Source organism: Pseudoalteromonas sp. NZS71_1 (assembly GCF_015864305.1).
GTDB classification, from domain to species: domain Bacteria; phylum Pseudomonadota; class Gammaproteobacteria; order Enterobacterales; family Alteromonadaceae; genus Pseudoalteromonas; species Pseudoalteromonas arctica.
Genome location: NZ_JADYXM010000005.1, coordinates 1 through 115,343 on the forward strand (window position 1 = coordinate 1; position 115,343 = coordinate 115,343).

Annotated in this window: 111 protein-coding genes, 6 tRNA genes and 1 rRNA gene (1 of these 118 running past the window's edge); 83 read left to right on the plus strand and 35 right to left on the minus strand. The window is 39.4% G+C overall.

Going from position 1 to position 115,343, the window contains the following annotated elements; translation table 11 throughout:
• Positions 1-158: 158 nt before the first annotated feature.
• A 5S ribosomal RNA gene (gene rrf / locus I6F43_RS09325) occupies positions 159-273 on the plus strand.
• 177 nt (positions 274-450) lie between these two features.
• Here rrf and I6F43_RS09330 read toward each other — a convergent pair.
• From I6F43_RS09330 to uvrD, 3 genes are all read right to left on the minus strand, one after another.
• Entirely contained in the window at positions 451-1,299 is an 849-nt protein-coding gene (locus I6F43_RS09330) for a chemotaxis protein (protein WP_197102024.1), read from the minus strand.
• Positions 1,300-1,401: 102 nt separating this feature from the next.
• Positions 1,402-3,471 carry a GNAT family N-acetyltransferase gene (locus tag I6F43_RS09335; RefSeq protein ID WP_197102026.1) on the minus strand — a complete coding sequence of 690 codons (2,070 nt, stop codon included), beginning with the start codon at positions 3,469-3,471 and terminating at the stop codon, positions 1,402-1,404.
• Positions 3,449-5,614, minus strand: a complete 2,166-nt coding sequence (gene uvrD, locus I6F43_RS09340) for a DNA helicase II (RefSeq protein ID WP_197102027.1) — start codon at positions 5,612-5,614, stop codon at positions 3,449-3,451. The genes I6F43_RS09335 and uvrD overlap by 23 nt, the downstream gene beginning before the upstream one ends.
• A gap of 303 nt (positions 5,615-5,917) precedes the next feature.
• Between uvrD and I6F43_RS09345 the strand changes: the two genes are divergently transcribed.
• The 3 genes from I6F43_RS09345 to I6F43_RS09355 all read left to right on the plus strand — a co-directional run bounded on the left by I6F43_RS09345 (position 5,918) and on the right by I6F43_RS09355 (position 7,356).
• Entirely contained in the window at positions 5,918-6,142 is a 225-nt protein-coding gene (locus I6F43_RS09345) for a hypothetical protein (RefSeq protein ID WP_002963009.1), read from the plus strand.
• Positions 6,143-6,258: 116 nt separating this feature from the next.
• Positions 6,259-6,627, plus strand: a complete 369-nt coding sequence (locus I6F43_RS09350; protein WP_024592461.1) for a YacL family protein — start codon at positions 6,259-6,261, stop codon at positions 6,625-6,627.
• A gap of 105 nt (positions 6,628-6,732) precedes the next feature.
• Entirely contained in the window at positions 6,733-7,356 is a 624-nt protein-coding gene (locus tag I6F43_RS09355; RefSeq protein WP_007586550.1) for a dUTP diphosphatase, read from the plus strand.
• A 15-nt stretch (positions 7,357-7,371) separates the two neighbouring features.
• On the opposite strand, the gene yrfG is transcribed toward I6F43_RS09355, so the two are convergent.
• Positions 7,372-8,019 (minus strand): GMP/IMP nucleotidase, encoded by a 648-nt coding sequence (gene yrfG / locus I6F43_RS09360; protein ID WP_007378908.1) that lies wholly within the window; start codon positions 8,017-8,019, stop codon positions 7,372-7,374.
• A gap of 61 nt (positions 8,020-8,080) precedes the next feature.
• On the opposite strand from yrfG, the gene nudE reads away from it, so the two are divergent.
• From nudE to I6F43_RS09400, 8 genes are all read left to right on the plus strand, one after another.
• Positions 8,081-8,653 carry an ADP compounds hydrolase NudE gene (nudE, locus tag I6F43_RS09365; RefSeq protein ID WP_007586548.1) on the plus strand — a complete coding sequence of 191 codons (573 nt, stop codon included), beginning with the start codon at positions 8,081-8,083 and terminating at the stop codon, positions 8,651-8,653.
• Complete coding sequence (gene cysQ, locus I6F43_RS09370) at positions 8,646-9,449, plus strand: 3'(2'),5'-bisphosphate nucleotidase CysQ (protein ID WP_007586545.1); 804 nt, start codon at positions 8,646-8,648, stop codon at positions 9,447-9,449. The genes nudE and cysQ overlap by 8 nt, the downstream gene beginning before the upstream one ends.
• Positions 9,450-9,585: 136 nt before the next feature.
• Positions 9,586-9,662 (plus strand) — tRNA-Met (locus I6F43_RS09375).
• A gap of 160 nt (positions 9,663-9,822) precedes the next feature.
• Positions 9,823-9,899 (plus strand) — tRNA-Met (locus tag I6F43_RS09380).
• A 62-nt stretch (positions 9,900-9,961) separates the two neighbouring features.
• Positions 9,962-10,038: transfer RNA gene (locus I6F43_RS09385), tRNA-Met, on the plus strand.
• A gap of 62 nt (positions 10,039-10,100) precedes the next feature.
• Positions 10,101-10,177: transfer RNA gene (locus I6F43_RS09390), tRNA-Met, on the plus strand.
• A 385-nt stretch (positions 10,178-10,562) separates the two neighbouring features.
• Positions 10,563-11,177: a trimeric intracellular cation channel family protein gene (locus I6F43_RS09395; protein ID WP_007587018.1), complete on the plus strand. Its 615-nt coding sequence runs from the start codon at positions 10,563-10,565 to the stop codon at positions 11,175-11,177.
• Positions 11,178-11,211: 34 nt separating this feature from the next.
• Positions 11,212-12,723, plus strand: a complete 1,512-nt coding sequence (locus I6F43_RS09400) for a YifB family Mg chelatase-like AAA ATPase (RefSeq protein ID WP_197102029.1) — start codon at positions 11,212-11,214, stop codon at positions 12,721-12,723.
• On the opposite strand, the gene I6F43_RS09405 is transcribed toward I6F43_RS09400, so the two are convergent.
• Positions 12,720-13,424 carry a response regulator transcription factor gene (locus I6F43_RS09405; RefSeq protein WP_002957913.1) on the minus strand — a complete coding sequence of 235 codons (705 nt, stop codon included), beginning with the start codon at positions 13,422-13,424 and terminating at the stop codon, positions 12,720-12,722. The genes I6F43_RS09400 and I6F43_RS09405 overlap by 4 nt on opposite strands.
• A gap of 216 nt (positions 13,425-13,640) precedes the next feature.
• Positions 13,641-16,136, minus strand: coding sequence for an alpha/beta hydrolase family protein (locus I6F43_RS09410; RefSeq protein ID WP_197102031.1), 2,496 nt, complete (start codon positions 16,134-16,136; stop codon positions 13,641-13,643).
• 84 nt (positions 16,137-16,220) lie between these two features.
• On the opposite strand from I6F43_RS09410, the gene I6F43_RS09415 reads away from it, so the two are divergent.
• A complete protein-coding gene (locus I6F43_RS09415; RefSeq protein ID WP_007587021.1) occupies positions 16,221-17,297 on the plus strand; it encodes a hemolysin family protein in 1,077 nt (358 codons plus the stop codon).
• A 31-nt stretch (positions 17,298-17,328) separates the two neighbouring features.
• On the opposite strand, the gene I6F43_RS09420 is transcribed toward I6F43_RS09415, so the two are convergent.
• Positions 17,329-18,540, minus strand: coding sequence for an EAL domain-containing response regulator (locus tag I6F43_RS09420; protein WP_197102033.1), 1,212 nt, complete (start codon positions 18,538-18,540; stop codon positions 17,329-17,331).
• A gap of 166 nt (positions 18,541-18,706) precedes the next feature.
• Here I6F43_RS09420 and I6F43_RS09425 point away from each other — a divergent pair, with 166 nt between their 5' ends.
• The 6 genes from I6F43_RS09425 (at position 18,707) to I6F43_RS09450 (ending at position 24,254) form a co-directional block, all read left to right on the plus strand.
• Complete coding sequence (locus tag I6F43_RS09425; protein WP_197102035.1) at positions 18,707-19,723, plus strand: metalloprotease; 1,017 nt, start codon at positions 18,707-18,709, stop codon at positions 19,721-19,723.
• Positions 19,724-19,854: 131 nt separating this feature from the next.
• Entirely contained in the window at positions 19,855-21,096 is a 1,242-nt protein-coding gene (locus tag I6F43_RS09430; RefSeq protein ID WP_197102037.1) for an HlyD family efflux transporter periplasmic adaptor subunit, read from the plus strand.
• A 202-nt stretch (positions 21,097-21,298) separates the two neighbouring features.
• Positions 21,299-21,442 carry a class IIb bacteriocin, lactobin A/cerein 7B family gene (locus I6F43_RS09435; RefSeq protein ID WP_007587027.1) on the plus strand — a complete coding sequence of 48 codons (144 nt, stop codon included), beginning with the start codon at positions 21,299-21,301 and terminating at the stop codon, positions 21,440-21,442.
• Positions 21,443-21,454: 12 nt separating this feature from the next.
• Complete coding sequence (locus I6F43_RS09440; RefSeq protein WP_007587028.1) at positions 21,455-21,640, plus strand: hypothetical protein; 186 nt, start codon at positions 21,455-21,457, stop codon at positions 21,638-21,640.
• A 134-nt stretch (positions 21,641-21,774) separates the two neighbouring features.
• Positions 21,775-22,077, plus strand: coding sequence for a hypothetical protein (locus I6F43_RS09445; RefSeq protein ID WP_139047204.1), 303 nt, complete (start codon positions 21,775-21,777; stop codon positions 22,075-22,077).
• 26 nt (positions 22,078-22,103) lie between these two features.
• Complete coding sequence (locus I6F43_RS09450) at positions 22,104-24,254, plus strand: peptidase domain-containing ABC transporter (protein WP_197102039.1); 2,151 nt, start codon at positions 22,104-22,106, stop codon at positions 24,252-24,254.
• Between the two features lie 46 nt (positions 24,255-24,300).
• On the opposite strand, the gene I6F43_RS09455 is transcribed toward I6F43_RS09450, so the two are convergent.
• Positions 24,301-25,611: a short-chain fatty acid transporter gene (locus I6F43_RS09455; RefSeq protein WP_197102041.1), complete on the minus strand. Its 1,311-nt coding sequence runs from the start codon at positions 25,609-25,611 to the stop codon at positions 24,301-24,303.
• A gap of 169 nt (positions 25,612-25,780) precedes the next feature.
• Between I6F43_RS09455 and I6F43_RS09460 the strand changes: the two genes are divergently transcribed.
• Positions 25,781-26,848 (plus strand): potassium channel family protein, encoded by a 1,068-nt coding sequence (locus I6F43_RS09460; RefSeq protein WP_007587041.1) that lies wholly within the window; start codon positions 25,781-25,783, stop codon positions 26,846-26,848.
• On the plus strand, positions 26,848-27,045 hold the full coding sequence (locus I6F43_RS09465) for a PLDc N-terminal domain-containing protein (RefSeq protein ID WP_007587044.1): 198 nt from the start codon (positions 26,848-26,850) through the stop codon (positions 27,043-27,045). The genes I6F43_RS09460 and I6F43_RS09465 overlap by 1 nt, the downstream gene beginning before the upstream one ends.
• Positions 27,046-27,081: 36 nt before the next feature.
• On the opposite strand, the gene I6F43_RS09470 is transcribed toward I6F43_RS09465, so the two are convergent.
• Together I6F43_RS09470 and I6F43_RS09475 are read right to left on the minus strand one after the other, a co-directional pair.
• Positions 27,082-28,116 carry a hypothetical protein gene (locus I6F43_RS09470; RefSeq protein ID WP_007587047.1) on the minus strand — a complete coding sequence of 345 codons (1,035 nt, stop codon included), beginning with the start codon at positions 28,114-28,116 and terminating at the stop codon, positions 27,082-27,084.
• Between the two features lie 69 nt (positions 28,117-28,185).
• Positions 28,186-28,644 (minus strand): EVE domain-containing protein, encoded by a 459-nt coding sequence (locus I6F43_RS09475; RefSeq protein ID WP_197102050.1) that lies wholly within the window; start codon positions 28,642-28,644, stop codon positions 28,186-28,188.
• A gap of 77 nt (positions 28,645-28,721) precedes the next feature.
• On the opposite strand from I6F43_RS09475, the gene tesB reads away from it, so the two are divergent.
• A complete protein-coding gene (gene tesB / locus I6F43_RS09480) occupies positions 28,722-29,579 on the plus strand; it encodes an acyl-CoA thioesterase II (protein ID WP_002957902.1) in 858 nt (285 codons plus the stop codon).
• Positions 29,580-29,600: 21 nt separating this feature from the next.
• Here tesB and plsB read toward each other — a convergent pair whose 3' ends face one another.
• Positions 29,601-32,039: a glycerol-3-phosphate 1-O-acyltransferase PlsB gene (plsB, locus tag I6F43_RS09485; RefSeq protein WP_101217114.1), complete on the minus strand. Its 2,439-nt coding sequence runs from the start codon at positions 32,037-32,039 to the stop codon at positions 29,601-29,603.
• Positions 32,040-32,456: 417 nt separating this feature from the next.
• Between plsB and rpsJ the strand changes: the two genes are divergently transcribed.
• The 21 genes from rpsJ to I6F43_RS09590 all read left to right on the plus strand — a co-directional run bounded on the left by rpsJ (position 32,457) and on the right by I6F43_RS09590 (position 48,637).
• Positions 32,457-32,768 (plus strand): 30S ribosomal protein S10, encoded by a 312-nt coding sequence (gene rpsJ / locus I6F43_RS09490; RefSeq protein ID WP_002957900.1) that lies wholly within the window; start codon positions 32,457-32,459, stop codon positions 32,766-32,768.
• Between the two features lie 27 nt (positions 32,769-32,795).
• Positions 32,796-33,431 (plus strand): 50S ribosomal protein L3, encoded by a 636-nt coding sequence (gene rplC / locus I6F43_RS09495; RefSeq protein WP_002957898.1) that lies wholly within the window; start codon positions 32,796-32,798, stop codon positions 33,429-33,431.
• A gap of 17 nt (positions 33,432-33,448) precedes the next feature.
• Positions 33,449-34,054: a 50S ribosomal protein L4 gene (gene rplD / locus I6F43_RS09500; RefSeq protein ID WP_002957897.1), complete on the plus strand. Its 606-nt coding sequence runs from the start codon at positions 33,449-33,451 to the stop codon at positions 34,052-34,054.
• Positions 34,051-34,353, plus strand: coding sequence for a 50S ribosomal protein L23 (rplW, locus tag I6F43_RS09505; RefSeq protein ID WP_002957896.1), 303 nt, complete (start codon positions 34,051-34,053; stop codon positions 34,351-34,353). Before rplD ends, rplW begins: the two co-directional genes overlap by 4 nt.
• Before the next feature lie 15 nt (positions 34,354-34,368).
• The gene (rplB, locus tag I6F43_RS09510) at positions 34,369-35,193 is read left to right on the plus strand and encodes a 50S ribosomal protein L2 (RefSeq protein WP_002957895.1); all 825 of its coding nucleotides are present in this window, start codon (positions 34,369-34,371) and stop codon (positions 35,191-35,193) included.
• 15 nt (positions 35,194-35,208) lie between these two features.
• Positions 35,209-35,487, plus strand: coding sequence for a 30S ribosomal protein S19 (gene rpsS / locus I6F43_RS09515; RefSeq protein WP_004588689.1), 279 nt, complete (start codon positions 35,209-35,211; stop codon positions 35,485-35,487).
• 13 nt (positions 35,488-35,500) lie between these two features.
• A complete protein-coding gene (rplV, locus tag I6F43_RS09520) occupies positions 35,501-35,833 on the plus strand; it encodes a 50S ribosomal protein L22 (RefSeq protein ID WP_002957892.1) in 333 nt (110 codons plus the stop codon).
• A gap of 11 nt (positions 35,834-35,844) precedes the next feature.
• Positions 35,845-36,546 (plus strand): 30S ribosomal protein S3, encoded by a 702-nt coding sequence (gene rpsC, locus I6F43_RS09525; protein ID WP_002957891.1) that lies wholly within the window; start codon positions 35,845-35,847, stop codon positions 36,544-36,546.
• Between the two features lie 12 nt (positions 36,547-36,558).
• Complete coding sequence (gene rplP, locus I6F43_RS09530) at positions 36,559-36,972, plus strand: 50S ribosomal protein L16 (RefSeq protein ID WP_002957890.1); 414 nt, start codon at positions 36,559-36,561, stop codon at positions 36,970-36,972.
• Complete coding sequence (rpmC, locus tag I6F43_RS09535) at positions 36,972-37,163, plus strand: 50S ribosomal protein L29 (protein ID WP_002957889.1); 192 nt, start codon at positions 36,972-36,974, stop codon at positions 37,161-37,163. The genes rplP and rpmC overlap by 1 nt, the downstream gene beginning before the upstream one ends.
• The gene (gene rpsQ / locus I6F43_RS09540; RefSeq protein ID WP_002957888.1) at positions 37,163-37,420 is read left to right on the plus strand and encodes a 30S ribosomal protein S17; all 258 of its coding nucleotides are present in this window, start codon (positions 37,163-37,165) and stop codon (positions 37,418-37,420) included. The genes rpmC and rpsQ overlap by 1 nt, the downstream gene beginning before the upstream one ends.
• Before the next feature lie 488 nt (positions 37,421-37,908).
• The gene (tsaE, locus tag I6F43_RS09545; protein ID WP_024608194.1) at positions 37,909-38,376 is read left to right on the plus strand and encodes a tRNA (adenosine(37)-N6)-threonylcarbamoyltransferase complex ATPase subunit type 1 TsaE; all 468 of its coding nucleotides are present in this window, start codon (positions 37,909-37,911) and stop codon (positions 38,374-38,376) included.
• A 27-nt stretch (positions 38,377-38,403) separates the two neighbouring features.
• A complete protein-coding gene (locus I6F43_RS09550) occupies positions 38,404-39,747 on the plus strand; it encodes an N-acetylmuramoyl-L-alanine amidase (protein ID WP_007586394.1) in 1,344 nt (447 codons plus the stop codon).
• A gap of 36 nt (positions 39,748-39,783) precedes the next feature.
• Entirely contained in the window at positions 39,784-41,631 is a 1,848-nt protein-coding gene (mutL, locus tag I6F43_RS09555; RefSeq protein ID WP_121953733.1) for a DNA mismatch repair endonuclease MutL, read from the plus strand.
• 10 nt (positions 41,632-41,641) lie between these two features.
• Positions 41,642-42,559 carry a tRNA (adenosine(37)-N6)-dimethylallyltransferase MiaA gene (miaA, locus tag I6F43_RS09560; protein WP_007586400.1) on the plus strand — a complete coding sequence of 306 codons (918 nt, stop codon included), beginning with the start codon at positions 41,642-41,644 and terminating at the stop codon, positions 42,557-42,559.
• Positions 42,560-42,637: 78 nt separating this feature from the next.
• Positions 42,638-42,901: an RNA chaperone Hfq gene (gene hfq / locus I6F43_RS09565; protein WP_007586402.1), complete on the plus strand. Its 264-nt coding sequence runs from the start codon at positions 42,638-42,640 to the stop codon at positions 42,899-42,901.
• A gap of 15 nt (positions 42,902-42,916) precedes the next feature.
• The gene (hflX, locus tag I6F43_RS09570; protein ID WP_007586404.1) at positions 42,917-44,206 is read left to right on the plus strand and encodes a ribosome rescue GTPase HflX; all 1,290 of its coding nucleotides are present in this window, start codon (positions 42,917-42,919) and stop codon (positions 44,204-44,206) included.
• Positions 44,207-44,306: 100 nt separating this feature from the next.
• Positions 44,307-45,476, plus strand: coding sequence for an FtsH protease activity modulator HflK (hflK, locus tag I6F43_RS09575; protein ID WP_010554352.1), 1,170 nt, complete (start codon positions 44,307-44,309; stop codon positions 45,474-45,476).
• A gap of 5 nt (positions 45,477-45,481) precedes the next feature.
• Positions 45,482-46,360 carry a protease modulator HflC gene (hflC, locus tag I6F43_RS09580; protein WP_010554353.1) on the plus strand — a complete coding sequence of 293 codons (879 nt, stop codon included), beginning with the start codon at positions 45,482-45,484 and terminating at the stop codon, positions 46,358-46,360.
• A 214-nt stretch (positions 46,361-46,574) separates the two neighbouring features.
• Positions 46,575-47,888, plus strand: a complete 1,314-nt coding sequence (locus I6F43_RS09585; protein ID WP_010554354.1) for an adenylosuccinate synthase — start codon at positions 46,575-46,577, stop codon at positions 47,886-47,888.
• A gap of 110 nt (positions 47,889-47,998) precedes the next feature.
• On the plus strand, positions 47,999-48,637 hold the full coding sequence (locus tag I6F43_RS09590; protein WP_007586412.1) for a tetratricopeptide repeat protein: 639 nt from the start codon (positions 47,999-48,001) through the stop codon (positions 48,635-48,637).
• Between the two features lie 70 nt (positions 48,638-48,707).
• On the opposite strand, the gene I6F43_RS09595 is transcribed toward I6F43_RS09590, so the two are convergent.
• Positions 48,708-50,555: a cation:proton antiporter gene (locus I6F43_RS09595; protein ID WP_165722391.1), complete on the minus strand. Its 1,848-nt coding sequence runs from the start codon at positions 50,553-50,555 to the stop codon at positions 48,708-48,710.
• Between the two features lie 870 nt (positions 50,556-51,425).
• Here I6F43_RS09595 and proB point away from each other — a divergent pair.
• Positions 51,426-52,532: a glutamate 5-kinase gene (gene proB / locus I6F43_RS09600; RefSeq protein ID WP_165722393.1), complete on the plus strand. Its 1,107-nt coding sequence runs from the start codon at positions 51,426-51,428 to the stop codon at positions 52,530-52,532.
• Positions 52,529-53,776, plus strand: coding sequence for a glutamate-5-semialdehyde dehydrogenase (locus I6F43_RS09605; protein WP_165736109.1), 1,248 nt, complete (start codon positions 52,529-52,531; stop codon positions 53,774-53,776). Before proB ends, I6F43_RS09605 begins: the two co-directional genes overlap by 4 nt.
• Before the next feature lie 76 nt (positions 53,777-53,852).
• On the opposite strand, the gene I6F43_RS09610 is transcribed toward I6F43_RS09605, so the two are convergent.
• From I6F43_RS09610 to I6F43_RS09625, 4 genes are all read right to left on the minus strand, one after another.
• The gene (locus tag I6F43_RS09610) at positions 53,853-56,060 is read right to left on the minus strand and encodes a two-component system response regulator (RefSeq protein WP_165736110.1); all 2,208 of its coding nucleotides are present in this window, start codon (positions 56,058-56,060) and stop codon (positions 53,853-53,855) included.
• Positions 56,061-56,119: 59 nt separating this feature from the next.
• Complete coding sequence (locus tag I6F43_RS09615) at positions 56,120-59,338, minus strand: ATP-binding protein (protein WP_197102052.1); 3,219 nt, start codon at positions 59,336-59,338, stop codon at positions 56,120-56,122.
• A complete protein-coding gene (locus tag I6F43_RS09620; protein ID WP_165736112.1) occupies positions 59,338-60,600 on the minus strand; it encodes an ABC transporter substrate-binding protein in 1,263 nt (420 codons plus the stop codon). Before I6F43_RS09620 ends, I6F43_RS09615 begins: the two co-directional genes overlap by 1 nt.
• Positions 60,601-60,779: 179 nt before the next feature.
• Positions 60,780-60,855 (minus strand) — tRNA-Ala (locus I6F43_RS09625).
• A 166-nt stretch (positions 60,856-61,021) separates the two neighbouring features.
• Here I6F43_RS09625 and I6F43_RS09630 point away from each other — a divergent pair.
• Complete coding sequence (locus tag I6F43_RS09630; RefSeq protein WP_010554359.1) at positions 61,022-61,417, plus strand: hypothetical protein; 396 nt, start codon at positions 61,022-61,024, stop codon at positions 61,415-61,417.
• A 1-nt stretch (position 61,418) separates the two neighbouring features.
• The gene (locus tag I6F43_RS09635; RefSeq protein ID WP_165736113.1) at positions 61,419-61,919 is read left to right on the plus strand and encodes a prolyl-tRNA synthetase associated domain-containing protein; all 501 of its coding nucleotides are present in this window, start codon (positions 61,419-61,421) and stop codon (positions 61,917-61,919) included.
• On the opposite strand, the gene I6F43_RS09640 is transcribed toward I6F43_RS09635, so the two are convergent.
• Positions 61,886-63,034 (minus strand): MFS transporter, encoded by a 1,149-nt coding sequence (locus I6F43_RS09640; protein ID WP_010554361.1) that lies wholly within the window; start codon positions 63,032-63,034, stop codon positions 61,886-61,888. The genes I6F43_RS09635 and I6F43_RS09640 overlap by 34 nt on opposite strands.
• 198 nt (positions 63,035-63,232) lie before the next feature.
• Here I6F43_RS09640 and I6F43_RS09645 point away from each other — a divergent pair, with 198 nt between their 5' ends.
• The 4 genes from I6F43_RS09645 (at position 63,233) to I6F43_RS09660 (ending at position 66,414) form a co-directional block, all read left to right on the plus strand.
• Positions 63,233-63,772, plus strand: a complete 540-nt coding sequence (locus I6F43_RS09645; RefSeq protein ID WP_002957867.1) for a DUF2058 domain-containing protein — start codon at positions 63,233-63,235, stop codon at positions 63,770-63,772.
• 183 nt (positions 63,773-63,955) lie between these two features.
• The gene (locus I6F43_RS09650) at positions 63,956-64,279 is read left to right on the plus strand and encodes a c-type cytochrome (protein ID WP_002957866.1); all 324 of its coding nucleotides are present in this window, start codon (positions 63,956-63,958) and stop codon (positions 64,277-64,279) included.
• A gap of 165 nt (positions 64,280-64,444) precedes the next feature.
• On the plus strand, positions 64,445-65,212 hold the full coding sequence (locus I6F43_RS09655; protein ID WP_197102054.1) for a class II aldolase/adducin family protein: 768 nt from the start codon (positions 64,445-64,447) through the stop codon (positions 65,210-65,212).
• Positions 65,213-65,238: 26 nt separating this feature from the next.
• Positions 65,239-66,414 (plus strand): mandelate racemase/muconate lactonizing enzyme family protein, encoded by a 1,176-nt coding sequence (locus I6F43_RS09660; RefSeq protein ID WP_007375956.1) that lies wholly within the window; start codon positions 65,239-65,241, stop codon positions 66,412-66,414.
• A gap of 94 nt (positions 66,415-66,508) precedes the next feature.
• Here I6F43_RS09660 and I6F43_RS09665 read toward each other — a convergent pair whose 3' ends face one another.
• The 8 genes from I6F43_RS09665 to I6F43_RS09700 all read right to left on the minus strand — a co-directional run bounded on the left by I6F43_RS09665 (position 66,509) and on the right by I6F43_RS09700 (position 72,231).
• Entirely contained in the window at positions 66,509-66,880 is a 372-nt protein-coding gene (locus I6F43_RS09665) for a hypothetical protein (protein WP_165722404.1), read from the minus strand.
• A 49-nt stretch (positions 66,881-66,929) separates the two neighbouring features.
• Complete coding sequence (locus I6F43_RS09670) at positions 66,930-67,769, minus strand: amidohydrolase family protein (RefSeq protein ID WP_197102056.1); 840 nt, start codon at positions 67,767-67,769, stop codon at positions 66,930-66,932.
• 10 nt (positions 67,770-67,779) lie between these two features.
• On the minus strand, positions 67,780-68,508 hold the full coding sequence (locus I6F43_RS09675; protein ID WP_197102058.1) for an SDR family NAD(P)-dependent oxidoreductase: 729 nt from the start codon (positions 68,506-68,508) through the stop codon (positions 67,780-67,782).
• A gap of 21 nt (positions 68,509-68,529) precedes the next feature.
• Entirely contained in the window at positions 68,530-69,018 is a 489-nt protein-coding gene (locus I6F43_RS09680) for an FKBP-type peptidyl-prolyl cis-trans isomerase (RefSeq protein WP_007586440.1), read from the minus strand.
• A gap of 66 nt (positions 69,019-69,084) precedes the next feature.
• The gene (locus I6F43_RS09685) at positions 69,085-70,554 is read right to left on the minus strand and encodes a LysM peptidoglycan-binding domain-containing protein (protein WP_197102060.1); all 1,470 of its coding nucleotides are present in this window, start codon (positions 70,552-70,554) and stop codon (positions 69,085-69,087) included.
• A gap of 55 nt (positions 70,555-70,609) precedes the next feature.
• Complete coding sequence (locus I6F43_RS09690; RefSeq protein WP_197102062.1) at positions 70,610-71,632, minus strand: MBL fold metallo-hydrolase; 1,023 nt, start codon at positions 71,630-71,632, stop codon at positions 70,610-70,612.
• A gap of 63 nt (positions 71,633-71,695) precedes the next feature.
• On the minus strand, positions 71,696-72,001 hold the full coding sequence (locus I6F43_RS09695) for a cell division protein ZapA (RefSeq protein ID WP_007586447.1): 306 nt from the start codon (positions 71,999-72,001) through the stop codon (positions 71,696-71,698).
• The gene (locus I6F43_RS09700) at positions 72,001-72,231 is read right to left on the minus strand and encodes a hypothetical protein (RefSeq protein WP_007586448.1); all 231 of its coding nucleotides are present in this window, start codon (positions 72,229-72,231) and stop codon (positions 72,001-72,003) included. The genes I6F43_RS09695 and I6F43_RS09700 overlap by 1 nt, the downstream gene beginning before the upstream one ends.
• Positions 72,232-72,469: 238 nt before the next feature.
• Here I6F43_RS09700 and I6F43_RS09705 point away from each other — a divergent pair, with 238 nt between their 5' ends.
• Positions 72,470-73,309, plus strand: a complete 840-nt coding sequence (locus I6F43_RS09705) for a 23S rRNA (adenine(2030)-N(6))-methyltransferase RlmJ (RefSeq protein ID WP_024607886.1) — start codon at positions 72,470-72,472, stop codon at positions 73,307-73,309.
• Between the two features lie 107 nt (positions 73,310-73,416).
• On the opposite strand, the gene I6F43_RS09710 is transcribed toward I6F43_RS09705, so the two are convergent.
• The 3 genes from I6F43_RS09710 to I6F43_RS09720 form a co-directional block, all read right to left on the minus strand.
• Positions 73,417-74,235 carry an META domain-containing protein gene (locus I6F43_RS09710; protein ID WP_101164326.1) on the minus strand — a complete coding sequence of 273 codons (819 nt, stop codon included), beginning with the start codon at positions 74,233-74,235 and terminating at the stop codon, positions 73,417-73,419.
• A gap of 121 nt (positions 74,236-74,356) precedes the next feature.
• Complete coding sequence (locus tag I6F43_RS09715) at positions 74,357-74,923, minus strand: PhnA domain-containing protein (protein ID WP_007586451.1); 567 nt, start codon at positions 74,921-74,923, stop codon at positions 74,357-74,359.
• Positions 74,924-75,001: 78 nt separating this feature from the next.
• On the minus strand, positions 75,002-75,751 hold the full coding sequence (locus I6F43_RS09720) for a substrate-binding periplasmic protein (RefSeq protein WP_197102065.1): 750 nt from the start codon (positions 75,749-75,751) through the stop codon (positions 75,002-75,004).
• A gap of 150 nt (positions 75,752-75,901) precedes the next feature.
• Here I6F43_RS09720 and I6F43_RS09725 point away from each other — a divergent pair, with 150 nt between their 5' ends.
• The 7 genes from I6F43_RS09725 to I6F43_RS09755 all read left to right on the plus strand — a co-directional run bounded on the left by I6F43_RS09725 (position 75,902) and on the right by I6F43_RS09755 (position 85,056).
• Complete coding sequence (locus I6F43_RS09725; protein ID WP_197102067.1) at positions 75,902-77,167, plus strand: EAL and HDOD domain-containing protein; 1,266 nt, start codon at positions 75,902-75,904, stop codon at positions 77,165-77,167.
• 2 nt (positions 77,168-77,169) lie between these two features.
• The gene (locus tag I6F43_RS09730; protein ID WP_007586454.1) at positions 77,170-77,784 is read left to right on the plus strand and encodes a paraquat-inducible protein A; all 615 of its coding nucleotides are present in this window, start codon (positions 77,170-77,172) and stop codon (positions 77,782-77,784) included.
• A gap of 94 nt (positions 77,785-77,878) precedes the next feature.
• Positions 77,879-78,241 carry a hypothetical protein gene (locus I6F43_RS09735; protein WP_225913250.1) on the plus strand — a complete coding sequence of 121 codons (363 nt, stop codon included), beginning with the start codon at positions 77,879-77,881 and terminating at the stop codon, positions 78,239-78,241.
• Between the two features lie 112 nt (positions 78,242-78,353).
• Positions 78,354-79,730 (plus strand): TolC family protein, encoded by a 1,377-nt coding sequence (locus I6F43_RS09740; RefSeq protein ID WP_007586456.1) that lies wholly within the window; start codon positions 78,354-78,356, stop codon positions 79,728-79,730.
• Entirely contained in the window at positions 79,720-81,282 is a 1,563-nt protein-coding gene (locus tag I6F43_RS09745) for an efflux RND transporter periplasmic adaptor subunit (RefSeq protein ID WP_197102069.1), read from the plus strand. Before I6F43_RS09740 ends, I6F43_RS09745 begins: the two co-directional genes overlap by 11 nt.
• A gap of 8 nt (positions 81,283-81,290) precedes the next feature.
• A complete protein-coding gene (locus I6F43_RS09750) occupies positions 81,291-84,410 on the plus strand; it encodes an efflux RND transporter permease subunit (protein ID WP_197102071.1) in 3,120 nt (1,039 codons plus the stop codon).
• A gap of 190 nt (positions 84,411-84,600) precedes the next feature.
• Complete coding sequence (locus I6F43_RS09755) at positions 84,601-85,056, plus strand: hypothetical protein (protein ID WP_007586459.1); 456 nt, start codon at positions 84,601-84,603, stop codon at positions 85,054-85,056.
• Between the two features lie 176 nt (positions 85,057-85,232).
• On the opposite strand, the gene I6F43_RS09760 is transcribed toward I6F43_RS09755, so the two are convergent.
• Positions 85,233-85,739, minus strand: a complete 507-nt coding sequence (locus I6F43_RS09760) for a glycine cleavage system protein R (RefSeq protein WP_007586460.1) — start codon at positions 85,737-85,739, stop codon at positions 85,233-85,235.
• Between the two features lie 380 nt (positions 85,740-86,119).
• Between I6F43_RS09760 and I6F43_RS09765 the strand changes: the two genes are divergently transcribed.
• The 7 genes from I6F43_RS09765 to I6F43_RS09795 all read left to right on the plus strand — a co-directional run bounded on the left by I6F43_RS09765 (position 86,120) and on the right by I6F43_RS09795 (position 94,761).
• The gene (locus I6F43_RS09765; protein WP_197102073.1) at positions 86,120-88,354 is read left to right on the plus strand and encodes an ABC transporter permease subunit; all 2,235 of its coding nucleotides are present in this window, start codon (positions 86,120-86,122) and stop codon (positions 88,352-88,354) included.
• Positions 88,355-88,369: 15 nt separating this feature from the next.
• Positions 88,370-90,019, plus strand: coding sequence for a phosphate ABC transporter permease PstA (pstA, locus tag I6F43_RS09770; protein WP_197102075.1), 1,650 nt, complete (start codon positions 88,370-88,372; stop codon positions 90,017-90,019).
• Positions 90,020-90,046: 27 nt separating this feature from the next.
• On the plus strand, positions 90,047-90,874 hold the full coding sequence (pstB, locus tag I6F43_RS09775; RefSeq protein ID WP_007586464.1) for a phosphate ABC transporter ATP-binding protein PstB: 828 nt from the start codon (positions 90,047-90,049) through the stop codon (positions 90,872-90,874).
• Between the two features lie 46 nt (positions 90,875-90,920).
• Positions 90,921-91,622, plus strand: coding sequence for a phosphate signaling complex protein PhoU (phoU, locus tag I6F43_RS09780; protein WP_007586465.1), 702 nt, complete (start codon positions 90,921-90,923; stop codon positions 91,620-91,622).
• A 150-nt stretch (positions 91,623-91,772) separates the two neighbouring features.
• Positions 91,773-92,450 (plus strand): TIGR00153 family protein, encoded by a 678-nt coding sequence (locus I6F43_RS09785; protein WP_024600191.1) that lies wholly within the window; start codon positions 91,773-91,775, stop codon positions 92,448-92,450.
• Positions 92,451-92,489: 39 nt separating this feature from the next.
• Positions 92,490-93,758, plus strand: a complete 1,269-nt coding sequence (locus tag I6F43_RS09790; RefSeq protein ID WP_007586466.1) for an inorganic phosphate transporter — start codon at positions 92,490-92,492, stop codon at positions 93,756-93,758.
• Positions 93,759-93,840: 82 nt separating this feature from the next.
• Positions 93,841-94,761 (plus strand): hydrogen peroxide-inducible genes activator, encoded by a 921-nt coding sequence (locus I6F43_RS09795; protein ID WP_007586467.1) that lies wholly within the window; start codon positions 93,841-93,843, stop codon positions 94,759-94,761.
• Positions 94,762-94,785: 24 nt separating this feature from the next.
• Here the strand turns inward: I6F43_RS09795 and I6F43_RS09800 are convergent, their stop codons facing one another.
• Both I6F43_RS09800 and I6F43_RS09805 read right to left on the minus strand, forming a co-directional pair.
• Positions 94,786-94,998, minus strand: a complete 213-nt coding sequence (locus tag I6F43_RS09800; protein ID WP_121953757.1) for a hypothetical protein — start codon at positions 94,996-94,998, stop codon at positions 94,786-94,788.
• A gap of 181 nt (positions 94,999-95,179) precedes the next feature.
• Complete coding sequence (locus tag I6F43_RS09805; protein ID WP_165722424.1) at positions 95,180-97,711, minus strand: two-component system response regulator; 2,532 nt, start codon at positions 97,709-97,711, stop codon at positions 95,180-95,182.
• Between the two features lie 187 nt (positions 97,712-97,898).
• Here I6F43_RS09805 and queA point away from each other — a divergent pair, with 187 nt between their 5' ends.
• From queA to I6F43_RS09835, 6 genes are all read left to right on the plus strand, one after another.
• Positions 97,899-98,930, plus strand: a complete 1,032-nt coding sequence (queA, locus tag I6F43_RS09810; RefSeq protein ID WP_010554380.1) for a tRNA preQ1(34) S-adenosylmethionine ribosyltransferase-isomerase QueA — start codon at positions 97,899-97,901, stop codon at positions 98,928-98,930.
• A 183-nt stretch (positions 98,931-99,113) separates the two neighbouring features.
• Positions 99,114-100,241 carry a tRNA guanosine(34) transglycosylase Tgt gene (gene tgt / locus I6F43_RS09815; protein WP_007586471.1) on the plus strand — a complete coding sequence of 376 codons (1,128 nt, stop codon included), beginning with the start codon at positions 99,114-99,116 and terminating at the stop codon, positions 100,239-100,241.
• A 25-nt stretch (positions 100,242-100,266) separates the two neighbouring features.
• On the plus strand, positions 100,267-100,602 hold the full coding sequence (yajC, locus tag I6F43_RS09820) for a preprotein translocase subunit YajC (protein ID WP_007586472.1): 336 nt from the start codon (positions 100,267-100,269) through the stop codon (positions 100,600-100,602).
• Positions 100,603-100,621: 19 nt separating this feature from the next.
• Positions 100,622-102,481, plus strand: a complete 1,860-nt coding sequence (gene secD / locus I6F43_RS09825; protein ID WP_010554381.1) for a protein translocase subunit SecD — start codon at positions 100,622-100,624, stop codon at positions 102,479-102,481.
• Between the two features lie 9 nt (positions 102,482-102,490).
• Complete coding sequence (secF, locus tag I6F43_RS09830; RefSeq protein ID WP_024590595.1) at positions 102,491-103,438, plus strand: protein translocase subunit SecF; 948 nt, start codon at positions 102,491-102,493, stop codon at positions 103,436-103,438.
• Positions 103,439-103,752: 314 nt separating this feature from the next.
• Positions 103,753-104,562 carry a substrate-binding periplasmic protein gene (locus I6F43_RS09835; protein WP_197102077.1) on the plus strand — a complete coding sequence of 270 codons (810 nt, stop codon included), beginning with the start codon at positions 103,753-103,755 and terminating at the stop codon, positions 104,560-104,562.
• A 53-nt stretch (positions 104,563-104,615) separates the two neighbouring features.
• Here I6F43_RS09835 and suhB read toward each other — a convergent pair whose 3' ends face one another.
• Positions 104,616-105,419, minus strand: coding sequence for an inositol-1-monophosphatase (gene suhB / locus I6F43_RS09840; protein ID WP_197102079.1), 804 nt, complete (start codon positions 105,417-105,419; stop codon positions 104,616-104,618).
• Positions 105,420-105,695: 276 nt separating this feature from the next.
• Between suhB and I6F43_RS09845 the strand changes: the two genes are divergently transcribed.
• On the plus strand, positions 105,696-106,112 hold the full coding sequence (locus tag I6F43_RS09845) for a VOC family protein (RefSeq protein WP_165735436.1): 417 nt from the start codon (positions 105,696-105,698) through the stop codon (positions 106,110-106,112).
• Between the two features lie 44 nt (positions 106,113-106,156).
• Here I6F43_RS09845 and I6F43_RS09850 read toward each other — a convergent pair whose 3' ends face one another.
• Positions 106,157-106,819 carry a LiaF domain-containing protein gene (locus tag I6F43_RS09850; protein WP_101164314.1) on the minus strand — a complete coding sequence of 221 codons (663 nt, stop codon included), beginning with the start codon at positions 106,817-106,819 and terminating at the stop codon, positions 106,157-106,159.
• Between the two features lie 328 nt (positions 106,820-107,147).
• Between I6F43_RS09850 and I6F43_RS09855 the strand changes: the two genes are divergently transcribed.
• From I6F43_RS09855 to I6F43_RS09870, 4 genes are all read left to right on the plus strand, one after another.
• Complete coding sequence (locus I6F43_RS09855; protein WP_101162740.1) at positions 107,148-107,714, plus strand: BON domain-containing protein; 567 nt, start codon at positions 107,148-107,150, stop codon at positions 107,712-107,714.
• 72 nt (positions 107,715-107,786) lie between these two features.
• Positions 107,787-107,945, plus strand: a complete 159-nt coding sequence (locus I6F43_RS09860) for a YqaE/Pmp3 family membrane protein (protein ID WP_002957822.1) — start codon at positions 107,787-107,789, stop codon at positions 107,943-107,945.
• 379 nt (positions 107,946-108,324) lie between these two features.
• Positions 108,325-108,831, plus strand: a complete 507-nt coding sequence (locus I6F43_RS09865; RefSeq protein WP_101162741.1) for a hypothetical protein — start codon at positions 108,325-108,327, stop codon at positions 108,829-108,831.
• A gap of 247 nt (positions 108,832-109,078) precedes the next feature.
• Positions 109,079-109,155: transfer RNA gene (locus I6F43_RS09870), tRNA-Ile, on the plus strand.
• 320 nt (positions 109,156-109,475) lie between these two features.
• Here the strand turns inward: I6F43_RS09870 and I6F43_RS09875 are convergent.
• A complete protein-coding gene (locus tag I6F43_RS09875; RefSeq protein ID WP_002957818.1) occupies positions 109,476-109,805 on the minus strand; it encodes a 5-carboxymethyl-2-hydroxymuconate Delta-isomerase in 330 nt (109 codons plus the stop codon).
• A 207-nt stretch (positions 109,806-110,012) separates the two neighbouring features.
• Here I6F43_RS09875 and I6F43_RS09880 point away from each other — a divergent pair, with 207 nt between their 5' ends.
• The 6 genes from I6F43_RS09880 (at position 110,013) to I6F43_RS09905 (ending at position 115,069) form a co-directional block, all read left to right on the plus strand.
• The gene (locus tag I6F43_RS09880) at positions 110,013-110,498 is read left to right on the plus strand and encodes a CreA family protein (protein WP_007586492.1); all 486 of its coding nucleotides are present in this window, start codon (positions 110,013-110,015) and stop codon (positions 110,496-110,498) included.
• Positions 110,499-110,527: 29 nt separating this feature from the next.
• A complete protein-coding gene (locus tag I6F43_RS09885; RefSeq protein ID WP_007586497.1) occupies positions 110,528-111,301 on the plus strand; it encodes a hypothetical protein in 774 nt (257 codons plus the stop codon).
• 11 nt (positions 111,302-111,312) lie between these two features.
• The gene (locus I6F43_RS09890) at positions 111,313-111,951 is read left to right on the plus strand and encodes a LysE family translocator (protein WP_007586498.1); all 639 of its coding nucleotides are present in this window, start codon (positions 111,313-111,315) and stop codon (positions 111,949-111,951) included.
• Between the two features lie 26 nt (positions 111,952-111,977).
• Positions 111,978-112,472, plus strand: a complete 495-nt coding sequence (locus tag I6F43_RS09895) for a gamma-glutamylcyclotransferase family protein (RefSeq protein WP_101217085.1) — start codon at positions 111,978-111,980, stop codon at positions 112,470-112,472.
• A gap of 15 nt (positions 112,473-112,487) precedes the next feature.
• A complete protein-coding gene (locus tag I6F43_RS09900) occupies positions 112,488-114,029 on the plus strand; it encodes a serine hydrolase (RefSeq protein ID WP_197102081.1) in 1,542 nt (513 codons plus the stop codon).
• Positions 114,030-114,151: 122 nt separating this feature from the next.
• The gene (locus I6F43_RS09905) at positions 114,152-115,069 is read left to right on the plus strand and encodes a histone deacetylase family protein (RefSeq protein WP_024590604.1); all 918 of its coding nucleotides are present in this window, start codon (positions 114,152-114,154) and stop codon (positions 115,067-115,069) included.
• 13 nt (positions 115,070-115,082) lie between these two features.
• On the opposite strand, the gene I6F43_RS09910 is transcribed toward I6F43_RS09905, so the two are convergent.
• Positions 115,083-115,343, minus strand: the 3' portion of a protein-coding gene (locus I6F43_RS09910) for a hypothetical protein (RefSeq protein WP_010553373.1). 33 nt of this gene lie beyond the right edge of the window; the window shows 261 of its 294 coding nt (coding positions 34-294); its start codon lies beyond the right edge, outside the window; it ends in the stop codon at positions 115,083-115,085.

The following is a 115,343-nucleotide window of genomic DNA, read 5'->3' on the forward strand; positions in this document are numbered from 1 at the left end:
TTAACCATACAACGCCAAACGCGTTTTATGTGATAGTGAAACAAGCGAAGAAGTTAATATAACTAAAGTAGATATTACTTAGAAAGACTTAAAAAATATTATCAGATATTTTCCAAATTCAGTTAGTGCGTAGTAATACGGATTAACGCCCAAATTTGCTTGGTGACAATAGCGTTTTGGACCCACCTGACTCCATGCCGAACTCAGTAGTGAAACGAAACAGCGCCGATGATAGTGTAGCATTTGCTATGTGAAAGTAGGACATTACCAGGCTTCAAATTGTAGAAAGCCCGAATCTAACGATTCGGGCTTTTTTACGTCTGCAAAAAAGTGAAATATGAGTAACTAACATTACGCACTCGATTTCTCTCCAATTTATCTAAATGTACAAGTCGAGCTGAATAGCTCATTACTTCAGTACTAAAGTTTATAACCAAATCTAAAGGCTATTTAAAATAGTCCGTAAGCTTGAGTTTCTTCACTTTCAGATTCTTCTAGTTGTGTTGGTTTAAATATTACGCTTGGATCAATTAATACACTGTGCTTTTGTGAAAGCTTGATTAATCCTCGCATCATATTTTTAGTTTGTGGGTCTAGATCAAAACCAACCTCAGTGAGCTTATCTAGTGGTTTAATGTCTTCTTTTTTATAGTCGATATTATCTTCGACTTTATCTACCAATAACCCTACGTGTGGGTTTAAGCCGTCTTTAGTGGTAAAAACAATAATAGGTTTATAGTCTAAGGTTATTTGCTCTTTAGCTGATTCGAATAAACGCTCTAGCTGAATTAGGTTACTACGCTTAATTTTTTCGAGCAGAGCTGATACTTGTTTATAATCGCTTTGATTATGAGCTGATATAGCTTCTTTTACCGTTTCTAGCAATGATTGGAAAGGTTCGTTAAGTCGAGACATTGTTAGTTTTAAGTCTTCATTATCGGTGTTGAACTCTTTGTAAAACAGAACAAAATCTTGTAGCTCTGCGTCATTGCTTGAAATAGAAGCTGAGCTATTTGATAAGTTACTTTGAAGGGTATTGAACCAGTTTAATAGTTTTTCTTGCCATGTTCTTAGTTGTTTTAGTACATGCGCATTACTTTGTTCGGTTGAGATATTATTTAAAATAATACCTAAATCAAAAACAGGCGTTGGTATATCCATATAATCTTTAACACCAATAAAGCTTTTATTATTGTTTGGTAAAGTTGTTAGATTATTGTCAAAGCGCTCTGTTAATAAAATATCGAGTATTTTAAGTGAAATTGTTTTGCAGCCCACTTTAAAGTTTATTAATTCCATGCCTTTATCTTAATTTACCTGTTAATGCTTTAAGGATAGAACAAATTAAATAAATAGCTTAAAGATGGATAAGATTTAATAGAGATAGGTAACTAGGAGTTATTAGATGGCACTAGTGAGGTTTTTTATGGCACGTTTAAATTGATTCTCAAGCTGCTTTTTTCCTAATAAACCTAATTGTTGAATCACTTTTTCATTACATTCATTTTGAAGCACTAACTTTATTAAAAGTTGTTTATCAGACTCTGTTAATTGAGACATACAAGAAGGAGACTGGTTCACTACTTGCCAAAGAGTCGCAGAGATATTAAATTGAGTGAAGTTACTGTTTACGAGCAAGGCTAATTGTTTGCGAGTCTCGGGGCTTACTAACTCATCGCTAAATCCTTCAATTAAAATACCTACAAGTTGCCAATCCAGTGTTTTAAAGTGTGTTAAAAGAGCATAAAAAAAGTCGTTTTTAAACTGCTTTTTCAAAGGTCTAATAATTGCACTTTTGTTACTTAAGCATTTAACCACAAGCGCCGAATGTTCAGCTGTGCTTTTATCGCGTTGATAACCCAGTTTTACGGTATTAAATCCTTGTTTTTGCCAAAAATTAAGTAGCTGCGCTGTTGCGCCAAAGCTTGCACCAAACCAACTACATTGGCTTTTTACTTGCGACTCGCAATAGCTAAGTAGCTTTTTACCAAAACCCATATTGTGAGAGCTCGGATCAATCGCTATTCGTACAACGCGAGCGCTCAACTGTGTTAAGTAGTCATTATTAAAACTAAGTTGTGAGAGGGTTTGAGCCATTAAATGACCCTGTGGGCGGCGCTCTCCGCTTATAACCTGTAGAGCAAGGTCTTCACTTAAACCACCTTCTATTGCGATTAAACATACGCCAACTAATTGATTGTTAATTTTGCTGATGAATATTCGTTGCGATGGTGCGTCTAGTAGTTGGCGTAAATCGTTTACACTACTTTGATAGTGAGCCAATGCAAGTAGGGCAATAACTTGTTGCAGTAAAGACTCATTGTTTACAAGGGATTGCTGAGTTACTTCGCTATGAACTGGCTGTTCTAATTGATTACTACCTAATTCTTTATATTGTGCATCGAGTGCAAGCAAGGTGCGAATGTGCTTCTCGAGGGGATCGTGTTTAGCAAAACGCAGTGGCTCATCAAGCGTTACAACTTTAGAGGCTTTATAGTGCGCTTTAATATAGTTACTAAAGCGAATGGTATAACCCCTACCATTGCCCTCATACCCAACCAGTGTACTTGCAAATACTATACGAGGGTAATGAGCTAGCATTTTTAGCAATAACGGAACAGGGATTGCTGCAGCTTCATCAACGAGTAGTAAATCGCACTCAGGTAGTGTGTTTAATAACGCGTCAGGTGCAACGTAGTGCAAGTTGGCGAGCTGTTTATGTTCAGCGTTGTATTGCAGGTCTAACTCGTTGGCTAAATGTTTAAAGCTACTATGGGTCGCTTTAAACTGAGTGCTGCAAATAATTACTTTTTTATCAGCTAATTTTGCGGCTGCTAAGCCAAGTGCTGCCGACTTGCCTCTACCTCTATCAGCATTAATGAGTAAAGGCCTGTTGGCACGGCCATTAGCTACTTTTACTATTTGTTCAACGCAGTTTTGCTGTGGTAGATAATCAATTTTATTATCCGTAACAGAGCTGACGAGATTACTAATACAGCCATTTTGTTCACTAAAATGAAAAGCGGGTAATCGCTTAATAATAGTCGCGAAACGTTGATTAAATAAACTGTAGTCAATACTCTGACCGTGTGATTGCACTGTACTTAATGAGGGGTCTTGCCAAGAGGCTAAATCATTTAATTCGGGCAGTAATAAAAACAGCATACCGCCTGCTTTAACGGTGCCGGTAAGTGCTGCAAGTTTATCAGGGTGTAAACCACTAAAACCATCGTAAACAGCATGAGCAAATTCTTGCCCTAAAATTTGGTGAGTGCGAGTAGGCCAGTACGAATTTTTGATCGCGCACTGCTTTGATACAACAAGTGTATTGTTTTCATCTATTAATGAGTTAAGTAATTCATAACACCAAACTGAGCTGCCAGTAATTAGCACTAGCTGACGATGATATGCGCCAGCTAGTTGTTGTTCTAACTCATTTAGGTGAGCTTTATACAGCTTGTAATCGTGCATAGGCCGTTACTAACCATTTACTGCCAAGGTCGTCAAAGTTTACTTGTACGCGAGATTGCGCGCCACTGCCTTCGTAATTAAGTACGGTACCAATACCAAATTTAGCATGCAAAACTCGTTGTCCTAAGTTAAAGCCACTGTCTTCAAATGCGGCATGACTAACTGATGCGCTAAAACGTCCGGCGGCAGGTGGGCGAGAAACCTGTGTTTTAATACGGATTTCTTCTACGCAGTCCTCAGGTATTTCGCGTAAAAAGCGTGATGGGCTATGGTATTTTTCTTGCCCGTATAAGCGGCGACTCTCAGCATGGCTAATGTATAACTTATCCATTGCTCGTGTCATGCCTACATAACAAAGGCGGCGCTCTTCTTCTAAGCGGCCAGACTCTTCGTTGCTTTGCTGAGAAGGGAACATGCCTTCTTCTACGCCCACCATAAACACAAGTGGAAACTCTAAGCCTTTAGCTGAGTGAAGAGTCATCATTTGTACGGCGTCTTCGTGCTCTTCTGCTTGCCCCTCACCTGACTCAAGTGATGTATGCGCTAAAAAGCCTTGTAAAGGCGAGCTGTATTCTTCGTCTTCAGGAAGTTCGTACTGGTCACATGCGCTAATTAGCTCTTCTAAGTTTTCTACGCGAGCACGGCCTTTTTCACCTTTTTCAGCTTGGTACATTGCCATCAAGCCTGAGGTTTGAATTGTGTACTTGGCTTGCTCATGCAAAGTTAGATCGCTAATTTTATCTTCTATTTGTTCAACGAGTTCTACAAACTTACTTACTGCACCAGAAGCACGACCAGATAAATGCTGTTGTTCTACAATTGCTTTGGCGGCATACCAAAGCGGTAACGATTCTGCTCGAGCGCAGTCGCGTATATGGCTCAATGTTTTGTCGCCAATACCGCGTGCTGGCGTATTAATTACACGCTCAAACGCGGCATCGTCTTGACGATTACCTACTAGGCGTAAATACGAAAGCGCATCTTTAATTTCTTGTCGTTCGAAGAATCGCATACCACCATAAATACGGTATTTTAAGCCTTCTTGCAGCATGGCCTCCTCAAGTACACGAGATTGCGCGTTACTACGGTATAAAATTGCGGCATCTTGTAGGGCATTACCTGCATTTAACCAGCTTCGTAGTTTGCTACTTACAAAGCGTGCTTCGTCTAACTCATTAAATGCTGCATAAATAGAGATTGGCTCGCCGTCGTTACCGTCGGTCCACAAGCTTTTACCCATACGTTCTGAGTTATTTTGAATTAATGCGTTAGACGCTTTCAAAATAGTCGCTGTTGAGCGGTAGTTTTGTTCAAGACGAATGGTTTCTGCGCTAAAGTCAGTTAAAAAACGTTTAATGTTTTCGATTTTAGCACCACGCCAACCATAAATGCTTTGGTCATCGTCGCCTACAATCATAATGCTGTTAGTATCGCCAGCAAGTAATTTTAACCAAGCATATTGAATGGTATTTGTATCTTGGAACTCGTCTACGAGCATATGCGCAAAGCGTTGCTGATAATGACGCAGTAACGTAGGGTTATTTTTTAACACTTCGTAGCTGCGTAGTAATATTTCAGCAAAATCAACTAGGCCCGCTCTATCACAGGCCTCTTGATAGGCGGCATAAACACGCAGCATCATTTGCTCATTAATATCGTATGCTTGAATATCTTTAGGGCGAAGTGCTTCATCTTTTTTGGCGCTTATGTACCAGCCAAATTGCTTAGCGGGCCATTTTTTATCATCAATATTCATCGATTTTAATAAGCGCTTGATCATCCGAAGCTGATCGTCAGAGTCTAAAATTTGAAAGGCTTCTGGTAAATTAGCTTCACGGTGATGAGCACGTAAAATACGATGCGATAAACCATGGAAAGTACCAATCCACATACCACCTACAGGCGCTTCTAGTGTTTCTTCAACGCGGCCACGCATTTCTTTAGCGGCTTTATTAGTAAAAGTAACTGCAAAAATACTGTAAGCGGAGGCTTGCTCAACTTGCATAAGCCACGCAATACGATGAACTAACACTCGTGTTTTACCAGACCCAGCACCTGCTAATACCAGCATGTTTTGTAGTGGGGCTGCAACGGCATCGCGTTGTTTGTCATTTAAGCCATCGAGTAATTGTGAAACGTCCATCGTTACGCCTTTTTAATCAATATTGTGGCCAGTATAACAGGTGTTTTTGTTAGGCTAAATAAAATACTGTTTTTATAAACAGCTATTTATAAAATAGTGTTCAAAACGAGTAACTTGCTAATTAATTGAGCGAATAGAAAAGTGCAAACACATAACAAAAATTGCTAATTTGACCTAAAGTTAGCAAAATTTACTAACTCTCTAAATCTAGACTAATTTAACTATTTGATTTGTAAGCTTTAATAAATTGGCATAGAGTGTGTAAGTAAATAATTATAAAATCAAATAAATACAGAGGTTAGTATGGCAGATCAAGGTTCTGGCGGTAACGTAATCGCAGCATTATGTAATATATTTTTTCCTGGTTTAGGGCAGTTAGTGCAAGGGCGTATTTTAGCGGCTATATTTTTTGCACTCGCTATTATAATAAGTTACGCACTAATTTATGTGCTTGTAGGCTTTGTACTTGTGCCTATTATTTACTTATGGTCGATTATTGACGCAGCGCGTTATAGATCGCGAAGTTAACGGTTTTCAAGTTGAGTAAAATAGCGCCCATGTGGCGCTATTTTACTTTATATGTCCTGTGGTTTACGGGCGTTTACGTATATAATTACGCAATTAAAGATTTACAGGCAAACCCTATGGAATATCAATTTATTCGCGACCCTATTAGTGGGCTACGTATTAAAATAAGCAGTGAACACGCTATTATTGGTCGCTGGCTAAACGAAGAAATAGGCAAAGACAAAGTAGCCATGGTGCAAGCGCTTATTGCATCGGTGAGTTCAAGCTATGAGCCGCTAACGCTAAAAGGCCAAGAAATAGATTTAATATTAACGAAAGACGAAGCATTATTTGAAGCCCATGCGCTTCATCAAGACAGCGAAGACCTAATAGCGTATCAAGATGACGATTTAGCGCTTGAAGAAAATGGTTTAAGTAGTGGTTGTGGCTTTGAAGATTTCATTGATTTAATTGATTCATGGCATGAGTTTACGACGTCACGATAAACATAACTAGCACACTAATAAAAATATACAGCAATGCACAATCAGCATTTTATCTGTATTATTACACCAACGAACATTACGCCAATCAAAACGACAGGAACTGATATGTCTGCCAATTTAAACAAGCTAGTAGTGATGCTAGAAATGCAAAACGCCATGAATACTAAAGTACATGAGCAATGGTTTACTCAAGGGTTTGAATGGTACCGCGCTATTTGGGTTGAGTGTGCTGAAATGTTGGATCATCATGGTTGGAAATGGTGGAAAAAACAAACACCAGATACTGAACAAGTTATTTTAGAGTTGGTTGATATTTTTCATTTTGGTCTATCGCTTAGAATTGACGGTGAAACTAGCTACGAAGACTTAGCAAAGCAACTTGAAACTGAGCTTAGCAATGCTCAACAAGCTGATGACTTTAAACAAACACTAGAGATATTGGCGGCGTCTGCTGTTGCTGATAAAACGTTTAATGCAGGTGCCTTTGCCGGCTGTATGGCGCAAATGGGTATGGATATTGATGATTTATATCGCGGCTACGTAGGTAAAAACACGTTAAACTTTTTCCGCCAAGATCACGGTTACAAAGATGGTAGCTATATTAAAGAATGGAATGGGCAAGAAGATAACGAGCATTTAGTTGAAGTAGTTAAAAGCCTTGATACAGAACATGCAGATTTTGCAAAGTTAGTATATCAAGGGCTAGAAGCGCGTTACCCAAAAATTTAAGTCACGTAAGTTGAGTTAGATAATCTTACGATAGTCGGTAACACTTAGGTAATCGGCTATTTCGTTATGTGGTTGTTGGCTATCTGGGTTAGCAACTGCAAGTAAGTGCTCAATGCCGTATTCTCGTGCAGCATTCAAAACCGGCACACTGTCATCTACAAACAAAGTGCGCTGCTTATTAAACCCTAAGTCTTTTTGTACTTGGTGCCACAAACTTTGTTGCTCTTTACTTACTCCATATTCATGAGTAGACACTACGCCATCTAGGTAGTTATCAATCGCTGTATGCTCAAATTTAAGCATGACACTCTCAGGGTGGGCGTTGGTAAGTAAAATTAACTCTTTGCCTGCTTTTTTAAGCTCAGTTAAAAAATGAGGTACGTCTTCGCGCATTTTAATTAAATGCTGAGACTCTCGTTTAAGCTCCATTATAGGCAAGCTTAATTGCTGCTCCCAATAATCTAAACAATACCACTGTATTTGACCGCTCACAGCTTGATAGCGTTTTAAAATATCTGCTTTAGCTGCATCTAGGCTAATGCCCCTTGCTAATGCGTGTTGCGCAGGAATAACGTTAAGCCAAAAATGACTGTCGTAATGTAAATCGAGTAATGTTCCATCCATGTCGAGCAAAACGGTATCGATTTTTGACCAATTTAACATAGGAATTTCAACTTATAAGGTTTATTATTGAACTAACTGCCATGATAGCAAATTAACGCCAATGACACAGAAAAAGCACCCAACACCACCACAAATCCTCAGTAACAATGTTGTCGCTAAAAGCCGCCTGTTTACTGTGGAGTCTTTAGAGCTAAAGTTTTCTAATAACGAAGAGCGCCAGTATGAGCGAATTCGCGGCGGTGGCCGGGGAGCCGTGATGATTGTTCCGTTAAGTGCAGACAACGAATTACTACTTGTACGTGAATACTGTGCGGGCACAAACGATTACCAGTTAGGTTTTCCTAAAGGCTTAATCGATCCGGGCGAAACGCCAGAGCAAGCTGCTAACAGAGAGCTTAAAGAAGAAATTGGCTTTGGTGCTGAGTATTTTAAACCATTAAGAACAGTAACAATGGCGCCGAGTTACTTTAATGCCACTATGCATATTTTATTTGCTAAGCAATTATACCCACAAACCCTTATTGGCGACGAACCAGAGCCGCTTGTTGTTGTTAAGTGGCCATTAACTCAGTGGCAGTCATTATTAGACCAAGAAGATTTTACCGAAGCACGCAGTGTTGCAGCTTTGCTATTATTAGATAAGTATTTAGCGTCTGGAGCTGCCGATGAATAAATTAATCGAACCGTGTATTGAATTAGCTGAGCGTGCTGGCGATGCAATTATGGCCATTTATAAAAAAGGCGATATTGGCCAACAAGAGAAATCAGATAATACGCCTGTTACCAAAGCTGACTTAGCAGCAAATGACGTACTGGTTGCTGGATTAAAAGTCTTAGCGCCCGATATCCCAATTATGTCGGAAGAAACACCTATACCTGCACTCGCCGACAGACAGGACTGGCAGCGCTATTGGTTGCTCGATCCGATGGATGGTACAGGCGAATTTATTTTAGAAAGTGGCGACTTTGCAGTAAACATTGCATTGATTGAAAATAATCATCCTGTGCTTGGCGTTATTCATTGGCCTGCAAAAGGTGTGACTTATTTTGCTACAGCTAAAAATGGTGCCTTTAAACGTGAAAACTCAATTGATAAGCAAATATCTGTAGCGCCGCCAGAGAACTTGACGCTTGCAGTGAGCCGCCGCCAAAAAATAGAAGCGGTGAGTCAGTATTTAAATAGTCAGTTTACAACTATTGCTATTGGCTCGTGCTCATTAAAAGCTTGTACTGTTGCAGAAGGCAAAGCAGATTGTTTTTTAAGAATTGGTCCAACGGGAGAGTGGGATACAGGTGCTTCACAAGTTATTGTTGAAGAAGCCGGTGGTTGTATTACCGATGCAGAATTTAACCCGCTAACGTACAACCAACGCGAGAGTACTGAGAACCCTGACTTTATAGTGATGGGGCATCCAGACTGGGAATGGCAAAAAATGATTAATCCGCATCAAAGGTTGAGCGCAGAATAGCAATTTGATTGCTTTTTGTTCGGTTGAACAACTTTAATTAGTTTAGGCCTTGCATTAAATGTTTATTCCTATATAGTAGCGCTCTCTTCAAGGCAGGCTCGTAAATATTACGAAAATGTTTTAAAGAAATTACAGGCGCGGGATGGAGCAGTCTGGTAGCTCGTCGGGCTCATAACCCGAAGGTCGTCGGTTCAAATCCGGCTCCCGCAACCAATATTTATATTGAAATTTGGTGCAATAGGTAGTTTTAAAAGGTCGTCGGTTCACTCTTCACCTTCACAACTCCCGCAACCAATTTTTTATAAGATTTGGTTACTGTAAACTCTAGCTTAAGAGATAAAATAAAGTAGTCGATAGACTTAAAGTATACAGGCGCGGGATGGAGCAGTCTGGTAGCTCGTCGGGCTCATAACCCGAAGGTCGTCGGTTCAAATCCGGCTCCCGCAACCACTGCTTTAAATGGAAGCCAAGTTGTAATGTAGGCAACTTTAAACAAGCATACAAATTTCAGGCGCGGGATGGAGCAGTCTGGTAGCTCGTCGGGCTCATAACCCGAAGGTCGTCGGTTCAAATCCGGCTCCCGCAACCAATTCTTTAATTGGAAGCCAAGTTGTAATGTAGGCAACTTTAAACAAGCATACAAATTTCAGGCGCGGGATGGAGCAGTCTGGTAGCTCGTCGGGCTCATAACCCGAAGGTCGTCGGTTCAAATCCGGCTCCCGCAACCACTGAAATAAATAAGAATGAAACGACACGCTTAAAGCGTGTTTTTTTATGTCTAAAATTTGGTGTGTATATTGTGGCTCATAACCCGAAGGTCGTCGGTTCACCTTTTATAAATTCAGGCTCCCGCAACCATTGAAATAAATAAGAATGAAACGACACACTTAAAGCGTGTTTTTTTATTCCTGAAATTTGATGAGTGTGGTGATTTAGCTTATAGGTTAAAGATCGTCTTCACAGCATGAGGCATTAACTACTCATAAGCACAAGCTCCCGCCTCCCTGAGATACACTTCACAAAAGTTATAAACGACTTAAAATAAATAGTTATTACTTAAAACTTTGTTTAGTTTGTGTTAAAACGGCACAAATATTTTGGGTTGTTACAAATATGACTGAACTTTACCACTGGTTTGATTTAATAGGTATTGCGGTGTTTGCTGTATCGGGCACTTTACTAGCGTACGAAAAAAAAATGGATGGCTTTGGGGTCGTAGTTTTAGCGACGGTAACTGCTATTGGTGGTGGTACAGTGCGAGATCTAATTTTAGATGTTCCTGTCTTTTGGTTACACGATCAAAGTTACTTTTTTGCCATACTAGCTTCAGTATTTGTTACAACGCGCCTTATAAATAAACAAAAACCAATACCTCATTATATTTTACAAACAGCAGATGCGTTTGGTTTAGCTTTTTTTGCCGTAATGGGGGCGCAAAAAGCGCAACTTGTTGGTATGCCCGATATGACTGCGGTAATTATGGCTGTAATTACAGGCTGCTTTGGTGGATTAATTCGAGATGTGCTTGCACGCGAAATCCCTATGCTATTAAAAGGTGAGCTTTACGCTATTACCTGTATAGCGGGTGGCACTGTTTATACGCTTGGCATTAGTTTTTCGTTAGTAACCGAAATGGCGATGGTATTAGGTATGTTAATGACCTTATTGCTTCGTTTGGCTGCTATAAAATGGCAAATTACATTACACGTTTTTAAATATCCTGACTAAACTGGTGTAATAACACCATTTACTAGGATAAGGAATGTCGTTAGCTCGTATATTTTCTCGTGCTCAAGTGGGTATAAATGCCCCAGAAGTTATTGTAGAAGTTCACCTAGGAAATGGTTTACCCGCTTTTCATATAGTAGGCCTGCCCGAAGCGTCCGTTAAAGAATCAAAAGACAGAGTGCGTAGCGCACTCGAAAACTCTCAATTTGGTTTTCCCGACCAACGAATAACCGTAAATTTAGCCCCAGCCGACTTGCCAAAAGATGGCGGACGGTTTGATCTTGCTATTGCGGTGGGTATTTTAGTCGCCTCTGGGCAAATAGTGTGTCCTGATATTCATAAGTACGAGTTTTATGGTGAGCTTGCTCTTAATGGTGAGGTGCGTGGTGTAAACGCTATTTTACCTTCGGTACTTGCTGCAAAAGAACAAGATCGCTGCTGCTTTTTACCTCTTGCAAACGACAGCCTAGCAAGCCTAGTTAATGGCGTTAAACGCAAAGCCATAAGCTCTATTCAAGAAGTGTGGGGGGATTTACTTAATCAACAACCCTTACCATTAAATATAGAGTACCCCGACTGCACACAAGCCCCTGACTTTTTACTCGATTTAAGCGATGTGAAAGGTCAGCCCGGTGCAAAGCGAGTACTCGAAATTGCTGCAGCTGGCGGGCATAATTTACTATTTTTAGGTCCTCCAGGTACTGGTAAATCGATGCTGGCCCAGCGAATGGCAACTATAATGCCTACTATGTCGGACGATGAAGCTATTTCGACAGCTGCGCTTTACTCTATTATTGGGCAATCCATAGATTTAACTAATTGGCGACAGCGGCCATTTCGTAATCCGCATCATACGTGTTCAGCTGTTGCTTTGGTGGGGGGCTCTTCGAATCCCAAACCTGGTGAAATTTCTCTGGCACATAACGGTGTGCTCTTTTTAGATGAGTTACCGGAGTTCGAACGCAAGGTACTTGATTCACTGCGTGAGCCAATGGAAACCGGTACGGTTACTATTTCACGTGCCGCTAGGCAAATGGAGTTTCCGGCGCAGTTTCAGCTTATTACAGCATTAAATCCAAGTCCAACAGGAAGTCATACAGATAAGCGGGCAACTCCCGATCAAGTTATGCGTTATTTATCGCGCGTGTCGGGGCCTTTTATTGACCGTATTGATTTGCAAATAGAACTGCCTCGTCTAACGAGCGTTGAATTACAAAGTACTCAGCCAGAGGAAAGTAGTGCTGAGGTTAGAGCAAGAGTTGAAACGGCTTATTACCTACAGTTAAAACGCCAAGGTAAGGTTAATGCGAGGCTTAATAATAAAGAAATGAGTGTGCACTGTGTACTGGCGCCAGCAGAGTTGCAGTTTTTAGCCAGAGCAAGCGAAAAGTTGTCTTTATCGCCACGCTCTTACCATAGAGTGATTAAAGTGGCGCGGACTATTAGTGATTTAAACGGGGCTGAAAATATTAGTTTAAATGAGCTTAAGGAAGCACTTAATTACCGTGCATTTGAGCGCCTTATTGCGCAATTAACTAAATATTAAATAGAGAGCATATACCCCTTACCGCGTACGGTAACGATGCGTTTTTGATCTTTTTCGTCATTTAATTTTTTACGTAAACGACCAATCAGCACATCAACAGTACGATCGTTTGGACTCCAATCGGGCTGGCCTATTTCTTCTGATATTTTTTCACGGGATGTGGCTTTTCCTGCATTACTAATTAAGCAAATAAGCACTTTATGTTCGGCTTCAGTTAAGCGTGATTCAACGCCTGCAGCAGTAATTAATGTGCGATTATCGGGATGAAGTTTAAAGTCAGCATATTCTATAAACTCTTCGCTTTCGTCGTCTTCTAGGTTAACGGCAACACGCTTATAGAGCGCGCGCATGCGAAGTTCTAACTCCAGTAAATCGACGGGCTTACAAATATAGTCATCAGCACCTTGTGCAAGGCCTGCAATACGATCGGCTTGGGAGTCACGACTCGATAATACAATAACGCCAATATCGGTAAGTGTGTTTAATTCTTTTGCCAGCTGAAGCCCATCACGCTTTGGCAAAACAATGTCAATTATGGCTAATGATATAGCACCGCGCAGGTTTACCCGCTGCCTTACAATGTTAAGTGCATCAGCGCCAGTTGGGTCTACCTCTATTGTAAATTCGGTATCTGCAAAGTGATTTTGGATGCGTTTAACGAGTAGTTCATCGTCTTCAACCAATAAAACATTAATAGCCATAGTACTTTATTTTGAATGCTTATAGCTCTGTATGGTAGCACCATTAGGTAAATGCTGAGAAGGGGGTTTATTAGTTTTAAGTAACTTAATATTTCAAAGGTGTATAAGACGTTATTAGAGGATGAGGTTAGCACCTTTAAACTAATTAAAAGGTGCTAAATAATTATTACTACTATTAATAAATCTGTATTAAGTCGTTATTTTAAAGGTTCAGGCTCAGTCATTTTTATACATTGAGTCCCACCATTGAGGTTCATCTTTTAGCTTTTTATCAAAGTATGCGAGCATGGTGTTCCACCAATCAAATCGTTTATCGCGTGCAAAAATTTGGTGGTCGGCGCCTTTGTATTCGATTAATTCTACGTCCTTGTTAAGCAGTTTAAGCGCAGTGTACATTGTTAAGCTTTCGCCAACAGGTACATTGGTATCGCTATCACCATGAAGAAGCAGCATAGGTGTTGTTACTTTGTCGGCATGAAATACAGGGCTATGTTGGCTGTAAAGCTCAGGGTTATTCCATGGGAAGCTATTTTTTGATGCTTCGCCAGAATATAAGTAGCCCCACCAACCTTCACCCCAATACGAGGTAATATTAGAAATACCCGCATGAGCTATTGAAGCACTAAATATATCGGTTTTAGTTGCCAATAACATGGTCATGAAGCCACCGTATGATGCCCCTAAATTTCCTATCTTTTCACTATCAACATAGTTGTATTTCTTTAAAAAGGCTTGCGTGCCTTCGATAATATCGTCTGCAGTGTAGTCGCCCCAGGCATTAACATGCTGCGCTGAAAACTTTTGTCCAAACCCTGTTGCGCCAGTAGGTTGTACTACATAAACAACGTAGCCATTTTCTGCCCATAAGTTAAACGGATAACGACCTGTAAAACCACGCGTAACTGGTGAAGTGCCGCCGTAGTAATACACGAGCGCCGGGTGCTTTTTAGTTTTATCTAAATTGCTTGGAATGTAAACACGGCCCGTTATTTCAACCCCATGTTTATTTTTAAAATTAAACTCTTCTAATGTAGGGAGTCGTGTATTTGCATAGCTACTTGGTTTTGAATCCCATATTAAATCTGTTTTATTTTTACTGACGTTAAGGCGCTTTAGCTGTTGTGGCGCTAAAGCGTTAGTGCCTCTTAATAAAACTTCGGTATTACGGTCGTGTGAGTAACTAAATTGTTCAACAATATCCAATCCTGTATTTAACTTTTTAAAGCGCTGTTTACTTAAATCAAATAGGTAAAGTGGTTGAGTGTCTTGTTCTGTTACTTTAATGAGCGCATCGCCGTTTTCTAAAACTTGCAGTTGGCCAATAGCAGAATCGAATTGTTTACTAAGTGCTTTTACATTTTTACCACCTTCAGTAAGTAGGTAAAGTTGCCCGTCGTAGTTATTAGCAAGCATTGCTTTTGGTAGAGCTCTGCCTGCGCCATTTTTAAAGTCAGGGCCTGCAACTACATAAATATCTTTATTTGCGTATTTGGCTAAATTAAACGTTTTGAATTTACCAAGCGATGAAAGCTTGTTTGATTTTAAATCGAGTTCGGCTAACTCTGTTTCAGGGTGAGTTGATGCTTGCATTGCCATTACTGGGCGGCTCATTAATATTTTGCCACGGTTACTATTTGAATCTTCAAGGCTGTAAGAAAGAGGACCTTGGCTAAGTGCCTTTGTTAACCCACTTTTAGTATCAAGCATATAAATTTGGCTGGTGGTACGTGCATACGACCAGCGATCTTGTAGACCTTTATAGTGCTTGGTTAAGCTGTTAGTGTTCTCAGGTGATTTAGACCAGCTAAACAGAAGACTGGTGTCGTTATAAAAGGTAAAGCCATTGGCTCCTTCTAAATCGTTTGCTAATGTTTTTATTGAGAAGTTTTTACGGCTAAGTTGTTTAAGTTCACCATTTAACAAATACACTAAATATTGGTTATCTGGACTCCAAATAATGTTACTTGGTTGGCCTGCTTCGAAGCGATAAAGCGTTTGATTATCTGAATCTTTAAGTACAGTAACTGTATTTGCTTGGTTTTGTGTTTTATCGCTATAAGTGCGAGTAGTAGTAACGTACTGCTTAGCATTAGGTGCGAGTGATAATTGACTGATTGTAGGGGCATCAAACAATTGTTTTGCAGATAAGCGTTTTGTTTGTGAGGCGCTAAGCGTAATTTTATCAACGTCGCTTTTAGGTGCAAAATCAAGCATTACGTCGTGCCAATTAGCTACTTGTTGGGCTACTATTAAAATAGAGTGAGTACTGTTATTTAAAGCTAACTTATAGCTATTTTTATCGCCTGTTTGTAGTTCGCCATTAATAAATAACTGACCTTGCTCAATCCCTTTTAAGGTAAGCGTACCTTGTGTAAAGCGGGTTGTTTCAATATTAAATTTTAGTGCCTGTAACCCACCTAAAGTGAGCGCATTGATTTTATTAAACGGCTGCCAGTTTTGTTTTTTCCCAAATACAGAAAAACTATCTGAGTCTGCTTGTAGTTGCGGCAATAGGTTATTAATAATGGCATTGCCATGAGGTGTTTGAAAAGGCTTTAACTGCATGTCTTCGGCAAGTGGGCCGATAAACTGAATTTTTGATTTATCCAATGGTGCAGCTATTGCAGCAAAGCTTAAGCTGCTAAGCGTCAAAAGAGTCGCTGCATGCTTAAATAGCTTATTTTGATGACTCCATGGTGCGCTAAATTTCATTATTATGCCTATTATTATTGGAAGTTTGGCCAAATATAGCATGTATTGATACCATGCTCACATATCCAATATAGAGGAGAGAAAGTGACTTTACTGATAGTTTATATGGTAGTGGCGATTGTTATTTCGTTTTTATGTTCTGTGATGGAGGCTGTGTTATTAAGTATTTCGCCCAGCTATGTTGCATCACTTAGGAAAGATCACCCTGAGCTTGCTAAACAGCTCGAAAAACTTAAAAACAATATAGATCAGCCTTTAGCTGCTATTTTAACTTTAAATACGGTTGCCCATACTGCGGGTGCTGCTGGGGTAGGCGCACAGGCAGCTGTCGTGTTTTCCGATGCGGCTGTAGGCATTGCATCAGCCATTATGACATTCCTCGTATTAATTCTTTCTGAAATTATTCCTAAAACCTTGGGGGCTAATTACTGGCGAGCTCTAACGCCAAGTGTTACTTACGCTTTGAGGTTTTTAGTTATATTGCTAAAGCCTTTTGTATGGTTTGCACAAAAGCTAACAAATTTAATGGGTCCAAAGCACGATGAGGCTTACTATATTCGTCAAGAGATAGAGGCAATGGCTGATATAGGTACGGAGTCGGGTGCATTACATCAGGATGAGTCCGAAATAATTCGTAATTTATTGCATTTTAGACATGCAAAATTATGCGACTTAATGACGCCTCGAACGGTTATTTTTAAAATCCACAAAGACTTAACAGTAAATCAGTATTTAAACGATCACGGCTCGTCGTCATTTTCTCGTATATTGGTATTTGATAAAGACAGCGACGATATTGTTGGGTTTGTGCATAAAAACGATATTATGCTGGCATTTCACCGTTTAGGTACCGATTACAAAATTAGCAAATTGATTAAGCCTATTTATACGGTGCCGAGTTCTCAAAATGTATCGTCGTTACTGCAAACTCTTTTAACAAAGCGCACGCATATATGCCTAGTTGTAGATGAGTACGGTGACGTGCAAGGTATTGTAACGCTAGAGGATATGATTGAAGCTTTAATGGGGCTAGAGATTGTAGATGAGCGTGACCAATCTACTAATATGCGCGCAGTAGCAAGGCAGCGTTGGCACAAACGTTTAGCAAGTAGTGCGCATATAGTCAGTGAAGAAGATAAACACACTCGGGGTGATAATTAGTTAACCAGCCCCGATTAAATATTAATACCGCTTAAGCGGGGCTGCCATCAGTTTTCAGCCAATCTTTAGCCCAAGATATAAATTCGTCTTGTGGTTTAGGGCGGCTAAATAAAAAACCTTGTATGGCTAGTTTTCTTTTATAATGCCTTAAATAAACGAGCTCTTCTGGTCGTTCAACACCTTCTGCCACTAAGTCTAAATTATCTTTACTCGTAATATTAAATAACGAACTTACGACCACTTGAGAAAATAAATCTGTTTCTATATGGCTGATAAGTGAACGGTCTATTTTAATTTCAGTAAAAGGAAGATTTCGAAGCTGATTCATATTAGTAAAACCAACACCAAAGTCGTCTAGCGATATACCAAAGCCATGCATTCTTAATCTGTTTAGTGTTTCTAATTGCATGAGGCTTGAGAGTGCATGTTGTTCTGTTATTTCTATAATTATATTACTAGGCGTGAGTTGGTTTAATTCTAAAATGAGCAGTAATTTATTAGGGCAGTTTAAGTCGTCGAGCTGAGTTGGCGATAAATTAAATGCCATTTTAAAATCATGACCTAGTTGCGCTTTCATATTTTTGAATTCGCTGGTGGCCTTTTCAAAAAGAGAAAATGTAATTTGATTAATTAAGTTATGTTGCTCGGCAATACCTATAAAACGGTTAGGTAAAATAATATTGCCGTCTTTACTTGATAGAATACGCGCTAATACTTCAACGCTCTCAATTCTATTATTATCAGCGTTTATTTTTGGTTGATAAAAAGGCGTTATTTCATCATTTTTTAATGCTTCAATAAGCTCATCTTTTGAAATGGCTGACTCTTTTAATAAAGTATGGCTATTTAATTGCGCTACTTTAATAAGTAACCTACTTACCTGAGATAGTTGCACTGGTTTTGTAATATTACCAATGAGGTGAGCGTTATGTTGCTTGGCAAGGCTGGCAGCTAAACTAATAACTTTATGGTCCATTTCAGAAACAATTATAATACCGCCTTGATAATGTAACTCTCCTAAGTGGCGGATTAGTTCCATGCCGTCCATTTCGGGCATATTGAGATCAGTAAAAATAGCATCAAAGTAGTTTATATCAGAAGCAACTTTTTCGAGGGCTTCAGCAGCACTCAAGCAGGTGACTACATTATCAGACATATTTAATTCATTTAATATGGCTTCCATAACAATCAAAATCGCTTTTGAGTCGTCAACAACTAAAATTTTAGGCACTATTTTGTTCACTGTTATCCCTTTCAATGTATAGCTTATGGTTACTATAAAAGTAGTAGTGTTTTTTTATTTTGTCAGTATCAAATGCTTTTATTTTGAAAATAGTTATAGAACACCTTCACTCGTGTTTTTAAGTTGATTAGGTATACTAGCGCCATTATTTTAAATGGTCTTAATTATGATAAGAATAGATCTTACTTTAGCCGAGCAGCCATTTTCGCTTATGGTGTCTGGGCAAAAAATTGTGCAGGTGTTTCATGCTCAACAAGCTATTACCTTTGATAATCCTCGTGAAAACTATTATCAGTTTACTTACGACAACAAAGTAATAGGTATTGATACATCGGCAGTGGAAGAGCAAAGCATTTCGCTCTTTGTGGATGAGCAATTTGTGACACAACTTGCGTTACCAGCACCTACAAATGGATCACCTAAAAAAGGCTTTTTAGGTCTGGCTGCATTAGGTTTTAAGCTTTTTAAAAGTGCTAAGGTAATTAAAGTAGTGCTTGCAGGGGCTTCTGTTGCAGGCTATGCGTGGTTATTTAGTATAGAATTTGCATTAATGCTAATTGGGTGTTTAGTTGTACACGAATACGGCCATGTGCGAGCAATGAAATACTTTGGCATAAAAACCAAAGGTATTTACTTAATCCCATTTGTAGGTGGGCTAGCTGTAAGTGACGACAAAATAACGACTCGTTGGCAAGATGTAGTTATATCGCTAATGGGGCCTGCATTTGGTTTAATTACCTCGGTACTGGGTGTCGTTTTATATTACGCCACCGAGATGGAAATATTTGCAGGTGTGGCAGTTCTTAGTGCGTTATTAAATTTATTTAACTTGTTACCTATTTTACCGCTTGATGGCGGGCATGTATTAAAAAGTATTAGCTTTTCAATGCGTTCATGGATTGGTTTAAGCGTATGCTTATTAGGCGTACTATTTGGCTTATGGCTGAGCTACACCTTTGGCTTAATGTTACTGGTATTCTTTTTGTTTGTAGGTGCGCTGGAAATTGTATTTGAGTGGCGAGGCCGTCACTACTCACACTTAATGCCGCTAGATAAATATGGCCAAGGCTTTTCAGCGGTAATGTATGCAGTTGTAGTCGCTGGGCATGTAGCTGTAATGATGCACTTTGCCGATTCGGAAAATCCAATATTGAGCCTGCCGATGACTATTTTATCGAGCTAGTATTTTTATTTTTTCTAACTAAATAAGTTAGTTTTTTGCATTAATATTTTATTTTTCGACTTTTATGTTGATTTATTGTTAATTGAATTCTAGTGTAATATAAATTAGAACAATCTTAGCGGATCAACTGGATGTTATTTAGAAAGGAAGCTGTCGCTCAGCAAAGTGAGCGTTTAACTGGTGTGATTACGCTAGCACAACCACTATCAATAAAACTTATCGTATTTGTTTTGGTATGTATTGCGATTGTAGTGATAAGCTTTTTATTTACAGCAGAGTATTCCCGCAAGGAAACAGTTCGGGGGTTTTTAATACCCAATAAAGGGATAATCCAAAGCTTTGCTAGTCAAGGTGGTATGATTGAGCTGCTATTTGTACAAGAGGGTGATGCCGTTACTAAAGGTCAGCCGTTGGCGACCATTATTGTGCAACAAAATAACAGCCAAGGCATAGCCTTGAGTACCCAGCTTGTTGAGCAGCTAAGTATGCAAATACAGTTGCTCAATGATGAGATAACACAAAACCTTACCCTAAAAAAGCAAGAGTCACTTAACTTGCAAGCGCAAAAACGTGCACTTACTAATGAGCAAGCTGCATTACAAAGTCAACTAGTTCTGGCTGATGAAAAATTAGGGCTACTTAACCGCCAACAAAGCAACCTTAATCAACTTAATAAAAATGGCTTTTTATCAAACATCGAGCGAGAGCAACAGCAGCAAGCCCTGTTAGATGCTAAGCAAGAAAAACAAAACCTAGCGCGCTTGCTGATGCAGCAAGAAAACCAATTAAGTCAACTTAGCTTTAATATTGCCAATGTGCCCCAGCAGTATACGTTGCGTATAAATAGTCTTAAACGCCAACAAGCGGATATTCAAAACCAGCTCACACAAATTAAAAGTAACTATCAATATACCATAACAGCCAGTAACAGCGGTGTTGTTACTGGCATTCAAGTGGTTGAAGGCGAAACACTTACCCAAGCCAAACCACTGTTGCATATTATTCCCGAAGGCTCAGAGCTAGTAGCAGAGTTGCTGCTACCAACACGTTCAGCAGGCTTTATACAGCTAGGTAACGATACGCGCCTGCGTTTTGATGCTTTCCCTTATCAACGCTTTGGTTTCATTAACAGTAAAATTATCCGCATCGACAAAGCACTCATTACCCCAAATGAAATACGTTTGCCTATAGCACTGCAAGAGCCAGTATATCGCTTGCGAGCAAGACTCAGCCAACAACAAATGCAGGCCTATGGTAAGGCGTTTGAGCTGAAAAGCGGCATGTTGTTTGAGGCGGATATTATGTTGGAGCAGCGCACATTAATCGAGTGGTTACTCGAGCCACTGTACAGCCTAAAAGGGCGAGTAAGTTAAGTGTAGCGCTTTATGAAATAAAGAAAAATTTGAAAGTTTTGGTGGTTTGCTAAATGCAAACAACCGAAAAAGACGGCCAGCTTTAGTTAACTTTAGCGAGCAGCTAAAGCCAGCCTATTAATCGCTCACCTTTATTGAAGGGGAGCATATTAACAACCCGATGACTTAACTAAAAAGCATCGGATTTATGGAGTATAACATTATGCGTGAATTAAATGTAAATGAACTTAAAGAAGTAAGTGGTGGTCCATTCCCCCTGTTTGTAGCAATAGCAGTCTATGGAGAAGTTGCAAGCTTTGCTGCAATCATTAGTGGTATAGCAACTTATAATGCAATTAGAAAATAGGAGGGTCTTGCAATGAGAGAATTAACAAGTAATGAAATACAAGAAATAAATGGTGGCCCACTACCTTTTATTATTGCTGGTCTATATGCTAGCTCGTCGATTACTGCAGGCGGTTTGGCTACTGCAATTGGGATTGGAGCTGGTTTTGGTGCAATTGTAGGTGGTATAGCTGCAGTATATCATAACGCCGCTGAGTAATTATAATAGAGGAGATAGAAGGGGATTTATTCCCTTCTTTATTTAAAATGAAGCTATCCGCGATCGTATCAATTTTTGCAATGTGTTCTTTGATAGTCCTAGGGTCTGTATATGTAATTATAAAAGACGTAAATTTGCTGCTTAGTGATAATGTAATTTCATACGGTGAGCTAGCTTTCTTTACTGTAACTCTTGGGTTTTCTTTAGCTATTCTAACGGGTATATATAAAAATAAAAAATGGGCGTTATATATTTTTATCTCTATGGTTTTCTTTATGGGAGGTAATTTTATTATTTTAAGATTAAGCCTCAATGGTGCCTTAGAGCTAGTTGATTTTTGGATTATTACTTGTACTTTGGGTGTCTCCGCGATAGTAATACGAGTTATGCTGAAGTTAGATTCAATGGCTATTTTCTCAAAAAATGAGCTTGATTAATAAAATGTTGTTTGACTAAGGTAATTATGAACTCTGCAAATGGACTTATAACTTTTTCACTCTCAAAACCAGTCCCAGTGATTCTCCAATCCGAAATAGCCGAATGCGGCCTTGCCTCAATGGCTATGGTGGCATGTTATCGCGGTCATAAGCTGGATATGCCTGCCATGCGAAAACGTTTTTCGGCTAATCTAAAGGGTATGAACTTACAGCAGTTGATTGAGCTAGGTGATAATTTAGGGCTAGCTAGCCGTGCGCTACAATGCCCGCTTGATGAAGTTCATAAACTGCAAACGCCGTGTATATTGCATTGGGATATGAATCACTTTGTGGTGCTGACCAAAGTCTCTAGCAAAGGTGTTGCAGCTAAATTTGCAATTAATGACCCTGCTGTAGGTAAACGCAGTTTAAATAGTAATGAGTTTAGTAAACACTTTACCGGTATTTGTTTAGAGCTGACTCCAACCAGTCAGTTTGAAGCCAAACAAGAACAAGCACAGATGAAGTTTACCCAACTTTGGAGCTCAATGAAGGGCTTAAAAGCAGGGCTAATAAAACTGATTGCGTTGTCACTGGTATTGCAATTATTTGCTTTGATGACCCCTTATTATATGCAGTGGGTGGTGGATGAAGTACTCATTAGTTTTGATGAATCGTTATTAACGGTACTTGCCATGGGTTTTGCTCTGATTGCGATAATTTCAGTGGTGACTAATGCGGTACGAAGTTGGCTAATTTTACGGCTTTCGAGTTTGCTCAATATGCAAATGGGCGTGAATTTGCTCAGGCACTTATTGCGCTTGCCAATGAACTATTTTGAGTCCCGCCATATTGGCGATATTGTCTCGCGCTTTGGCTCATTAGCGCAAATACGGGAGCGCATAACTACAGGGTTTGTAGAAACACTGGTCGATGGCGTAATGGGCATTACCGTATTGATTATGATGCTAATTTATTCGCTAAAACTCACTGCGGTAGTTGTTGGTGCAATTGTACTATATACCTTGGTACGTTTAGCGCTGTATCGTCCACTACATCAAGCCACCGAAGAAATGATTCAATCATCTGCCAAAGAGCAATCGAACTTTTTAGAAAATATTCGGGGTATGCAAACTATAAAATTGTTTGGTAATGAATCGCAGCGCCAAGGAATTTGGCAAAACCGTTATGCAGAGGTAATAAACAGTGAAATTCGTTTAGGGCGTTTAAACATTAGCTTTGATTCATTTAACAAGCTGTTATTTGGCCTTGAAAATGTATTAGTGATTTACTTTGCTGCATTACTAGTTATAAGCAATAGCTTGTCTGTTGGTATGGTACTGGCGTTTATTGCTTATAAAAACCAGTTAACCAGCCGCTTTGCCAACTTAATTGAACAAATCATTCAATTCAAAATGATGCGCTTACACTTAGACCGTATTGCAGATATAGCACTCACGAAACAAGAAGCTAATCGTGACGGTGAAATGGCCTATACAGGTGATGACGAAGGTAAAGTGAGAGGTCAGCTTACGCTCGAAAATATTTGCTTTAGTTACAGTGAAGAGCAAGTGCCGATTTTAAACAATGTTAATTTAACGCTGAATTCAGGTGACTCGATTGCGATTACGGGTCCGTCAGGTGCGGGTAAAACTACGTTGATGAAAATAATGCTAGGGTTATTACAGCCAACCTCAGGGACTGTGTTGCTTGATGGCAAAGATATTACTCAGCTTGGCCTTAAAAACTACCGCAAACAAATAGCTGCAGTAATGCAGGATGACACATTGTTAGCTGGCTCAATCGCTGATAACATCAGTTTTTTTGACCCACAGCCGAATTATTTAAAAATAGAGACGTGTGCTCGTCATGCGGCTATTCATGATGATATTACCAAAATGACTATGGGCTATAACTCATTAGTTGGGGACATGGGATCAAACTTATCGGGCGGGCAGGTACAGCGTTTACTTCTTGCTCGCTCATTGTATCAATCGCCCTGCGTGTTGTTTATGGATGAAGCAACTAGTCATTTAGATAAAGACAACGAAGCGAAAATAAGTGAACAAATTCAGCACTTACCCATCACACGGATTATGATTGCTCATCGCCAAGAAACCATTAACATGGCCAGCAAAGTCTATCAACTGAAAGAGGGTAGGTTGGTGGAGCTACAACAGCAGAGCGAGAGTGCATAAAACAATCAAGGCGTGTGTATTACACGCCTTTTTATTATGTTTACATTTAATAAAAGCTCAATACCAGCGATATAAAAACCCCAGTTACAAATAACTGCACAACACAAAACCCCATAATATCTTTTGCTTTTAGGCCTGCTATAGCCAATACGGGCAACGCCCAAAAAGGTTGAATTAAATTAGTCCACGCATCACCCCATGCAACAGCCATTGCAACGCGCGATATATCAGCACCTAGCTCTTGTGCTGCAGGTATTACAATAGGTGCTTGTACAGCCCATTGGCCACCGCCAGAGGGGACAAACATATTAACGAGCCCTGCACTTATAAAACTAAAAAATGGCAAGCTATCAGCATCTGCAACGGCAATAAAGCCACGTGATATCTGTTGTGCTAATCCGCTATCAATCATTACCGCCATGATGCCTGCATAAAAAGGAAATTGAATAACAATGCCAGCCCCGCTTGGAATTGCTTGTTGCAGACTGTTAAGTAATTTATGGGGTGTTTGATGCAGCGTAATAGCTAAAAACAAAAATACGGCAATAACGCTATTAAGGTTTAAGTTTCCGCCAGCAATAAAAAAGTAATAACCTAAATATGCCAAACCTAATAAGCCAATTGCCATACCGAGTAGTTTACTTTGTTCCAAATGTTGGGCGGGTCTAGTTATTGTTGTGGGCTTAGGTGTTGTCTCTTGTAAAAGAGCTGGGTCGATATATACGCTTTCTTGCTCGCTTGGCAGCATATAGCGATTAACGAGCGGCATAATAATGAATAAACCAACTAATATGGCTATATTAAAGCCCGCAAATAAAGTGTGCTCTGTACTAATAATTCCAATGCTGGCCTCTGAAAAGTGACCATCGGTTGCGATAGTTAAAGGAATCGAACCGGCTAATCCGCCATGCCATACAACAAAACCTGAGTAAGCGCTGGCTACTAATAATCGATAATCAACACGAGTATGTTTAGCAATTGCCTTGGCAAAAAGGGCACCAATAACTAAGCCAAATCCCCAATTTATCCAGCTCGCTAAAAGCGAAATAAGCGTTACCAATATAATTGCTTTAGGTGCTGTATTTGCGAGTGTTGCTAGTTTTTCTAATAACTTACTTATAGGTGGCGTACTTGCCAACATGTAGCCTGTAATTAACACTAGTAGCATTTGCATAGCAAAACTTAATAAGTTCCAAAATCCACCTCCCCACGCTTGTAATACTTCAATGTTGGTTGCGGTTGTAAATAAGCTCGCACTAATAAGAGTAATTATTGTAAGTAAAATTACAAATATAAAAGGGTCGGGAAGATAGCGCTCTACAATTTTAGTAAAAGGGCGGGCTATTTTATTAAGCATAAGCACAACTGTTTTGGTTATTATTTTAACGCTAATTAATCATGAAAAATCACCATTGGCAAACAGCATTTAGTCTTATATTTGTGGTTAAAAGCTTAAACATTGCTTAAAAGCATCGCTTACAGTAACGTACTGTTTATAGATAATTTACTAACGAAGACTTTGTATTATGCCGGTGATATTTAAAAGGCTAGCGTTACTTGTTCGCGCTCATATAGATCAGTTGAGTTGGCAAGCAGTGGCATTAGCTATTTTGACTCATATGCTATTAACATGGAGCTTACTATTTATAGCGAATGAGAAAGCGTTAACCTCGCTTACTACCTTTTTTTACTATTACACAGTAACAACATCAACAGTGGGATATGGTGACTTTAGTCCAACTACTGATCTTGGTCGTTGGGTGGTTGCATTAATACAAATTCCATTTGGTTTAGCTTTATTTGGTGTTTTGCTAGGAAAAGCAGGACAAACTGTTACTTACTTAATTAGGCGCGCTATGACTGGTGATAAAAACTTTGCCCACAGTAACCACCATATTATTATTTTTGGTTGGCACGACACTCGTACAAAAAAGATGATTGATTACATTTTGGCAGATACGAAACGTACTGACCGTCGTATTTTACTCGCGGTAACAGAGCAAATGGATCATCCTTTTTTAGCTAACGAAAGCGTTGATTTTGCACGTTTAACGAGCTTCACTAATTTAGCTGAACTAGAGCGGGTAGCTATTCGTAGTGCTGATAAAGTGATTATTGATGGTCAAGATGACGATCAGACATTTACAACAGCCCTGCGCATTAGTCGCTTAGTAAAAGATGATTGCCATATAAGTGCTCACTTTTTGGATGAAACCAAAGTTGAGATGATGTTAGAGCATTGCCAAAATGTAGAGTGTAGTAGTGCAAAATCAGCTGAGATACTCGTACGCTCAATGCAAGATCCAGGTTCGAGCCGTGTGCAAGAGGAGCTGCTATCTACTTTGCACGGCGATACACAATTTAGCTTGAAAGTACCAAGTGGCTGCAAAGATATGGAGTTTGGTACTTTGTTTCATCATTTTAAGCTTGAGCATGATGCAATACTGTTAGGTGTTGCCCATAATTTAAGTGCGCAAAATATGGATTTAAACCCACCATTAGATTACAAAGTAAGTGAAGGCGATATTTTGCACTATATATCGGTAGATCGAGTATTAAGTAGTGAAGTAGACTGGTCGAGCCTAGAAAAATAATGAATGAAGTTGTATTTTTAATTGTTGTTTTAAGTGCTTACATATTACCTGTCGTTATTGTACTTAACAGTAAGCGTACACAGGGTCATGAAAAGAATGGCTGGCTAATGGGAATCATTATATTTTCTTGGTTAGGTTTAATGATGTACTTTACCATTGTGCCCAAGCATAGGCACAAAAAGAAAAAGGCTAAATAGAGTAATTAGCCTTTATAGCCGTTTTCGTTGGAATAATTACTCTTCCAACTGTTTGAGTTTATGCTCAATTAGAGGGTCGTCAGGTAGAAGTTGCTGGGCGACTTCTAATAGCTGAATAGCATCATTAGGGTGCTCATCTTGGTGCTTAAGTGCCACATCTATTAATGGCTGAATATCAATTTTTGCTTGATGCTCTTGTACATACACTTCTTTTTCATCAGCTAAAATTTTATGCGCTGTACTCAATAATGCTAAACGATGAGGGGAATCTGCATTAGCCGTATTGAGACTTTGATAATAATCTTCTTTTAAGCGTAAGGTTTTGGTTTGCAGGCGAAACTGTGCAATATCGATTTGCTGATGTTGAATGAAATCAACGGCTACTTGCTTATAAAACCCAAACTTATTCAAATATGTAGCGTGTGTGCCATGTCCCATACCAAATACTCGCAAGTGAGTTAACTGCTTATAGCGCTTGGCGTGCATTCGGTCTATACGATTAGTAGGATCGTAAATAATATAGCCTTGGGCATCTCCTAAATCTAGATCGTGATAATCTTGTTGCCAGTCAAACTGCTGAGCTATATCGGTACTAGAGCGGTCATCCCACGGTACTAATTCTTTATTTTTAGTACTTACCGGGTGAAAGAACAGTACTTGGTTTAGCTTTAATAGTTTAGCAAAAGCGCCAACAGCAAATCCGCCACGGCTTAAGCCATAGCCTAATCGACAATTAAACGGCGTAAGTAATGTTGATAATTGCTCGAGAAAAAAGATTAAATTACGATTACGAAACCAATTACTTTTACCTAAATGCTGAAAAGCGATTACGTTTACGTTTTGTTTTTGAGCCAAGTGATAACCCCATGGTGCAAAATCAGGGTGAAGATCTTGCTCTTGCACGTTAGTGCCTGCGGGTGAAAAGGTAAAAAGCAGGGGCTTATTAACGTCAACAAAATCATACTTAACAAATACATCGCCGAGTAAATCACTACCCGTCATGGGTAATCGAGTTTGTTGCTCATTGCGCGGGAGAGTTAACCATTCATCTAACCAATACAGTAATTTCATTAATCCTCCAGCTATAAGTCAGCGTAGATCATATCAAACTCAATGAAATTAGGTCAAACCGAGAGGGTGTTACTGCGCCATTTTGATTATTTCATCCCAGTCATTTTTAGTAACAGGCATTATTGATAGTCGTCCGCCTTTTTTAAGTGCGATTTCAGTAATATTATTATTGGCTTTAATATCTTTAAGGCTAATTAATTTTTTTAAATGGCTTTGGTAAGTAACCTCAACAACAACCCAGCGTGGTTTGTCGCTGGTGGCTTTTGCATCGTAATAGTCGCTACTTAAATCAAACTGAGTAGGATCTGGGTAGGCATCGTGTGCCACTTCGGCAATACCCGCTACACCTACGTGTTTACAGCTTGAATGGTAAATCATCACTGAATCACCGACCTTAACGCCATCACGCATGAAGTTTCGCGCTTGGTAATTACGCACGCCTTCCCAAAGAGTCGTGTGTTTTGGTGCGTTTTTTAAATCATCTAATGAAAACGCATCGGGTTCAGTTTTAAATAGCCAGTAAGCCATAACAGTATTCCTAACAAATATTTACTTCCCACTATTGTATAGTATCATTTAGATACTAGGGTAATGAGGAAGAAGTAATGAGCCAAGTATTAGATGATTTATTGTCGTTGTTAACACTTGAAGAAATTGAGCAAGGTTTATATCGAGGACAAAGCCAAGATTTAGGCTTTGGTGCTGTGTTTGGCGGTCAAGTTATGGGGCAGGCGCTTTCTGCCGCTAAAGAAACTCTACCTGAGGGGCGTATAGTTCATTCATTACATTCTTACTTTTTACGCCCAGGCGATCCAGCTAAACCGATTGTTTATGATGTAGAAACTATTCGCGATGGAAAGAGCTTTAGTACTCGCCGAGTAAAAGCGATTCAGTACGGTAAGCCAATTTTTTATATGACAGCGTCGTTTCAGGGTGAAGAAAATGGTTTGTCGCATCAAGCTACAATGCCTGATGTACCCGCACCTGAAGAGTTACGTTCATCACTTGAGTTTTACCAAGATAACGCTTCGCATATCCCTGAAGTCATCCGTAATAAGTTTACGCGTGAAATGCCAATTGAAATGCGACCAGTTACTTTTCATAACCCGTTTAAACCAGAAGTTATGGAGCCGGTAAAGCATATTTGGTTTAAAGCTAATGGTGAAATGCCAGACGATCAGCGCATCCACAATTACTTATTAGCGTATGCCTCTGACTTTGAGTTTTTACCAACAGCATTGCAGCCTCATGGTGTATCGTTTATGCAGCCAAATATGCAAGTAGCTACTATTGATCATGCAATGTGGTTTCATCGCCCATTTAGAATGGATGATTGGATTTTGTATTCAATTGATAGTCCAAGTGCGAGTAATGGGTGTGGTTTGGTACGCGGGCAGTTTTTTGATCGCCAAGGCAACTTGGTTGCCTCAACAATGCAAGAAGGGGTTATGCGTCAGCGCTAACCCCCTTTTATAGATATAGTACTAGTTACACTGATCTTGTACTATATCGCTGATTGACTGCCAGACGCGTGCTGGCAGTAATGTTTTAAGGTGTGCGTAGGTTTCGCAAAGTTGTGTACTGCCTACTAAGCCTTTATCACCCTCTGTTATTAACGACTCGCCACGTAAGTTCTCGATAAAACTAACAAGTACTTTTTTATCAAAAAATTCAGGTGTTTTAATACCATGCAGTGTGCCTAAACGCTGTGCAAGCACTTGGCTCTCTCGTTCTAATTCTGCTTTTTCAATGCCATCACTTGTTTGAATAAAACCAATCACAATAGCGTAACGTTGTAGAGTAAAACTAAGTGCTCGTCCAAGCATTTCTAGCTTAGCTAAGCAGTCATTACTGTTCGTTATATGAATGTTATCGCCATCAAACTCAATTAAATTTTGATCAGCAAAGTTAGCTAAAATACGCGTTATATAGTTTTCATCAAGAGGCTGTAAATACCATTCTTTAGCAAATAACGGATAAAACGTTTTTACAAGTTGCTGGCATTGCTCAATAGTTGTGCTGTGTTGTTTAAATAGATGTAGTGCAATTAAGCTTGGTACTGCAAACAAGTGCAAAATGTTGTTTCGGTAGTAATTAAACAGTACTTTTTCTTTATCGCTAATAGTAATAATTTCGCCAAATTCATCACTGATAACTTCAAACTTATTCAGCTTTAATGCATGCGTTAGTAATTGCTCTGGTGTTTCGTCTGGCGCGGTTACTTTATCGCTATAGCTTGCATCGCGCTGTAAGCGCAGATAAAAATCAAGTTGTGCTAATAGCTTTGGTTTACTCAATGCTTGTTTATCGTTAACCAGCAATATCATCGCTAGTAAGTTAACCGCATTAAGCGCCGCCGCATTATTAATTTTAACCATTACTTGGTCGGCAAGTTTAGTTACTTGTGGCGCTAACCATTGTGGCTTTTGCACGTCGGTTGGGTGTATTGAATCACGCCAATCAGGTTGGTTATCGTTTAAGTATTGGTTAATCGAGATTGGATCACCAAAGTTTAAATTACCACGACCGTAGTTTTTAAGGTTTTTGATTGCCTTAAAAATACCAAATATAGATTCGCCTTTTTTATCTTTTCCATCTAGCTCTTTAAGGTAGGTGTTAATTTCCATTACGTGCTCGTAGCCAATGTACACAGGAACGATAGATATTGGTCTGTCTATTCCGCGCAGCATTGCTTGTAATGTCATAGATAGCATACCTGTTTTAGGTGGAAGTAAGCGCCCAGTTCGGCTTCGACCGCCTTCCGTGTAAAACTTAACAGAGTAACCTTTAATAAACAGTTGGCTTAAATACTCTTTGAATATTGCAGAATAAAGTTTATTGCCTGCAAACGAGCGACGAATAAAGAATGCCCCAGAGCGTCTAAATATGCCACCGGCAGGGAAAAAGTTAAGATTTATACCTGCAGCTATATGTGGTGGAACTAAGCCTAAATGATAAATAGAGTAAGTAAGCAGTAAGTAATCCATATGACTGCGATGACAAGGCATATAGATTATTTCATGGCCTTTATCTGTTAGTTCATGAATTTGTTCTGCGTGTTTAATATCAATACCGTTATAGAGCTTATTCCATAACCAAGTTAAAAATCGCTCGGCCACACGTATCATTGCTTCAGAGTAATTAGCAGCTATCTCATCAAGTAGCTTAAGTGCATTTTGGCGGGCTTCTGTTTGGCTAATGTTTTTAGCTTTAGCTTCATCTTGAATTGCTTTTTTTATTGTAGGTGACGCTAATAATGAATTAAATAATTGTTCACGAGAGGGCATTTTAGGGCCTGTAGCAGCTAGCTTTTGGCGCTTAAAGTGAACACGTGCTACACGTAATAATTTATGTGGTAACTCGCTTACATCGGCTTTTTCATTGACTAAAAGCGATAAGTCGAGTGGTTGGCTAAAGCGAATAAAGTTGTCGCGTCCTGAAAACAACACCACAAAAAACTTTCTAAACCAGCTAGGAGTTAGAGAGTGCGTAATTAAAGTGCGTAGCCCCGGCTTTTCTTTACCCGGGTCGCGACCCCATAAAATAGTAACCGGAACCACTTGTACGTTTTGCTGCCCACTTTGTATTAGGTATTCAATAATTTGTTTACCTTGAGCTAAAGCATTGGTTGGCTTAGCTTCATCACCAAACAGTGGTGGTGGATTTTTAATACCAATAAAACGGTCTAAATCTTGGTTACCTAATACTTGCTCTTCGGTTGGGCTAGGTAGACCATTTTTTTTACACGCATGTGCGAGAGCCGCTAAATCAAATCGTGAATTTAAACGCACTATATAAAATGTAGGGTACTCAGGGTTTAGATCATACTGTTTAATCGGATTTTCTGGCAGCACTTTGCTTTTTACAAATAAGCGGCTAAATCCAGCAGACATAACATTTAAACAATAATTAAAAATACGCATCGACTCACCATATTGAGAGTATTAAGGGCAAAATTAGCGCAGTAGGATACCATAATATCTAAAAATCCCTTAGTTTGCGTAATTAAGGTGTTAACTTGTTTATTGACTAACAGTAGAGGTATTAGTTCAAGTATAGCTAGTAAGCATGTATGGGTGCTTATTTAATCAAATTTATAGGCATTGTATTGTTTCTAAATAGTTGTTGCATTTATCACCAATACCTCTATAATACGCAGGCTTTCAAAATTCCTCCGGGAATTAGAAAGGATAAATTAAGCTTGGATTTCAAGCTAATAAACAGGAGTTCCGATTTGGAACTCAACGTAGATATAATCAAACAGCCGACATCTTAAGTTTTAAGATTGTTTCGGTCGTTTTTTTATGCTCTTTTATATGCTCTTTATATTGAGGTTAAGAATGTCAAATCAACGCATTCGTATTCGCCTAAAAGCTTTTGACCACCGTTTGATTGACCAATCAACGGCAGAAATCGTGGAAACTGCGAAACGCACTGGCGCACAAGTACGTGGTCCAATCCCACTACCTACACGCTTTGAACGTTTTACTGTACTAACTTCACCGCACGTTAATAAAGATGCGCGTGATCAGTACGAGATCCGCACCCATAAACGTCTGATAGACATCGTAGAACCAACTGACAAGACTGTAGACGCGCTTATGCGTTTAGATCTTGCTGCTGGTGTTGATGTTCAAATCAGCCTGGGTTAATCGAAAGATTAGAGAGGTTTTAGGAAAATGGCATTAGGTCTAGTCGGTCGTAAAGTGGGTATGACACGAATCTTCACTGAAGATGGTGTATCTATCCCTGTGACAGTTATTGAAGCGACACCTAACCGCATTGCTCAGATCAAATCTGACGCAACAGACGGTTATAACGCGCTTCAAGTAACCGCAGGCACTAAAAAAGCAAGTCGTGTAAACAAAGCTAAAGCGGGTCATTTCGCTAAAGCTGGTGTTGAAGCGGGTCGCGGTCTGTGGGAATTCCGCCTTAACGGTGGTGAAGGCGATTTTGAAGTAGGCGCTGAGCTTACTGTTGAATTATTCAACGAAATCAACAAGGTTGACGTAACCGGTACTTCTAAAGGTAAAGGTTTCCAAGGTGGTGTTAAGCGCTGGAATTTCAGCATGCAAGACGCTACACATGGTAACTCTCTATCTCACCGTGCTCCTGGTTCAATCGGTCAAAACCAATCACCTGGTAAGGTGTTTAAAGGTAAGAAAATGGCCGGTCATATGGGTGCTGAGCGTGTAACGACTCAAAACTTAGAACTAGTTCGCGTTGACGCTGAGCGTAATTTGCTTTTAGTTAAGGGTGCAGTACCTGGAGCTATTGGCGGTGACGTTATCGTTAAACCAGCTGTTAAAGCATAAGTCCTGGAGATTTAGTGATGGAATTAGCAATTAAAGACGCTTCTGGCGGTCTTGAAGTTTCTGAAGCTACTTTTGGACGTGAGTTTAACGAAGCATTAGTACATCAAGTAGTTGTTGCATACGCAGCAGGTGCTCGTCAAGGTACTCGTGCTCAGAAGACACGTTCTGAAGTAAGCGGTGGTGGTAAAAAACCATGGGCTCAAAAAGGTACTGGCCGTGCACGTGCCGGTACAATCCGTAGCCCAATTTGGCGTTCAGGTGGCGTTAGCTTTGCAGCTAAACCACAAGACCACAGCCAAAAAGTAAACCGTAAAATGTACCGTGGTGCGATTAAAAGCATCTTATCTGAATTAGTTCGTCAAGAGCGTTTAATCGTTGTTGAAAGTTTTGCTCTAGCAGCACCAAAAACTAAAGAACTAGTTGCTAAGCTTAAAGAACTTGAGCTTAAAGATGTTCTTATCGTGACTGAAGAAGTAGATGAAAATCTTTTCTTATCGGCACGTAACCTTTATAAGGTTGACACACGTGATGTAGCTGGTATCGATCCTGTAAGCTTAATTGCTTTCGATAAGGTACTTATTACAGCCGCTGCTGTTAAGCAACTTGAGGAGGCGCTAGCATGATTCGCGAAGAACGTCTTTTAAAAGTGATCCTTGCTCCACATATCTCTGAAAAAAGCACAATTGCTGCTGAAGAAAACAATACTATTGTTTTTAAAGTAGTAAATGACGCAACTAAAGCTGAAATTAAAGTAGCAGTTGAGAAGCTTTTTGAAGTAGAAGTAACTGGTGTTCGCACACTTAACGTTAAGGGTAAAACAAAACGTACTGGCGCACGTTTCGGTCGTCGTAGCGACTGGAAGAAAGCTTACGTTACTCTTAAAGAAGGCAGCGAGCTAGACTTTGTCGGCGGCGCCGAGTAATAAGGGGATAGAATTATGGCACTTCAAAAGTGTAAGCCTACTTCTGCGGGCCGTCGTCACCTAGTTAAAGTGGTTAACTCTGATCTACATAAGGGTAAGCCATACGCACCACTTTTAGAGAAAAACTCTAAATCAGGTGGTCGTAATAACAATGGTCGTATTACGGTTCGTCATATCGGTGGTGGTCATAAACAACACTACCGTTTAATCGATTTTAAACGTACTAAAGATGGCATTCCAGCTACTGTTGAACGTTTAGAATACGATCCAAATCGTAGCGCAAACATCGCTCTTGTATTATATGCAGACGGTGAGCGTCGTTACATTATCGCACCTAAAGGCTTAAAAGCTGGCGATGCAATCCAGTCTGGTGTTGATGCACCAATCAAGCCTGGTAATGCATTACCAATGCGTAATATGCCTGTAGGTTCGACTGTTCACAACGTAGAATTAAAACCAGGTAAAGGTGCTCAAATCGCACGTTCTGCTGGTGCATACGTTCAAATCCTTGCTCGTGATGGTCAATATGTAACATTACGTCTTCGTTCAGGCGAAGTTCGTAAAGTTGAATCTGATTGTCGTGCGACTCTAGGTGAAGTAGGCAATGCTGAGCATATGCTTCGTTCACTTGGTAAAGCAGGTGCAAATCGCTGGCGTGGTATTCGTCCGACAGTTCGTGGTGTTGCCATGAACCCGGTAGATCACCCACACGGTGGTGGTGAAGGTCGTACATCTGGTGGTCGTCATCCTGTGTCTCCATGGGGTAAACCGACTAAAGGTGCGAAGACGCGTAAGAACAAGCGTACGGATAAATTTATAGTACGTCGTCGTACTAAGTAATATTGAGGAATAGCCATGCCACGCTCTCTCAAGAAGGGTCCTTTTATAGACCTACACTTGCTGAAGAAGGTAGAGAAAGCTTTGGAAAGCGGTGAGAAAAAGCCAATTAAAACTTGGAGCCGTCGTTCAATGATCATACCTAACATGATCGGATTGACCATTGCTGTCCATAATGGTCGCCAGCACGTACCAGTTTTCGTTTCTGACGAAATGATCGGTCACAAACTAGGTGAATTTGCACCAACTCGCACTTACCGTGGCCATGCTGCGGATAAGAAAGCGAAGAAACGATAAGAGGGGAAGATAAATGCAAGCATTAGCTAAACATAAATTCGCCTCTGGTTCGGCGCAAAAAGCACGTCTAGTTGCAGATCAGATCCGCGGGTTACCTGTAGATCGCGCACTAGAAATCCTGGCGTACAGCCCGAAGAAAGCGGCTGTATTAGTTAAGAAAGTACTTGAGTCTGCTATTGCTAACGCAGAGCATAACGAAGGTGCTGACATTGATGAGCTTCGTATAACAACGATCTTTGTGGACGATGGTCCTACAATGAAACGTATTATGCCTCGTGCTAAAGGACGCGCAGACCGCATCCTTAAGCGTACAAGCCATATCACTGTTATGGTTTCAGATAGCTAGGAGTATAAGTAATGGGACAAAAAGTTCATCCTACTGGTATTCGCCTAGGTATATCTAAACCTTGGGTTTCTACCTGGTACGCGAGTTCAAAAGATTTCTCTGCACAGCTTTTTGGCGATCACAAAGTTCGTACATTCCTTACTAAGGAATTGAAAACGGCTTCTGTGTCTAAAATCGTTATTGAGCGTCCAGCAAAATCAATCCGTGTAACAATTCATACGGCTCGTCCGGGTGTTGTTATCGGTAAAAAAGGCGAAGACGTAGAAAAATTACGTCAAGCGGTAACTAAAATCGCTGGTGTACCTGCTCAGATTAATATCTCTGAAGTACGTAAACCAGAACTAGATGCACAACTAGTAGCAGACGGCATTGCCTCTCAACTAGAACGTCGTGTTATGTTCCGTCGCGCTATGAAGCGTTCGGTACAAAATGCAATGCGCATCGGTTCTAAAGGGATTAAAGTTGAAGTTAGCGGTCGTCTTGGCGGCGCTGAAATCGCACGTTCAGAATGGTATCGTGAAGGTCGTGTACCTCTACATACTCTTCGTGCTGATATCGATTACGCAACTTCTGAAGCCTTAACCACTTATGGTATCATTGGTGTTAAAGTTTGGATCTTCAAAGGCGAAGTTATTGGTGGTTTACCACTAGTACAAGAGCAAGAGAAGCCAGCTAAACGCGCACCAAAGAAAGCCAAGAAAAGTGCTAAGTAGAGGTAGCGACTAATGTTACAGCCAAAACGTACAAAATTCCGTAAAATGCACAAAGGCCGCAACCGCGGTTTAGCGCAAAACGGTAACAAAGTAAGCTTCGGTACTTTCGGATTGAAAGCAACTGGCCGTGGCCGTATGACTGCTCGTCAAATCGAAGCAGCTCGTCGTGCTATGACGCGTCACGTGAAACGTCAAGGTAAAATCTGGATTCGTGTCTTCCCTGACAAACCGATTACAGAAAAACCTCTTGAAGTTCGTATGGGTAAAGGTAAAGGTTCTGTTGAATATTGGGTTGCTGAAATTCAGCCTGGTAAAGTACTTTACGAAATGGAAGGTGTTTCAGAAGAGCTTGCTCGTGAAGCATTCGACCTTGCTGCTCGTAAATTGCCATTCAAAACAACTTTCGTAACTCGGACGGTAATGTGATGAAAGCTAGCGAACTAAAAGACAAAAGCGTAGAAGAGCTTAATGCTGAACTTCTAGGACTACTTCGTGAGCAATTTAATATGCGCATGCAAGCTAGCACTGGTCAGTTAGCTCAGACACACACGCTAAGAACAGTACGCCGCGATATCGCGCGTGTAAAAACAGTTATTAACCAGAAGGCAGGTCAATAATGAGCGATAAAATTCGTACTCTTCAAGGCCGTGTAATCAGCGACAAGATGGAAAAATCTTTCACTATCGCTATCGCACGTTATGTGAAGCACCCAATCTATGGGAAATTCATTAAACGTACGACTAAGTTACACGTACATGACGAAAATAACACAGCAAAAGCGGGTGACGTAGTTACTATCCGTGAATGCGCACCAATTTCTAAGAATAAATCTTGGACTTTAGTAGACGTTATTTCTAGTCCAAAACAAGCTTAATTTTTTAATTAAGTTAGTTTTGTAAAAAAGCCCCGGCATTAGCTGGGGCTTTTTGTATTTAAAGCACCTGCAAACAGTAAACTAGGGTGAGCGGGTCACCTGGATTAGTCTTCTATCTGAAAATACAAAGTTATCTTGGGGAGTAGTTGAGAGCTTCATTTACCAGTTACTTTTTTGCTAGCAGAACCATCTACTGAATCAGAAGAAGTTAGATAATAAACTTACATATCTCAGTTAATTTAATGCCAATATGGGGTCATCTAATTCGTGGTGTTACCTTTCTTTTACTATCTTTTAGTCTGAGAACTCACTTACCTTATTTTATTACAATAATACAGTTTCAAAGTATCGAAAATAGACATCCATACACAACTTTCATTATCAGCTTATCTGGTTTTTTTATGTCTAAAACCTCAATTTATCGCCTTAAATTAATATTCTGGTATGATTAGCAAATATGCGCTTTTGAATGAATTTTTGAGGTAGTAATGACGCGTAGTTTTGAATTTCATTTGACTGATGAAGTAGCCACGGTTGCAATGGGTAATCGCGTTGCTGATATTATAGAGCAAGGTGCGGTTATTTATTTACATGGTGATTTAGGCGCTGGTAAAACAACGTTTACAAGAGGGGTAGTGCAAGGCTTTGGACATACAGGCAAAGTTAAAAGCCCAACGTATACACTTGTTGAACCTTATGAACTCGAGCGCGCAAATGTTTATCATTTTGATTTATACCGCTTAGGTGACCCTGAAGAACTAGAATACATGGGAATACGCGATTATTTTTCACCAGATGCAATTTGCGTTGTTGAGTGGCCTGAAAAAGGTGGTGAATTTATTCCTGTGCCTGATTTAGATATTACTCTAAGCTATATGGGTAACGAACGTAAAATTGTTATTAATAGCGCCAGTGAGCGTGGTGTAGCAATTGTCGAAAAACTAAATAACAAATAATAATATAGTTAAGGCAGTAATTATCAAATGAGCCGAGGTGTAGTTAAACTCTTTATTTACCTTATGGTTATTACCATAAGCTTGCCGCTGTGGGCCAAAAATACAATTAATAGTGTACGCGTATGGCCGTCCCCTGATAGTACGCGTGTGGTATTTGATTTAAATGATAAGCCTGACTTTAGCTATTTCATGCTTAAAAACCCAAGCCGCTTAGTAATTGATTTAGAAAACACTAACGAGTTAAAAATACTACCAGGTGTACCACCAAAACATCAAATAGTGAGCAAGCTACGCTACTCAAAACCTAAAAATAAGCACAGTGTTCGGTTAGTGTTTGAATTAAACGCACCAGTAAAGCCAGTTGTATTTGCTTTAGCGCCTACAGGCCCTTATAAAAATAGGCTCGTTGTTGATTTATACAATAAAAGCCAAGCTGCCACAGTTGTTTCTCCTGCTCAAACAGCAGCTAAAAACCGCCAGTTAAGCCAAGAGCGCGATATTGTGATTGCAATTGATGCGGGTCATGGCGGCGAAGATCCAGGTTCAATTGGTCCCTCTGGCACGTACGAAAAAACAGTAACACTGCAAATTGCAAAACGTTTAGAGCGCATGATTGATGGCGAACGTGGGATGATTTCGCGCATGGTACGAAGCGGTGACTACTTTGTAAAACTTAATACGCGTACCAATCGTGCTCGTGAAAAAAAGGCCGACTTTTTTGTCTCTATTCATGCTGATGCATTTACGAGCCCGGGACCAAATGGTGCCTCTGTTTGGGTGTTGTCGTTAAGGCGTGCTAATTCAGAGATAGGTAAATGGATAGAAGATAAAGAAAAGCACTCTGAGCTTTTAGGTGGCGCTGCGGATGTAATGAAAGATGCCGCTAACGAAAAATACTTAGCGCAAGCATTACTTGATATGTCGATGGATCACTCTATGAAAACTGGCTTAAACGTAGCTGACGAAGTGGTTAAAGAGTTACGTAAAGTTGCTAAGCTGCATAAAAAAGATCCCCAACATGCGAGTCTTGCTGTACTTAAATCACCAGATATCCCATCAATTTTAGTAGAAACAGGGTTTATATCTAACCCACGAGAAGAAAAGCTGCTTAAAAGTGCTAACCATCAAGAGCGTTTGGCTAAAGCTATATTTACTTCAATTAAAAATTACTATTTAAAAAATCCACCTGATGATTCTTTATTTGCTAAATTAAAGTCGCAATATCCAACAAAGCACAAGGTACGCCCGGGTGAATCTTTAAGTATGTTGGCGAGTCGCTATGGCATTACAGTCACTGAATTAAAACAAGTTAATAAGCTTAGCTCTAATACTTTGTTTATTGGGCAAGAGCTCGATATACCACAAAGTTAGTCATTATTATTAGCGCAATGCTTGCTAGGAAATCTCATGAATATTGAAATATTACCCGCGCGTTTAGCTAACCAAATTGCCGCAGGCGAAGTGGTTGAGCGCCCAGCGTCGGTAGTAAAAGAGCTAGTCGAAAACAGTTTAGATGCTGGCGCTACACGTATTCAGATAGATATAGAGCGTGGCGGTCATAAGCTTATTCGTATACGTGATAACGGTTCAGGGATAAGTAAAGATGAGCTAACGCTCGCGCTTTCTCGTCACGCTACGAGTAAATTAAAATCTCTAGATGACCTTGAAAATATTTGTTCACTTGGTTTTAGGGGGGAAGCGCTTGCGTCAATTAGCTCTGTATCGCGTTTAACGCTGAGCTCAAAACCAAAAGATCAAGAAGCTGCTTGGCAAGCATTTGCAGAAGGTCGCGATATGGCCGTGCAAGTAAAGCCAGTAGCGCACCCTGATGGCACAACCATTGAAGTAAAAGATTTATTTTTTAACACCCCAGCTCGTCGTAAATTCTTGCGTACCGAAAAAACTGAATTTAGCCATATTGATGAGTTGATAAAGCGTATTGCGCTTAGTCGCTTTGATGTCTCTATTACACTAACTCACAACGAAAAAGTAGTAAGGCAGTATCGTGCGAAGACAGATCCCTCTCAGGCTATTACACGTGTAGCGCAAGTTGCAGGTAAGGCTTTTGCTGAGCAAGGTTTGCATATTCAATCAGGAGAGGGTGGCTTACAGCTGCATGGTTGGGTGCTACCTGTAGGTTCAGCTAATACGACTCAGTATACTTATGTTAATAATCGTATGATGCGCGATAAACTTATTCTGCATGCTATACGCCAGGCATTTGAAGAAGTAAGTGGAACACAAGAATTACCCGGTTTTGTCATTTATATTGATATAGACCCTCGGCAGGTTGATGTAAATGTTCATCCAGCTAAGCATGAAGTGCGTTTTCATCAAGGGCGCTTAATTCATGACTTTATATTACAGGCTATTAAGCAAGTGGTAGTGCCGCTGCAAGGTGAGTTTACGAATGAACCGCTTAGCTCTGAGATGGAATCTGCGCCTGTGTTTATGGGGTCAGCGCATAGTAGTTCTAATGATACAAAAGCGGATGGAGTATTTGATTACCCTAAATCGCAATTACAGCCCTCTTACTCAGGAAGTGCTGGTAGTTCGTCATCAGGTACTAGAAGTGTTGGCGGTGGCGGGGCATACCGTGCTACACCAAGTACAAGCCATCATGATGTAAACGCGTTTTATCAAGGTGTGAGTGAGCAACACGCTGCGCATTTTGATAATGTAGCAAACATACCTGTAGCACAACACCAGTTAGAGTCTGCGCATAATGTTTTAAAGACAGTTTCAATCATCAGTGTTAATGAAGGTGCGTGTGTATTTAGTGTTGAGCAGCAATTGTATTGCTCACATTTCAAATATGCATTGGTAGATGATTGGCATAATCAAATTAAAGAGTCCGGAAGTTTAGAAGGGAAAGCCCTTTTGCTGCCCGTAAGAGTAAACTTATCAAAAGAAGATTGCTTACTTATAGAAGCTCAGCAATCGTGGTTTACTTTACTTGGTTTTGAACTCGTAATAGAAAAACAGTTTGTAATGGTTAAAAAATTGCCAGCGTGCTTATATTTACTTGATGTAAGTACAGCGATAGGTGAGCTACTTGATGGGTGTAAAACAGGGCTTGAAAATATAGAGAATTGGTTAGAGTGGCAGATAAAATGTGTACCTCCCCGGTTTTATTTAAGCAATGTGTTTTTAGCGCAACAAATGCGCTTACAAAATAATCCGCAAACTATTGAACGCTTACGCGAAAAAGCAGTTAAAATAGAGCTAAATCACTATTTAATGCAATTAGATTAAGGTATCAGTGTTGAGTAATTTACCAGTCATATTTTTAATGGGTCCAACTGCTGCTGGTAAAACAGCATTGGCAATCTCACTGTGCGAGCATTTAAATACAGAAATAATCAGCGTTGATTCAGCGTTAGTGTATAAAGATATGAACATTGGTACTGCAAAACCCGATGCAGAAGAACTTGCTAAAGCTCCGCATCATCTGATCGACTTACTTGACCCGAGTGAAACATATTCAGTTGCTGATTTTAGGCGCGATGCAGTACAAAAAATTGACGAATTTCATAGACAAGGTAAAGTGCCTGTATTGGTTGGAGGTACAATGTTGTACTTTAAATCTTTAATTGATGGTTTATCGCCTTTGCCTGAAGCAGATACAGTAATAAGATCAGAGCTAGAAGCACAAGCTAAAGAATTTGGCTGGCCTCATTTATATAAAGAATTAGTTAAAGTTGACCCAAAAGCAGCCGAAAAAATAAGTGAGAATGACTCACAAAGAATTAATCGAGCTTTAGAGGTTTACAGGTTAACTGGTAAGACCATGACTGAGTTGCAAAAGCAAAAACAGCCGGCTTTACCTTATACTTTTCATCAATTTGCGATTGCACCGCAAGAACGTAGCGAATTACATCGCCGAATTGAAGAAAGGTTTAAAATAATGATTGATCAGGGGTTTGAAAATGAAGTTTCGACCCTATATCTACGTAAGGATTTACACCCCAATATGCCTTCTATTCGTTGTGTTGGTTATAGACAAATGTGGGATTACCTTGCGGGTGAAACAAGCCATGATGAAATGGTTTTTCGTGGCATCGCAGCAACACGTCAATTGGCAAAACGTCAGTTAACGTGGCTTCGTAGCTGGCCTGATGTTACTTGGTTAACAACGGGTGACGAAGAAAACTTGCATCGTGTAGTAAGTTCGCTAAGCTAGTAGTAGTTGAATATTGTTTTTTATCAAATAAGTTCAGCCACTTAATTATAATAACACCTAGAACGAAGGAACAATAACATGGCAAAAGGCCAATCGTTACAAGACCCATTTTTGAATGCACTACGACGTGAGCGCATTCCAGTATCAATCTTTTTGGTAAATGGCATAAAATTACAAGGCAAAATTCAGTCATTTGACCAATTTGTTATTTTACTAGAGAACACCGTAAATCAAATGGTTTATAAGCATGCAATTTCAACAGTTGTCCCTGCTCGCGCAGTTAACTTCCAAGCAGTTCAAGGGAGTGAAGACACTGAAGAACCAGAAGCTGGTAACTTTTAATTAGGAGCATAATGTTTGTTTGACCGCTATGAATCCGGCGAACAGGCAATTTTAGTTCATATCGACTTACCTAAAGAAGGGGATCGTGAAGATCTTCATGAATTAGAAATGTTGGTATCTTCTGCTGGTGTTAGTAGTTTGGCGGTTGTGCAAGGCAGCCGTCAAGCACCACATCCGAAACTATTCGTCGGTACCGGTAAAGCAGAAGAAATAGCTGAGATTGTCAAAATCCACAATGCAGATGTCGTAATTTTCAATCATCAACTCAGGCCGTCACAAGAGCGTAATTTAGAGCGTGTTTGTCAGTGTCGTGTGCTTGATAGAACGACGCTAATTCTTGATATTTTTGCCCAACGTGCACGTACCCATGAGGGTAAGCTGCAGGTTGAATTGGCACAACTTCGCCATATGTCGACTCGATTAATTCGGGGCTGGACCCATCTTGAACGCCAAAAAGGCGGGATTGGTTTACGTGGACCTGGTGAAACCCAACTTGAAACAGATAGACGATTACTTCGTGCCCGAATTCAAAATATCCGTGCGCGTTTAGCTAAAGTAGCAGTGCAACGCGAACAAGGTAGGCGAGCTCGTACTCGTAACGAAATACCTACGGTATCGTTAGTTGGCTATACCAATGCGGGTAAATCTACATTATTTAATCGAATTACGAATTCAGATGTATACGCGGCCGATCAGTTGTTTGCAACGCTTGACCCGACTCTACGTAAGCTTGAATTAGGTGATGTTGGTCCTGTTATCTTAGCTGATACAGTGGGCTTTATTCGTCATTTACCGCACGACTTAGTTGCTGCTTTTAAAGCAACGCTAACTGAAACTCGTGAAGCTGATTTACAGTTACATGTAATTGACGCAGCAGACTCTCGTCTTCAAGAAAATATTGAACAAGTACAATCGGTGCTTAAAGAAATTGAAGCCGATGAAGTACCACAGCTATTAATTTATAATAAAATTGATGCGCTGGATAACGTAAGCCCACGTATTGATCGAGATGACGAAGGCCAACCTATAAGAGTATGGCTTAGCGCTCAGACTGGTGAAGGGTGTGAATTACTTAGTGAGGCTATTAGTGAACTGCTTGCTAAGAAGATGTTTAACGAAACATTATTTCTTACGCCATTGTATGGTCGCCTAAGGGCTGCATTGTTTAGTTTAAATGCAGTACATGAAGAACGCTTTGATGAGCAAGGTAATTGGCTGTTAGATGTTAGAATGCCAATGGTTGAGTGGAATCGTTTAATTAAAGAATTTGGTCCTGAAATTGCTGGTTTTATCAACCGTAATTAAAAATTGACGTTTTAATGTCGGTTTTTGTATGAGAAACGCGGTAGATTTGTTAGATTTAACACAATTTCCTAATTTATTTAGATAACAATGGAGTATAGCTATGGCCTGGAATGAACCGGGTAATAATGGCAATGACAAAGATCCGTGGAATAATAAAGGCGGACGTGATCAAGGCCCACCTGATTTAGACGAGGTGTTCCGCAAGTTTAGTAACAAGTTCGGCGGCTTATTTGGCGGGAAAAAATCCGGCAATGGTAGCGGCGGTGGACTTGGCGGAGCCGGTATTTCATTCATACTTATTATCGCCGTTATTGTATGGGCGTTAAGTGGTATTTATACGGTTAAAGAAGCCGAGCGTGGTGTGGTTCTTCAATTTGGTAAATATGACCGAATTGCTGATCCTGGTCTGCGTTGGAAAATGACGTTTATTGAAACGGTAATCCCAGTAGATATTGAAGCAGTTCGTTCATTATCGGCTTCTGGTTTTATGCTTACTGAAGACGAAAACGTAGTGAGCGTTGAGTTTCAGGTGCAATACCGTGTTATTGACCCATACCTTTATGAATTTAGCGTAACTAACGCTGATAGTAGCTTAGAAGAAGCACTAGATAGTGCACTACGTTACGTTGTGGGCCATGCAAAAATGGACCAAGTATTAACTAATGGCCGTGAGGTTGTTCGTCAAAATACATGGGATGAGCTTAATAAGATTATCGAACCATATAACTTAGGTTTAATTGTTACTGACGTGAACTTTAAAGACTCTCGTCCGCCAACTGAAGTTAAAGATGCATTTGATGATGCGATTGCTGCACAAGAAGATGAAGAACGTTTCATTCGTGAAGCAGAAGCATATGCTCGTGAAATTGAACCGCGTGCTCGTGGTCAAGTAACGCGTATGACTCAAGAAGCGGAAGGTTACCAAGAGCGTATTACATTAGAAGCACAAGGTGAAGTAGCTCGTTTTGAAAAGCTATTACCTGAATATCAAGCAGCTAAAGAAGTTACTCGTGAGCGCTTATACATTGATGCAATGGAAGAAGTGTTAGGGAGTAGTTCTAAAATATTGGTTGATGTTAAAGGCGGTAATAATATGCTTTATTTACCACTTGATAAGATCATGGATAAGCAAGGGACAGCAACACGTGTTGCACTTCCAAGCTCTAGTGATATTCAAGATTTACGCAATAAAGTAAATACGTCGCGCAATAGCTCTGTTAATAGTGGCAATGACCGCTTTAACAACGACCGCTTCAATGATGGGAGATAATCATAATGAAAAACTTTAGTTTAGTAATACTATTAGCTGCCATTGTTATGTCTTTCTCATCGGTATTTGTTGTACCTGAAGGGCAAAAAGCAATTGTAATGTTATTCAGTAAAGTACAAAAAGACAGCGACGATCAAGCGATCGTATATGGCCCAGGCCTACAATTTAAAGTGCCATTTTTTAGCCAAGTACGTCGTATTGATGCACGTATTCAAACGCTAGATGGTGCGCCGGATCGCTTTGTTACTAGTGAGAAAAAAGACTTAATTGTTGATTCGTTTGTAAAATGGCGTGTTAATGACTTTAGCGCTTTTTACTTACGTGCCCGTGGCGATAAGCAATATGCTGAAACGCTACTTAAACAAAAAGTAAATAATGGTCTTCGTACAAACTTTGGTACACGTACAATTCGCGAAATTGTATCGGGTGAGCGTAGCGAGTTGATGGAAGAAGCGTTAGTACAAGCTTCTGAAAGTGCACGTGAGCTTGGTATTGAGGTGCTAGACGTACGTGTTAAGCAAATTAACCTACCACAAGAAGTGAGTAGCTCTATTTACCAACGTATGCGCGCTGAGCGTACTGCTGTTGCAAAAGAGCATCGTTCTGAAGGTCAGGAAAAAGCCGAGACTATTCGTGCGGGTGTTGACCGTCGTGTAACAGTAATGCTTGCCGATGCAGAGCGTAATGCGCGTTCTGTACGTGGTCAAGGCGATGCTGATGCCGCAGGCATCTATGCAAGCGCGTATAACAAAGACCCTGAGTTCTTTAGTTTTGTGCGTTCGCTTGAGGCTTACAAAAAGACTTTTAAAAATAAGCAAGACGTTATGGTGCTTTCACCAGATAGCGACTTCTTCCAATATATGAAAGGCGCTAAAGCTCAATAGGTTTTACGTTAATTATTTAGAAGTTAAAAAGCCTCGCATTTGCGGGGCTTTTTGTTAAACACAGTCTAGTGCTTTAAATCACTGTTATTTATGTGGTTATTAGCTAATATTTGGATATAACAAATGCGCGCAGAAAAAATAAGCTGAACAGGGGTGATCTTTACTTTAGTTTTCTGGTAAAATCTCGTCCTAATTTTCTCTAAGTGAATTTACGATGGGTAAAAACGTTGTTGTATTAGGCACCCAATGGGGTGACGAAGGAAAGGGTAAGGTAGTTGATCTCCTTACAGACAAAGCATCTTTAGTAGTTCGTTATCAAGGTGGCCACAATGCGGGTCATACTTTAGTTATCGAAGGTGAAAAGACGGTTCTACACCTTATTCCATCGGGTGTATTACGTGACAATGTTAAATGTGTGATTGGTAATGGTGTAGTTTTATCACCAGAAGCGCTAATGAGAGAAATTGGCATGCTTGAAGAACGCGGCGTACCAGTACGTGAGCGTCTTTTAATAAGTGAAGCATGTCCGCTAATCTTGCCTTTCCATGTTGCATTAGATGTAGCCCGCGAAACTGCTCGTGGCGATAAGCCAATTGGTACAACTGGCCGTGGTATCGGTCCTGCGTACGAAGATAAAGTGGCTCGCCGTGGTTTACGCGTAGGCGATTTATTTAATCCTGAATTATTTGCAGCTAAATTAAAAGAAGTTCTTGAATACCATAACTTCACTTTAGTTAACTACTACAAAGTAGACGCTGTAGATTTCCAAAAAACGTTTGATGATGCAATGGCTGTTGCTGATATCTTAAAAGCAATGGTTGTAGATGTAACTGAGCTTTTAGATCAAACGCGTTTAGCAGGCGAAAACATTTTATTTGAAGGTGCACAAGGTACGTTACTTGATATCGATCACGGTACTTACCCTTATGTAACATCTTCAAATACTACAGCTGGTGGCGTTGCTACTGGTGCAGGTTTTGGTCCATTAAACCTTGATTACGTTTTAGGTATTATTAAAGCGTACACTACACGTGTTGGTTCAGGTCCTTTCCCTACAGAGCTTTACGACGGTCTTGAGAAACAAGATCCAGTTGGTAAGCACTTAGGTGATAAAGGCCATGAGTTTGGCGCTACAACAGGTCGACTTCGTCGTACTGGTTGGTTAGATGCAGTGGCTATGCGCCGTGCGGTTCAAATCAACAGTATTTCAGGTTTTTGTTTAACTAAGCTTGATGTTTTAGACGGCTTAGAAACGCTTAAAATCTGTATTGGTTACAAGCTTGAAGATGGCACAGTTACTAACGTAACACCATTAGCAGCTGAAGGTTACGATAAAGTAACGCCAGTATACGAAGAAATGCCAGGTTGGTCAGAAAACACTGTTGGTGTAACGAGTCTTGACGGTTTACCAAAAGCTGCGATTGACTACATCAAGCGTATTGAAGAAATTACGGGTGTTCCAATTGATATTATTTCTACAGGTCCAGACCGCGTAGAAACTATGGTACTTCGCAACCCGTTTGCGTAATTACCATTAGATTAAAAAAGCTGCCTAGTGCAGCTTTTTTTGTATCTAAAATTCACCTTGGAACGATCTTTGTATATATTTTAATAAGTTTATTTTTATAAGTGGTGAGCATGCGTTTATTTTACCGTAATTGCGTATTAAGGCTTTCATTAATTCCGCTATCTTTATTTATAGCAACCAACAGCTTAGCTACAGAAAGCCCTGCTGCTGTACCGCTGTATACAGAATCTGAGCTAATTGCGTTAATAAATAAAAATACGCATTTAGCGCGGGTAAAGGCAGATGATTGCCAGTTAGTGCAAGATATAGAAGCACGAGCCAATAAAATGGCATTGCCGTCTTATCAATTTTTATACGGCGATATGCTGGCTTATAACGTGTGCGTGGATCGTAATGTAGAGTTAGGTGTGTATTACATGCGAAAAGCGGCTGAACAAGGCTTAGCGGCAGCGCTAGAGCAGTTAGGGCGTTACTACGACACCGGGCGTTTAGTTCAGCAAGATAAAGCAATGGCAATTACGTATTTGCGTGAAGCGTCGTCGCAAGGCAATTTAAAAGCACAACTACGTTTGGTTAAATTATTTAATGATGGCTATGGCAGCCCGCGTGATTTTGAAGATGCATACCGTTGGCTATTTAATTCTATGGTCGCAGATAAAGCGACTCATAAAAAAATTGAGCGAGCGCTGACTAAGTTAGCGCAAAAAATGCCAGATAGCGTGGTTGCGCGAGCTCGCCTTCCTATTTAATGGCTCTTAAAAAACAAAACCCTAACTTTTTAAGTTAGGGTTTTTGAGTTTTTACAGGTAGTAAAAGTGTTTAACTTTCTTCTTTAGCCTTTGTTTGCGGGTCTTTTAAGACCGACATTTTAGGCGGCTGTAATGCAACAACACGCTCGCCTTCTAGCGGCGGTTTTTCCATGTTGATTGTAAACGGTCTTAGCTTAATTGGCGTATCGTCATCGCTGTCTTTATCACCTTTAAGAATAAACAAAGGGATAGCCTCAGGGTTCATTTCTAGGTATTGCTCCCAGCTGAACTCATCCGAGATACGTGTTGAACTAACCTTACCGCCTTTAGCTATGATACTGCTCAAACGTGCGTATGAGCCTTCGTCGCCAAACAATATTTGTCTAGATAAAAACGTTGCACTGTCTTTATTTGCTTTAGCATGCGACGTTGATGAGCGAAGCGAAAATACATTTTTTTCATTAAGTAAATGCGAAAAGTATTGAACGCCTAGCGCATTATGATGACGGTTTGGCGATAGCGCTAAGACACTACGAATAGTTGTTAGAGGTAAGTAGCGTTCAGCATGCTCTGATTGCGGGTTACCATAATAACAAGCTAAGCCATCCATACGTGCCATTCTGCAGTTTTCCCATGCAGGATCTGAAAGGTGAACCGGAATATTCTGCTCTTGTAAGCCACGTCCAATTGCACGCGATACATGGTTTGCACCAATAATTAATATTGTATTTGGTGATGGTTGGCGTACGCCTAATAGCTTGGCAACAGGAATTGCTGTTAAGCTTTGCAGCACAACCGTAATGATGATCACCGTAAATATAAGTGGCACCATTTTTTCAGCATCAGCAACGCCAGCTTCCATCATACTTAGTGCAAATACTGACCCAACGGCTGCGGCAACTATACCGCGTGGAGCAATCCAGGCAAGTACCAAGCGAGACTTCATTGGTAAGTCAGTACCAAAGGTCGAAATAGCAATACACAGTGGGCGTGCAACAAAAAGCACAATAGCTAAAAAGATAAATACATCGCTGTCGAGCATCATCAAATCAGAAAGCTGTAAGCGTGCTGCAAGTAAAATAAACAGCGTTGATATTAATATCATCGACAAGTCTTCTTTAAACTCAAGTACAGAATCTATTTCTAAATCGTCTTGGTTCGCAAGCCAAATACCAAATACAGTTACTGCTAATAAGCCTGATTCATGGCTTAAATAGTTTGATACAGAAAAACTAATAAGGACTAGTGCTAAAATTCCAAACTTATGTAATTCAAATGGCAGCCACTCGCGACGCATTAATAGGGTTGTTAGCCAACCTGCAGCAACACCAATACTTAAACCAACACCCAGGGTTTTAACTAAAGCAATAATAGTATGACTAAATACTTCGCCTTGGCCTACAAGCATTACAGCTTCAAATACCAATACAGCAAATAATGCGCCAATAGGATCTATTACAATACCTTCCCAGCGAAGTATGCGGTCTATGTCTTGTGTTGGGCGCATTGAGTTTAATAGCGGTGCTATAACGGTAGGGCCAGTAACAACGAGTACTGCGCCTAGTACCGCAGCAACACGCCAGTTAAGCTCAAGCAACCAGTAGGCGCTTAGGCTAATAATAATGCAGGTAGTAAGCATACCGATTGAGCAGAGATTCCTTACAACTTTTCCTATCCCTTTTAATTCTCTGAAATGCAGAGTTAAGGAACCTTCAAATAAAATGATGGCAACGCTTAGTGATACTACTGGAAACAGTAAATCACCTAAAAGTGCATCAGGGTCTAAAACACCACTAAATGGTCCAAGTAAAAGACCAGTAAGCAATAAAAAAAGAATAGCGGGTACTCTAAAAGCCCACGCGACCCATTGGGCAAGCACAGAGCAAAGTGCGATACCGGCTATGTAAATTGCTGACATAGATTAAGAATTCCTTATTTATGACGATATGTTTAGAAAGTATAACTTTTGTTAATTATTAATACAGGGGTATACACCGGAAACTGAAATATTACTAATCAATTTTAGCTGCTTATAAAAAATTAGTAGGCTTAAATTATTTAGCGAGAACTTAGCCACCTTATTTTAAAGTGTATTAATTGTTTAATTTATTGAATTTTAATAACAATATAAAGGGTATGAGTGTTTCGTATTAACTTAGTTCGAATTTTAACCTTGATTTTAAAGGGGTATTTGGTGTATTATACTTCGTGTTCTAATAATTAGTCATCTAACGAAGTTTATTGAAGATAAAAGATGCTTGTTAATCTTAACGTCATTTTTAATCTTTATAATCATGTGTTAGTGATGTTTCTAGTATTTGAGCATTACAAAATATCATTTGCCGAATTCTTGGTATGGTTTTGCCAAACAAGTTTATTTAATTATTTAAGTAAATAAAGGTTTGAGTTGAACTATTACTTTCAATATTTAGCCCCCCATCGTGGCGGTTAAATCTCGGTCCTTTGGTCTTCACCCTATCTGTTGGTGTATCAGACTTTAGAGGCTCTATGTATGTTGTTAATAAAAAAGCCACACACAGCTTTTTACAGCGATGCATAAACAACACTTTTAAATTTTTTGATTAGTGCTGCTCAATATTATTGGGTTGTTGCTACTTTTACTTAACCTCAAATCTAAGCTTCTTGTTTTAGATATGGTTTTTGCGTGTGTGTAAAAAAGTGTTGCCTAAATGAAAAGAAAAATTCGAAGCTATGTTTTAAACCTAGCTACTTAGTTTTAGCTCGTCGAATTAAGATGAGCGCAGATAAAATGGAAAGTTGAGCATTTATGCAAAAGTTAAATTGGCGACGTATCGTACTTAAAGTAGGTAGTGCATTAATTGCACCAGATCAAGATGGCTGCCGTTCGCGTTACATATTAACCATCGCACAGTTCATTGTTCGTTGTCGTGCCCGTGGAATCGAGGTGATTTTAGTATCATCGGGTTCTGTAGCGGCTGGAGCGCATTTATTCCCATCAGACAAACCTCGCTCTGTGGTAATGAAAAAGGCAATGGCAGCAGCAGGTCAAACAGAAATGATCGCCATGTGGGACCGCTTTTTTGACTTTCCATCTGCGCAGCTATTATTAACGCACGGCGATTTACGTGACCGCGAGCGTTACCAAAGTATTCGCGAAACTGTGTTCACTCTACTTGAGCACGGTATTCTCCCTATTATTAATGAAAACGATGCGGTGACAACCGATGAGCTACGAGTGGGTGATAACGATAACTTATCAGCGATGGTTGCAGCTGCAGCGGATGCCGATGCTTTATTAATATTCTCAGACGTTGATGGGCTATATGACAAAAACCCTAACTTACATGATGATGCGGTGTTACTGCCTGAAATAAAATCAATTGATGAATCTATTTATGCTATGGCAGGATGTGCTACAAGTGCTGTTGGTACTGGTGGCATGAAAACCAAAATAGAAGCTGCAGAAAAAGCAACGTCACATGGTATCGCGACTTATATTATAAACGGCTTTAAAGAAGAAACATTTACGAAACTGCTAGCTGGGGAAAATCCTGGTAGCATATTTTTACCGTACGAAAAACCGATGCTGGACTCTGTGCATTGGATGACACACACAGCAAATGAGCAAGGTGAAGTTGTTGTTGATGGATCATTTGATGAATCCCTTGAAGGTGAAAGTGGCTGTATTCGCGGTGATGAAATCATGGAAGTCCATGGTGAATTTGCTGTTGGTGATACTATTTTAGTACGTAGTGAAGACGGTACGCGTTTAGCTAAAGCGACCGCAAATTACAGTAGCTGTTTGTTAAACTTTATTGCAGACAACGAACAGAGTGAATTCAGCGAAAAAATGCAGGATTCAATTGGACCAGTTATATCTGAAAAACATATCGCATTATTGGAGAAGTCATGAGTTTAATTACGGACATTTCACGCCAGACAGCTAAAGCTGCCCATACACTTGCTTTACTCGATACCGAGACTAAAAATCAAGTACTAATTGAAATGGCAGCGGCACTAAGAGAGCAAAAAGCATTTATAATCAAAGAAAACGAAAGTGACCTAAGCGCAGCACGCGACAATAACTTAGCAGCCTCAATGATCGACCGCTTAACGCTAAACGATGAGCGTATTGAAGCAATGGCAGAAGGTATTGAAGTAATCGTAAGCCTGGATGATCCTGTTGGTCAGCTACGTGATATTACAGAGCGTCCAAATGGCATTAAAATTCGTAAAATGCGCGTACCTCTTGGCGTTGTATGTATGATTTACGAAGCACGCCCAAATGTAACAGCAGACGCTGGCGCATTATGTTTTAAATCAGGTAATGGCGTAATTTTACGTGGCGGTAAAGAAGCACTTAAAAGTTCGCAAGCTATCGCAAGTGTAATGCACAGCGTACTTGAAAAGCATAACTTACCAGTATCACTTATTTCAGTGATTCCAGATCCAGATCGTGCACTATTAATGGAATTAATGCAGCAACGTGAAAGCATTGACTTAATAATTCCACGTGGCGGTGAAGGCTTAATTAACTTTGTTACTGAAAACAGCACGATCCCAGTAATTCAGCATTACAAAGGCGTTTGTCATCTATATGTAGATAAAGATGCAGACCTAGAAATTGCGCTTAACTTACTACTTAACGGTAAAACGCAACGTACGGGTGTTTGTAATGCACTTGAGGGCTTAGTAGTTCATCAAGATGTTGCAGATGAGTTTTTAAATCTGTGCGCAGTGGTATTACGCCAAGAAGGTGTAAAAATAAATGCTGACAGCTTTGCAGCTAAATACTTTGATAATGCAACTGTGTTAGCCGATAACGAATTTGGTGAAGAATACCTAGACCTAGAAATCGCTATTCGCGTTGTACCAAACTTTACGGCAGCGGTTGAACACATTGCACAGTTTGGTTCAAACCACACTGAAGTAATTTGCACTAAAAACGCAGCCGCTGCAGAGTTATTCCAGCGTAGTGTCGATGCTTCTGTAGTGATGGTTAATACATCATCTCGCTTTTCTGATGGCTCACAGCTGGGTCTAGGCGCAGAGATTGGTATAGCAACTTCTAAGCTTCATGCATACGGTCCTATGGGACTTGAGTCACTGACTACTGAGAAGTACTTAGTGAATGGTGAAGGCCAAGTTCGCGAGTAACCGCTAAAGCTTAATTTCATTAAAAAGCCGAGTATGGAAATACTCGGCTTTTTTGTTTTTTCAGACTACTCTGTAATTAATTTAATTTTTCAAGCCAGTCGCTTGCAGGTTCAGGCCTGTGTAAATAATAGCCTTGAAGAATAACTTCTGGATATTCTTGCAATAAATCAAAGTGGGACTGGTTCTCTACACCTTCAGCAACTATCTCGAGTTCAAATAAACGGCCTAGGCTTACAATCATATCAATAATTAACTTATCGTTATTATCAGTCGGTGCTTCCAATACAAAAGAACGGTCAATTTTTAGTTCTTGTATGGGTAATTGTTTAAGATAAGTTAAACTCGAATATCCAGTACCAAAGTCATCAATTGATACCCTAATACCTAGCTTCTTGAGAAAGTGAACAGCTTCAATAGCCGCTTCCATGTGATTAAGTAATGTACCTTCAATTATCTCAATAGTGAGTTGCTGAGGGTTAATGCTATGTTGCTTTATTTGTTGGCTAATAAAGCTTAAAAAACGCGCTTCATGAAAGTGCCTGCCACTTACATTAATTGATAGGTTTAACTTAGGGTGAGTTTTACTAAGTTGCGTTAATATTTCAAGTGCATTTGAAGTTACCCAGCAATCTAAGTCATAAATTATATCTGACTCTTCGGCTATAGATATAAACTCACCAGGGCTAATGAAGCCTTTTTGAGGATGCTCCCATCTTAATAAAACCTCAGCGCCTTTAAGGGTTTGGCTTCGGTCAAATTGAGATTGTAAATATAGGGATAACTCATTATTTGAAATAGCTTTACGTAAATCTTGCTCTATTTCAAAACGGCGTTTTGCTTGCTCGCCAAATGAAGTATCAAAAAAGGTAACTCTATTGCCGCCTTTTTCTTTTGCTTTGTAACAAGCCGCCTCACAGTTACGAATTGTTTCAATAGCACTTTCCCACTGATCTTCCCGAGGAAAAATATACGTGCCAATACTTACTGTTAAGCTAACGTCTTGTTCATCAACCACAAAGGGGTGGTTTACACTTATGAGCAGTTCTTGGGCTTTATTTTCAGCCATAGCTTGGGCTCTGATCCTGCCAATACCTTTTTCAACTGTACACAGTACTGCAAATTCATCACTGCCTAAGCGAGCAATAACATCTTTTTTACTCACCTTAGAATGAATTCGTTTAGTTAATTCTTTTAAAATGTTATCGCCAGCGAGTAGGCCTAATCCATCATTTATTGAGTGGAAGCTGTCTATGTCAATAATATAAATATAGGCATAACTATTTTCGGTACTACAAACCTGAAGTTGCTGCTCCAACTGCTTTAAAAAACCATTTCGGTTGGGCAAACCTGTAAGTTCATCATGCCATGTGAGGTAGTGAATTCTTTCTTGCGTTATCTTAACGCTAGAAATATCACTAAATACACCAATATAATGCACGTTGGTATCTTGCTCGCCTTTTACCATACTAAGAGTTAATAACTCAGGATAAAGCTCGCCATTTTTTCGTCTGGTTACTAGCTCTCCACTCCAATATCCTGCTTGGTTTGCATGATGCCATACTTGATCAAAGCTAATACTAGGGTGGTTATTTTGTTTAATATCGTGCAACTGCATTTGCAGGGAGTCAGATTCAGAGTAACCTGTAATCCGGCAAAATGAAGGGTTTACGGCAATAATTTTTCCGTTACTGTCGGTAATAACAACGCCATCAGCGGTTCCCGTTAGGGCTTGATAAAATAACTTTTGTTTTGAGGAGAGTTCTTTTAATTCTTCTTCACGCTGACTTAACTCTTTCGCCAGAGACTCTATTTCAAGTAGTTTGTCGTGCAGGTCAAAGTTTTTTTCTATAAGCCTATCTAGCATGCCTTGAGCGGTAATATGAGTGCGAATGCGTGCTCTAACGAGCGCTAGCTTGTAAGGTTTGTGTATGTAGTCAATTGCGCCCATAGCAAAGCCTTTTTCTTCAGACTCTTCCTCGGTAAGCGCAGTTACAAATATAACGGGGATGCCTTTGGTATTTTGTTTCGCTTTGAGTATATTACATACTTCGTAGCCGTCCATGCCGGGCATCATTATGTCTAATAAAATCAAGTCAGGCCTAGTTGACTCAATAAAGATCAAAGCCTGCTCACCACTAGTAGAAATACGTACATCGTAGTCAGTTAAAAGTCCTTCTACTAATACGTGTAAATTACTAGGTTCGTCATCAACAATAAGAATTAAAGGTTTATGCTTTTGTTCTGTGGTTAATCCATTATTGTTTGCGAGGTAATTTGAATGCACTATCTGTCCTTCTCTGCGTTCTTTACAATATTAAATCTAGTTCAGGTTAGTGGTTATACCTAATTTTTATTATCGTTCCTATACATATCAATAAGCTCAATTACTAACGCGTAGTTAAAATGATCAATTGCTTCTTTGAGCTTAAATAGGGAGTGGCCTCTATCATATTGATTCATTTCTAGCTGTCTAACCAAACTGCTAGGTACGGGGCGAGCCGTTAATGCTAATGAGTATATATTATCAATAACCGAGTCTTCGTTTTCTAGTTCATGTTGCTGTATATGTTCTTTTTTAAAGCTGTAAGCTATCAAAAATTGTTTTACAGCAAAAAGTGTAAGTATTAATTGCTCATTAAAATGAGATAAATTAATACTTTTCTTATCTATTAAGCTTTTCTCAACACTTTGCGCACTTTGTTGCAGTAGCTCAAAGCCTAATGTGCCGGCCAAGCCTTTGAGTGTATGTACTAGTCGAATTAAGCTTTCTAACTCTCCATTTTTGATTAATATATCAGCTTTAATCGAAAAGTCATTGTAATCGTTGACAAACTGAGTAAATAATTTAGCTAACAATTCGTCATTGTTTTCTAGGTTTTCTTTTGCTAAAGGCAGGTTTATAGTGCTCAGAGATTCGCTACTTTGCAGATGCTTTTCTATACTTTCGTAAAGCGCATCAAAAATAATCGGTTTTACTAAAAAGTCATCCATACCCGCTCTAAACGCTGCTTTTTTATCATTAGGATCGGCGGCTGCCGTAATGGCAATTATGGGAGTTTTGTAGCCTCGCTCTCTTAATATGCTTGTTGCTTCAAGCCCATCCATAACTGGCATTTGAACATCCATAAAAATAATATCGATGTCATTTATCTCTACTTTATCTAATGCATCATGTCCATTATCAGCAATGATCACGGTCATATCTAATCTTGCTAAAAGGGCGGAGGCTATTTCTTGGTTAATTTTATTGTCGTCAACAACTAATGCATTAAAACCCGAGAATTTAGGGTGAGGCTTTAATTGCTTTTCTTTAAAATTATTTGGTGAAAGCTTTCTTAAAATTTCAACTTCACTATTTTTATTACCAATAATTATAATGTCTATATTTTCATTTTTTGCAATTGGCTCAGGAGACTCTTCATCGGTAATTAATAAAATCAGTGTCAATTTTTCATTAACGCTTTTATTTTGAGCGTACAGTTGTTGTAAAATAAAGTTATCGTTGAGCTCTTTTTTTTCTATCGACATTATTACAATACTAAATGGGCTACTAGGCTGAGACATTTTTGCAATGGCCCTTAATGGTTCTTGTGTTGTTTCTGTCGTTATATTTATATCACTTAGTAAGTCCATTAATTTTTTAATTTGCTCATTATCGGGGCTAATTAATAAGGCGTGTTTTTTAAGCTTTTGTTGCTCAGATAAAGTAAAGGGTAGAGTAAAGAAAAACTCGCTACCTTGATTAATCGTGCTCCTTACTTGTATATCTCCGCCCAGCAATTTAGTTAATTGTTTGCTTATAGTGAGTCCTAAACCGGTCCCACCATACTTTCTTGTTGTGCTTGAATCACCTTGCGAGAAAGACTGGAATATAATTTTTGATTGCTCTTCAGTCATCCCAATACCCGTGTCTTTTATACTAAAGCGAAGGTTTATTGTTTTTTCGTGTTGAGATGTCGCTTCTATAATTAATGATATTTCACCATGCTCAGTAAACTTAATTGCGTTACCTACACAGTTATTTATTATTTGACTTAAGTGCATTGGGTCGCCAATAAGTTCAAGCCCTGCATCAACGTGTAAAGTAAAGTTTAATAACAAGCCTTTTTGCTTAGCATTTGTTGAGAATAAATTTTGAACGTTAGAAACTATAGTATGTAAGGTAAAAGGGATTTGCTCTAACTGAACTTTTTCCGATTCTAGTTTAGAAAAATCCAGAATATTATTTAAAATCTGCAATAAATTTTGAGCACTTGAAAAAGCTTTATCTGCGTAGTGTTTTTGCCTTGAGGGAAGCTCGCTGCTTTGTAAGAGTTGCAACATACCTAATATGCCATTCATTGGGGTGCGAAGTTCATGACTCATATTGGCTACAAAATCTATTTTTGTTTTATTGGCTTTATCAGTTTGCTCCATAGCACTCGTCAGGTCGGCATTCATTGCTTCCATTTGGGAATTTAATACGCGGGTTTCATTGAGTAGCTCTTTGGTTTGCTTATTTTTTAAATATAAAGCGTTGGCTGCTTTTATTACCGACGCTATTTCAGTTTGATTTTGGCTGGTATTTGAAATAGTTACTGGCTTTTCGTTATTCATGTCTTTAAGTAATAAAGTGAGCTGGGTAATCGGTTTTATAACCGATCTAAAAATAAAATAGCTTAATAATAAAATGATTAACATAATTAAAACGGCAAATATATTTGCCTGTTCTGTATTTTTTGTTAAGTGGCTACTTAGTAGCTCTTCTGTTTTGATTAGTTTATTTTTTTCTATATTTTTAATTTCATTAGTTAAATACAGCAATTCGTTTTCTATGCCTGTAAGCACTACATTTACAGAAAAAGTGTAGCTACGGGTGAGTAATACAAGTTGGTTATAAGCTTGTTTTAAGCTTGTTGTTTTATTGGAGAGGGATTCATTTATTACAGAGGTGCTCGTTAGTTTTTTATGTAAGTGATTTAAGTTTTGTTTTACATTTTGTGCTTCATCAAAATTAGGTTTATAGAGATAGCTTATAATTGCGTGTTTTAAATTACTTATTGTGAGTAAAACATCGTTAAAAATAACTTTATTATCATTGTTTGAAGACCCTTCTAAATCACTAATTGTTACCTGTAGGTCATCAATAGGCTGTTTGAACTGAGTAGTGTAAAGGTGTTCGCGTTTTTGTCTGTTTACGACAACTTGGCCAAATGTATCTTGGTAATTATTTAGATACTCGCCAAGGCGTATTAGTGAGTTTTGATACTCAGGGGTTTGGTTTTGAGTGTTTGTTTTTAGCTGCTCGAGATTTAGATTTGCCTTATTTAAATAAAAATTAAATTTGGTAATCGTATTTTCATTTGCATTGTCAATAAATGAAACTGCATGCCCTTGCAGGGAAATAATATCGTTTTCTAAGTGATTCACAGCTTCACTTTGAATAAGCGCGTTATGCTGCGACTTTTGCAAGTTAAGTAAGGACGTTTGCGAATAGTTAAACAAATAGCTTTGTAAAAGAAGTAATCCAATCAGCGAACACAAAGCTAATATTATTTTTGATTTAATTGAATTTATTATCATTATCGGCTAATCAACTCATACCATTTTTGTAGACTGTAGTCATAGGTTGGCATAACTGTATTCCATACTGCTACATTGCTAAAGCGTTTATAGTAACTACCACCATTACGTTGCGCACCAGCTTTAATAGCTACGTCGCCATTTGTATTTAATAAATCTATGCTTGTTACTTTTCCACCGTACCAGTAATCCCATTCGGCCGGCGATAAGAGTAGTTTAGAGCGTTGTGGGTTACTAATGTAATAACCTTGGCGAGCAATAAATGCACCAGGCCAGCCTGAAAGCCACCAATTCATATAATCGTAAGCTGCATCTTTTACGCTACTTTGTGTTTGTGACGATAAACACATAACACCATGCCAGCCTCGGTAGCCTTCTTTTGGCGCGGCAAAACGAACATTAATATTTTGGCTGTTTAACGCAGAGACGGCAGGCGAAAACATACTTTCTATATGGGCTCGCTTACTTTTCATAAATTCAATCGACTCAGGGACCGAGTTCCAATAGCCACTAAAGTGACCTTGGCGTTTAAAGTCGAGTAATATACTAAACAATCTATCAAGTTCTGAACGAGTCATCGCACCTATATTGTTAAATTTTATAAGCCCTTTACTTTGCGCTGCTAGGGCTAGGTCAAATAATCCAATGGTAGGCGCATTTACAATAGCTACTTTACCTCTGTTATCGTCATCAAGCAGCCAACTCCAGCTTTCGGTTTCGTATGCTATACCTGGCTTAATAAAGTCGGTGTTGTAACCAAAAGAGTCAACATTATGCACATAAGGTAAAAAGCTAATATGATCGCTTTCTTGTGCGCTTAATGTGCCATCGGGTTGAACATTTAATAATTTATAGGGAGCATCACCTGCACCAATACTTGCAGTTTCGGTTAGTTTTCCCGTTTTAGTAAGTGGATTTATCTCGTTAAAGTAGGTGAGCCGTTTTTTTTCTATTGGCTGTATAGAACCTGCATCCCAAAGCACATTAATGCTGTTTGACCATTGTTCGTATAAATCAAAGGAGCTAGGGTCCATTGATGCCTTTTGCAAAACAGCAGCGCTGCCTGCGGGAGTAAATTCTATATTAATACCCAAGTCACTCATCGCTTGCTTGCGAATAGCCTCTTGGAGTGTTACATGCGTACCAAGTACTCTTAATGTGACTTTTTTTCGGGCAAAAACATAAGGCGCATGTGTTATTGCACCAGCTGTTAAACCTATTGCAGCTAGCTTTTTTAGCGTTGAACGCTTAGGGTTGTCCATGTTAAGCCTAAAGTACTAATGTGTGACATTATGTATAGCTAAGAACTTGTAAAGACACAAGTTGAATGGATAAATTTAAAATTATATAGAATGAAAAATTAGAATAGTAGGGTGTCAAAAAATAATAAAAACAATGGAAAAATAGAAGAGTAGAGCGAATTTGAAAAGGAGTAGGAAAGTGGTGGAGCTAAGCAGGATCGAACTGCTGACCTCCTGCGTGCAAGGCAGGCGCTCTCCCAGCTGAGCTATAGCCCCACATTCCTAAATTACATATAATGTAACTGCTTGACTGCTGAGTTCCAAGCGGGACGAACTTTAAGTTTTTTTATAAATTTGGTCAAGTATTTTTTCGTAAATTTTCACTGTTTACGTCAATTTTTGTTAGACTCGGCTTAATTCAAAACTAAAACGATAAAAAACAATGAAAAAATGTGTTCTAGCGCTTATGGTTTTACTCGCTGGCTGTGCCTCAAATGATGAGCCGCCTTTTGAAATAAATAATAAACAGTTTCACGAAAAGCAAGATGAGCAAGGCAATAAGCTTTTTGCTTATGTTGTTTCGGTAAAAGCTAAGCATCGTGAAAACTTTAACCTAGACCGTGGTCCTAACAATAGACCAAGCCGTGGTGAGGTTAAGCAGTATATAGAGAAAGAGCATTTTGAAGAGTCGAGCATTCTAAAGTTACAGCTAGAAGATCAAGCAGTTGAATTATTAAATCAAGAGCTAAAAGAGCGTGAGTATTGCGATAACAAACATGAAGTTAATGATGTTTTATGGCGAGATTTGAGCGTACAGCTAAGAGGACGTTGTTTGTAATATGTTGGCTGATAAAACGAAGTTAGCAGAGCTTTTAGTGCGCCTAGATATTACTTACGATGCAATAGAACATCGGCCGCTACATACTAGCTTAGCGGCTGATGAGTTTATGATTGAGCGCCCAGGTACTCGTCTTAAAAACCTATTTTTACGCGATAACGAAGGCAAGCGACACTTTTTAGTTATTACAGCGCACAATAAGCAACTCGATTTAAAGGCACTATCAAAGCAACAAGGGCTTTCGCGTTTAGGGTTTGCATCGAGTGAACGCTTAGCAACGTATTTAAAAGTGGTTCCTGGGTGTGTATCTATGTTGGCTCTTTTAAATGATAAGCAAAACGAAGTGAGCTTATGGGTCGATCAAGATATTTGGGGTGGTGATTTGTTTCATTGTCATCCGTTTGAAAACACCCAAACATGGTTGCTTAGTAAAGCTGATTTAGAAACATTTTTTAATCACACAAAGCATCAACCGCGCGTTGTATTTTTACCCTCAAAATAAGCCCACATAATTAACGATAAACCGCATAAGCAAACCGCGAGCAGCGTAAACATAAACGCTGTTTGCCCATGATGTTGGTATACCACACCGGGTAATAACGACCCCAATGCCCCACCACTGTAATAAAACGATACATATCCGCCATTGGTTACACTTGGCGGGGCTTTACTTATTTTATTAACGAGCGGTGCGGCAGTTGAATGAATCACAAACATAGCACCACAAAACAAAGTAAATGCGATTAAAAATAAGCTAAGCTGGTGGCTCATTAATAAAATAATACTCACACTATAAAAACTAAATACCGCAGTTAATAAATGCCAAGGCGAAGGGACTTTTTTAAGTAACCAAGGTGCAGCAATAGAGGCGAGGGCACCAACTAAATAACCACTGTAAACTAAACCTATGTCACGAGTATTGGTAATTAAAAACGTGTTTTGTAATATAAACGGTAAGTAATTAAGTAATGCAGCAAAACAAAAAAACATACAAAAGACGGCACCGTACACTTTAAGGATAGCGCCTTCTTTAAGTTGTTTAATGTAATCCAGAGGGGAGAGCTGCGACGGTGTAGCTGGGTTTGTAAAGCGAGAATGCTTAATTGTCAAAGCTAAGCAAATAAGCATAAAAGCAATTACGTAATAAAAGCTCTGCCAATTCCATAAGTCGCTAAACAAAGCTGCGAGCACACGACCAAAGTAACCACCAACTATACTGCTACCAATATATAGGGTCATATTTTTTTGAAGTGTATCAGCGCTATAGCTCATACCTATATAGCTAGTCATTGCTGTTAAAGCTGCAGGGAGTGTTAAACCTTGTAAAAATCTGACTAATAATAAAAGCTCAAAGCTAGGTACATAAATAAAAAGTAAGCAGCTAAGGCCTAAAAGCACCATTGCAATACGTAATATAAGTAGTGGATTTATTTTTGCTAAAAATAAACCATAAACGAGCGGGGCAATGGCTAAGGGCAGCATAGTTGCAGTCATTAAGCTGCCAGCTACCGCAGGTGCTACATTAAATTCGCTCGCAAAAAGGCTAAGTAGGGGTTGGGGTGCATAAAGCACAAAAAATATAAATACCGAGCAAACGAGTAGATGAGGTAAACGCATTATATGGCTCGTGCATTTGCTGATTGGTTGCGTGGTATTGTATTAAAAATTGCTTTTAATTCATAATTAAAACCATAGTCATTGCGCTATATCATGGTTTGTTTTAACTAGTTTGCTAGATTAATGTCGATAGCGCTGTTATTTGAACTCGTTGGTGATTAAAATAGCGATAATATTAGTTTTTAGTGGAACAAAGCCATGGGTTCATTACAAGACCAATTGCTTCAAGCAGGATTAACAACATCGCATAATGCTAAAGTTGCTAAATCAGAAAAGCGTAAGCAACAAAAAAAGCAAAAGAAAGGGGCTACTAGCAACCCAAGTGATCTGCAAAAGCATATTCAACAAACCAAGCTAGAACAGCAAAAAAAAGCTGAAGAGCTTAACCAAACACGCCAAGTGAGCTTAAAGCAGCGCGAGCAAGAAGCGCGTGTTAAACAAATTTTAGAGCACCACAACCAAGACGCTATTCGTGGTGAGCGCACATTTAATTTTACTTATCAAAACAAAGTAAAAAATATCGACGTGAACGAGAAAACGCAAAAAGCGTTATCGGGCGGTCGTTTAGCTATTTGTGTACTAGAAGGGCAATTTTACGTATTAGACGACGAACCAGCACGCAAAGTGGCTGAAGTTGACGAAAAGTATATTGTTTTTCATGTAGAGCCAGAAAACAAACCAAAAGATGAAGATGACCCGTACGCAGACTTTGAAGTACCAGATGATATAGTGTGGTAATAAGTTATTAAGGGTAAGCTCATTTTTATTTGATAAAGTATATAAAAGTGAGACAGAAACGAGTTAGCGGTTTTTGGTTAAGTTGATCGTCTAGCGTCGTTTCGTACGTATGCTTTTTATTTGATTGTTTACTACAATCAATAGAACAGTTTTTCTAACCGTCAAAAAAGAAGAGTAAATACAATGAGCAAGATGAAAACACTACTATTAGGCGCGGGTATTACTTTAGCCGCAAGCTTCTCGTTTAATGCAGCAGCTGCCGATGGCGCTGCACTTTATACCGCTAAAAATTGTCAAACTTGTCATGGCGCTGAAGGTAAAGCACCAATTATGGGTATGTACCCTAAACTAAACGGTCAAAACAAAGACTACTTAGTAGCGCAAATGAAAGACATCAAATCAGGTGCACGTAATAACGGTATGACCATGGCTATGAAAGCAATGGTTGCAACGGTAACTGATGAAGAGTTTGAAGCAATTGCAGATTACCTAGCTAACGTAAAATAATTTACGCAGCTATACCATTTTAATGCAATTGGTATTTTAGTTTTACAAACAGCCACACAATAGTGTGGCTGTTTTGTTTGGTGTTTGCTATAAAATAGAGACTGCTTTAGACTTCTAAACATCTGTTCGTACAGGTTAGTAATGTACGTTTTTAAAAGGCTCATTATGTTTGATTTACCCCAACTCGATTTAAAAAATAAAGTATCAGCACAAGAGTGGCAACTTCGTGTTGATTTAGCCGCGTGTTATAGACTGGTAGAGCACTTTCGTTGGGGGGATTTAATCTATACGCATTTATCAGCACGTTTGCCTGGCACCGACCACTACTTAGTGAATGCGTTTGGTTTAACCTTTGATGAAGTAACTGCCTCTAATTTAGTAAAGGTCGACTTAAACGGTAATATTATTGACGATACGCCATTTAGTATTAACCCAGCTGGTTTTACTATTCACAGTGCGATTCATGAGGTACGCGAAGACGCTCATTGTGTTATTCACCTTCATACTAAAGAAACAATCGCAGTCGCTACACAAAAAAATGGTTTATTACCGCTTAGCCAGTATTCAATGTTTTCACTGCCATCGCTTTCTTATCATGGCTACGAAGGGCTTGCAGTAAACGACGACGAGCGAAAAGTGCTGCAAGATGATTTGGGCAGCACTAACCATATGTTATTGGCAAATCATGGTGGCTTAACAGTAGGCCCAACGGTAGGCGATGCGTTTATGCGCTTTTATGATTTACAGCGAGCGTGTGAAATACAACTAGCGCTACAATCAAGCTCGCAAGAGGTGATTGAAGTACCGCAACCTATAATCGACAATATTTATAATCAAGCAAACGTAGTACACAGTGGTAGCACTGGCGGGCAACTTGCGTGGCCTGCTATGTTACGTAAAGCGTATCGACTTGACTCTAGTTTTGCAAAATAACCCATAGCGGTTAATAAGGAATTTTAATGAAAGTAAATCGCGTTGAAGTATTTGATATTCACTGTCCTGATAGACCTTCGTGGACACCTGTGTTTGTACGTATTCATACTGACGAAGGTATTAGTGGTGTTGGCGAAGCGGGCCTTGCATACGATTTAGGTCACAGTGCTGCAGCGGCTATGATTAAGGAAATGGCCGATGCCTTTTTAATCGGCCACGACCCGTTTCAAACAGAAAAACTATGGTCTCGTATGTTACGTGAAAGCTTTTGGGGTTTAGGCGGCGGACCTGTTGTTTATGCTGCAATGAGCGCAATTGATACCGCACTTTGGGATATAAAAGGTAAAGCGCTTGGCTTACCTGTATACCAATTATTAGGCGGTAAAGTTAACGACAAACTACGCACGTACGCATCACAATTACAGTTTGACTGGGATAGCGAATTTAAAGCGCTAGTACAACCGCAAGAATATGCAGAAGCGGCTTTAAAGGCGATGGCCGAAGGTTACGATGCAGTAAAAGTAGATCCAATTCAGTACGATAAAGACGGCAATACTTATTACGATCGTACAAAAATAATTTCACGTACTGAAATGAAGTTATACCGTGCACGCATGCAAGCTATTCGCGAAGCAGTAGGCGACGAAGTAGACATTATTTTTGAATGCCACAGCTTACCGGGTGTGACAACAGCCATTCAGTTGGGTGAAATTGCAGAAGAATTTGACTGTATGTACTTTGAAGAGCCAGTTAACTATTTAAACCATTCATTACATGCAAAAGTAGCAGATAAAGTTAATGTACCAATTGCTGGTGGTGAGCGTTTGTATAATCGCTGGGGTGTGCGCCCGTATTTAGAAGATCAAAGTATTGATGTACTACAGCCAGATATTGGTTTATGTGGTGGTTTTACCGAAACCAAAAAAGTGTGTGATTACGCTGATATTTTTGATGTGCGTATTCAAGCTCACGTATGTGGCGGGCCTGTTGCAACAGCAGCATCACTGCACTTAGAAACGGCTATCCCTAACTTTTTGATTCATGAACACCATACTTATGCGATTAAAAAGTGGAACCGCGAGTTATGTTTACAAGACCCACAACCTAAAAATGGTTTCTTTGAAGTGTCAGAAGAGCCTGGGTTGGGTATTGAATTAAACGATGAGATTGTTATGCGTTCTCAACGCGTAGAAATAAAATAATAGACTTTTAACCTAACTTTAGGTCATGCATTAAAAAGCCGGTAAGTGATTAGTCACTTACCGGCTTTTATTTGTTTGGGGGAAGTAAAGCTTGTTATAACTCGTTAATTTTACATTCCACGTCTTTAAGTTCAATAGTTGCTTTGCTATCGAGATGGCGTATATAGCATTGCTTGCCTTTAATCATCAATTCAAACTGATCGGGTGTATTGCGACTTTGCGTGTCGATAATATTATTACCATCTACATTGCTAAGGGTTACTGTACTGCTGGTTGTAAATACATCATCAGCTAATTGAGTCTCTTGCATATGTACAAGTGTTTTAATTGCTTTGCTAACGGCTGTTTTATTTGGCTTTGCTAGTAGAGCATGTTGCAGTTTAGGTGTCGGGTCTGGATTTTGAGATATGCAGCCATTGAGAAGAAGCGCTGAAAATACAACGATTAGTAAAAAGTACATTTTCATAAATTGGCCGTATTATCATAAAAAGAGAGTTTAATATAACTAGTTTTACTTACACTTGGTAGTAGTGCTTAGCGTTTGTATAGCTAAGGTAATGCCATGTCTTATCGTTTGAGCATAACGCCTTATGGCAGTGCCATAGATTGTTGTAGCTTGTATTTATTTGGCACACAGGGAAGTTGCTAGCAAACATAATACGCTGCTGGCCAAAGTGATTAAAAAGAAAACTAAAACACGCTGCTTGTTGCTCGCTGGTGAGTTGTAGTAATTCAAAACCAGAGAATTTAATTGCTATGTTGTCATGCTGAGCAAGTAACTCAACACTTTGTCGCCAATCATTTAAATTACTTGGCAGTCCTGCATGATTAATTATAATTTGAAGTTGCGGTAGCTGCTTAGCGTAGTAAGCCACTCGTTTGGTTATTTCGCTATTTTCAATATCAAACTGAGCTTCAAAATGCAGTTGGGTATCTGATAATATTGTTAGGTTTTTAAAACTATTAGCATCTAATAAACGCTTTGCGTCAGTACCTTCGGTTATATCTCTAATGCCACACAAACTCAGATGAGTTAAAGCTTCCAACGAGTTTATAAACTGATCAGCCGATGAGTCAATTTGGGTGTAACTAATAGCCTTAAATGAAAGGCTTTTTAAATGCGAGCTTAGCCAATTTAACTCGTTAATAGGGGAGATGTTATCAAACCCGGCTTCTATATGAACAAGCCCTACGAGTTCAAAGTCAGTACTTTTAACAAGTTGCTGTGCACTTACTGGTTGTTTAATTTTTTCTAGGTTAGGCCACGCTGGTGGGTTAGCGCCTTGTAGCCATGAGTATTGACCTTCTACTAAATTAAAAAAGTGTACGTGTGGGTCAATAATTTTTAGGCTCATTGCACATTACTCATTGAGCAGTGTAGCCACCGTCAATGCTTTGTAGGCTGCCAGTAATAAAGCTGGCATCGTCGCTTGCTAAAAAGCTCACAAGGGCGGCAACCTCGTCGGCTTGACCTAATCGGTTAAGCGGTTGAAGACTTGCTTCCTCGGCAACTATTTCAGCTTTGTTTGCGCCACTTTTTGCGCAGTACGCATCTATCGCGTTATGAAATAGCGGGGTTTCTATTGTGCCAGGGCATACTGCATTTGCTCTAATATTAAAACCCGCGTAATCAAGCGCTGTTGTTTTAGCCATTGAGGCAAGGGCATGTTTTGTTAGGTTATACGCAAAAGAGTTTTGCTTACCTATAATTGCCTGATCGGAAGCGACTAATATAATAGCACCGCCATTTTGCGCTTTCATGCTTGGCAATACGCTTTGTATTGCGGCATAAGCGCCTTTAACATTAAGCGCAAAAAGTGCATCGAGAGTTTGCTCGTCGGTGCTTTCTATATTTGCGCTTAAGTGTTTTCCAGCATTAGAAACAAGTACATCAATACGTTTGCTTTGTTTACAGATAGCGTTGATACAGCTTTGTACCGCCGATACATCACTTACATCACACTGATGAAATATACCGATTTCGCTCAGCTCTATATCAAGGTTATGTACTTCATAGCCATTGTTTAGCAAACGCTTTACTACGGCTAAGCCAATACCTTTTGTACCACCTGTAACGACTGCAACTTTAGACATACTTACTTCCTTTATTGCTAACTAGTGAGAGTGACCACAGCCGCCTTCCGCGTGCACATGTCCGTGAGAAACTTCTTCACTTGTTGCTTCACGTACCGATATAACTTCAACGTCAAACGTTAGTGTTTTGCCCGCAAATGGGTGGTTTAAATCACAATCTGCGTTAAAACGACCAACCTTAACAATAGTAACCTGATGACGACCTTGGTTAGAGCTAACCATTGCTGTCATACCTGGTTTCCATACTTTAACGTCGCCTTGTAGGTGCTTAAGCGGAATACGCTGAATTAAGTCATCAACACGCTCGCCGTATGATTCACTTGGCTCTAGAGTTACACTAAATTTTTCGCCAGCTTCTTTGCCTTCAAGTGCTTTTTCTAAACCAGGAAGCATGCCTTCGCTGCCATGAATGTAAGTCAGTGGCGCTTCGTTTGTGCTACTTTCAATTTGCTCGCCCGCTTCGCTAAGGGTGTAATGAAATTCAACTGCTGAATTTTTACTAATTTGCATGCTTGTCTCTTCAAATAATAACTATGTTAGGGCGCAATTTTACGCGAAATATACTTGTTTATAAACTTAACGTGGCTGATTTAGTGTTTTTTGTAAATCTAGCAGTAAATCTTTTTTTATTGGGGCTGCTTTTTGCTTTTCAGCTTGTGGTATAAACAGTACTAATTGAGTGCCAGGCTTTAAAATACTTGATGCAGAGAGTTTGTTCCATTTTGCCAAGTCGCTATGAGGTACATCGTAAAGCTGACTTATACTCCAAAGGCTATCGCCCGACTTAACTTCGTAATCTATTTCAATGGTGGGAATCGCAATCTCTTGGTGTTCTAAATAAGGGCTAATTTTGTAATCAACAGTTAATGTGCTTGGCAGGGTTTTAGGTTGTCCAACTAATAACTTTTCTCCAACGCCTATTAAATTATTATTTTTGTTATTAAGTTGTTTTAAAGCTTTTACCGACATACTAAAACGTCCAGCAATACCGTAAAGCGTGTCGTTTTGTTTAACGATGTACTCTCCAGCAAAGTTTGATTTAAAAAACTGACTTTTTAATAAAGCCTCTTGCCCTATAGGAAGCAGTAAAGTATGCGGCCCGTTAGGTGAGCTTTGATTTTTTAAATATCCCTGATTAATCGCGTGTAACTGCTTTGAACCTATACCAGAGAGCTTAGCGATGACTGAAAAGTCGAACTGCTGGCCTATATTCATCTGTGTTGTAAATGGCTTATATGCAAGCTTTGGGCGTTTAATGCCCTTTTGTGGGTGCTTAACTAAATAGCTTAAAGCGAGTAACTTGGGTACGTAGTCGGCGGTTTCTTTTGGCAGACTGAGTGACCAGTAATCGGTGCTTTTACCGCGTTTTTTGTTTTTTTCGATTGCGCGTTTAACGCGGCCCTCACCACTGTTATAAGCAGCCAAAGCATGTAGCCAATTACCATCAAAGCGTTTATGTAAGTAGCTTAAGTAATCAAGTGCTGCATCGGTTGAAGCAAGTACGTCTTGGCGCCCGTCATACCATTGGTCTGACTTAACTCCAAAGTGATGCGCTGTTGCGCCAACTAACTGCCAAACACCAACAGCTTGCTGTGATGAGGCTATCGTTGGTCTAAAATCGCTTTCTACAAATGGTAGTAAAGCGAGCTCCATAGGTAGTTGCTTTTGCTCAATTTTTTTTACGATATGATACAGGTAAGGCGCTGCGCGTTTACTCACAGTTTGTAAGTAGTTAGGTTGCTTTGCGTACCAGCTGATACGCTTTTTTAACGCGCGATTTTGATAAACCGTAAAGTGTAGATTGTTGGCTATATGCACCCACAGATCGGTGGTTTTTGGTGGGCGCTTTTTTACGATTGTTTTTTTGAATTGAAGTGGCGTAACGTGCTCACTAACTTGGGGCGTTTGAGCTACTTCCTCGTCAATATCATAAGTATAGTCAGGCTCAAAATGAGTAAATATTTGTGGAGCTTCTTGTGGTTCTTGCTCCGTTGATTGACAACCAAATAACAAAATACCCAAACAACATAAAACCAAACTGCGCATAGTGATCACTTTTGTAAATTCCTTTTATTATTTTAACACAATCCGTTGTGTTGAGTTATTCTGCGCTTTTTGCGCGATTTAGGCCAGCTTGTAAAAAGAAGTTACTCGATTTTATATTAAGCGCTTCTTGTTTATAAGGCTCAATAACTGATTCAGGAAACGATAGCATTAACTGCTCAATACTTTGATCTTTATTGTTTTTAACGTGCTCTATTATGGCTGTTAAAAATGATAGAGGCTGTTTCAGCTGCTCTTTTGTTAATGTGCCGCCGTGCCCAGGTAAAATAATAGTGAGCTTTTCGTCGTTAATATATTGCTTAAGCAACGTTTGCCAACTTTTAAGTTCACCGTGTCCAGGGTAAGGAAGCCAGTCAACGATATCGCCACCAATAAGCACACTGCCATTATTAGTAGTAATAGTTAAATCGCCGTTAGTATGGGCTTGCTGCGGCTCAAGCATTACCTCAAAATCACCAAGGTCGATAACTTTACGACTATCAATTACTATTTTGGGTTTGCTAAGCTGATACTCCTGCCAGCGAAAAAGTCGTTTTTTTGCAAGCTCTAACTTATTTCGCCATTTAGCTTGCTCTTCTTTGGGCACATTTGCTAATCGTTGGTAGCTCAGCTCAATGCTCTTTTCATAGGTGTCTAGTTTGTCGGTATATGCTGTTTGATAAAGGTTAAAATTTTTATTTACCTGCTGATGAACAATGAGCTTAGCATCAGGGTAAAAATTTTGCATAACCGCCATACCTAGCAAGTGATCGTCATGGTAGTGGGTAGCCACTAAATAGCATAAGGGTGTTTTAAGGCGTTTCTTTAAATCTTCAGCAAGTTGTTCAACTGCAGCAAAATTGGCGCTCGTATCAACAAGTAGGGCACATTTTTCGCCTTCAATTAATACTTGATTAGAGTCGTAAAAGCGAAGCTTGTCTTGTTGCTTTAAAAACTGAATATGAGGGTTTATTGTATTCCAAGTAACGGCAGCGTAGGTGCTAGGTACTATTGATAATAAAGTGCATGCTAATAGTAAGTGCTTACATGAAGAGGCTATGTTTGAAAGTTTTAACTTCATTTATTATCTCTACGCTGATGTTTAATTACTTTAATAATAAACAAAAAGCGCAGTATGCGCTTTTTATTTTTGGTGTTTGGGGTCATTTGCCAAATGCTGACTGAGTTTATCAATCATTTGGTCTTGATGCTGTTGCTCAACTGTAGCCTGTGTTTTTGCTTCTAGCAATTCGTGGCTTAAGTTTAATGCTGCCATTAGTAGGGCTTTTTGATCGTTTCTAACGGTTGAGCGTTGCTTCATTTGCTCAACTAAGTCATTTAGATTTTTAGCTGCTGCTATTAATGCATCTTCCTGCCCTTCAGGGCAAGCAAATTGCTGCTCTTTACCTAGCAACTCAACAGTGACCCGCTGGTTTTGCAGCTCAGACATTAGCTAGCCTGTTGTGCGCTTTGTAACTTATCAAGAAGACCAGATAAAGTAGTGCTGGCATCTTTTTGCTTTTCTTCATTTTCTAAAGCTTCAAGTTGTAGCAATTCGTTGTCATCGCTTAGTTTAGTGTTCTGTTCTTTTAAAGTAACAACATCTGTTTGTAATTGGTTATTACGTTCGATTAAAGAATCGATCAGTTGTTCGAGTTGTTGAAGAGTAGTGTTATTCATAAAGGCGCTCATATAACTGTAATTAATGTCATGCAAATGTAAAGCAAAGTGTGTTGATTTGCCAGCATTTACGGTGGTTTTAGCTGATTTTTCTTTTGCGTTAAGGGATAATTCAGCATATGGGCTTTTTCATTCAGAAATGGTTCACTTAAACACTCTCTTATCTTGGTGTAAGTTGCCAAAGCCTAGTGCTTATGGTTCACTTACGATATTAAATTGCGTATGGCGAAAATAAATAATGCTTAGTTACAGACACTCATTTCATGCGGGTAATCCTGCCGATGTACTTAAACACTTAGTACTGGCACAAGTGCTAAATTATCAAACAATTAAAGATAAACCGCTTGATTATATAGACACACATTCAGGTGCTGGCTTTTTTGAACTTGCAGCTGCCGATGCGCAAAAAACGCAAGAGTATCAAGATGGTATTGAAAAACTTTGGCATCATAAAAGTGAGCATGCTGAGCTTAATGAATACATTGAATTAATTAAGTCATTTAACGACACTGACGAACTTGCGTTTTATCCAGGTTCACCAAAAATTGCAGAGCACTACTTACGCCGCCAAGATAAGGGTTGGTTTTTTGAACTGCACCCGCGCGATTTATTATTACTTGAAGAAAACATGCAAGGTAAGCGATCTATTCGTGTACGTGGAGAGGATGGTTTTGCAGGTTTAGTTGGTTTATTACCACCAGCATCTCGCAGAGCGTGTGTGTTAATTGACCCTCCATACGAAATTAAAGATGACTACGAAACGGTTGTAAAAACCTTAGTTAAAGCTTATCAGCGTTTTGCTACAGGTACTTACATGATTTGGTATCCGGTTGTTGATAGAGAACGCATTGATAATATGGAGCAGGGCTTAATTGATTCAGGAATGCGCAACATTCAGTTATTTGAATTAGGCACTGAAGCGGATACTGACGTACACGGTATGACAGCATCGGGCATGATTGTAATTAATCCTCCATGGAAGCTAAAGCAAACAATGGATGCAATAATGCCTGAGCTTGTTGGTTTGTTAAGTGAGCCAAGTGGTTTTTACCGAAGTGAACAACTCGTTGATGAGTAACTTTAAATAGCGCTTATAACGAATAATAAAATGCCCGGCTTTGCTGGGCATTTTATTTAAAATCAATACGAATGTGTTAGGTAATATTTATATAAGGGAGCTAAATATTAATTAAAATAAACCGCACTAAAAGTAGCAAGTGTATTACCGCGACTGTTTTTAAGTTTTAGTGATTCACCTGTTATTTCCCACTTTGAAGTTTTGCTAAGTACGTCAGACATAGCCGCTTCTTGGCTCATATTATCCGAGCACATCTTTTTTGTACTTGCTAGCTGACTAAGTGTAATTGTTTGCTGCTCGGTGCTATAGCTTCCGCTAAAATTATTACAGCCTAAAAAGCCATTAACGCGGTGGTCTTTATTGAACTGAATGAATGGTTCTTTAGTTGTAACATTCACAGTTTGAGCATTTATTGTTATTGCTTTCCAGTAAGTATTTGTGAGTGTTACATCGGGTTTTTGAGTCGACACTTTTGAAAGCTCAATTTTATAGGGGGTAGTTAACTGTGATTCTGCAAACGGGTCATGATTTGTTGTACTTGTGTAAAGCACTTTGTCTTTATTTATAATTCTGGCGCTTAGGCTATAGCGATGTTTATCGCTAATTTTGCTGGCATCATAAATTAGCTCAACGGTAAATGGCGGGGCTTGGGTAACATCAATCACTTCTTGTGTGATTATATCGGCTTTTACATCCATTTTAGATACATTGGAAAGCGTAACTATTAATTGCGAGCCAGGGCGAAGCATACTGCGATCTTTGTAGCTAGCTTGGATAGTTAGGCTGGTTATTGCTTCTGCAATTTCTGTGTTTTCAGTCGATTTAGTTTGCTCACCGCAGCCAGTTACTGCAAAAGCGCTAAGCGCCAATAAGCCAATCCCTGCAACTGCCTTTTTACGCGAAGATACTGCTTGATGCTTTTCCATGTTGGTTATCCTTACTCAATATTATGTCCTTAGTGTATTACCTAGTTACTTAATCATTCCTTAACTTATTTTAAACATAAAAAAAGGCGCATTAGCGCCTTTAATAATTAAAAACAAACGATTATTTTTTAACAAACTTAGTTAAAATAACAATGCGCTGGCCGTCAACTCGCCCTTCAATATGTTCAGGGTTGCTGGTTAGGCCAATATTACGAACAGCTGTTCCACGTTTAGCGGTAAGGCTACTGCCTTTAACGTCTAAGTCTTTAATTAGGGTAACAGTATCGCCTGCTTGAAGTACTACACCGTTGCTATCTACATGCTTTAAATCGTCATCTTCGGCAAGTGCTTTTTTAGCCCAGGTTAGCGTGTCTTCTTCAAGGTAAATCATGTCTAGCGCATCTTGTGCCCAGCCATTATCAGGCGCTAAACGCGAAAGCATTCTGTAAGCTACAACTTGTACTGCAGGAGTTTGGCTCCACATGCTATCGTTTAAACAGTGCCAATGTGTAGGCGTTATTTCGCTGTTATTCTCGATTTGATCTTTACATGTTTGACACGTGTAAATACATTTATCTGAGTGGGTTTCAGTTACCGGTGGTACTTCATAAACAGATAAGTTCTCGGTGGCTGCACACAATTCACATTGATTATTACTACGTTCGATTAAGGCTTTTTCAATACTCATGGGGCTCTTTCTGATTCTGGTCGAGTTAACATTTGCTGCTATTATACTCCAAAACACGAGCTCTGCGCCATTAGTCCCTTAATTTTGTGTGGGTATATTACTCATATACTTATCTTCAATACTTTTTATATATCCTTGAGCGTGAAGGTTTTTAATTGCTAGGTTTATTTGGGGCAATAACCCTTTATGTTTGCTCAATAAACGAATTCTTAAAAAACCATGGGAATGCTGTGCGCCAAAGGCAATGTTTATCCCTAACTGCTTTGCCCAATAGAGTGCAGTTAACTTACCTACTAGTGCTGCTTCTACACGGTTTCTTGATAGAGCGGTCATAAGTTCTTTCTCGGATGGAAAGTCAACACGCTCAAAGGTGTTATCATTAAAGTAATAGTAACCTAGTACCGTTCCTATATTTTTGCCCTTTAAGCTATCAGCGCTTTGCCAGTTCCGGGCATTTTGAGGCAAGGTAACAATCATTTCTGTGGCATAAATAAGGGGCTCTGAAAAAACATAACGAGAGTCATTTCTCTCATCCTTTGGAAGCCATTCTAATGAAATAACATCAAAATCGATTATTTCATCTTGTAAATATTTGGTAATACGCTTTGTGGGTAGGTCGATATGAGAAGCTGCAATATTTGCATCATCGAGTGCTTTTTCAATAATTTCGGGTAATACACCAGGCTTTTCTGGATCATTTGTATAATATGGATAATGACTACCTGACGCGCTAACATTGTATTTGAGGGGAGTAGGGTTAATGCTGGCATAGCTAAAAGATACAAATAGTAGAGGGCTCAGTACTAATAACCGAATAAAGTTAGCCAAATCTCCACCTTTTATATTAATATTTTTATATTAGTGTTGTGTAATTTTAACATTTTTGCAATGACGACTATGTTTATCTTATGCGAGTTGCATTAAAGTACACATATTATTGGCTGTTTTGCCATCTCTTATTTATAGGTTTAGAGCCAAGTGAAATTAAATAACATACCTGATGAGGTACAAAAAATAACTCAGTTTGTCGCGCGGCAACCTATTTTTGATATAGACCAGAATGTTTTCTCGTACGAACTGCTTTATCGAGACTCAGCCAACAATGCGTTTCCTGTGGGCACTTCTGATGTGCATGCGACAAGCCGCCTGTTTTTTAATGCATTAATGTTGGTAGGTTTAGATAGACTTACCGCGCATCATTTAGCTTTTATAAACTTGTCATCAGAAACTATTCTCGATAACTTTCCCAAACTTTTATTGCCAGAAAATAGTGTTATTGAAATAGTAGAGCGCACGGGCAATATTCCTGCGGTTGCTGAGCGTGTGCAAGAACTTAAAAAAGAAGGGTATGTTTTTGCACTTGATGATTACGATGGCGATCCAAAATGGGAGCCACTATTAGCACATGTTGATTACATAAAAATTGAGATAGATGATCCGGTTATTAAAACCAATATGCGCATTAAAAAAATAAAACGCGCAAATCCACATGCAAAAATAATTGTTGAACGAATAGAGACGCATGAACAATTTAATATATTAAAATTGGCAGGCTGTGATTTATTTCAGGGGTTCTTTTTCTCTCGCCCAGAAATGATTACGTATAAAGGTGTAGAGCCTTCAAAGTTAACTGTTTTTGATCTATTGCGTTTTACAGCAAAACAAAAACTTTGCTTTAAAGAAGTTCATCAACGAGTGGCCAGAGATGTAGCCATAACAGCCAGGGTTTTAAAGCTGGCTAACGCGCGTTCAGGAAAAGCAAATTTAGTTATTACTTCTATTTCACAAGCGGTTATTTATTTAGGTGAAGATACAATAAGGCAATTTGTTCGTGTATTAGCAATTAGTGAGTTGGGGGTCGAAAAACCAACCGAATTAACTAAGCTTGCTTTAACGCGGGCTCAATTTATGTCGCTTATTTTAGAGCAAAATAATAAAGAGCTGACCGAGCAAGGGTATCTAGTGGGTTTGTTCTCGGTGCTTGATGCTATTTTAGATGCTGATTTAAAAGACATAGTTAAAGAGTTTACCTTAGATGCAGCTATATCTGATGCGTTACTATTAGAGAGCGGCATTTTAGGAAACTGTTTATCGCTTATAAAAGAATTTGAATTAGATAATGTAGATGAAGCTATGCTCCATTTGGCCAACATAAACTCAGAGCTACACATTGGCGATATATTTAATTTTTTACTGGATGCTGTTTTATACAGTGACGATATTATTGAGGCAATAGCAGAATAAATATGCGTAATTGGTTGTCGGTTATAAGTGTAGTGGTTGCTCTTTGTTTATTGTTTCCTGGTATTACAAAACCAGTATTAACAATAGAGGGCAACATAGATAAATCAAAACTAGCGCAAGCGGGTATTGAAATGCTGGCTGAAGAGGGCGATGGTCGAACTCGCAGTATGCTAATGATGTTCTCGAACATGCTAGGGCTTGATAAGTTAGAAGGTGAGATTAGCGCCTATAACAAAACACAAAGTATTTTAGGCACAGTTAAAGAGCTTGCTAGCAATAATAATTTATTTGTAGCCGCTTTAGTGGGGTTGTTTTCTATTGTTATTCCAAGCTTAAAGCTGCTATTACAATTGCTTTATTGTTGCCTACCTTTGAATGGGTTTAAGCAAAAGCTCGGTCTGGTTATTTGTGCATTAAGTAAGTGGAGCATGGTTGATGTATTTGTTATTGCATTAATAGTGACTTACTTAGCAGGTAACGCCCATGGTAAAAGTGGCGAGCTACTTGTTATGAATGCACAATTTGGTGAAGGGTTTTGGTATTTTAGCGCATATTGTATATTTGCAATTATCGCGAGTAACTTAATTAAAACACCTGCTAAACCGCAGTCTACATAATTAAAGTATTTGTGGTTGCCGTTAGGTTACCTTACAATCATTTTAAAGTTTATTAAAAGGCATAATGTTGCAACGTTTTTACTCTAGTTTACTCATGATAACTTTACTGCTCACTTTTGTGGGTCAGGCAGTTGCGTCTGTAGCTATGGTATGCGAAATGCCACATATGCCAACTAAGACAGCAACGCATGCCCAAATGCCAATGACACAAAGTAGTGATGCAACAGCTGTCGTTAGCATGTCTGAAAATATGATGCAGATGGATTGTTGCGACGACGAAAGTACGCCACAAAATGACTGTAAATGCCCTATGAGTGGCTGCGCTGCTAACTCAATGCTTAATGTTGATACTTTATTTAGCGTTACTTTACTTGAATCTGAAAAAGTAAATGTACGTGTATTTACTACACAAATTAATATACCTCGTTCACTCTACCGCCCTCCTATGTCTGCTTAATAGCAGGATAGGTGTATGTAAAAATTGCGGTAACCCCGTTTATTGGTAACTCCTAAACACCTTTTTTGCTTCCTAATTTAAGATTTTCTTTTATTTTTAGATGGAGCAGGTGATGAACCACGCTGTAAGTATTAAAGTCGTATTATGTAGTGTTGTGTTATTTAGCACAGCTGTTAATGCGCAAAACAATCAAAATAACCTAAATACCGAAACACTAAAGCAAACTAGTAATGAGCAAACGCTTAGCTTAACGCAAGCGCTTAATTATGCGCTAACGCATGAGCCATGGCTAAAAGCGAGTGGCTACCAAGAAGATGCAGCAATAGCGCAAAGCATTGCCGCTGGCACCTTACCCGATCCTGTTTTAACGGTTGGCTTACTCAACTTACCTACTAACGGTTATGCGTTTGATCAAGAAGGGATGACGCAGCTTAAAGTTGATTTGAGCCAAAAGTTTAGCCGAGGGAATAGTTTAGCGCTTAGACAAAAAGCATTAGCACAGTCTGCTCAACAATACCCTTGGCAGCGCGCCGATCGCTTAGCACAAGTAAAAGCAATTGTGATTGAGTCGTGGTTAAACGCGTATCGTGCTCAGCGAAGTATTGCTTTAATTGAGCTAGATAAAGGGCTATTTACTCAACTTATTGACATTACCGAAGCAAGCTACGCAAGCACCTTAGGTAAAACACGTCAGCAAGATATTATTCGTGCGCAATTAGAACTCACCCGTCTTGAAGATAAGCTGGTTATGCTTGAGCAGCAATTTGAAAGTGCTAAAAACCGTTTAGCACAGTGGTTACCTATGAATATGCTTATGCAGCCTTTAAATACTGAGTTTACTAAAACCGCAGGGCTGGTTGATTTTGCGAGCCTTGAATTTGATGAGCTAATACAGTTGCTTATGACGCATCCCGCAATTATTGCGATAGATAAAACCGTAACGGCAAAGCAAACCGAAGTTGCACTCGCTAAGCAAAGCTACAAACCTCAGATGGGCGTTAATGTGGGTTATGGTTACCGAGATGATACCCCGATGGGTGAGTCGCGAGCTGATTTACTCTCTGTAGGGTTTAGTATTGATTTGCCATTGTTTACTGATAACAGACAAGATCAACAGGTTAAATCGGCTATTGCGAGTGCAGAAGCTACTAAAACACAAAAGCTGGTGGCGCTTCAAAAACTCAAAGGCATGTACTTTAAGGAGTTTAGCCAACTCGCTCGTTTGCAAAAACGCGATGCGCTTTATCAAAATACGTTATTACCGCAAATGTCAGAGCAATCTCAGGCAACACTTAATGCTTATACACGCGACGACGGGGATTTTTCTGACGTGATGCGCGCGCGCATTAGTGAACTTAACGCCAAAATTGATGCACTGAATATTCAAGTAGATCAACATATTATTACCGCCCGCCTTAATTATTATGCAAGTAGCTTAGACCCCCAAGTAATGAGCGAGCAAACTGGAGAATTACACAATGAATACTAATTTAAAGTTACTTGTTGCCGCCTTAGTTGGCGCAGGCGCCTTTGGGTTAATAGGCGGCTTAGTAATGCAATTTTTACCTAGCAACTCGGCAATGAATGAACAACAAAACACTGACAAACAGCCCTTATATTGGGTAGCCCCTATGGATAGTAATTACAGGCGTGACACGCCAGGGCTTTCTCCAATGGGAATGGATTTAGTCCCTGTGTATGAAAACGCTAGCAACGCTCAGGATGGACCTGGCGCTGTAACTATTTCGCCTGCAGTCGTTAATAACTTTGGCGTAAGAACCGCCAAAGTAGAGCTTAAAACACTTCACAGCGATATAAATACTGTGGGTTATGTGCAATATAACCAAGACCAACTTATTCATATTCATCCGCGTGTAGAAGGCTGGATTGAAAGTTTATATGTTAAAGCACAAGGCGCAGAAGTTAAAGCCGGTGAGCCTTTATATACATTGTATTCACCACAATTGGTGAACGCACAGGAAGAGCTTTTATTGGCGGTTAATCGTAATAATACCGTGTTAATTCGCGCTGCAAAGGCGCGTTTAGAGTCGTTGAATGTGTCTGATGGATTTATCGAGCGCTTACAAAAAAATAAAAAGATAATGCAAAATATTACTTTTTACGCAAAGCAAAGTGGTGTGGTAGATGAGCTAACAGTACGAGAAGGCTTTTACGTTAAACCAGGCACATCAATGATGAGTATTGCCCAGCTTGATGAAATTTGGGTAGAGGCGGAAGTGTTCGAGCGCCAATCAGAACAAGTGAGTGTTGGGTTGCCCGTTACAATGACGCTTGATTACTTAAAAGGTCAAAAGTGGGAAGGTAAGGTTGATTACATTTACCCCGCGCTTGATGCTAAAAACCGGACTCTGCGTGTAAGGCTTAGGTTTGAAAATGCAGATCATCGGTTAAAACCAAATATGTTTGCACAAGTGAGCATTCACGCTAAAGCGAGTAAGGCGCAATTTACAGTCCCTAAAGAAGCGGTAATTCGCACGCAGCATCAAAACCGTGTGGTTATTGCATTAGGTGAGGGTCGTTTTAAATCGGTAGAAGTTGAAGTTGGGCAAATTAATAGTAATGAAGCGGTCATTTTGTCAGGTGTAATGACAGGTGACACGGTAGTGACTTCAGCGCAATTTTTAATAGACTCTGAATCGAGTAAAAGCTCCGACTTTAAACGAATGGAAATGCCTAGTTCTAGTATTAGCTCAGGTATGAGTTCGGATTCTGGTTCAGACTCAAATATGAACATGGATATGCAGCCACAAAATGCGACTGTTAACGGTACTATTAACGCCATAGATACACAAAATCGCATTATTAATATTAGCCGAGAAGCCATTGAAAAATGGAATCGAGAACCCGCCACAATGGACTTTGTATTAGCGCCAGATATTGATATTACTAAGTTTGAAAATGCCCAGTATATTAATTTTACTTTTAGCATTATTAACGATGAATTTGTAATTACTAAAGCGCAAAACGCAGAGCCGATTGATCATTCTACTATGCAACCTATGCAACACAGTTCTCACTAGGAGCCATTATGATAACTGCCATTATTCGCTGGTCTGTTAGCAATCGCTTTTTTGTGTTGTTGCTTACATTAATTTTACTGGGTGGAGGGCTGTTTGCGGTAAAAAATACGCCCGTAGATGCCTTGCCTGACTTATCTGATGTTCAGGTCATTATAAAAACCACTTATCCGGGGCAAGCGCCGCAAGTAGTGCAAGACCAAGTTACATTTCCGCTCACCACAGCAATGCTTTCTGTGCCGGGTGCACAAACTGTAAGGGGTTTTTCGTTTTTTGGTGACTCGTACGTTTACGTTATTTTTGACGAAAAAACCGATTTGTATTGGGCGCGTAGCCGAGTACAAGAATACCTAAGCCAAGTAGCAAGTAGATTACCCGATAGCGCTACGCCAGAGCTTGGCCCTGATGCAACAGGCGTAGGTTGGATTTATTTATACGCACTAGTTGATAAAACAAATAAACACGATATTAGTCAGCTACGAAGCTTACAAGATTGGTTTTTAAAGTTTGAGCTACAAACTGTGCCCGGTGTATCTGAAGTGGCTGCTGTTGGCGGTATGGTTAAGCAATACCAAGTCAATGTAGAGCCCGATAAATTACGTGCATATGGTATTCCGCTTAGCCTTATTCAAACCGCTATTCAACAAGGCAACCAAGAGATGGGCGCCTCGGTGGTTGAAATGGCTGAAGCTGAATACATGGTAACAAGCACCGGCTACATTAAGAGTGTTGCCGACTTGGAAGCCATTCCGCTTGGCGTAAACGCTAATGGTACTGCGCTGCAATTGCGTGATGTAGCTGATATTCGAGTCGGACCGCAAATGCGCCGTGGTGTAGCAGAGCTAAATGGCGAAGGTGAGGTAACCGGCGGCATTGTTATTATGCGCTATGGCGAAAATGCACAAAAAACCATTGAGCTCGTAAAAGCAAAATTAGAATCGCTTAAAAAGGGATTGCCAGAGGGTGTTGAAATAGTCCCTGTGTACGATCGCTCCAACTTAATAAATAACGCGGTAGATAATTTAACAAGTAAGCTAATTGAAGAGCTTATTGTAGTTGCCTTAGTGTGTGTGGTGTTTTTGTTTCATGTGCGCTCATCGCTGGTGGCGATTATTACGTTACCGCTTGGAATTTTAACGGCATTTATAATTATGTATTGGCAGGGGATTAACGCCAATATTATGTCTTTAGGAGGAATTGCAATAGCGATAGGCGCAATGACTGACGGTGCTATCGTCATGATTGAAAATATGCATAAACATATGGAGAAAACACCCCTTACCAACGAAAACCGCTGGGAAGTTGTGGCTAAATCGGCGAGTGAAGTGGGTCCTGCATTATTTTTTAGTTTATTAATTATTACCGTCAGCTTTATGCCAGTATTTATTTTAGAAGCACAAGAAGGGCGTATGTTTGCGCCATTGGCTTACACTAAAACCTATGCTATGGCAGCGTCTGCTGGGCTTGCGATTACCTTAGTGCCGGTATTAATGGGTTACTTTATTAGAGGTAAAGTCATTTCGGAGCAAAAAAATCCAGTTAACCGATTACTCGTTGCAGCGTATCGTCCACTACTTAACTGGGTGCTTAAATTTCCAAAAATGACATTGGTACTCGCGGTGGTTGTTTCTGTTATTGGCTTTTACCCGGTAAATAAAATAGGCAGTGAATTTATTCCGCCACTCGATGAGGGCGATTTAATGTATATGCCCACAACGTATCCTGGTTTATCGGTAGGTAAAGCGCGCGAAATACTACAGCAAACCGACAAGTTAATTGCCACAGTACCCGAGGTTAAAACAGTATTTGGTAAAGTTGGGCGAGCAGAAACTGCAACAGATCCTGCGCCGCTTACAATGATAGAGACGTTTATTCAGTTAAAACCAAAAGACGAGTGGCGCGAGGGTATGACGCTTGAAAAACTTAAAAAAGAACTCGACGGTTTGGTTAAGTTTCCAGGGCTGACTAATGCGTGGGTAATGCCAATTAAAACGCGTATTGATATGCTCGCAACCGGTATTAAAACTCCCGTGGGCATTAAAGTTGCGGGACCAAAGTTGAGTGAAATTCAAAAAATTGGTCAACAAATAGAAGTGCTTTTAAAAGATGTTCAAGGCACCGCATCGGTTTACTCAGAGCGAGTAGCCGGTGGACGTTATATAAAAGTAGATATAAATCGTGAAAAAGCCGCGCGTTATAGCTTAAACATTAGCGACGTACAGCAAGTTGTATCTACTGCAATAGGTGGTACAAACGTAACAAAAACGGTAGAGGGGCAAGAGCGCTACCCAGTAAATTTACGCTACCCACAAGCATACAGAGACTCGCCAGAAGAGTTAATGTTGTTACCTATTGTAACGCCTACAGGGCAGCGTATAGCACTTGGTGATGTAGCCGATGTATTTATTGAAGATGGACCGCCTGGTATAAAAAGCGAAAATGCACGTTTAAACGGTTGGAGTTTTATTGATATAGATGGCGTTGATATTGGTACTTACGTTGAGCACGCTCAGCAAGTGCTCGATAAAGACCTAATACTACCTGCTGGCTACTCAATTACGTGGGCTGGGCAGTATGAATACATGCAGCGCGCTAAAGACAAACTGACTTATGTATTACCTCTTACATTAGCGATTATTATTGTATTGCTTTACCTTAATTTTAGAAGCTTTGCTGAGGTCACTATTATTATGGCTACGTTGCCACTGGCAATGATTGGTGGCGTATGGCTAATGTATTTAGAGGGCTTTAACTTTTCAGTTGCAGTAGGTGTGGGCTTTATTGCCTTAGCCGGTGTTGCGGTAGAAATAGGGGTCATTATGTTGGTGTATTTAAACCAAGCCTATCAAGAAAAATGCCTCGAAGCAGAGCAAGCCGGAAAACCGCTTAGCTTAGTGCAATTACAGCAAGCTATTATTGAAGGAGCAGGGCTTCGAGTACGCCCGGTTATGATGACTGTCGCGACAATTATTATCGGTTTATTACCTGTACTTTATGGTACAGGCACCGGAAGCGAAGTAATGAGCCGAATAGCAGCGCCTATGGTTGGCGGTATGGGCAGTGCAATTGTACTCACCTTACTTGTTATTCCTGCTGTTTACTTGCTGTGGCGCAAACAAGGACTTAAATAATAAATACACAGAGTAATACGCTAATTTGATGGCGTATTACTCTATAAAAGTTACTCATAATTTGTAAGTTGTTCTATTAAATAGCTTGTTATTACTCATATTTAAATTAACTAACTGTTTTTAAATAGCTTTTTAATTGGCACGCTTTACGCAGTGTATTACCTATACAGTCAACAAGTAAGGAATGCACATGCAAGTTAAAACAATTAAAGAGGTATACGATTGGACCGTTTTGTTTCATACGCAAATGGCGGCTAATTTTTATAGCGTAAAGGATTTACTCGATGAACATAATGCAATGCTGGTGGACTACTACCTAAATTACGAAAAAAAACTCGCCGAAGATTTAGTCGGGTTTAAAGCGATAACCGAAATAAATACGCTCGATACGTACAGTTATGAATACTTTGCTAAAAATCCTGAGCTAATTACTTTTGAAGACATTAGTAAAGATCAGCAATTCGATGAAGAAGTCATCCAAGGCTATTTAGCACAGCAACATCAAAAAGTGATTGAGTTATATGAATACTTACTTGAACGCGCCGAAACCGAAAGTGGGCAAGAAAAGCTTCAACAAATACTAGAGCTTGAAAAGCAAGGTATAAAGCAAATGATGCAAAGTACTAATCGTCATATGGATATGTAGCTTTATAAAAGAGCGGGATTACTGAGTTTATCTCGCTCTTATTAGCTTTAAGGTGATTATTTAAAATAGCTGATGCTTGCATCGGCTTATTTTATGTCTGCGTTAAATAATCTGCAGAGCATTTTGATGGACTGAAATGGTATGCGTGTCAGTTGTATGGCACGCATAAATGGAGGTTAAACTTCTTCCGTATCTACAATTAAATCACTTGTAATTGATTCCAATGCTTCAATAACTTCGTCTTTATCCATACCATTTGGCAAAGTAACGGTAGCAACAGCGCTAAAAATAGGCACTCCCCAATTAGGTGCACTTTGTTGTCTTGAATTTAAGTGAGTAATATTAGCGCCTTTATGACGTATTACACTTGCCAGTTCTTGAACAATACCAGGACGGTCGTTACCTGTTATAACTAGATTAATTTGCTCTAGTGTTGATGGTTCAATCTCTGTGTTTCCGGTTTCAATACGAACGTCTAACTTAGGTAACTTATTTAAAGCACTTTGTAATGATTGAAAATGCTCCTCAGCAACTTCAAGTTGAATAATACCTGCAAAATGACCTAATAAATGGCTTAAGTTACTGCTTAGCCAGTTGCCATGATTCTGTAATACGACTGATGAGATGCTCTCTACTAAACCAGGGCGATCTTTCCCTAAAATAGTTATAACCAACTGCTTCATAAATAATTCTCTTTTTAAGCCCAAAGAAAGTAAATGCATAGGCATTAAGTATGTTGTCTAATTTAAATTGTGTGTTGTTGCACTTTTTTATAAATCTTTGATTATAAGTTAAAAAATGGATGTAGTTGTGTTGACTATACGCAGTATTAATAGTCATTATTATTTACTAAGTACTCTTTTAGTATTGACCTCGATAAATACTTTGTCCAATTATTTTATAATTTAGTTCACTTATAAATCACCTATTTGAAGCTAATTTAGACTTTTCCCTCGTTAGTTTTATTTAAAGCTGTTTTAGAGTGCTTATTGTTACCGTTGTAACAATACTGTCATCTTGATGAAATATAATTTATGCAACGTTAAGATTTAAGGGTGTTTTGATGACTTCAAATCCGAATAAGCCGACTTTTAATACGGATCGAAGCCGTCTATTTAAAGATCGGTTTGCCAAATTTGGCATAACCGCAGGTGGGATAATGGTATTAGTAGCGCTGCTATTAATATTCTTTTACCTTCTTTATGTAGTACAGCCAATTTTTGAATCAGCAAAAGTAGAAAAGCGCGATAGCTTTCATGTTGCTAATTCACAGCAAATAGTAGGTTTAGGCGTAGAAGAGCAAACTGAAGTAGCTTATTTACTAAGTGAGCAGGGGCAGGTTGATTTTTACAGTGTTGAGTCAGGTAGTTTTGGTAAAAAACTCAAAACACTTAATGCAGATTTACCAAGTGATGCAACAAGCTTTGCAACAAGCGCGCCTTTTCAAGGGCATTATGCGTTTGGTTTAGAAGATGGCACCGTAATGGTTGTTGCACCTAAATTTTTAGTTACCTTTCCAAATAACGAGCGTAAATTAACACCTCGCTTAGGTTTTCCTCTAGGGGAAATGGCTTTAGAAGTAGATGAACAAGGTGCAGCTATTAAACGCTTTGCATTTAGTCACTATGAAGACAAAACAGCGGTTGTAGCTCTTACAGAAGATAAGCGTGTATTATTTAGCAGCTTTATTGCTGAAGAGAATATGTTTACTGGTGAAGTTGAGTGGGTTGTTGAGCGTACAGAACTTGATGTTGAAGGACGTGTAGACGAGTTATTAATGTCGCCAGATACAACACGTACTTTTGTGCGTTCTGCTAATCAAGTGTATGTATACGATACACGAGACCCAAGTGATGTAGAGCAAATTCAATTACTTTCGGCTAACGAAGAAAATGCAAATATTGTATCTGCACAGTTGTTGGCTGGTGCAAACTCATTAATGCTTGCGAATGATAACGGTGAGGTTTCGCAGTGGTTTGAAGTAAACACTGACACAGGCCGCGAATATCAAAAAATTCGCTCATTTGAAACGACTAAGCAAAGTAAGCTAAATATATTTACTGAGTTTTACCGTCGTACTTTTTTTACTACCGGCAATAATGGTGAGCTAGGTGTGTATTACACAACAAGTGAAGCAAAACTTTGGCAAGGTAAAGTAAGTGAAGGTGCAATAGAGAACTTTGCAATTGCACCACGTTCAAATGCTGCGTTAATTTTAGCGGATAACAAACTAACCGTATTAGATATTCACAACGAGCATCCAGAAGTTACTTGGTCAGCACTTTGGCAAGAAGTGTGGTACGAAGGTTACCCAGAGCCAGGTTATATATGGCAGTCAACATCAGCTAGTGATGACTTTGAGTCTAAGTTTTCATTAGTGCCAATTTCGTTTGGTACATTAAAAGCTGCACTTTACGCTATGTTGTTTGCTGTACCAATCGCGCTTTCGGCGGCTATTTACACGGCATACTTTATGTCGAGCAAATTACGTAAAGTGGTTAAGCCTACCGTAGAAATAATGGAAGCATTACCAACGGTTATTTTGGGTTTTTTAGCGGGTCTTTGGTTAGCACCGTTAATAGAAGAACACTTACCTGCGATTGTTGGGTTACTCGTACTATTACCGCTAGGTATGTTAGCGACGGGCTTAGCTTGGACTAAATTGCCAACAAAAATTCGCCATAGAATTCCTGAAGGTTCTCATTCAATTATCCTTATTCCGGTCGTCTTACTTATTGGTTGGTTTTCGTTTGCGATGAGTGGATTTGTTGAGCTTTGGATGTTTGACGGCAATGTACGTCAGTACTTAACAAATGAGCTGGGTATGACATTCGATCAACGTAACTCACTTGTTGTAGGTATTGCGATGGGTTTTGCGGTTATTCCTACCATATTCTCAATTGCAGAAGATGCTGTATTTAGTGTTCCAAAGCATTTATCAAACGGCTCATTAGCATTAGGTGCAACGCAGTGGCAAACACTAATACGCGTTGTATTACTAACAGCAAGCCCTGGTATTTTCTCAGCGGTAATGATGGGACTTGGCCGAGCAGTTGGCGAAACCATGATTGTACTTATGGCCACGGGTAATACACCTATTATGGATTGGAGTATTTTCCAAGGTATGCGAACGCTTGCGGCAAATATTGCAGTTGAAATGCCAGAGTCTGAAGTAGGCAGTTCACATTATAGAATACTGTTCTTAGCGGCCTTTGTACTATTCATATTCACATTCATTTTTAACACAGTAGCTGAGTTTGTTCGCCAGCAACTGCGTGAAAAATATAGCTCGATGTAAGCGGAGAGACACGACATGGTAAAGCAGTGGTTTAAGTCTGGTTCTCCTTGGATTTGGATGACCGGTGGTGCAGTGAGCATCAGTTTGATTTCAGTTTTAGGCTTATTAGCAATGATAGCCTGGAAGGGATTAAGTTTTTTTTGGCCTTCAGAGGTTATGCAATTTGAACTTGAAGGGTCGATTGCAAAGCAAACCGTGATTGGCGAAGTTTACGACCGTGAATTAGTACCAAAAACGCGTTTAGCCGCGACAGGTATTGATGTTAGCGAATTTGAAAAAGAAGAAATAGAGCGCTTGCTTATTAAAACAGGTAACCGCGAATATGTAGATTTAGATTTTCGTTGGATATTAGAAACCGACATAAAAAATAAAACAGCACCAGCGGCGCTTGCTGTATTTGAGCGTAGTAAAAACGGTAATTTTTATGGTTATGTTGAAAGTGTAATTAAAGATGGTAAACCAGTCGAAGGCGATAAGATTGAAGCGCTACATGAGCTTGTAGAGCGTGCAGTTGACTTAAATGACGAAGCACTTGATTTGCAAAATGGTGACATTGGGCATATTAACTACGCACTTGAACGCCTTCGTTTAAAAGAAAAGGGCTACTTACTCGATAATGCACTTACTGATGAGCGTGTTGCTGAGCTTGCTCAAGAGCGTGCTGAATTACGTGCACAGTATGGTGTACTTGAAAAAGATTTATTTGCACTACGCAAGCAAGCTAAGCGTGACCACGTAACTGTAAAAGATATGCGCGGTGAGGTTGTAACGATTCCAATGTACCAAGTACTTGATGTTTGGTTTCCAAACGACATGGGCTTTTTTGCAAAGCTAGGTCACTATTTTGTACAGCTAGGTAAGTTTGTATCTGATGATCCACGTGAAGCAAATACAGAGGGCGGTGTTTTCCCTGCTATATTTGGTACTGTGTTTATGGTTATGTTGATGGCTGTAATAGTGACACCGTTTGGCGTTGTTGCTGCAATTTACTTACACGAGTACGCCGCTAAAAATGCAATCACTAAAATGATTCGTATCGCGGTGATTAACTTGGCTGGTGTTCCTTCAATTGTATATGGTGTATTTGGCCTTGGCTTTTTTGTATACATGTTAGGTGGTAGCTTAGACCAACTATTTTATCCAGAATCGTCGCCAACGCCAGTATTTGGTACGCCAGGTGTAATGTGGTCGGCATTAACGCTCGCCATACTAACGCTGCCAGTTGTTATTGTATCGACTGAAGAAGGTTTATCTCGTATTCCAAGTACCGTACGTGATGGTTCACTAGCGCTTGGCGCAACAAAAGTTGAAACGTTATGGCGCATAATTATTCCAATGGCAAGCCCTGCAATTATGACAGGTTTAATACTGGCAGTTGCGCGTGCTGCAGGTGAAGTTGCACCGTTAATGCTAGTAGGCGTTGTAAAAATGGCCCCTACATTACCACTTGATGGCAACTTCCCGTATTTTCACTTAGATAGAAAGTTCATGCACTTAGGCTTTCATATATACGATGTTGGCTTCCAAAGCCCTAATGTTGAAGCGGCACGCCCGCTGGTATACGCAACGGCCTTTTTATTGGTGTCGGTGATTATTACCCTAAACATAACGGCCATTGGTATACGTAACCATTTACGTGAAAAGTACAGATCGCTTGAACACTAATTAGTAAAGATTTTATAGGTAACAAAAATGATTACAGTCGCTCCAAAAGTAAACCAAGCTAATATAGGCCAGAAGTTAGACCTAGAAAATTTAACGGATGACCAAAAAGCGCTAGAGATTAAAGATCTCGATCTTTACTACGGTGATAAGCAAGCGCTTAATAAAGTAAATATGAACATTCCAAAAGGCCAAGTAACTGCGTTTATAGGACCATCGGGCTGTGGTAAATCAACTCTATTGCGTTGTATCAACCGCATGAACGATTTGGTAGATATTTGTCGTATTGAAGGTGAAATATTACTTCACGGTCAAAATATTTACGATAAGAGCGTAGATGTAGCAGCACTTCGTCGTAATGTAGGTATGGTGTTTCAGCGTCCTAACCCATTTCCTAAATCAATTTATGAAAATGTGGTTTATGGCCTACGCTTACAAGGCATTAAAGAGAAGCGTAAGTTAGACGAAGTGGTAGAGCAATCACTTCGTGGTGCTGCTTTATGGGATGAAGTAAAAGATAGATTACACGATAGCGCGTTTGGCTTATCGGGTGGTCAGCAACAGCGTTTAGTTATTGCTCGCTCAATTGCAATTGAGCCAGAAGTTCTTTTATTAGATGAGCCTACATCGGCACTCGACCCAATTTCTACTTTGGTAATCGAAGAGCTAATAAACGATTTAAAAAACCAATTTACCGTTGTTATTGTTACTCATAACATGCAACAAGCGGCACGCGTATCTGATCAAACAGCCTTTATGTATATGGGCGAATTGATTGAGTACTCAGACACAAATACCTTATTTACTACACCAACGAAGAAAAAGACCGAAGATTACATTACCGGTCGTTACGGTTAATTAGTCCGTTATAGCGTGTTGTGCAAGATAAAGAGAGAAGGTAACTATGGAACATAATATTAATAAACATATTTCTGGGCGTTTTAACCAAGAGCTAGAAAATGTACGTAATCATGTATTAAGCATGGGTGGATTAGTTGAGCAGCAGTTAAATAGTGCGCTTGATGCTGTGAGCCGTAACGATGCAGAGCTTGCACAAAAGGTACGTCAGAACGATTATAAAGTGAATGCTATGGAAGTAAGCATTGATGAAGAATGTACGCGTATTATTGCGCGTCGCCAGCCTGCAGCAAGCGACTTACGTTTAGTGATTGCAATTGCAAAAACAATTGCTGATTTAGAGCGTATTGGCGATGAAGCTGAGCGAATTGCTAAAGTTGCACTAGACTCATTTACTAAAGATCAGCAAGATTTATTAGTAAATATTGAAAATATGGGCCGTCAAGTTTTAAAAATGCTACACGACGTACTAGATGCATTTGCGCGCATGGATGTGCAACGCGCATTTCAAGTACATAAAGAAGATGCAAAAGTTGACCGCGAATATGAAGCTATCACACGTCAAATAATGACTTACATGATGGAAGATCCACGCTCAATCCCTAAAATCATGGACTTAGTTTGGTCTGTTCGCTCATTAGAGCGTATTGGTGATCGCTGTCAGAACATTGCTGAATACATTATTTACTTTGTTAATGGCAAAGATATTCGCCATACATCTCAAGAAGATATAGAAAAATCACTATGATTTTTCATCCATCATGTATTTCTATTAAAGCGGCTTAGTGCCGCTTTGTGTATTGCAAGCTTTAGTGAAGTAATAAAAAGCGTTCACAATCTTGGTTAATACTGTAAAATTCATGCTGCAAAGCATATCAATTTGATTAAAGGGTCAGTTATGCCTACAAACGCGTTTTTAGGAGTATTTGCAAAATCTCCTATCAAACCAATGGAAGAACACATCAAGAAGGTTCATCAAGCAAGTAAAGCTTTGATACCTTTTTTTAATCACGTATTTAAAGAAGAGTGGGTACAGGCAGAAGAGCTTCGCATCACTATTCGCAATTTAGAACGTGAAGCTGATGATATGAAAAGAGATATACGTTTACAGTTACCGCGTGGTTTATTCATGCCGGTAGAGCGTACAGATCTTCTCGAATTAGTAACTCAACAAGATAAAATTGCCAATAAAGCGAAAGACATAGCTGGGCGAGTGATTGGTCGTGAAATGACCATTCCAAAAGTTATGCAAACTGACTTTTTAGCTTATTTAACACGTTGTGTAGATGCGACTAAACAAGCATCAAAGGCAATTAACGAGTTAGAAGAATTGCTAGAAACGGGTTTTAAAGGTCGAGAAGTCACCTTAGTAGAAAAAATGTTAGTTGAATTGGATGCCATAGAACAAGACACGGACGAAATGCAGATAAAAGTACGCCGCCAGCTACGTGATGTAGAGGGTGAGTTAAATCCAATTGATGTTATGTTTTTGTACAAAATCATTGAATGGGTTGGCGAGCTTGCAGATATTGCAGAGCGCGTAGGATCACGTCTTGAGCTGATGTTAGCTCGTTAATTTAAAATCAGTTCAAACACGAAAGATTAAGGTTTTACAATGGATATCATTGCATCTTACGGCACGGTATTAATTTTAATTGCCGCAGCAGTCGGCTTTTTTATGGCTTATGGTATTGGCGCGAACGACGTAGCGAACGCCATGGGCACATCTGTAGGTTCAAAAGCGCTAACAATCAAACAAGCTATTTTTATAGCGATGATTTTTGAATTTGCAGGCGCTTACTTAGCAGGTGGTGAGGTTACATCAACAATTCGTAAAGGAATTATCGATGCCGCACCATTTGCAGACATTCCTGAACTTATGGTTCTGGGTATGATTTCGTCTTTATTTGCAGCGGGTGCTTGGTTATTAATGGCCTCGTTCTTGGGTTGGCCAGTATCAACGACTCACTCAATCATTGGTGCAATCATTGGTTTTGCGTTAGTTGCTGTTGGTACTGAGGCGATTCAATGGGATAAAGTAGGTGGTATTGTTGGTAGTTGGATTATAACGCCCGCCATATCAGGCTTTATTGCATACTTAATATTTATGAGTGCACAAAAACTTATTTTTAATACAGATGCACCACTAAAAAATGCTAAACGCTATGTACCACTTTATATGGGTTTAGCAGGTTTTATAATGGCCTTGGTTACAATTAAAAAAGGCTTAAAGCATGTTGGTGTTGATTTAGGTGCAGCCGAAGGGTACGCCTTAGCAATAGCTGTAGCAGTTGTCGTTGCTATAATTGGTAAAATTGCTATTTCTCGTTTAAATATCGATCCAAAAGCAGATAAACAAATGCAATTCAACAATGTTGAAAAAGTGTTTGCTGTTCTTATGGTATTAACAGCATGTTGTATGGCCTTTGCACATGGTTCTAACGATGTTGCTAATGCAATCGGTCCACTAGCTGCTGTTGTAAATATTGTTGAAAACAATGGTGAAATTGCTAAAAAAGCGGCTATTGCTTGGTGGATTCTACCTCTAGGTGGTTTTGGTATTGTTGCGGGTCTTGCTATTTTGGGCAAAAAAGTAATTAAAACGATTGGTGAAGGCATTACACATTTAACGCCTAGCCGTGGTTTTGCTGCTGAACTAGCCGCTGCTTCTACCGTTGTTATTGCATCAGGTACTGGTATGCCAATCTCTACTACTCAAACCTTAGTAGGTGCGGTATTAGGTGTAGGTATGGCACGTGGAATTGGTGCACTTAACATGGGTGTTATCAGAAACATTGTAGTTTCTTGGGTAATTACATTGCCAGTTGGCGCTGCCCTTGCTATTGTTATTTTCTACGTACTAAGAACCGCATTTGGGGTTTAACAAAAAAGTACTCAAAGACTTTTAGCTTGAAAAGATCTCAATGCCCTAGGTGTTGGGGTCTTTTTATTTGTGGAAAGAAAAAATGACCAATCTTCCAAGTATCAAACAGCTACAGTATTTATTAGCTGTTCATCAACATCAGCACTTTGGCAGAGCTGCCAGTGCCTGTTTTATTGGGCAATCTACTTTAAGCAGTGCTATTCAAAATCTTGAAGAAACGTTGGGTTGCCAGCTTATTGAACGCGAAAATCGCAGCCTTATGTTTACCAGTATTGGTGAAGAGGTTGTTGAGCGCTCTCGTAAAATAATTAACGATACAATTAGTTTAAAAGAGCTCACTAAAAGCTTTTTAACACCACTGAGTGGTAAATTAACGGTGGGTGTTATACCTACAATTGCTAGCTTTATAGCGGCTCCTCTGTATCACTTTTGTAAAGAAACCTTTTGTGATTTAGAGCTGGTATTAATAGAAGATACGAGTGATAAGCTACTGGATAAACTTGAGCATGGGCATATTGATTTAGCGCTACTTGCACTGCCATACGAAACCGATAAATTTCATACACAAGTATTGGCAAAAGATCAGTTTAGTTTAGTGCACCATAAGGACTACAGCGCTGCAAAGGGCGTAGTCGACTTTAATCTATTACCAGAGGCTAGCGTATTCTTACTCGAGCGTGAGCACTGTATGACAGGCCATGCGCTTAGTGCATGTCATTTAAACCGTGCTAGTTGTATTAACCCATTTGAAGCAGCAAGCTTGCATACATTATTGAGTATGGTTGAGCATCAGCTCGGGGTGACTTTTTTACCACAAATGGCGATTAACGCCGGAATTTTAGATAATAAAAATATGGTGGCAACACCATCACAAAGCGATGCATATAGAGATATTGGCATATTGTGGCGGAAAACTACGGGGCGGATCCGCGACTTTAAGTTATTTAGTCAACAGCTTGAGATATTTTTAAAGCGCCAATGTAGTTTAGATTTTTCTAAATAAGAATAGTAAATGAATGAAAGCAGCCTATAAAGGCTGCTTTTGATTTTTAAAATGGCTTTCAAAAGGCTCAAGTTCGGGTAAAAATAGTAAATAAATCCATACCACCAAGTTAAAGTAAGGCACGCAACCTAATACAGTAAAAACCTTAACTGGGTAGCCTTTAATATTTGCGTAACGATAACACTGATACGCGATTGCAAAATGTATAATCAGTAATAACATAACTAGCTGTGTCATACCTTTCTCCTTAAAAGCTTAAATAGCTTTGAAACCCACTATAAATATCAGTACTACGTCGCCAAAAGGTAATGTCATGTTTTTAAAGTGAAATACATTAAAATGCACGACATTTTTTATTTGATACTGAAAGTATAGGCAAGAAAGGTAATATTGGTAGTAACAAATTGTTTAATTTTGTTTATTTTGGGCTAGCTTGTTGTTGGTAAAACGTTTTATTTTTTGAAATTTTTTCAAGCTCATCTTTTACTTTTTCAACAGGTACTGGGCGTGCAATAAAGTAGCCTTGTCCATAATCAACACCTATCTCTTTTAGTGCAAAAAATATCTCTTCGTTTTCAACGTACTCAGCTACAGAGCGCTTATCGAGAGACCGACTAATATCATTTATTGCTTTTACTAACGCTAAGTCTATAGGGTCATTAAGCATGTCGCTTACAAATGAGCCATCAATTTTTACATGTTGTGCTGGAAGCTGCTTTAAATAGTTAAATGTACTAAAGCCAGTTCCAAAATCGTCAATAGAAAAATGACAGCCTAAGCTATTAAGCTTCTCAATCATTTTACGAGTCGCTTTTAAGTTGTTAATACTTGCTGATTCAGTTATTTCAAAAATTATCCGCGAAGGGGGCACGTTATACTTTTCAAGATTTGATTCAATTAATGGCAATAAGCGTTCATCTAAGAATGATTGTGCTGACAAATTAATAGCAACTTGGTTTAACTCTGGGTGCTTAGACACACAAGCAACGGCATTACGTATAACGCATTGATCCATCAAAAATGTGTCGTTAAGCATCTCTAAAGAGGGAATAAATTGATTTGGGTACACAAGTTTACCTTTGAGTTTTAAGCGTAAGAGCGCTTCAAAATAAGCAACTTTACACTCTTTAAAATCCCAAATAGGTTGGTAATGCAGTTCAATATTATCTTGCTGCAGTGCTTGTCGAATTTCGTGACCCCATTCAAGCCCAGTTTGAAGCGTATTGTTTTGAGCGTCCTCTTTTGAGTAGCAATGTACTAAGTTACGCCCTAAATTTTTGGCAATATACAAAGCAATATCGGCTTGTTTTAAACACTCATTAGGGTCGTTATTTTGTGTCGTAATTTGAGTTAAACCAATAGAGCAGCTAATAGTGTATATCTGATCTTCTGATTTAAAAGCATGTTTTTCTATCGCACTACACACACCTTCTGCAATAAGGTGTGCATCCAGTAAATTCATATCGGTAAGTATGACTGCAAACTCATCGCCGCCTATTCGGCACACCAAATGGTCTTCGCCAATATTTGTTTTAAATAATTGCGCCACTTCTTTTAATACTATGTCACCTTGGTGGTGACCTTTGCTGTCGTTTATTATTTTAAAGTGATCGAGGTCAATATAAATAACAGCATGCTCTATGCCATCATACGTGTATTTATCTTGGCATATTTTATTAAGCTGTTGATCAAAGTAATAACGGTTATGTAAACCAGTTAATGGGTCATGGTGTGCTAAATGACGTAGTTGAATTTCTGCTTGTTTACGTTCGTGTATGTTGTCGATAGTGGCGGTTATGGTCGCGTTATTACGACTATTTTTGATTAGCTGTAATCTGCATTCGACCCAGATTAAATTGCCATTTTTATGGGTGAGCTTTACTTCTATTTGTTGCTGTTGCTCGCCACCATGTAAAATGTCATTAATAGTATAATTTAGTCTTCCTTTATCTTCGTTATTACAATAAGCGCTTAATGGGGTTTGTAGTGATGATTTAACACCAAAACCGCTTAATGTCTCCCATGCAGGGTTAATAAAACGAATATGCCCTTGCTGATCAAGCTCTAAAACAACCGTATTCAAATGCAATAAAATACGCTGATGAGCCGAAAATAACTCTTTGTAACGCACTTCGCTCACGCTTAGCTGCTCTACTTTGTAAGCAAACTCAGCATAACTCACCATAAAATCTTCACGTCGTGCGGCATGGTCACACACTTTATTTAAAAATGAAGGGTCGTATGGGGCTCTAATAAAATCGGTAACACCAGACAGCAAAAGCTGCTCAGCGTAATCAGCATCATCACTTTCTATAATTGTAACAATAGCTTGTTTAGAATTGTGCTGTAGGATTTCTTCAACGAGTACACTCGAGCTCTCTGCACTTGATGTAGTGGCATCGAGTAGCACAATTGAAAACTGCTGTTGGTTGTAAGCGTTTAGTGCTGCTTTGGCTGAGGTAACGTGAGTAATAGCAAAGTTTAACTTTAACTGTTCACTTATTTTGTCGGCCGTATTTTGAAGTGGCTCTAATAATAATAAGTTTAGCCGGCTACTTTTTTCTAAGTGAGTAGATAAAACATTCGCAAGTACTTGAGGGAGCATGTCTTTATGTTCAAACGGCAGTACAGCATCTATCCCGTAGCTTCGGGCTGTTGTTTCTGCAATACGCTCACAGTAAATTGGCGGAATAAGTAAAATTGGGGTGTTTTTCGGTGTTTTTAATAATCCTGAGCGGATCATCCTCGAAAAGCGCCAGCCGTCAATTTTCCCAACATTAATGCCCGTTATTATAATATCAACAGGGTGTTGTTTTAAAAGCTTTAAAGCTTGTTGGCTATCTTGCGCATCAATAAAGGTAAATACATTTAAGCTATCTAAAGTGCCTTTAATCGCGCGGCGTTCAGCACTACTTGCGTTTAATATTAGCAATTTAAGCTGGTTTGGCACGTGTTGAACACCCCTAATGTAACTTATAATAATTCAGCCGAACAAGAATAGTGACATTTAACCATAAGAACAAGAAAATTTAATGATAAACACGCAAACAAGATATTATAAGTTTGGCTGATTTCTTGAGCTTAATATCCGATACATATACACTTGGCGCGATTTTAAATGATGTGGATTACTAATTATGCGCGTGGCTGACTTTAGCTTTGACTTACCTGATGAATTAATAGCTCGTTTTCCTAAAGCGGACAGAACTAGCAGCCGTTTACTTACTTTAGATGGCCCAAGCGGAACTCTAGAACATAAAGTGTTTAGCGACATACTTGATTTAGTAAACGAAGGCGATTTGTTAGTCTTTAACAATACACGCGTTATTCCAGCACGTATGTTTGGTCAAAAAGCCTCTGGCGGCAAAGTTGAAGTGCTTGTAGAGCGAGTGCTAGATGAACATCGCGTACTTGCGCACGTACGCGCGAGCAAGTCGCTTAAGGTTGGTAACGAAGTTATTCTTGAAGGCAAAGCTAAAGCAATAATGGTTGCACGCCACGATACATTATTTGAGCTTGAGTTTGATCATAGCCAAAACGTGCTAGATATACTTAATGATATTGGTCATATGCCACTGCCTCCTTATATTGACCGACCTGATACCGAAGCTGATCGCGAGCGTTACCAAACTGTTTATGGAGAAAAGCCAGGTGCAGTTGCTGCGCCAACAGCGGGCTTACATTTTGACGATAAGTTAATGACGGCACTAAAAGATAAAGGTGTAAACATGGCTTTTGTTACTTTGCACGTTGGCGCCGGTACTTTTCAGCCAGTACGAGTGGATAGTGTTGATGAGCATGTAATGCATTCCGAGTACATAGAAGTGCCCGATGATGTAGTTGCTGCCGTTGCACAAACCAAAGCAAGTGGCGGGCGTGTAATTGCGGTTGGCACAACTTCAGTACGCTCATTAGAGTCGGCAGCTAAAGTTCACGGCGGCAAGTTAGATACGTATTTTGGTGATACCGATATATTTATTTTTCCGGGTTACCAATTTAATGTTGTTGATGCCATGGTCACTAATTTTCACTTACCTGAGTCAACACTCATTATGTTAGTAAGTGCTTTTAGCGGACAAGACAATATTATGGGCGCATACAATACCGCAATTGAACAAAAATACCGCTTTTTTAGTTACGGTGATGCGATGTTTTTAACACGCAAGTAACAGCTTGTTATTTAATACTCAGTAAAAAACATTAAAAACCCCAGCTTCGTTGCTGGGGTTTTTGTTTAGCGTAATAAGCAAGATTGAATTTATCGCAGCTAATAGTATTAATGAGGCAAAAAGGGTAGAATCGAGCGGTTAAATTATAGCTTGTTGGACTGTTTTTCCGACATTGAGGATGATATGAAATTTGAATTAGATTGTACTGACGGAAAAGCGCGCCGCGGCCGCTTAATTTTTGACCGTGGTGTAATAGAAACACCTGCATTTATGCCTGTTGGTACTTACGGTACTGTAAAAGGTATGACGCCAGATGAAGTAAAAGCCACTGGTGCGCAAATATGTTTAGGTAATACCTTTCATTTAATGCTTCGCCCAGGTACTGAAATCATTAAGCAACATGGTGATTTACACGACTTTATGAATTGGGATTTCCCAATTTTAACTGACTCAGGCGGTTTCCAAGTATTTAGCTTAGGCGCAATGCGTAAAATCACTGAAGAAGGCGTGTTATTTCAATCTCCAGTAAATGGTGATGAAATTATGATGTCGCCTGAAAAGTCGATGGAAGTACAGCGCGACTTAGGCTCAGACATCGTTATGATTTTTGACGAGTGTACGCCATACCCAGCAACTGAAAAAGAAGCTAAAGATTCTATGGAGTTATCTCTTCGTTGGGCTAAGCGTTCAAAAGAAGGGCATGGCGACAATCCATCTGCTTTGTTTGGTATTATTCAAGGTGGTATGTACCCAGAATTACGTGCACAATCGCAAGCAGGCTTAGAAGAAATTGGCTTTGATGGCTATGCATTAGGTGGTCTATCAGTAGGCGAGCCTAAAAACGAAATGATGAATATTCTTGATCATTGTGCGTTTAAAATGCCAGAAGACAAACCACGCTACCTTATGGGTGTAGGCAAGCCAGAGGATTTAGTTGAGTCTGTTCGCCGTGGTATTGATATGTTTGACTGTGTTATGCCAACACGTAATGCGCGTAACGGCCATTTATTCATTACCACAGGTGTAGTTAAAATACGTAACGCAGTACATAAAACAGACACAGGGCCACTTGATCCTGAGTGTGATTGCCATACGTGTGGAAACTATTCACGAGCTTATTTGCATCACCTTGATAAATGTAACGAAATTTTAGGTGCGCGACTAAACACAATTCATAACTTACGTTACTATCAACGTGTTATGGAAGGTTTACGTAATGCAATTAGCGAAGGTAAATTAGAAGAATTTGTACAAGATTTTTATGCTCGCCGAGGCCAAGACGTGCCAGAGCTAGTAGATATAAAAAATTAAACTTTAAAATTAAAGAGGAAGTATCATGAGTTTATTTATTTCAAATGCACACGCAGCAGCTGGTCAACCTGCGGCAAGCGGTGGTTGGGAAATGCTAATAATGTTAGCTATTTTCGGTTTGGTTTTTTACTTTTTAATCTACCGCCCGCAAGCTAAGCGCGTTAAAGAGCACAAAAGCTTAATGAGTATGATGGCTAAAGGCGATGAAGTACTTACCCAAGGCGGTTTAGTGGGTAAAATTGTGAAGATTTCTGAAGAGAAAGATTTCATCGTTATCTCTTTAAACGAGCAGGCAGAAGTAACAGTACAAAAATCTGCAGTATCTGCAGTATTGCCAAAAGGCACAATGAAGTCGCTATAAAAATAATAAGGACGACCCCGTGTTAAACAAGTTTCCAGTTTGGAAGTATTTACTTGTTTTAGCTGTGGTAGCCATTGGCCTTTTATATGCCTCTCCAAACTTGTATGGTCGCGATCCGGCTATACAAGTTTCAGGTGCTAAAGGCGCTGATGTCGATCTCAGTGTTGTAGACAAAGTAAACGCAATCCTTGAAAAAAATAATGTAACCGCTAAATCGACAATACTTGAAGATGGGCAAATTTTAGTTCGTTTAAAAAATGTTGAAGAACAGCTTAAAGCGCATGACTTACTGCGTGATTCGCTGAGCGACGATTACATTTCTGCTATTAATATGGCACCTGCTCAACCAGCTTGGTTAAAAGCGGTTGGTGGTAACCCTATGAAGCTAGGTCTTGATTTAAGTGGTGGCGTACATTTCACCATGGAAATCGACATGGCAACAGCGGTTGATAACCAGCTTGAGCAAATGGAACAAGATTTTCGTAGCGACCTGCGCGAAGAAAAACTACGTTACCGTAGTGTTCGCCGCGTAGCAGGCTCCGATCGTATGCGTGTAGAAATGCGTACCGAAGCAGATAAAGACGCAGCAGAGAGCTTCTTAGAAACTCGCTACCCGCTAAATGTCTACATTGATGACAGCAGTAACGATAAAGCATTTTTTGCGACAATGAGTGAGCAAAAACTCAAAGAAATTCGTGACTACGCTATCAAGCAAAATGAAACGATTATTCGTAACCGTATCAACCAAATTGGTGTTGCAGAACCTAACGTACAACGCCAAGGCGCTGAGCGTATTATTGTTCAACTACCAGGTATTCAAGACACAGCACGCGCTAAAGAAATTTTAGGCGCAACAGCAACACTTGAATTTCGCGAAGTAGACGAAAACGCTGATATCAGCGCTGCTGCTCAAGGTCGTATCCCAGCGGGTACTGAAATGATCATGAGCCGCGACGGTTACCCTGTTGTACTTAAAAAGCGTATTATTCTAGAAGGCAGTCATATTACTGGCGCGCAATCTGGCGCTGATGAATACCAACGCCCGCAAGTGAGTATTACGCTAGATAGCAAAGGTGGGGCAAAAATGAATGCCTTTACCAAACGTGCTATTGGTAAGCGTATGGCAACGGTATTTATTGAATATAAGCCATCAGGTAAAAAAGATGCAGACGGTAAAGCGCTTCCGCCTATTAAGGTTGAAGAAGTTATTAACGTAGCAACAATTCAAGCACGTCTTGATCGCTCGTTCCGTATTACAGGTATCGATAACCCAGCTGAAGCACATAACTTAAGTTTGCTACTTCGTGCAGGTGCGCTTGTAGCACCAATTCAAATTGTTGAAGAGCGCACTGTAGGTCCAAGTTTAGGTCAAGAAAATATTGAAGCGGGTATGACTGCGGTTGCACTTGGTTTTGCGTTTGTACTTGTGTTTATGCTTGTGTACTACAAAGGCTTTGGTATGGTTGCAAACCTTGCTCTTGCGGCTAACTTAGTACTGATTGTTGGTGTTATGTCTTTAATTCCAGGCGCTACACTTACGCTACCTGGTATTGCCGGTATTGTATTAACGGTAGGTATGGCGGTTGATGCTAACGTACTTATTTTTGAACGTATCCGTGAAGAGCTAGCCGATGGCCGAAGCCCTCAACAAGCAATTCATTTTGGCTACGATAGCGCATTTAGCACTATATTCGATGCCAACATCACCACGCTAATTGCTGCCATTATACTGTTTGCAGTAGGTACCGGCCCAATAGCGGGCTTTGCAGTAACACTTGCGATTGGTATTTTAACTTCAATGTTTACAGCCATCGTTGGTACCCGTGCGGTAATCAACTTATTTGTTGGTGGTAAACGTATTGATAAACTTTCGATTTAAGGAGCTGACATGCAAATTTTAAGTTTGGGTAGTAGAACCCTTCGTTTCATGTCTCTTCGAAAAGTGGCTATGGGTTTTTCGACGTTATTAATTTTAGCGTCGTTTGCATCAATTTTTGTTAAGGGCCTAAACTTTGGTTTAGATTTTACCGGCGGTACGGCGGTAGAAGTGGGTTTTTCACAACCGGCTGATCTTAAAAAAGTACGTGATGCACTAGCTGATAATGGTTTTGCTGATGCATCAGTGCAGCTATTTGGTTCAAGCCAAGAGATTTTAGTTCGCTTAGCACCACGCGGTAGCGATGTAAAAGCTGAAGTGATTGGTAACCAAGTAATTGATGCGCTTAAAAAAGCAGACGACAGCGTAGTAATGCGCCGTATTGAGTTTGTAGGCCCAAGCGTAGGTGAAGACTTAAAAGAGCAGGGTGGCCTTGCCATGTTAACTGCACTTATTTGTATCTTAATCTACGTTGCGTTTCGCTTTGAATGGCGCTTTGCTGTGGGTGCGGTAGGTGCACTACTACACGATGTTATTATTACTGTGGGTTTATTTTCGATATTAGGTTTAGAGTTTGATTTAACTATATTAGCGGCAATTCTTGCGGTAATAGGTTATTCACTTAACGATACAATTGTTGTATCTGACCGTATACGTGAAAACTTCCGCAAAGTGCGCATTGACGATACTGTAGAAATTATTGATATTTCACTTACGCAAACACTTAATCGTACACTTGTAACATCAATCACGACTATTTTAGTATTGATTGCTTTGTTTGCATGGGGCGGACAAACCATTCATGGCTTTGCAACTGCATTGCTATTTGGTGTGTTTATTGGTACTTATTCTTCGATTTATGTTGCGAGCTCTGTTGCTATAGCAATGGGCGTAAGCAAAGAAGACTTAATACCAGAAGTAATTGAAAAAGAAGGTGCAGACCTAGACGCAATGCCGTAATGGTTTTGTAACTACTTTAAAAAACCGCTCATTGAGCGGTTTTTTATTGCCTGTAATATATTTATGCTCACGATTGTTTTAGCTTTACTGTGCAAGTATGAATAAACAGTGCTAACTTTGTAGAGCACGCCATGAGTGTAACGTCGTACTATGTATTTAAAATAAGTATTAATAGCGCGGTTATTAATAAGTACAGTTACATAATATCGTCATCTTATATTTAGGCGCTGGAAGCTATTTAGCTTAAATAACGCGATAATTTAAACTATCAATAATAACTGTTAAAACTACCGATAATAACTAAGGTGATAATTATGTTGCCATTAAAGTATTTAGTTAACGTAGTAAGTTTGTTTATATGCAGCGCTTTAGCAAGTGACGTAAATATCGTAAATGTAGCGCAGGAGCAGCGTGTGCAATATGCTCGTGACGACTACCTTAACGAGCTATTAGAAAAAGCATTGGTGAGCGCACAATACCCTGCAGAGATTAACCCCGTTTTAATTCATCCCCATCAACAACGTACTTTAATAGCACTAGATACAAAAAATTTAGATTTATACTGGAGTATGAGCAGCCCCGAAAGAGAGTCTTTAGCTATTGCGATTAAAATCCCATTGTTTAAAGGCTACATAGGTAAAAGGGCACTATTAACAAGTAAGAACAGCATTGCTAGATTTAAAGGTATTACTAGCTTAGGGCAGTTAGGTAAGCTTTCTGCGGTGCAAGGTCATGATTGGCCAGATACAAAAATAATGGCATTTAATGGCTTGCATATAAGACCGTTTGCAAATTATCAGGCTATGTTTGCCTTAACAAGTGCAGGGCGTATTGATTACTTTCCACGTTCATTCATCGAGGTTAATTCAGAGCTTCTAGCTAATAAAGAAAGCAACCTAGTGATAGTACCTAACTTATATATAAGTTACCCAACAGGATTTTATTATTTTGTATCAAATAGTAAGCCAGAGCTTGCAGTGGCAATTAAAAAAGGGCTTAAAATAATGCAAAAAAATGGTGAGTTTGATACGTTGTTTGATGAATACTTTGCGAAGGATTTAAATACATTACCTTACGAAAAAGGTAAAACAGTAGAACTCAAGCTAGATAATCCTTATTTTTAGACACAAAAAAAGGAGCCTGAGCTCCTTTTTAGCATGCTATTAATAGCATCAAATTAGCGAAGTAACGACTCAGTTAGTACTGGACGAATTTCACGAATAATTGCTTGAGTCAATTTTGGTGAACCACAGATAATATTGCCGCTGTGGTTATAGTTATTACCACCAGCGAAATCTACAACCATACCGCCCGCTTCTTTAACCATAAGTTCGCCTGCAGCAGAGTTCCAAGGTTTTAAACCAATTTCAAAAAATCCATCAACACGACCAGCTGCAACGTATGCCATATCTAAAGCAGAACAACCTGCGCGGCGAATGTCTGCAGTGTGTACAAACAATGCTTTAAACGCTTCAGTGTATGCGTCCATGTGGTTTTTGTTTTTGAAAGGGAAGCCAGTAGCAAGTACAGTGCCTGCAAGGACCGTCGTTTTGCTAACACGTAGACGTTTGCTGTTTAACTGAGTGCCTTGTCCGCGAGACGCAGTGAAAAGCTCGCCACGAATTGGATCATAAATAACAGCTTGGTCTAAACGACCTTTAACTTTAAGTGCGATAGAAACCGCGTAATGAGGGATACCTTTGATGAAGTTAGTTGTTCCATCGATAGGATCTACAATCCATTGGTAATCATCATCCTTGCCTTTATGCTCACCTAATTCCTCACCAACAACAGAGTGAGTAGGGTAAGACTGTAAAATAGTGTCACGAATTACGGCTTCGGCTTCTTTATCAATGTTAGTTACTAAGTCGTTAGCGCCTTTTTGTTGCACTTCAACTTTTGATAAATCTTCACTTGCGCGAAGTAAAATTTTGCCTGCGTTGCGCGCAGCGCGAACCGCAATGTTTAACATTGGATGCATGGTATTACCTTTGGGTTGTAAAAGAACGTTTATATATTTCAGCCGGCGTATTTTAGCGACTTTTGACATAAAGTAAACAATAAACCCCAAATACTTATGTTTGTTTTTTATACAAGATTGAAATGTGTATATATTTTTAAAAAATAATAATGAGCAATTAATAAGTCATTATGTTCCTTTATGTGTTTATTAAATCGAATTAATTTTAAATAACGCTTTACCTAAAGTTAGCTTGAGGTTTTATCGTGCTCCTAACTTAATTGATAGGACAACATTATGCATTTAGAGCACGTAAACTTAGTCGCGAGTGATATAGATAGCATGCTTAAATTTTATCGCGCTGTATTTCCACATTGGTCGATTAGAAGTGAGGGCAGAGGCGATTGGCATGGAAAACCAAGACGCTGGGTACACTTTGGAGATGACACGCATTACATTGCGATAAGCGATCATGGTGAGGGTGAAAACAGAAACTTATCGGGCCATCAAATTGGTTTTGCACACTTTGCTTATGTAACTAATAATTTAAGCGCAGTAGTAATGCGCTTAAATAAAGTGGGTTTTACAGTAAGCAAGCAAGGTAGCGAGAATCCTTTCAGAAAGAATGTCTACTTTATTGATCCCGCCGGGTTTGAGGTGGAATTTGTAGAGTATTTAAGTGACATACCAAGCGAGCGAAATAACGATTTATAATAAAATACCAAGCAGCACGCTAAAGTGCTGCTACTCAATTATAGTTAGCGGCTATTATTACCCGTGCCAAACTGGGTTTTTAGCTCATTTGCAAAGCTCATAAATTTTTCTTTAATTGTGCGCTTTATTTTTACTTCAACCGATCCCATAACTGCCTTTCCTTCAATATGAATAGTAGGACCTTGGCGTTTGTTAAGCGACACAGATTTATTTTCAAGACTACTTAAAATACAAAACATTTTAGACACTACATTTACATGCTCTGGTACGTAAATCTCATCGCTACCAAAAATACAGTTAACGTGAATAGTTACATTTTGATGCGCAAAAATGGCATCGGTAAAATCTAGCACCACCGATCCCATAAAGTTACTCAAATATATATTCTTTGGCACGACCCACTGACCGCTTCGCTCGTTAGAGCCTAAAATGCTGCGTAATGTAAAATCATCATCACTGTTTTGTTGTGCACTATAATGTGGTGTAAATTGCGATTGTTTTTCTGCTTTATATTGCTGATCAGTATTAAGTGTTAAATCTTCTACTAAGGCTAAAAGAGCTTCGTTATTAGGTGCATCCATCGCGTTATCTAAGCGTCTCTCAAATGCATCAACAGAAATAACCCCATGACTGTAATTATAAATTAATTGATCAATTACTTGTTCGCGTACTTGCTCTATTGGGCGGTCTTCGACTTTTACAGACATGGGGCATTCCTTATTATATTTACTATTAATACAGCTCTTGATGTTTATATGCAAAGCACGCACCAAATATAATAACCTTAATTATCAATGATTTAATTTTAAATGATGTTTTATGTTTTGTTATATTAACGATAGATTAACCAAAAATGCAATTATCTAGTTATTTTCACTATTTGAGAAAGTTTTACCGAGTAGCCTGTAAATAGTTACACAGCTATAGATAGTGCCTTATCCCAAAGTTACATCAAGTTATTGAAATATATATATAAATAAAGTTGGCCTAAAGCTCGCATTAGTTAAAGTGTCTTTAATCAAAAGGAGAAAGATTATGAAAACATTTAACAAATCTATTATCGCAGCTCTAGTTCTTGGTACTACGGCTATGGGTGCCCAAGCAAACAGCTGGGAAAACGAAAGTAAAGATGCTTGGATTGATGGTAAGGCAGAAACAGTTCTACTTATGAACACTAATCTAAACAACTTTGACATTAACACTGATGTAAAAAATGGCAAGGTAGTACTTACAGGTAAAGTTAATAGCGAGCTTGATAAAGAGCTAGCAGAAGAACTTGTACTTAGCCTAGATGGCGTATCTGATGTTGAAAACAGCCTTACCGTTGTTAAAAGCATGGACACAAAAGATAGAAGCAAAGACATGATGGACGATGATGATAACGACTTAACGGACGCTAAAATCACCACTGTAATCACAACTCGCTTCCTGTTTGATTCAGAAGTTGGTGGTACAGACATCGATGTTGATACCGACAATGGTATTGTAACTCTGAACGGTTCAGTAGAGTCTGAAGCTGAAAAACAACTAGCAGTTAAAATTGCTAAAAATGCTGAAGATGTTCGTGACGTAGTTGATAAACTAGCTATTGTTGCTGAATAATACAGTATAGTTAAGGCCCACTAACACTGGGCTTTACGTCTTTTTAATGCTTAATTTAAATGGAGTTTAGTCATGGATATTATTCGTATAATACTTTCGGTTTTATTACCGCCATTAGGTGTGTTTTTGCAAGTTGGCTTAGGTATGCATTTTTGGTTAAATATTTTATTAACACTGCTAGGTTATTTCCCAGGGTTAATACATGCAATCTACATTATTGCGAAAAAATAATGACAGATTATATATTGTGTAAGCCGACTACTGAGGTTTAGCTAAATAAAAACTTCAGTACTGATCGGCTCACAATATCAGTTTTTAAAGTAAATATTTTTTATCAAAATCTAATTTTTAATTGACTCAAACTAAGTGATTTATTTCTTGTAACTCACTCCCAACATTCCCTCAGCCACACCTATCGTTTACTTCAATTAAGCTTTCTAACTAACAGCAGTGTTCTGATTCTGTATTGATGCCATTTAGGAAGTCTTTAACATTAGTTTGTTTATATATCTACAATACGCGATTAATTGCTCTATTATTAAGTGGCAATATTACCATCACTTCTAGTGTTATCATTAAACCAAGTTTTTACGCATATTGAGGTAGCTAATTGAATATTCGACTTATACTGTCAGGCGTTGTGTCATTCGTTTTTTATTTTAGTTGGGCCTACTGGGCAAATAGTTCGGCAGATATTGCTAAATCTGTCACGTTTCAAGCTGCATTAGTACAAGGTTTGTATAGTGGATTTGTAACGCTGTTTTTTACTTTTATTTTAGAAAAGGTCGTCAACAAGTATAAGTCTAGTTATGTAACGCTTGCGTTTGTAACTCCAATTATTTGTATGTTTCATTCTAAAACACCACAAAACGTAGCAATACGACAAAGCTTCAATAATGCAATTAACTCTAGCGCCTCGTATTTAGGTAACAAAAAAATAGCAGGTGTACTTTTTGCGCCTATTATTCCGATTACTGTTCAATCGAGCTTAGTGATTATGGTGAATGTAATTAATCAGACACCTAATTTGGCACTTACAGTAGCCCCAAGCATATTTTTTACAGCCTTGTATGCCTACACATATATGTTAGCTTTACTTAAAAAAGTAGAGCGTTAAATATAAAAGACTACATGTGGGGGGAAGGTTTTTATAATTTAATGCAGAAAATATCATGGGAAATATCTTACATTTTATGCTTATACCCACCTAAAAGATTACTATTTAAGCAGTTAGCTTACTGATTGTTAAAATAAAGGTGTTTGGTAGTGACAAGCACCTAAAAAGTTTTTATACTGCAACCCGCTTTAGTCGCTCTGTGACTGAACGCTTCAAAAATTAACTGCCTAGCAGTTATATAAAAGTTGGCCCCTTAGCTCAGTTGGTTAGAGCACACGACTCATAATCGTTAGGTCCCCAGTTCGAGTCTGGGAGGGGCCACCACTTTTACAAACTTTCCAAAAAAATACCTACTCAAATTATTTAATGCTACATGAATTTAATATCGTGTAATTTATTATTCTTTATTTACCCCTAATAATAAATATAATTTAAATAAAGTTAATCCATAGATTAAGCTAAGCTTTCTTAAATTTGAAAGAGTGCGAATGCACTATTAAATTCCAGCGTTAGATCGGACGCTATTCATGCTCTGTTTTGTAAATAATAATGAGCTGCATCTGATTTCAGAAGACAAAAAAGCCCCTATTGGGGCTTTTTACTTACTAGTGTTTACTTCTATTGCTCAAAACTACAAGAGTTAACTAATTTTTACGGTATATCTCATGCTCAATATCGTAAATATTTACGCTTAAACTGTCTGATGCTCTGCAGTATGTTTTTAAGCATGAAAGTAGCAGTTCGCTTAACATTTGTTTTTGCTCAATTGAGCGTCCCGCTAAAATATGTACCGCGATATGTATAAACCCTGATTTTCCTGCGCCAAGTTGATATTGCTGATAAGCAATAGCGCGTGTTTTGATGGTTTCTAATTCAAATAAGTTACTTTCGAAAGCGGTAGTGTGAATTTTTTCTACCAGTACTTGTGGTAAAACAGGGAGGTCTTCTGAGTGTTCAATAATAATGTGCGGCATTTAGGCGTTTCCTATTATGAGTTACTGCATGAGCGAGAGTTAATTGTATCAAATACAACAGGGTTCGCTAAACCCTGAGCTATCTAAAATCTTTACTTTAAACTAATTTAGTCGTATTTATTTTTGATGTTAGTATAAAAACAAACAGGTGAACCTTCGCTTAGTAACGTAGGTGCTAAGTTACTTATATATTAATTAAGGATAAGTATGAAATTACCACAAAAATTTAAACGTTTAGCTTTACTTACAGGTGCAGTTGTTACATTAAGTGCTTGCTCTGACGATGTTGCATCGGTAAGTCTGGGATTATTTACAACTAAAGATGTTGTGGTTAATTCGCAGCAAGATCCAATCCTTAAAGGTGTTACTTGTCATATTAGTCATATAGAGGCTAATTTGGACTTTTCTGATCCGTCTGATATGTCTATAGCATGTCGTCAAACAGGTCCTATTACAGCGCAGCAGCTACAAAAAATAGACCGTAGCAAGTCGGGCGAGGTGATATTCAAATCATCTAAAAGTATATTATTTAAATCACTAAAAGTGCGCCGTATTTACGATGCTGAGAATCGTACTTTATTGTACTTATCGTATTCAACTAAAGAATCCAGTGGTAGCCACCACCATGCACTATCAACAGTGCCGCTATACAATACTCAAGCGTGGGATTGGGCGCTTACACAAAAAAACTAATCTAGCACTAAAACTTATAAGAGCACCTTATGTTAGCTTTATTTAAATCGGCACCTTTATTGGAAGATCAAGAGCAGCAATGGCTTATTGATACATTTATTTGGGCTGTAGAAAATTTTGATGCTGAGTTTTTTACAAAGCACACTCAAATAATACTGCCAACGGCCACTTTTTTCCCCGATTCGGTATCGAGCATTGAAGAGATGGCGAGTAATGTTTTTACCCGCGTTACTAATTACGCGGGTATGAATGCATGGCCTATTCAATTAGTCGCACCTCAGCAGTTACAACCGCAAGTTTTTCCGCACTTTGAATTTAGTGATGAAATACGTGGCGAAGGCAGTCATTTAATTGTGCCGCCAAGCCATAAGGTCAGTATCTCTTTTAATCCTAATCAGATTAATCAGCCACAAGATTTAGTGGCAAGTTATGCGGGTACTCTGGCCACCATACTTATTCATCACGTTGGGGTGCTACCGCCAGGAGGAAGGGAGTATTTACCACAAGCTGCCGATGCGCTTGCTTGTTTTTTAGGATTTGGTGTGATGATGAGCAACACGGTGTATCAGTTTAAAGGCGGTTGTGGCTCTTGTTATAATCCATACGCTAACCGTGAAGCTAAGTTAAGTGAAACACATACGGTATTTATGCATGCCCTGATTAGCTACTTTAAAAACGATAAAGTGTCTAAAAAGCATTTAAAGCCGCATTTACGTGGTCAGTTTAAAAAAGCACAAAAAGAAATTAAAGCATTGGTAAATAACTCGGCTAACCCGCTGTTATTAGCTTATTCGCCAAACTAGCAAGGATCTGCGTGGAATACTTAGATGAATTTTTACTGATTGTTATTGCTCATTTTTTTGCAGTAGCAAGCCCAGGGCCTGACTTTGCCGTAGTACTTAAGCAAAGTGTGCAACAAGGAAGGCGCAATGCATTGTGGACAAGCGCCGGTGTTGGCGCTGCTATTTTACTGCACGTTGCCTATTGCGTTTTAGGTGTTGCGCTTATTTTAACGCAATCGCCTAGTTTATTTATGGCGCTTAAGTATCTTGCCGGTGCATATTTAGCTTATTTAGGCGTACAAGCACTCAGAGCTGCAAAACCTCCAGCAAGTAATGAAGGCGAGGCTGCAAAAGATGTTGAAAACAAAACCGTCCAAGAAGAATCCGTTTGGCTTGCTTTTAGGCGCGGCTTTTTCACAAATGCATTAAACCCAAAAGCCACGTTATTTTTTATGTCGTTATTTACACTCGTGATTAGCCCAACAACACCGACTAGCGTACAGGTCGGTTACGGTGTGTACATGGCATTGGCTACTTGGGCGTGGTTTTCAATGCTTTCAATAATACTTTCTAGAAATAATGTAAGGGGTTTTTTCCAACAACGCGGTTATTGGTTTGACCGTGGAATTGGCGTTATTTTAATTGCCCTTGCAGTACGTGTTGTTATTTAACTTATTTAAAAAGTACAGGAGATAAAATGCCGTTATATAATTTTTCGTTTGGCTCTAATATGTCATCTAATCGTTTGTTAGCGCGCTTACCTAATGTAAAGCGTGTAGGAACAGCGGTACTTAAAGGTTACGAGCTAACTTTTGATATGCTATTTAAAGATGGCTCTGGCAAATGCAGTATTTGCCCAAGCGATAAAGAAGGCGCGCTGGTTTACGGCGTTATTTATGAGCTTAATGAAGATGAAAAAGTTATTTTAGATGGTATTGAGGGCATAGGTTACGACTGCGTAGATATAGCCCCAACGCTTTTAACGGGTGAGACTGTAACTGCACATTGTTATATAGCTAATACCCATGACAGCGATGTACTCCCATACGATTGGTACATAAAACACGTTCATCGCGGATCACTTGAAGCGGGCGTACCAAAAGAATACAGTGATGCGATATTAAATCGCGCACAAAAAAGCGATACCAATCAAGAGCGCGCAGCAATTGAATTTGCAGTTCATCAAAAATAATAAAATAGGATTGATATGAAATTAACCAAGCTTGCCGCAATTGCACTACTAGCAGGCACTTCGTTTAGTAGCTGGGCACAAGTTGATACCAACAAAATTGATGACGTTATTAAAGCGTCAATGGCGCGTTTTGACGTACCCGGTATGGCAGTCGCCATTGTTGAAAACGATAAAGTAATATTTGCTAAAGGCTTTGGTGTAACTAACCTCGATACCAACAAAAAAGTAAACAAAGACACCTTGTTTGGTATTGCTTCAAACACGAAAGCGTTTACAACAGCAGCGCTTGCCAAGTTGGTTGATGAGGGGAAGTTAAGCTGGGATGACCGCGTAATTGATCATTTACCAGAGTTTAGATTATACGACTCATACGTAACACGCGAAATGCGTATTCGTGATTTATTAAGTCACCGCAGTGGGCTAGGGCTTGGGCAGGGCGATTTAATGATTTGGCCAAGTACCGATAAGTCAGTTGATGAAATTTTAGCGGGATTACAGTATTTAAAACCAGCGAGCAGTTTTCGTAGTAAGTATGCTTATAACAACTTGATGTTTGTTACCGCTGGTGAGGTGGTTGCACGTGTGTCGGGTATCAGCTGGAACGATTACATCGAAAAAAATATATTACAGCCGCTGCACATGGATAACTCACGCGCGGGATTTTCACGTATTCCAAAAAGTAATAAAAACTGGGCGACAGGTCATATTCCTATGGATGGCACGCTTCATCCATTTTTTGTGAATTACCTAGAAGATTTTAGAGGCGCAGGTGCCATTGCTTCAAGTGTAAGCGACATGAGCCAATGGCTTCGTACGCAATTAGCGGGCGGTAAAATGCCAAGTGGCGAGCAGCTTTTTAGCGAAAAGCAACAAGCGCAAATGTGGCACCCACATATTACGTCTATGGCGTCTAAAAATGCGTTTGAATCGTATCATCAGCAGTTTAGGGGTTATGGGTTAGGTTGGAGTATTGAAGACTACCACGGCTTTAAAAAGCTAGGTCATGGCGGTGGTATTTTAGGGATGGTATCGCAAGTTACTTTATTGCCTGAGAAAAAACTCGGTATTGTTATTTTATCTAATCAACAAGCTTTCGGTGCACTTTCGGCAGTAACCCATGAAGTACTTGAAGATGCACTTGAGCTTGAAGATAAAGACTGGGTAGAGGATTTAGCTAAAAGTCATTTTGAAGGTAAACAACACGCGTACGCTAATGCAAAACCAGAAGCCCCCGCCGACTACCAACCACAATTACCAAACATTAATTACACCGGTACATTACATGATGATTGGTATGGCGATGTAATTATTGAGCAGCTTGATAGTAAATTGCATATTGATTTTACGCATACCAAGCGCTTAAAAGGCACTCTTGAGCATTACACTGGTAATACATTTATAGTTAAGTGGGATGAAAAGCTGCTTGAAGCGGATGCGTTTATTCGTTTTGAAATGAGCTCACAAAATCGTGTAAACAGCGCTAAAATGCGTGCAGTATCAACACAAGTTACCGACTTTAGCTTTGATTTTAGAAACCTGCATTTAAAAGCAAAATAGCTAATAATATTGATATTCAAGGTATCGATATTTAAAGTATCAATATAAACCAAAGTCGCAAAGCCACCCGTCGGTGGCTTTGTTATATTAAGCATTCAATTTACTTTGGCTAGGAGCATTTTATGCGTACTGCAGTTATTTCACACCCTCATTGCCGTAAACATAAAATGATAGACGACCATCCAGAATGCCCAGAGCGCTTAGATGCAATTACCGACAGATTATTAGCCAGCGGTGTAGATGTTGGCTTAACACACCTGCAAGCACCTAAGGCCGAGCGTGAGCATTATTTACTTGCTCACGATGAAGCTTTAGTTAAGCACGTAGAAACTACACTACCAACAGAAGGGCTCGCTAATTTAGATGGCGATACGTGGCTGTGCCCCGATTCGTTTAAAGCGATTGAGCGGGCAGTAGGTGCCGGGTTGTTAGCTGTTGATGAAATACTTGCCGATAAACTCGATGCTGCTTTTTGCTCAGTACGCCCGCCAGGGCATCATGCTAATAAAGATTCATCATCTGGGTTTTGTGTGTTTAATAACTTAGCTATTGCCGTTAAGTACGCTCAAAGCAAAGGGATTAAGCGGATTGCGATTGCTGACTTTGATGTACACCATGGGAATGGCACGCAAGACATTTTTATTGATGACGAAAACGTACTGCTTTGTTCGTTATTTCAGTATCCGTTTTACCCAAATACAGCGGTTAAAAATAATAGCCATATAGTTAATTCTCCTTTGCCAATTGCCAGCAATGGCGACGACCTAAAAGAGGTATTTACTGGGCAATGGCTACCAAAATTAAAAGCATTTAAGCCTGAATTACTTTTTATAAGCGCAGGGTTTGATGCACACTTAGAAGATGATATGGCGAGCTTAAAATTTGTAGAGGATGACTACATTTGGCTTACCGAGCAACTATGTGGTGTTGCTAAAGAGGGCGGCTGCAAAGGTGTTATTTCGTATTTAGAAGGTGGCTATGCGCTATCAGCTTTAGGTCGCAGTGCTGTAGCGCATATAAAAGTGCTTACTGAGGTTTAAATAAAGAGAGTGTTTATAGCCCTAATAAATCAAACGCCTGCGCTGTGCTTAGGGTTTTGATTTTACCAAGGCAGCATTGTCCTTCATTTAATAAGTAAGCTGTAACAAGCTGTGCTAGTTGCTCGCCATTCAATTCAGGGCAAGCAGTGCCTTGTAAATTAAGGTAGTCACCTTGCTTATTAAGTACTCGCACATCGCTTAGTTCACTTTGCATAACGCTGTGTAAGCACTCTTGTTGCTCTTGTTGGTTATGGGCTATCTCAAGCTCATTATA

Coding starts and splice junctions, on each gene's coding strand:
- I6F43_RS09330 (WP_197102024.1), bottom strand. CDS start 1,299: ATGGAATTAATAAACTTTAAAGTGGGCTGCAAAACAATTTCACTTAAA.
- I6F43_RS09335 (WP_197102026.1), bottom strand. CDS start 3,471: ATGCACGATTACAAGCTGTATAAAGCTCACCTAAATGAGTTAGAACAA.
- uvrD (WP_197102027.1), bottom strand. CDS start 5,614: ATGGACGTTTCACAATTACTCGATGGCTTAAATGACAAACAACGCGAT.
- I6F43_RS09345 (WP_002963009.1), top strand. CDS start 5,918: ATGGCAGATCAAGGTTCTGGCGGTAACGTAATCGCAGCATTATGTAAT.
- I6F43_RS09350 (WP_024592461.1), top strand. CDS start 6,259: ATGGAATATCAATTTATTCGCGACCCTATTAGTGGGCTACGTATTAAA.
- I6F43_RS09355 (WP_007586550.1), top strand. CDS start 6,733: ATGTCTGCCAATTTAAACAAGCTAGTAGTGATGCTAGAAATGCAAAAC.
- yrfG (WP_007378908.1), bottom strand. CDS start 8,019: ATGTTAAATTGGTCAAAAATCGATACCGTTTTGCTCGACATGGATGGA.
- nudE (WP_007586548.1), top strand. CDS start 8,081: ATGACACAGAAAAAGCACCCAACACCACCACAAATCCTCAGTAACAAT.
- cysQ (WP_007586545.1), top strand. CDS start 8,646: ATGAATAAATTAATCGAACCGTGTATTGAATTAGCTGAGCGTGCTGGC.
- I6F43_RS09395 (WP_007587018.1), top strand. CDS start 10,563: ATGACTGAACTTTACCACTGGTTTGATTTAATAGGTATTGCGGTGTTT.
- I6F43_RS09400 (WP_197102029.1), top strand. CDS start 11,212: ATGTCGTTAGCTCGTATATTTTCTCGTGCTCAAGTGGGTATAAATGCC.
- I6F43_RS09405 (WP_002957913.1), bottom strand. CDS start 13,424: ATGGCTATTAATGTTTTATTGGTTGAAGACGATGAACTACTCGTTAAA.
- I6F43_RS09410 (WP_197102031.1), bottom strand. CDS start 16,136: ATGAAATTTAGCGCACCATGGAGTCATCAAAATAAGCTATTTAAGCAT.
- I6F43_RS09425 (WP_197102035.1), top strand. CDS start 18,707: ATGATAAGAATAGATCTTACTTTAGCCGAGCAGCCATTTTCGCTTATG.
- I6F43_RS09430 (WP_197102037.1), top strand. CDS start 19,855: ATGTTATTTAGAAAGGAAGCTGTCGCTCAGCAAAGTGAGCGTTTAACT.
- I6F43_RS09435 (WP_007587027.1), top strand. CDS start 21,299: ATGCGTGAATTAAATGTAAATGAACTTAAAGAAGTAAGTGGTGGTCCA.
- I6F43_RS09440 (WP_007587028.1), top strand. CDS start 21,455: ATGAGAGAATTAACAAGTAATGAAATACAAGAAATAAATGGTGGCCCA.
- I6F43_RS09450 (WP_197102039.1), top strand. CDS start 22,104: ATGAACTCTGCAAATGGACTTATAACTTTTTCACTCTCAAAACCAGTC.
- I6F43_RS09455 (WP_197102041.1), bottom strand. CDS start 25,611: ATGCTTAATAAAATAGCCCGCCCTTTTACTAAAATTGTAGAGCGCTAT.
- I6F43_RS09460 (WP_007587041.1), top strand. CDS start 25,781: ATGCCGGTGATATTTAAAAGGCTAGCGTTACTTGTTCGCGCTCATATA.
- I6F43_RS09465 (WP_007587044.1), top strand. CDS start 26,848: ATGAATGAAGTTGTATTTTTAATTGTTGTTTTAAGTGCTTACATATTA.
- I6F43_RS09470 (WP_007587047.1), bottom strand. CDS start 28,116: ATGAAATTACTGTATTGGTTAGATGAATGGTTAACTCTCCCGCGCAAT.
- I6F43_RS09475 (WP_197102050.1), bottom strand. CDS start 28,644: ATGGCTTACTGGCTATTTAAAACTGAACCCGATGCGTTTTCATTAGAT.
- tesB (WP_002957902.1), top strand. CDS start 28,722: ATGAGCCAAGTATTAGATGATTTATTGTCGTTGTTAACACTTGAAGAA.
- plsB (WP_101217114.1), bottom strand. CDS start 32,039: ATGCGTATTTTTAATTATTGTTTAAATGTTATGTCTGCTGGATTTAGC.
- rpsJ (WP_002957900.1), top strand. CDS start 32,457: ATGTCAAATCAACGCATTCGTATTCGCCTAAAAGCTTTTGACCACCGT.
- rplC (WP_002957898.1), top strand. CDS start 32,796: ATGGCATTAGGTCTAGTCGGTCGTAAAGTGGGTATGACACGAATCTTC.
- rplD (WP_002957897.1), top strand. CDS start 33,449: ATGGAATTAGCAATTAAAGACGCTTCTGGCGGTCTTGAAGTTTCTGAA.
- rplW (WP_002957896.1), top strand. CDS start 34,051: ATGATTCGCGAAGAACGTCTTTTAAAAGTGATCCTTGCTCCACATATC.
- rplB (WP_002957895.1), top strand. CDS start 34,369: ATGGCACTTCAAAAGTGTAAGCCTACTTCTGCGGGCCGTCGTCACCTA.
- rpsS (WP_004588689.1), top strand. CDS start 35,209: ATGCCACGCTCTCTCAAGAAGGGTCCTTTTATAGACCTACACTTGCTG.
- rplV (WP_002957892.1), top strand. CDS start 35,501: ATGCAAGCATTAGCTAAACATAAATTCGCCTCTGGTTCGGCGCAAAAA.
- rpsC (WP_002957891.1), top strand. CDS start 35,845: ATGGGACAAAAAGTTCATCCTACTGGTATTCGCCTAGGTATATCTAAA.
- rplP (WP_002957890.1), top strand. CDS start 36,559: ATGTTACAGCCAAAACGTACAAAATTCCGTAAAATGCACAAAGGCCGC.
- rpmC (WP_002957889.1), top strand. CDS start 36,972: ATGAAAGCTAGCGAACTAAAAGACAAAAGCGTAGAAGAGCTTAATGCT.
- rpsQ (WP_002957888.1), top strand. CDS start 37,163: ATGAGCGATAAAATTCGTACTCTTCAAGGCCGTGTAATCAGCGACAAG.
- tsaE (WP_024608194.1), top strand. CDS start 37,909: ATGACGCGTAGTTTTGAATTTCATTTGACTGATGAAGTAGCCACGGTT.
- I6F43_RS09550 (WP_007586394.1), top strand. CDS start 38,404: ATGAGCCGAGGTGTAGTTAAACTCTTTATTTACCTTATGGTTATTACC.
- mutL (WP_121953733.1), top strand. CDS start 39,784: ATGAATATTGAAATATTACCCGCGCGTTTAGCTAACCAAATTGCCGCA.
- hfq (WP_007586402.1), top strand. CDS start 42,638: ATGGCAAAAGGCCAATCGTTACAAGACCCATTTTTGAATGCACTACGA.
- hflK (WP_010554352.1), top strand. CDS start 44,307: ATGGCCTGGAATGAACCGGGTAATAATGGCAATGACAAAGATCCGTGG.
- hflC (WP_010554353.1), top strand. CDS start 45,482: ATGAAAAACTTTAGTTTAGTAATACTATTAGCTGCCATTGTTATGTCT.
- I6F43_RS09585 (WP_010554354.1), top strand. CDS start 46,575: ATGGGTAAAAACGTTGTTGTATTAGGCACCCAATGGGGTGACGAAGGA.
- I6F43_RS09590 (WP_007586412.1), top strand. CDS start 47,999: ATGCGTTTATTTTACCGTAATTGCGTATTAAGGCTTTCATTAATTCCG.
- I6F43_RS09595 (WP_165722391.1), bottom strand. CDS start 50,555: ATGTCAGCAATTTACATAGCCGGTATCGCACTTTGCTCTGTGCTTGCC.
- proB (WP_165722393.1), top strand. CDS start 51,426: ATGCAAAAGTTAAATTGGCGACGTATCGTACTTAAAGTAGGTAGTGCA.
- I6F43_RS09605 (WP_165736109.1), top strand. CDS start 52,529: ATGAGTTTAATTACGGACATTTCACGCCAGACAGCTAAAGCTGCCCAT.
- I6F43_RS09615 (WP_197102052.1), bottom strand. CDS start 59,338: ATGATAATAAATTCAATTAAATCAAAAATAATATTAGCTTTGTGTTCG.
- I6F43_RS09620 (WP_165736112.1), bottom strand. CDS start 60,600: ATGGACAACCCTAAGCGTTCAACGCTAAAAAAGCTAGCTGCAATAGGT.
- I6F43_RS09630 (WP_010554359.1), top strand. CDS start 61,022: ATGAAAAAATGTGTTCTAGCGCTTATGGTTTTACTCGCTGGCTGTGCC.
- I6F43_RS09635 (WP_165736113.1), top strand. CDS start 61,419: ATGTTGGCTGATAAAACGAAGTTAGCAGAGCTTTTAGTGCGCCTAGAT.
- I6F43_RS09640 (WP_010554361.1), bottom strand. CDS start 63,034: ATGCGTTTACCTCATCTACTCGTTTGCTCGGTATTTATATTTTTTGTG.
- I6F43_RS09645 (WP_002957867.1), top strand. CDS start 63,233: ATGGGTTCATTACAAGACCAATTGCTTCAAGCAGGATTAACAACATCG.
- I6F43_RS09650 (WP_002957866.1), top strand. CDS start 63,956: ATGAGCAAGATGAAAACACTACTATTAGGCGCGGGTATTACTTTAGCC.
- I6F43_RS09655 (WP_197102054.1), top strand. CDS start 64,445: ATGTTTGATTTACCCCAACTCGATTTAAAAAATAAAGTATCAGCACAA.
- I6F43_RS09660 (WP_007375956.1), top strand. CDS start 65,239: ATGAAAGTAAATCGCGTTGAAGTATTTGATATTCACTGTCCTGATAGA.
- I6F43_RS09665 (WP_165722404.1), bottom strand. CDS start 66,880: ATGAAAATGTACTTTTTACTAATCGTTGTATTTTCAGCGCTTCTTCTC.
- I6F43_RS09670 (WP_197102056.1), bottom strand. CDS start 67,769: ATGAGCCTAAAAATTATTGACCCACACGTACACTTTTTTAATTTAGTA.
- I6F43_RS09675 (WP_197102058.1), bottom strand. CDS start 68,508: ATGTCTAAAGTTGCAGTCGTTACAGGTGGTACAAAAGGTATTGGCTTA.
- I6F43_RS09680 (WP_007586440.1), bottom strand. CDS start 69,018: ATGCAAATTAGTAAAAATTCAGCAGTTGAATTTCATTACACCCTTAGC.
- I6F43_RS09685 (WP_197102060.1), bottom strand. CDS start 70,554: ATGCGCAGTTTGGTTTTATGTTGTTTGGGTATTTTGTTATTTGGTTGT.
- I6F43_RS09690 (WP_197102062.1), bottom strand. CDS start 71,632: ATGAAGTTAAAACTTTCAAACATAGCCTCTTCATGTAAGCACTTACTA.
- I6F43_RS09695 (WP_007586447.1), bottom strand. CDS start 72,001: ATGTCTGAGCTGCAAAACCAGCGGGTCACTGTTGAGTTGCTAGGTAAA.
- I6F43_RS09700 (WP_007586448.1), bottom strand. CDS start 72,231: ATGAATAACACTACTCTTCAACAACTCGAACAACTGATCGATTCTTTA.
- I6F43_RS09705 (WP_024607886.1), top strand. CDS start 72,470: ATGCTTAGTTACAGACACTCATTTCATGCGGGTAATCCTGCCGATGTA.
- I6F43_RS09710 (WP_101164326.1), bottom strand. CDS start 74,235: ATGGAAAAGCATCAAGCAGTATCTTCGCGTAAAAAGGCAGTTGCAGGG.
- I6F43_RS09715 (WP_007586451.1), bottom strand. CDS start 74,923: ATGAGTATTGAAAAAGCCTTAATCGAACGTAGTAATAATCAATGTGAA.
- I6F43_RS09730 (WP_007586454.1), top strand. CDS start 77,170: ATGCGTAATTGGTTGTCGGTTATAAGTGTAGTGGTTGCTCTTTGTTTA.
- I6F43_RS09735 (WP_225913250.1), top strand. CDS start 77,879: ATGATAACTTTACTGCTCACTTTTGTGGGTCAGGCAGTTGCGTCTGTA.
- I6F43_RS09740 (WP_007586456.1), top strand. CDS start 78,354: ATGAACCACGCTGTAAGTATTAAAGTCGTATTATGTAGTGTTGTGTTA.
- I6F43_RS09745 (WP_197102069.1), top strand. CDS start 79,720: ATGAATACTAATTTAAAGTTACTTGTTGCCGCCTTAGTTGGCGCAGGC.
- I6F43_RS09750 (WP_197102071.1), top strand. CDS start 81,291: ATGATAACTGCCATTATTCGCTGGTCTGTTAGCAATCGCTTTTTTGTG.
- I6F43_RS09755 (WP_007586459.1), top strand. CDS start 84,601: ATGCAAGTTAAAACAATTAAAGAGGTATACGATTGGACCGTTTTGTTT.
- I6F43_RS09760 (WP_007586460.1), bottom strand. CDS start 85,739: ATGAAGCAGTTGGTTATAACTATTTTAGGGAAAGATCGCCCTGGTTTA.
- I6F43_RS09765 (WP_197102073.1), top strand. CDS start 86,120: ATGACTTCAAATCCGAATAAGCCGACTTTTAATACGGATCGAAGCCGT.
- pstA (WP_197102075.1), top strand. CDS start 88,370: ATGGTAAAGCAGTGGTTTAAGTCTGGTTCTCCTTGGATTTGGATGACC.
- pstB (WP_007586464.1), top strand. CDS start 90,047: ATGATTACAGTCGCTCCAAAAGTAAACCAAGCTAATATAGGCCAGAAG.
- phoU (WP_007586465.1), top strand. CDS start 90,921: ATGGAACATAATATTAATAAACATATTTCTGGGCGTTTTAACCAAGAG.
- I6F43_RS09785 (WP_024600191.1), top strand. CDS start 91,773: ATGCCTACAAACGCGTTTTTAGGAGTATTTGCAAAATCTCCTATCAAA.
- I6F43_RS09790 (WP_007586466.1), top strand. CDS start 92,490: ATGGATATCATTGCATCTTACGGCACGGTATTAATTTTAATTGCCGCA.
- I6F43_RS09795 (WP_007586467.1), top strand. CDS start 93,841: ATGACCAATCTTCCAAGTATCAAACAGCTACAGTATTTATTAGCTGTT.
- I6F43_RS09800 (WP_121953757.1), bottom strand. CDS start 94,998: ATGACACAGCTAGTTATGTTATTACTGATTATACATTTTGCAATCGCG.
- queA (WP_010554380.1), top strand. CDS start 97,899: ATGCGCGTGGCTGACTTTAGCTTTGACTTACCTGATGAATTAATAGCT.
- tgt (WP_007586471.1), top strand. CDS start 99,114: ATGAAATTTGAATTAGATTGTACTGACGGAAAAGCGCGCCGCGGCCGC.
- yajC (WP_007586472.1), top strand. CDS start 100,267: ATGAGTTTATTTATTTCAAATGCACACGCAGCAGCTGGTCAACCTGCG.
- secF (WP_024590595.1), top strand. CDS start 102,491: ATGCAAATTTTAAGTTTGGGTAGTAGAACCCTTCGTTTCATGTCTCTT.
- I6F43_RS09835 (WP_197102077.1), top strand. CDS start 103,753: ATGTTGCCATTAAAGTATTTAGTTAACGTAGTAAGTTTGTTTATATGC.
- suhB (WP_197102079.1), bottom strand. CDS start 105,419: ATGCATCCAATGTTAAACATTGCGGTTCGCGCTGCGCGCAACGCAGGC.
- I6F43_RS09845 (WP_165735436.1), top strand. CDS start 105,696: ATGCATTTAGAGCACGTAAACTTAGTCGCGAGTGATATAGATAGCATG.
- I6F43_RS09850 (WP_101164314.1), bottom strand. CDS start 106,819: ATGTCTGTAAAAGTCGAAGACCGCCCAATAGAGCAAGTACGCGAACAA.
- I6F43_RS09855 (WP_101162740.1), top strand. CDS start 107,148: ATGAAAACATTTAACAAATCTATTATCGCAGCTCTAGTTCTTGGTACT.
- I6F43_RS09860 (WP_002957822.1), top strand. CDS start 107,787: ATGGATATTATTCGTATAATACTTTCGGTTTTATTACCGCCATTAGGT.
- I6F43_RS09875 (WP_002957818.1), bottom strand. CDS start 109,805: ATGCCGCACATTATTATTGAACACTCAGAAGACCTCCCTGTTTTACCA.
- I6F43_RS09880 (WP_007586492.1), top strand. CDS start 110,013: ATGAAATTACCACAAAAATTTAAACGTTTAGCTTTACTTACAGGTGCA.
- I6F43_RS09885 (WP_007586497.1), top strand. CDS start 110,528: ATGTTAGCTTTATTTAAATCGGCACCTTTATTGGAAGATCAAGAGCAG.
- I6F43_RS09895 (WP_101217085.1), top strand. CDS start 111,978: ATGCCGTTATATAATTTTTCGTTTGGCTCTAATATGTCATCTAATCGT.
- I6F43_RS09900 (WP_197102081.1), top strand. CDS start 112,488: ATGAAATTAACCAAGCTTGCCGCAATTGCACTACTAGCAGGCACTTCG.
- I6F43_RS09905 (WP_024590604.1), top strand. CDS start 114,152: ATGCGTACTGCAGTTATTTCACACCCTCATTGCCGTAAACATAAAATG.